Annotated in this window: 104 protein-coding genes and 2 tRNA genes (2 of these 106 only partly in view); 62 read left to right on the top strand and 44 right to left on the bottom strand. The window is 60.5% G+C overall.

What is annotated here, in order from left to right; genetic code table 11:
* Window positions 1–1,021, top strand: the 3' portion of a protein-coding gene (locus tag GBCGDNIH1_RS22575) for a bifunctional folylpolyglutamate synthase/dihydrofolate synthase (RefSeq protein WP_011632712.1). It extends 272 nt beyond the left edge of the window; the window shows 1,021 of its 1,293 coding nt (coding positions 273–1,293); its start codon lies off the left edge, out of view; its stop codon occupies window positions 1,019–1,021.
* A gap of 56 nt (window positions 1,022–1,077) precedes the next feature.
* On the opposite strand, the gene trxA is transcribed toward GBCGDNIH1_RS22575, so the two are convergent.
* The 6 genes from trxA to tsaE form a co-directional block, all read right to left on the bottom strand.
* The gene (gene trxA / locus GBCGDNIH1_RS22570) at window positions 1,078–1,404 is read right to left on the bottom strand and encodes a thioredoxin TrxA (protein ID WP_025318524.1); all 327 of its coding nucleotides are present in this window, start codon (window positions 1,402–1,404) and stop codon (window positions 1,078–1,080) included.
* A 104-nt stretch (window positions 1,405–1,508) separates the two neighbouring features.
* Window positions 1,509–4,988, bottom strand: coding sequence for a double-strand break repair helicase AddA (gene addA, locus GBCGDNIH1_RS22565; protein ID WP_011632710.1), 3,480 nt, complete (start codon window positions 4,986–4,988; stop codon window positions 1,509–1,511).
* On the bottom strand, window positions 4,985–7,915 hold the full coding sequence (gene addB / locus GBCGDNIH1_RS22560; RefSeq protein WP_011632709.1) for a double-strand break repair protein AddB: 2,931 nt from the start codon (window positions 7,913–7,915) through the stop codon (window positions 4,985–4,987). Before addB ends, addA begins: the two co-directional genes overlap by 4 nt.
* A gap of 8 nt (window positions 7,916–7,923) precedes the next feature.
* Window positions 7,924–8,670, bottom strand: coding sequence for a nucleotidyltransferase family protein (locus GBCGDNIH1_RS22555; RefSeq protein WP_011632708.1), 747 nt, complete (start codon window positions 8,668–8,670; stop codon window positions 7,924–7,926).
* An 11-nt stretch (window positions 8,671–8,681) separates the two neighbouring features.
* A complete protein-coding gene (locus GBCGDNIH1_RS22550; protein WP_011632707.1) occupies window positions 8,682–9,740 on the bottom strand; it encodes an aminoglycoside phosphotransferase family protein in 1,059 nt (352 codons plus the stop codon).
* Window positions 9,737–10,204 (bottom strand): tRNA (adenosine(37)-N6)-threonylcarbamoyltransferase complex ATPase subunit type 1 TsaE, encoded by a 468-nt coding sequence (tsaE, locus tag GBCGDNIH1_RS22545; protein WP_011632706.1) that lies wholly within the window; start codon window positions 10,202–10,204, stop codon window positions 9,737–9,739. The genes GBCGDNIH1_RS22550 and tsaE overlap by 4 nt, the downstream gene beginning before the upstream one ends.
* A 145-nt stretch (window positions 10,205–10,349) precedes the next feature.
* Between tsaE and GBCGDNIH1_RS22540 the strand changes: the two genes are divergently transcribed.
* From GBCGDNIH1_RS22540 to GBCGDNIH1_RS22525, 4 genes are all read left to right on the top strand, one after another.
* Window positions 10,350–11,402: an NAD(P)/FAD-dependent oxidoreductase gene (locus GBCGDNIH1_RS22540; protein WP_025318528.1), complete on the top strand. Its 1,053-nt coding sequence runs from the start codon at window positions 10,350–10,352 to the stop codon at window positions 11,400–11,402.
* Window positions 11,403–11,461: 59 nt separating this feature from the next.
* Entirely contained in the window at window positions 11,462–12,262 is an 801-nt protein-coding gene (locus tag GBCGDNIH1_RS22535; protein WP_011632704.1) for a gamma-glutamyl-gamma-aminobutyrate hydrolase family protein, read from the top strand.
* 83 nt (window positions 12,263–12,345) lie between these two features.
* Entirely contained in the window at window positions 12,346–13,038 is a 693-nt protein-coding gene (locus GBCGDNIH1_RS22530) for a fumarylacetoacetate hydrolase family protein (protein WP_011632703.1), read from the top strand.
* 4 nt (window positions 13,039–13,042) lie between these two features.
* Entirely contained in the window at window positions 13,043–13,870 is an 828-nt protein-coding gene (locus GBCGDNIH1_RS22525; protein ID WP_011632702.1) for an exodeoxyribonuclease III, read from the top strand.
* A 74-nt stretch (window positions 13,871–13,944) separates the two neighbouring features.
* Here GBCGDNIH1_RS22525 and GBCGDNIH1_RS22520 read toward each other — a convergent pair whose 3' ends face one another.
* The gene (locus GBCGDNIH1_RS22520) at window positions 13,945–14,637 is read right to left on the bottom strand and encodes a response regulator transcription factor (RefSeq protein ID WP_043453070.1); all 693 of its coding nucleotides are present in this window, start codon (window positions 14,635–14,637) and stop codon (window positions 13,945–13,947) included.
* 294 nt (window positions 14,638–14,931) lie between these two features.
* Between GBCGDNIH1_RS22520 and GBCGDNIH1_RS22515 the strand changes: the two genes are divergently transcribed.
* Window positions 14,932–15,426 (top strand): L,D-transpeptidase family protein, encoded by a 495-nt coding sequence (locus tag GBCGDNIH1_RS22515; RefSeq protein ID WP_043454442.1) that lies wholly within the window; start codon window positions 14,932–14,934, stop codon window positions 15,424–15,426.
* A gap of 132 nt (window positions 15,427–15,558) precedes the next feature.
* Here GBCGDNIH1_RS22515 and GBCGDNIH1_RS22510 read toward each other — a convergent pair whose 3' ends face one another.
* Window positions 15,559–16,026 carry a helix-turn-helix domain-containing protein gene (locus GBCGDNIH1_RS22510; protein ID WP_050748562.1) on the bottom strand — a complete coding sequence of 156 codons (468 nt, stop codon included), beginning with the start codon at window positions 16,024–16,026 and terminating at the stop codon, window positions 15,559–15,561.
* Window positions 16,027–16,314: 288 nt separating this feature from the next.
* Window positions 16,315–17,043, bottom strand: coding sequence for a polyhydroxyalkanoate synthesis repressor PhaR (gene phaR, locus GBCGDNIH1_RS22505; RefSeq protein WP_011632697.1), 729 nt, complete (start codon window positions 17,041–17,043; stop codon window positions 16,315–16,317).
* A 207-nt stretch (window positions 17,044–17,250) separates the two neighbouring features.
* On the opposite strand from phaR, the gene GBCGDNIH1_RS25050 reads away from it, so the two are divergent.
* Entirely contained in the window at window positions 17,251–17,790 is a 540-nt protein-coding gene (locus GBCGDNIH1_RS25050) for a hypothetical protein (protein WP_232449649.1), read from the top strand.
* A gap of 13 nt (window positions 17,791–17,803) precedes the next feature.
* The gene (locus GBCGDNIH1_RS22500) at window positions 17,804–18,835 is read left to right on the top strand and encodes an alpha/beta fold hydrolase (protein WP_232449648.1); all 1,032 of its coding nucleotides are present in this window, start codon (window positions 17,804–17,806) and stop codon (window positions 18,833–18,835) included.
* 9 nt (window positions 18,836–18,844) lie between these two features.
* Here GBCGDNIH1_RS22500 and GBCGDNIH1_RS22495 read toward each other — a convergent pair whose 3' ends face one another.
* Together GBCGDNIH1_RS22495 and GBCGDNIH1_RS22490 are read right to left on the bottom strand one after the other, a co-directional pair.
* Window positions 18,845–19,732, bottom strand: a complete 888-nt coding sequence (locus GBCGDNIH1_RS22495; protein ID WP_011632694.1) for a prephenate dehydratase — start codon at window positions 19,730–19,732, stop codon at window positions 18,845–18,847.
* Complete coding sequence (locus GBCGDNIH1_RS22490) at window positions 19,729–20,493, bottom strand: 3-deoxy-manno-octulosonate cytidylyltransferase (RefSeq protein WP_011632693.1); 765 nt, start codon at window positions 20,491–20,493, stop codon at window positions 19,729–19,731. The genes GBCGDNIH1_RS22495 and GBCGDNIH1_RS22490 overlap by 4 nt, the downstream gene beginning before the upstream one ends.
* 167 nt (window positions 20,494–20,660) lie before the next feature.
* Between GBCGDNIH1_RS22490 and GBCGDNIH1_RS22485 the strand changes: the two genes are divergently transcribed.
* From GBCGDNIH1_RS22485 to GBCGDNIH1_RS22460, 6 genes are read left to right on the top strand one after another with little or no spacing between them, the layout of a single operon-like run.
* Complete coding sequence (locus tag GBCGDNIH1_RS22485; protein ID WP_157781204.1) at window positions 20,661–21,134, top strand: c-type cytochrome; 474 nt, start codon at window positions 20,661–20,663, stop codon at window positions 21,132–21,134.
* Between the two features lie 7 nt (window positions 21,135–21,141).
* Window positions 21,142–21,984, top strand: a complete 843-nt coding sequence (locus tag GBCGDNIH1_RS22480; protein WP_011632691.1) for an inositol monophosphatase family protein — start codon at window positions 21,142–21,144, stop codon at window positions 21,982–21,984.
* 12 nt (window positions 21,985–21,996) lie between these two features.
* On the top strand, window positions 21,997–23,856 hold the full coding sequence (locus GBCGDNIH1_RS22475) for an extracellular solute-binding protein (protein ID WP_011632690.1): 1,860 nt from the start codon (window positions 21,997–21,999) through the stop codon (window positions 23,854–23,856).
* 7 nt (window positions 23,857–23,863) lie between these two features.
* Window positions 23,864–24,949, top strand: coding sequence for a microcin C ABC transporter permease YejB (locus tag GBCGDNIH1_RS22470; RefSeq protein ID WP_011632689.1), 1,086 nt, complete (start codon window positions 23,864–23,866; stop codon window positions 24,947–24,949).
* Window positions 24,949–26,055, top strand: coding sequence for an ABC transporter permease (locus tag GBCGDNIH1_RS22465; RefSeq protein WP_011632688.1), 1,107 nt, complete (start codon window positions 24,949–24,951; stop codon window positions 26,053–26,055). Before GBCGDNIH1_RS22470 ends, GBCGDNIH1_RS22465 begins: the two co-directional genes overlap by 1 nt.
* Complete coding sequence (locus GBCGDNIH1_RS22460; RefSeq protein ID WP_011632687.1) at window positions 26,052–27,665, top strand: ABC transporter ATP-binding protein; 1,614 nt, start codon at window positions 26,052–26,054, stop codon at window positions 27,663–27,665. The genes GBCGDNIH1_RS22465 and GBCGDNIH1_RS22460 overlap by 4 nt, the downstream gene beginning before the upstream one ends.
* Here GBCGDNIH1_RS22460 and GBCGDNIH1_RS22455 read toward each other — a convergent pair.
* Window positions 27,647–28,483 carry a YgfZ/GcvT domain-containing protein gene (locus tag GBCGDNIH1_RS22455; protein ID WP_011632686.1) on the bottom strand — a complete coding sequence of 279 codons (837 nt, stop codon included), beginning with the start codon at window positions 28,481–28,483 and terminating at the stop codon, window positions 27,647–27,649. The two genes, GBCGDNIH1_RS22460 and GBCGDNIH1_RS22455, sit on opposite strands and share 19 nt — an antisense overlap.
* A gap of 94 nt (window positions 28,484–28,577) precedes the next feature.
* On the opposite strand from GBCGDNIH1_RS22455, the gene GBCGDNIH1_RS22450 reads away from it, so the two are divergent.
* From GBCGDNIH1_RS22450 to GBCGDNIH1_RS22435, 4 genes are read left to right on the top strand one after another with little or no spacing between them, the layout of a single operon-like run.
* The gene (locus tag GBCGDNIH1_RS22450; protein WP_011632685.1) at window positions 28,578–29,525 is read left to right on the top strand and encodes a glycosyltransferase family 9 protein; all 948 of its coding nucleotides are present in this window, start codon (window positions 28,578–28,580) and stop codon (window positions 29,523–29,525) included.
* Window positions 29,525–30,568: a glycosyltransferase gene (locus GBCGDNIH1_RS22445; protein ID WP_011632684.1), complete on the top strand. Its 1,044-nt coding sequence runs from the start codon at window positions 29,525–29,527 to the stop codon at window positions 30,566–30,568. Before GBCGDNIH1_RS22450 ends, GBCGDNIH1_RS22445 begins: the two co-directional genes overlap by 1 nt.
* Window positions 30,568–32,325, top strand: a complete 1,758-nt coding sequence (gene asnB / locus GBCGDNIH1_RS22440) for an asparagine synthase (glutamine-hydrolyzing) (RefSeq protein ID WP_011632683.1) — start codon at window positions 30,568–30,570, stop codon at window positions 32,323–32,325. The genes GBCGDNIH1_RS22445 and asnB overlap by 1 nt, the downstream gene beginning before the upstream one ends.
* Window positions 32,326–32,383: 58 nt before the next feature.
* Entirely contained in the window at window positions 32,384–32,638 is a 255-nt protein-coding gene (locus tag GBCGDNIH1_RS22435) for a hypothetical protein (protein WP_011632682.1), read from the top strand.
* On the opposite strand, the gene hpnD is transcribed toward GBCGDNIH1_RS22435, so the two are convergent.
* The 4 genes from hpnD to hpnA are packed head-to-tail and all read right to left on the bottom strand — an operon-like array spanning window position 32,635 to window position 36,483.
* Complete coding sequence (gene hpnD / locus GBCGDNIH1_RS22430) at window positions 32,635–33,483, bottom strand: presqualene diphosphate synthase HpnD (protein ID WP_011632681.1); 849 nt, start codon at window positions 33,481–33,483, stop codon at window positions 32,635–32,637. The two genes, GBCGDNIH1_RS22435 and hpnD, sit on opposite strands and share 4 nt — an antisense overlap.
* Window positions 33,480–34,322 carry a squalene synthase HpnC gene (gene hpnC / locus GBCGDNIH1_RS22425; RefSeq protein ID WP_011632680.1) on the bottom strand — a complete coding sequence of 281 codons (843 nt, stop codon included), beginning with the start codon at window positions 34,320–34,322 and terminating at the stop codon, window positions 33,480–33,482. Before hpnC ends, hpnD begins: the two co-directional genes overlap by 4 nt.
* The gene (locus GBCGDNIH1_RS22420; RefSeq protein WP_011632679.1) at window positions 34,319–35,452 is read right to left on the bottom strand and encodes a glycosyltransferase; all 1,134 of its coding nucleotides are present in this window, start codon (window positions 35,450–35,452) and stop codon (window positions 34,319–34,321) included. The genes hpnC and GBCGDNIH1_RS22420 overlap by 4 nt, the downstream gene beginning before the upstream one ends.
* Window positions 35,449–36,483 (bottom strand): hopanoid-associated sugar epimerase, encoded by a 1,035-nt coding sequence (gene hpnA, locus GBCGDNIH1_RS22415; protein WP_011632678.1) that lies wholly within the window; start codon window positions 36,481–36,483, stop codon window positions 35,449–35,451. Before hpnA ends, GBCGDNIH1_RS22420 begins: the two co-directional genes overlap by 4 nt.
* 263 nt (window positions 36,484–36,746) lie before the next feature.
* Here hpnA and GBCGDNIH1_RS22410 point away from each other — a divergent pair, with 263 nt between their 5' ends.
* Window positions 36,747–37,679, top strand: a complete 933-nt coding sequence (locus GBCGDNIH1_RS22410; protein ID WP_050748561.1) for a lysylphosphatidylglycerol synthase domain-containing protein — start codon at window positions 36,747–36,749, stop codon at window positions 37,677–37,679.
* Between the two features lie 33 nt (window positions 37,680–37,712).
* Window positions 37,713–38,651: a homocysteine S-methyltransferase gene (gene mmuM / locus GBCGDNIH1_RS22405; RefSeq protein ID WP_043453067.1), complete on the top strand. Its 939-nt coding sequence runs from the start codon at window positions 37,713–37,715 to the stop codon at window positions 38,649–38,651.
* Here mmuM and GBCGDNIH1_RS22400 read toward each other — a convergent pair.
* On the bottom strand, window positions 38,642–41,248 hold the full coding sequence (locus tag GBCGDNIH1_RS22400) for an MMPL family transporter (RefSeq protein ID WP_232449647.1): 2,607 nt from the start codon (window positions 41,246–41,248) through the stop codon (window positions 38,642–38,644). The two genes, mmuM and GBCGDNIH1_RS22400, sit on opposite strands and share 10 nt — an antisense overlap.
* Window positions 41,249–41,592: 344 nt before the next feature.
* Here GBCGDNIH1_RS22400 and GBCGDNIH1_RS22395 point away from each other — a divergent pair, with 344 nt between their 5' ends.
* A complete protein-coding gene (locus GBCGDNIH1_RS22395; RefSeq protein ID WP_050748471.1) occupies window positions 41,593–42,864 on the top strand; it encodes an OpgC domain-containing protein in 1,272 nt (423 codons plus the stop codon).
* 20 nt (window positions 42,865–42,884) lie between these two features.
* Here GBCGDNIH1_RS22395 and GBCGDNIH1_RS22390 read toward each other — a convergent pair whose 3' ends face one another.
* Both GBCGDNIH1_RS22390 and GBCGDNIH1_RS22385 read right to left on the bottom strand, forming a co-directional pair.
* Complete coding sequence (locus tag GBCGDNIH1_RS22390) at window positions 42,885–44,558, bottom strand: stimulus-sensing domain-containing protein (RefSeq protein ID WP_025318544.1); 1,674 nt, start codon at window positions 44,556–44,558, stop codon at window positions 42,885–42,887.
* A gap of 83 nt (window positions 44,559–44,641) precedes the next feature.
* On the bottom strand, window positions 44,642–45,343 hold the full coding sequence (locus GBCGDNIH1_RS22385) for a response regulator transcription factor (protein WP_025318545.1): 702 nt from the start codon (window positions 45,341–45,343) through the stop codon (window positions 44,642–44,644).
* Window positions 45,344–45,441: 98 nt separating this feature from the next.
* Between GBCGDNIH1_RS22385 and GBCGDNIH1_RS22380 the strand changes: the two genes are divergently transcribed.
* Window positions 45,442–46,164, top strand: coding sequence for a HugZ family protein (locus tag GBCGDNIH1_RS22380; protein WP_011632670.1), 723 nt, complete (start codon window positions 45,442–45,444; stop codon window positions 46,162–46,164).
* Window positions 46,165–46,248: 84 nt separating this feature from the next.
* On the opposite strand, the gene GBCGDNIH1_RS22375 is transcribed toward GBCGDNIH1_RS22380, so the two are convergent.
* Complete coding sequence (locus GBCGDNIH1_RS22375) at window positions 46,249–47,769, bottom strand: catalase (protein ID WP_011632669.1); 1,521 nt, start codon at window positions 47,767–47,769, stop codon at window positions 46,249–46,251.
* 96 nt (window positions 47,770–47,865) lie between these two features.
* Between GBCGDNIH1_RS22375 and GBCGDNIH1_RS22370 the strand changes: the two genes are divergently transcribed.
* From GBCGDNIH1_RS22370 to GBCGDNIH1_RS22360, 3 genes are all read left to right on the top strand, one after another.
* On the top strand, window positions 47,866–48,819 hold the full coding sequence (locus tag GBCGDNIH1_RS22370) for a LysR substrate-binding domain-containing protein (RefSeq protein WP_011632668.1): 954 nt from the start codon (window positions 47,866–47,868) through the stop codon (window positions 48,817–48,819).
* A gap of 91 nt (window positions 48,820–48,910) precedes the next feature.
* Window positions 48,911–49,498, top strand: coding sequence for a DUF4412 domain-containing protein (locus GBCGDNIH1_RS22365; protein WP_072564001.1), 588 nt, complete (start codon window positions 48,911–48,913; stop codon window positions 49,496–49,498).
* Window positions 49,499–49,666: 168 nt separating this feature from the next.
* A complete protein-coding gene (locus tag GBCGDNIH1_RS22360) occupies window positions 49,667–50,362 on the top strand; it encodes a pirin family protein (RefSeq protein WP_011632666.1) in 696 nt (231 codons plus the stop codon).
* 69 nt (window positions 50,363–50,431) lie between these two features.
* On the opposite strand, the gene polA is transcribed toward GBCGDNIH1_RS22360, so the two are convergent.
* Together polA and GBCGDNIH1_RS22350 are read right to left on the bottom strand one after the other, a co-directional pair.
* The gene (gene polA / locus GBCGDNIH1_RS22355; RefSeq protein ID WP_011632665.1) at window positions 50,432–53,233 is read right to left on the bottom strand and encodes a DNA polymerase I; all 2,802 of its coding nucleotides are present in this window, start codon (window positions 53,231–53,233) and stop codon (window positions 50,432–50,434) included.
* A 22-nt stretch (window positions 53,234–53,255) separates the two neighbouring features.
* Window positions 53,256–53,513: a zinc-finger domain-containing protein gene (locus tag GBCGDNIH1_RS22350; RefSeq protein ID WP_011632664.1), complete on the bottom strand. Its 258-nt coding sequence runs from the start codon at window positions 53,511–53,513 to the stop codon at window positions 53,256–53,258.
* Between the two features lie 286 nt (window positions 53,514–53,799).
* Between GBCGDNIH1_RS22350 and GBCGDNIH1_RS22345 the strand changes: the two genes are divergently transcribed.
* The 4 genes from GBCGDNIH1_RS22345 to GBCGDNIH1_RS22330 all read left to right on the top strand — a co-directional run bounded on the left by GBCGDNIH1_RS22345 (window position 53,800) and on the right by GBCGDNIH1_RS22330 (window position 55,718).
* Window positions 53,800–54,786, top strand: coding sequence for an alpha/beta fold hydrolase (locus tag GBCGDNIH1_RS22345; RefSeq protein ID WP_157692031.1), 987 nt, complete (start codon window positions 53,800–53,802; stop codon window positions 54,784–54,786).
* Between the two features lie 76 nt (window positions 54,787–54,862).
* Window positions 54,863–54,939: transfer RNA gene (locus GBCGDNIH1_RS22340), tRNA-Arg, on the top strand.
* Window positions 54,940–55,079: 140 nt separating this feature from the next.
* Window positions 55,080–55,373, top strand: a complete 294-nt coding sequence (locus GBCGDNIH1_RS22335; protein ID WP_011632662.1) for a hypothetical protein — start codon at window positions 55,080–55,082, stop codon at window positions 55,371–55,373.
* Between the two features lie 90 nt (window positions 55,374–55,463).
* Window positions 55,464–55,718 carry a DUF3297 family protein gene (locus GBCGDNIH1_RS22330; RefSeq protein WP_025318551.1) on the top strand — a complete coding sequence of 85 codons (255 nt, stop codon included), beginning with the start codon at window positions 55,464–55,466 and terminating at the stop codon, window positions 55,716–55,718.
* Window positions 55,719–55,755: 37 nt separating this feature from the next.
* Here the strand turns inward: GBCGDNIH1_RS22330 and GBCGDNIH1_RS22325 are convergent, their stop codons facing one another.
* Both GBCGDNIH1_RS22325 and thiS read right to left on the bottom strand, forming a co-directional pair.
* Window positions 55,756–56,589, bottom strand: coding sequence for a thiazole synthase (locus tag GBCGDNIH1_RS22325; RefSeq protein ID WP_011632660.1), 834 nt, complete (start codon window positions 56,587–56,589; stop codon window positions 55,756–55,758).
* 67 nt (window positions 56,590–56,656) lie between these two features.
* Window positions 56,657–56,869, bottom strand: a complete 213-nt coding sequence (gene thiS, locus GBCGDNIH1_RS22320; protein WP_025287290.1) for a sulfur carrier protein ThiS — start codon at window positions 56,867–56,869, stop codon at window positions 56,657–56,659.
* A gap of 157 nt (window positions 56,870–57,026) precedes the next feature.
* Between thiS and aroQ the strand changes: the two genes are divergently transcribed.
* The 8 genes from aroQ (at window position 57,027) to GBCGDNIH1_RS22280 (ending at window position 63,820) form a co-directional block, all read left to right on the top strand.
* The gene (gene aroQ, locus GBCGDNIH1_RS22315; protein WP_025287289.1) at window positions 57,027–57,542 is read left to right on the top strand and encodes a type II 3-dehydroquinate dehydratase; all 516 of its coding nucleotides are present in this window, start codon (window positions 57,027–57,029) and stop codon (window positions 57,540–57,542) included.
* Window positions 57,539–58,024 (top strand): acetyl-CoA carboxylase biotin carboxyl carrier protein, encoded by a 486-nt coding sequence (accB, locus tag GBCGDNIH1_RS22310; protein WP_011632658.1) that lies wholly within the window; start codon window positions 57,539–57,541, stop codon window positions 58,022–58,024. Before aroQ ends, accB begins: the two co-directional genes overlap by 4 nt.
* 10 nt (window positions 58,025–58,034) lie before the next feature.
* Window positions 58,035–59,387, top strand: coding sequence for an acetyl-CoA carboxylase biotin carboxylase subunit (gene accC, locus GBCGDNIH1_RS22305; RefSeq protein ID WP_043453058.1), 1,353 nt, complete (start codon window positions 58,035–58,037; stop codon window positions 59,385–59,387).
* A gap of 80 nt (window positions 59,388–59,467) precedes the next feature.
* The gene (gene aat, locus GBCGDNIH1_RS22300; protein WP_011632656.1) at window positions 59,468–60,148 is read left to right on the top strand and encodes a leucyl/phenylalanyl-tRNA--protein transferase; all 681 of its coding nucleotides are present in this window, start codon (window positions 59,468–59,470) and stop codon (window positions 60,146–60,148) included.
* On the top strand, window positions 60,138–60,848 hold the full coding sequence (locus GBCGDNIH1_RS22295) for a hypothetical protein (protein ID WP_025318554.1): 711 nt from the start codon (window positions 60,138–60,140) through the stop codon (window positions 60,846–60,848). Before aat ends, GBCGDNIH1_RS22295 begins: the two co-directional genes overlap by 11 nt.
* Window positions 60,845–61,477, top strand: coding sequence for a hypothetical protein (locus GBCGDNIH1_RS22290; RefSeq protein WP_011632654.1), 633 nt, complete (start codon window positions 60,845–60,847; stop codon window positions 61,475–61,477). Before GBCGDNIH1_RS22295 ends, GBCGDNIH1_RS22290 begins: the two co-directional genes overlap by 4 nt.
* Window positions 61,474–62,376, top strand: coding sequence for a sulfite oxidase heme-binding subunit YedZ (locus GBCGDNIH1_RS22285; protein WP_011632653.1), 903 nt, complete (start codon window positions 61,474–61,476; stop codon window positions 62,374–62,376). The genes GBCGDNIH1_RS22290 and GBCGDNIH1_RS22285 overlap by 4 nt, the downstream gene beginning before the upstream one ends.
* Complete coding sequence (locus GBCGDNIH1_RS22280) at window positions 62,366–63,820, top strand: APC family permease (protein ID WP_011632652.1); 1,455 nt, start codon at window positions 62,366–62,368, stop codon at window positions 63,818–63,820. Before GBCGDNIH1_RS22285 ends, GBCGDNIH1_RS22280 begins: the two co-directional genes overlap by 11 nt.
* On the opposite strand, the gene bcp is transcribed toward GBCGDNIH1_RS22280, so the two are convergent.
* A complete protein-coding gene (gene bcp, locus GBCGDNIH1_RS22275) occupies window positions 63,786–64,253 on the bottom strand; it encodes a thioredoxin-dependent thiol peroxidase (protein ID WP_043453055.1) in 468 nt (155 codons plus the stop codon). The two genes, GBCGDNIH1_RS22280 and bcp, sit on opposite strands and share 35 nt — an antisense overlap.
* Window positions 64,254–64,345: 92 nt before the next feature.
* Window positions 64,346–67,393 carry a bifunctional [glutamine synthetase] adenylyltransferase/[glutamine synthetase]-adenylyl-L-tyrosine phosphorylase gene (locus GBCGDNIH1_RS22270; RefSeq protein WP_232449646.1) on the bottom strand — a complete coding sequence of 1,016 codons (3,048 nt, stop codon included), beginning with the start codon at window positions 67,391–67,393 and terminating at the stop codon, window positions 64,346–64,348.
* 44 nt (window positions 67,394–67,437) lie between these two features.
* Here GBCGDNIH1_RS22270 and GBCGDNIH1_RS22265 point away from each other — a divergent pair, with 44 nt between their 5' ends.
* From GBCGDNIH1_RS22265 to rocD, 3 genes are all read left to right on the top strand, one after another.
* Window positions 67,438–70,731: an AsmA-like C-terminal region-containing protein gene (locus tag GBCGDNIH1_RS22265; RefSeq protein WP_162288478.1), complete on the top strand. Its 3,294-nt coding sequence runs from the start codon at window positions 67,438–67,440 to the stop codon at window positions 70,729–70,731.
* Window positions 70,732–70,756: 25 nt separating this feature from the next.
* Window positions 70,757–71,338 carry a nucleoside 2-deoxyribosyltransferase gene (locus GBCGDNIH1_RS22260; RefSeq protein WP_232449645.1) on the top strand — a complete coding sequence of 194 codons (582 nt, stop codon included), beginning with the start codon at window positions 70,757–70,759 and terminating at the stop codon, window positions 71,336–71,338.
* 110 nt (window positions 71,339–71,448) lie between these two features.
* The gene (gene rocD, locus GBCGDNIH1_RS22255) at window positions 71,449–72,684 is read left to right on the top strand and encodes an ornithine--oxo-acid transaminase (protein WP_011632648.1); all 1,236 of its coding nucleotides are present in this window, start codon (window positions 71,449–71,451) and stop codon (window positions 72,682–72,684) included.
* A gap of 49 nt (window positions 72,685–72,733) precedes the next feature.
* On the opposite strand, the gene tyrS is transcribed toward rocD, so the two are convergent.
* Window positions 72,734–73,978 (bottom strand): tyrosine--tRNA ligase, encoded by a 1,245-nt coding sequence (tyrS, locus tag GBCGDNIH1_RS22250; RefSeq protein WP_043453051.1) that lies wholly within the window; start codon window positions 73,976–73,978, stop codon window positions 72,734–72,736.
* 35 nt (window positions 73,979–74,013) lie between these two features.
* Here tyrS and GBCGDNIH1_RS22245 point away from each other — a divergent pair, with 35 nt between their 5' ends.
* Complete coding sequence (locus tag GBCGDNIH1_RS22245; protein ID WP_011632646.1) at window positions 74,014–75,168, top strand: anhydro-N-acetylmuramic acid kinase; 1,155 nt, start codon at window positions 74,014–74,016, stop codon at window positions 75,166–75,168.
* A gap of 35 nt (window positions 75,169–75,203) precedes the next feature.
* Here GBCGDNIH1_RS22245 and GBCGDNIH1_RS22240 read toward each other — a convergent pair whose 3' ends face one another.
* Window positions 75,204–75,869 carry an alpha/beta hydrolase gene (locus GBCGDNIH1_RS22240; RefSeq protein WP_011632645.1) on the bottom strand — a complete coding sequence of 222 codons (666 nt, stop codon included), beginning with the start codon at window positions 75,867–75,869 and terminating at the stop codon, window positions 75,204–75,206.
* Window positions 75,870–76,395: 526 nt separating this feature from the next.
* Between GBCGDNIH1_RS22240 and GBCGDNIH1_RS22235 the strand changes: the two genes are divergently transcribed.
* The 6 genes from GBCGDNIH1_RS22235 to GBCGDNIH1_RS22210 all read left to right on the top strand — a co-directional run bounded on the left by GBCGDNIH1_RS22235 (window position 76,396) and on the right by GBCGDNIH1_RS22210 (window position 82,696).
* Window positions 76,396–77,508, top strand: coding sequence for a cysteine desulfurase family protein (locus GBCGDNIH1_RS22235; protein ID WP_232449720.1), 1,113 nt, complete (start codon window positions 76,396–76,398; stop codon window positions 77,506–77,508).
* Window positions 77,508–78,719, top strand: coding sequence for a cysteine desulfurase family protein (locus tag GBCGDNIH1_RS22230; protein ID WP_043453048.1), 1,212 nt, complete (start codon window positions 77,508–77,510; stop codon window positions 78,717–78,719). Before GBCGDNIH1_RS22235 ends, GBCGDNIH1_RS22230 begins: the two co-directional genes overlap by 1 nt.
* A gap of 54 nt (window positions 78,720–78,773) precedes the next feature.
* Window positions 78,774–79,103, top strand: a complete 330-nt coding sequence (locus tag GBCGDNIH1_RS22225; protein ID WP_025318566.1) for a ferredoxin family 2Fe-2S iron-sulfur cluster binding protein — start codon at window positions 78,774–78,776, stop codon at window positions 79,101–79,103.
* Window positions 79,104–79,109: 6 nt separating this feature from the next.
* The gene (gene mnmA, locus GBCGDNIH1_RS22220; RefSeq protein ID WP_050748558.1) at window positions 79,110–80,237 is read left to right on the top strand and encodes a tRNA 2-thiouridine(34) synthase MnmA; all 1,128 of its coding nucleotides are present in this window, start codon (window positions 79,110–79,112) and stop codon (window positions 80,235–80,237) included.
* Window positions 80,228–80,302: transfer RNA gene (locus GBCGDNIH1_RS22215), tRNA-Met, on the top strand. The genes mnmA and GBCGDNIH1_RS22215 overlap by 10 nt, the downstream gene beginning before the upstream one ends.
* Before the next feature lie 324 nt (window positions 80,303–80,626).
* Entirely contained in the window at window positions 80,627–82,696 is a 2,070-nt protein-coding gene (locus GBCGDNIH1_RS22210) for a TonB-dependent siderophore receptor (RefSeq protein WP_162288477.1), read from the top strand.
* Here GBCGDNIH1_RS22210 and GBCGDNIH1_RS22205 read toward each other — a convergent pair.
* Complete coding sequence (locus GBCGDNIH1_RS22205) at window positions 82,674–83,573, bottom strand: LysR substrate-binding domain-containing protein (RefSeq protein WP_011632639.1); 900 nt, start codon at window positions 83,571–83,573, stop codon at window positions 82,674–82,676. The two genes, GBCGDNIH1_RS22210 and GBCGDNIH1_RS22205, sit on opposite strands and share 23 nt — an antisense overlap.
* Window positions 83,574–83,671: 98 nt before the next feature.
* Here GBCGDNIH1_RS22205 and ilvD point away from each other — a divergent pair, with 98 nt between their 5' ends.
* Complete coding sequence (ilvD, locus tag GBCGDNIH1_RS22200) at window positions 83,672–85,528, top strand: dihydroxy-acid dehydratase (RefSeq protein ID WP_011632638.1); 1,857 nt, start codon at window positions 83,672–83,674, stop codon at window positions 85,526–85,528.
* Window positions 85,529–85,617: 89 nt separating this feature from the next.
* On the opposite strand, the gene GBCGDNIH1_RS22195 is transcribed toward ilvD, so the two are convergent.
* From GBCGDNIH1_RS22195 to GBCGDNIH1_RS22170, 6 genes are read right to left on the bottom strand one after another with little or no spacing between them, the layout of a single operon-like run.
* Window positions 85,618–87,270, bottom strand: coding sequence for an OFA family MFS transporter (locus GBCGDNIH1_RS22195; RefSeq protein ID WP_011632637.1), 1,653 nt, complete (start codon window positions 87,268–87,270; stop codon window positions 85,618–85,620).
* The gene (locus GBCGDNIH1_RS22190) at window positions 87,236–87,595 is read right to left on the bottom strand and encodes a formate dehydrogenase subunit delta (protein WP_025318572.1); all 360 of its coding nucleotides are present in this window, start codon (window positions 87,593–87,595) and stop codon (window positions 87,236–87,238) included. The genes GBCGDNIH1_RS22195 and GBCGDNIH1_RS22190 overlap by 35 nt, the downstream gene beginning before the upstream one ends.
* Before the next feature lie 57 nt (window positions 87,596–87,652).
* The gene (fdhD, locus tag GBCGDNIH1_RS22185) at window positions 87,653–88,522 is read right to left on the bottom strand and encodes a formate dehydrogenase accessory sulfurtransferase FdhD (RefSeq protein ID WP_011632635.1); all 870 of its coding nucleotides are present in this window, start codon (window positions 88,520–88,522) and stop codon (window positions 87,653–87,655) included.
* A gap of 60 nt (window positions 88,523–88,582) precedes the next feature.
* A complete protein-coding gene (gene fdhF / locus GBCGDNIH1_RS22180) occupies window positions 88,583–91,426 on the bottom strand; it encodes a formate dehydrogenase subunit alpha (protein WP_011632634.1) in 2,844 nt (947 codons plus the stop codon).
* A 17-nt stretch (window positions 91,427–91,443) separates the two neighbouring features.
* Window positions 91,444–93,000 (bottom strand): formate dehydrogenase beta subunit, encoded by a 1,557-nt coding sequence (locus tag GBCGDNIH1_RS22175; RefSeq protein ID WP_011632633.1) that lies wholly within the window; start codon window positions 92,998–93,000, stop codon window positions 91,444–91,446.
* Entirely contained in the window at window positions 92,997–93,464 is a 468-nt protein-coding gene (locus GBCGDNIH1_RS22170) for a formate dehydrogenase subunit gamma (protein WP_043453032.1), read from the bottom strand. Before GBCGDNIH1_RS22170 ends, GBCGDNIH1_RS22175 begins: the two co-directional genes overlap by 4 nt.
* A gap of 297 nt (window positions 93,465–93,761) precedes the next feature.
* Between GBCGDNIH1_RS22170 and GBCGDNIH1_RS22165 the strand changes: the two genes are divergently transcribed.
* The gene (locus GBCGDNIH1_RS22165) at window positions 93,762–94,409 is read left to right on the top strand and encodes a methyltransferase (RefSeq protein WP_043453028.1); all 648 of its coding nucleotides are present in this window, start codon (window positions 93,762–93,764) and stop codon (window positions 94,407–94,409) included.
* 42 nt (window positions 94,410–94,451) lie between these two features.
* Here GBCGDNIH1_RS22165 and GBCGDNIH1_RS22160 read toward each other — a convergent pair whose 3' ends face one another.
* Window positions 94,452–95,369, bottom strand: a complete 918-nt coding sequence (locus tag GBCGDNIH1_RS22160; protein WP_011632630.1) for a LysR family transcriptional regulator — start codon at window positions 95,367–95,369, stop codon at window positions 94,452–94,454.
* A 72-nt stretch (window positions 95,370–95,441) separates the two neighbouring features.
* Between GBCGDNIH1_RS22160 and pqqA the strand changes: the two genes are divergently transcribed.
* The 5 genes from pqqA to pqqE all read left to right on the top strand — a co-directional run bounded on the left by pqqA (window position 95,442) and on the right by pqqE (window position 98,883).
* Window positions 95,442–95,627, top strand: a complete 186-nt coding sequence (gene pqqA, locus GBCGDNIH1_RS24950; protein WP_043453026.1) for a pyrroloquinoline quinone precursor peptide PqqA — start codon at window positions 95,442–95,444, stop codon at window positions 95,625–95,627.
* Between the two features lie 125 nt (window positions 95,628–95,752).
* Window positions 95,753–96,685: a pyrroloquinoline quinone biosynthesis protein PqqB gene (gene pqqB, locus GBCGDNIH1_RS22150; RefSeq protein WP_011632629.1), complete on the top strand. Its 933-nt coding sequence runs from the start codon at window positions 95,753–95,755 to the stop codon at window positions 96,683–96,685.
* Complete coding sequence (gene pqqC, locus GBCGDNIH1_RS22145; protein ID WP_011632628.1) at window positions 96,682–97,449, top strand: pyrroloquinoline-quinone synthase PqqC; 768 nt, start codon at window positions 96,682–96,684, stop codon at window positions 97,447–97,449. Before pqqB ends, pqqC begins: the two co-directional genes overlap by 4 nt.
* Window positions 97,450–97,456: 7 nt before the next feature.
* Window positions 97,457–97,762, top strand: a complete 306-nt coding sequence (pqqD, locus tag GBCGDNIH1_RS22140; RefSeq protein ID WP_011632627.1) for a pyrroloquinoline quinone biosynthesis peptide chaperone PqqD — start codon at window positions 97,457–97,459, stop codon at window positions 97,760–97,762.
* Entirely contained in the window at window positions 97,759–98,883 is a 1,125-nt protein-coding gene (gene pqqE / locus GBCGDNIH1_RS22135; RefSeq protein WP_011632626.1) for a pyrroloquinoline quinone biosynthesis protein PqqE, read from the top strand. Before pqqD ends, pqqE begins: the two co-directional genes overlap by 4 nt.
* 66 nt (window positions 98,884–98,949) lie before the next feature.
* Here the strand turns inward: pqqE and GBCGDNIH1_RS22130 are convergent, their stop codons facing one another.
* Window positions 98,950–99,366 carry a hypothetical protein gene (locus tag GBCGDNIH1_RS22130; RefSeq protein ID WP_011632625.1) on the bottom strand — a complete coding sequence of 139 codons (417 nt, stop codon included), beginning with the start codon at window positions 99,364–99,366 and terminating at the stop codon, window positions 98,950–98,952.
* A gap of 1 nt (window position 99,367) precedes the next feature.
* The gene (locus GBCGDNIH1_RS22125; RefSeq protein ID WP_011632624.1) at window positions 99,368–100,042 is read right to left on the bottom strand and encodes a hypothetical protein; all 675 of its coding nucleotides are present in this window, start codon (window positions 100,040–100,042) and stop codon (window positions 99,368–99,370) included.
* 415 nt (window positions 100,043–100,457) lie between these two features.
* Between GBCGDNIH1_RS22125 and GBCGDNIH1_RS22120 the strand changes: the two genes are divergently transcribed.
* The 4 genes from GBCGDNIH1_RS22120 (at window position 100,458) to GBCGDNIH1_RS22105 (ending at window position 104,410) form a co-directional block, all read left to right on the top strand.
* A complete protein-coding gene (locus GBCGDNIH1_RS22120) occupies window positions 100,458–102,260 on the top strand; it encodes a methanol/ethanol family PQQ-dependent dehydrogenase (protein WP_025287256.1) in 1,803 nt (600 codons plus the stop codon).
* 205 nt (window positions 102,261–102,465) lie between these two features.
* A complete protein-coding gene (locus tag GBCGDNIH1_RS22115) occupies window positions 102,466–102,897 on the top strand; it encodes a c-type cytochrome (protein WP_011632621.1) in 432 nt (143 codons plus the stop codon).
* A gap of 64 nt (window positions 102,898–102,961) precedes the next feature.
* On the top strand, window positions 102,962–103,825 hold the full coding sequence (locus GBCGDNIH1_RS22110) for a substrate-binding domain-containing protein (protein ID WP_011632620.1): 864 nt from the start codon (window positions 102,962–102,964) through the stop codon (window positions 103,823–103,825).
* 42 nt (window positions 103,826–103,867) lie between these two features.
* Window positions 103,868–104,410 carry a PQQ-dependent catabolism-associated CXXCW motif protein gene (locus tag GBCGDNIH1_RS22105; protein WP_198353663.1) on the top strand — a complete coding sequence of 181 codons (543 nt, stop codon included), beginning with the start codon at window positions 103,868–103,870 and terminating at the stop codon, window positions 104,408–104,410.
* Window positions 104,411–104,433: 23 nt separating this feature from the next.
* Here GBCGDNIH1_RS22105 and GBCGDNIH1_RS22100 read toward each other — a convergent pair whose 3' ends face one another.
* Genes GBCGDNIH1_RS22100 through GBCGDNIH1_RS22080 form a run of 5 tightly spaced genes read right to left on the bottom strand, consistent with a single transcriptional unit; the run spans window position 104,434 to window position 108,908 of the window.
* Window positions 104,434–105,075 (bottom strand): hypothetical protein, encoded by a 642-nt coding sequence (locus GBCGDNIH1_RS22100; protein ID WP_043453024.1) that lies wholly within the window; start codon window positions 105,073–105,075, stop codon window positions 104,434–104,436.
* 14 nt (window positions 105,076–105,089) lie between these two features.
* The gene (locus tag GBCGDNIH1_RS22095) at window positions 105,090–105,911 is read right to left on the bottom strand and encodes an ABC transporter permease (protein ID WP_011632617.1); all 822 of its coding nucleotides are present in this window, start codon (window positions 105,909–105,911) and stop codon (window positions 105,090–105,092) included.
* The gene (locus tag GBCGDNIH1_RS22090) at window positions 105,908–106,684 is read right to left on the bottom strand and encodes an ABC transporter ATP-binding protein (protein WP_011632616.1); all 777 of its coding nucleotides are present in this window, start codon (window positions 106,682–106,684) and stop codon (window positions 105,908–105,910) included. The genes GBCGDNIH1_RS22095 and GBCGDNIH1_RS22090 overlap by 4 nt, the downstream gene beginning before the upstream one ends.
* Window positions 106,684–107,676, bottom strand: a complete 993-nt coding sequence (locus GBCGDNIH1_RS22085) for a YVTN family beta-propeller repeat protein (RefSeq protein WP_011632615.1) — start codon at window positions 107,674–107,676, stop codon at window positions 106,684–106,686. Before GBCGDNIH1_RS22085 ends, GBCGDNIH1_RS22090 begins: the two co-directional genes overlap by 1 nt.
* Window positions 107,661–108,908 carry an ABC transporter substrate-binding protein gene (locus GBCGDNIH1_RS22080; protein WP_025287249.1) on the bottom strand — a complete coding sequence of 416 codons (1,248 nt, stop codon included), beginning with the start codon at window positions 108,906–108,908 and terminating at the stop codon, window positions 107,661–107,663. The genes GBCGDNIH1_RS22085 and GBCGDNIH1_RS22080 overlap by 16 nt, the downstream gene beginning before the upstream one ends.
* 225 nt (window positions 108,909–109,133) lie before the next feature.
* On the opposite strand from GBCGDNIH1_RS22080, the gene GBCGDNIH1_RS22075 reads away from it, so the two are divergent.
* The 3 genes from GBCGDNIH1_RS22075 (at window position 109,134) to GBCGDNIH1_RS22065 (ending at window position 111,696) form a co-directional block, all read left to right on the top strand.
* Window positions 109,134–110,165 (top strand): ABC transporter substrate-binding protein, encoded by a 1,032-nt coding sequence (locus GBCGDNIH1_RS22075; RefSeq protein ID WP_157692030.1) that lies wholly within the window; start codon window positions 109,134–109,136, stop codon window positions 110,163–110,165.
* Window positions 110,166–110,233: 68 nt separating this feature from the next.
* Window positions 110,234–110,941 carry an ABC transporter permease gene (locus GBCGDNIH1_RS22070; RefSeq protein WP_011632612.1) on the top strand — a complete coding sequence of 236 codons (708 nt, stop codon included), beginning with the start codon at window positions 110,234–110,236 and terminating at the stop codon, window positions 110,939–110,941.
* On the top strand, window positions 110,932–111,696 hold the full coding sequence (locus GBCGDNIH1_RS22065; protein WP_011632611.1) for an ABC transporter ATP-binding protein: 765 nt from the start codon (window positions 110,932–110,934) through the stop codon (window positions 111,694–111,696). Before GBCGDNIH1_RS22070 ends, GBCGDNIH1_RS22065 begins: the two co-directional genes overlap by 10 nt.
* On the opposite strand, the gene GBCGDNIH1_RS22060 is transcribed toward GBCGDNIH1_RS22065, so the two are convergent.
* A complete protein-coding gene (locus tag GBCGDNIH1_RS22060) occupies window positions 111,689–112,066 on the bottom strand; it encodes a c-type cytochrome (protein WP_038512404.1) in 378 nt (125 codons plus the stop codon). The two genes, GBCGDNIH1_RS22065 and GBCGDNIH1_RS22060, sit on opposite strands and share 8 nt — an antisense overlap.
* A 195-nt stretch (window positions 112,067–112,261) precedes the next feature.
* Here GBCGDNIH1_RS22060 and GBCGDNIH1_RS22055 point away from each other — a divergent pair, with 195 nt between their 5' ends.
* Window positions 112,262–112,340, top strand: partial view of a hypothetical protein gene (locus tag GBCGDNIH1_RS22055; protein ID WP_011632609.1) — the start only. It continues 359 nt past the right edge of the window; 79 of the gene's 438 nt are visible here — the first part of the coding sequence; the start codon lies at window positions 112,262–112,264; the stop codon falls past the right edge of the window.

Below are 112,340 nucleotides of genomic sequence, written 5' to 3'. Positions count from 1 at the left end.
AGAGCTGGTGTCCGAGCCGGTTCTGGTCGAGGCTCTGGAGGAGGTGGAGCGCGTCAATGCCGGCGCTCCAATCACCGTTTTCGAGGTCATCACGGCGGTCGCTCTGCTGTTGTTCAGCCGCGTTCCAGCGGATCTGTGTGTGGTGGAGGTCGGGCTTGGCGGCCGCTTCGATGCCACCAATGTCGTGACGCCGGTGGTCAGTGCGATTGCCTCGATTTCGATCGACCATCGTGAATATCTGGGCGACGACATCAGGGGCATTGCAGCGGAGAAAGCCGGCATTCTTAAATCCGGTGCGCCAGGCGTGACCGGCCTGCAACTGCCGGACGTGCTGGAAGTGCTGGATCGGGAGGCTGCGAAACAGGGTGTTTCTCTGCTGGCCCGTGATCGTGACTGGCATATCGCCAGGCGTGGGGACGGCTTGCGCTATAGCGATCCGGATGGCGTGGTTGATCTGCCGCTCCCTGCGCTGCCGGGTGAGCACCAGTTAGACAATGCCGGGATTGCCGTTGCGGCGATGCGTGCAGCGGCAAAAACCGCTCTCCCGTTGTCATGGCGGGCGGAAGGGTTGGCGCGGGCGGAATGGCCTGCGCGGATGCAGCGTCTGACCGGTCTGTTGGCAAAGGATTTACCGGATGGCTGGGAGCTATGGCTGGATGGCGGCCATAATCCGGGGGCTGGCGTGATGCTGGCGGGTCATCTGCGCGGCTGGAAAGATCGTCCGGCCCATGTGATTGTCGGCATGAAACAGGCAAAAGATGCCGGGCAGTTTCTGGCCTCGGTCCTGCCGGAGGCCGACACCGTCTGGGCCATTGCCGAGCCGGGTCAGTATCTGGCGCTGCCGGTGGAGGCAATTGTCAGCGCTTCGGGCGGCAAGGCGATTCCTGGTCCGACCGTGCGGCAGGCCATGGCGGCGATCCTGAAGCAGGCGGAGGCAGGGAGTATACCGGGCCGCATCCTGATTTGCGGCAGTCTGTATCTGGCGGGTGAAATCCTGAAGCTGGATCAGGGGCTGGCCTGATTTCCACAGGTTGATAAGAACCGGGCCGGGCTGAACGCCCGGCCCTGTCATACGGATCAGATATTCCCGCTGACCCACTGTTTCAGTGCGCTTTTCGGCAGGGCGCCGACTTGTTTAGCGATCGGCTGACCGTCCTTGAACAGAATCAGGGTCGGAATGCCGGTGACGCCATAGCGATTGGGGCTGTCGGGGTTTTCGTCGATATTCACCTTGGCGACTGTCAACCTGCCGGTATTCTCTGCGGCGACTTCTTCCAATGCCGGAGCGATCATACGGCACGGGCCGCACCACTCGGCCCAGAAATCCACCAGCACCGGCCCGGATGCACCCAGCACATCGGTTTCGAAGGTGGCATCCGTGACGGGTTTCGTATGCTCGCTCATGGGCAGTCTCTTTTCGATCATTGATCCCGTGGCAGCCTTATCAGACGGGATCCTGTTTGTTGATGGGCAGTTGAACAGGCAAGTGGGGCAGGCACCCGGTTTGATCAAGCCTTTTGATCAAACGCAGGCATAGCGACGCCGGGTGCATGCGGGTCCAGTAACTCTGATGGCAGTGTGTCGATCCGACCGGTTTCCGTCCATATCAATGCGCATAGAACATCCCGGTCCGGATAGATTGAGGACAGTACCGCACGGTAGGCTGCCATCTGCCGCAGATACAGCACCGGTGTCTCCGAGATGCTCGCAGGGGGGTGCCGGTTCGTCTTGTAATCCGCGATCAGGATACGCTCCGGCAACACCGCCAGACGGTCCACGATGCCGCCGATGACCTGTGGTTTGTCATCCGGGCCGATGACTCCGGTCAGTGGGACTTCACCCCGCCCGTCAGCGCCGAACAATGCGGCAAGGCGGGGATGATCCAGAATAGCGCTGATCTGCTTTGCCACATGATCGGCTTCCGAAGGCAGCGTCTGTAAGAGGAACCGCTTCATGGCGGCCTCACGTTCCTTGGCAGGCAACAGGGGCAGATGTTGCAGCAGTTGATGAATCACCTGTCCGCGCCGGAACCGTGCGCGTCGGTCGGCGATCAGCGGTGAGTCGGCGGCAGGCACGGGGCCCAGATCGGCATTGTCGGGGCGGCTTGGTGCGAGCGGCTCGGGGCGCACAGGCTCCGCAGGACGGGGGGCAGGCTGCCAGTCCGGAGCCTGCCCCATCCATGCGGGTGGGGCTTGAACGGGGGTAGAGATGTCGGTGCGTGCCTGCTGTGCGGCACGCTGTTGCGGGGAGGTCAGGCGGATTACCTCGCCATGATCTGTCCCGACGGTTTCGGCGTTTGGCAGTCGTTCCATCCCGCGCCGGATGGCGGCGTACCAGCTTTCATCCGGGGGCGGCTTGTTTTCCTTCCCCAGCCAGCCGCACACCAGCAGCCGGTCTCTGGCACGGGTCAGCGCGACATAGAGAAGTCGATTGTATTCCTCCTGTCGGGCAGCCTGTTCCTTTGCCTCCAGTACGGCGAAGCTGTCGCACTGAAAATCCTGATTGGGTTTCCACAGCGGTACCGACAGGCCGGTTTCAGGATCCTCCGTCCAGAGAATGCTGTTCTCCGTACGGGGGGTGGAGACAGTATCGGGCAGGATGACGATAGGGGCTTCCAGACCCTTCGAGCCATGCACCGTCATGATACGGACGGCCTGGCCGCCTGATGACATTTCGCGTTTGACCTCCGGCGCGGAGCGGCGCAGCCAGTGGACGAAACCCTGTAATGAGGGTGGATGAAGCTGCGCATAGCGCATCGCGGCATTCAGCAGCTCGTCGATCGGCTCGGAGGCTTCCGCGCCCAGACGCGCGAACAGGCGTGCCCGCCCGCGATGCCGCACCAGTGCGGCGCTGAGCAGGGCATGGGGCGTGGTGTAATCCACCTGCCCGAGCATATCTTCGAGAAAACTGGCGGCCTGATCCCACGCCGTGCGTTCTTTCCGGCGTTTTCTCAGCGTACCCCACAATGTGTCCCGACGGCCCAGCGCCAGTTCCATCAGGGAGTCGTCGCTCAGGCCGCCCAGCGGGCTGGTGAGCAGACAGGCCAGCGCCATATCGTCATCAGGCAGCAGCAGCGTGTCGCACAGGGCCAGCAGATCGGCCACGGCAGGCTGGCTGGTCAGGGGCAGCCGGTCCAGCCCCGCCACCGGCACGCCCCGCAGCTTCAGTGCCCGTTCCAGCAGAGGGGCGAAAGGTTTGCGCCGGCGCAGCAGGATCAGATAATCTCCCGCATGGATCGGACGGTTTTCACTCGGCAGTGTCTGGCCGATCCGGCTGGCGATCCAGTCCGCGAGCCGGCCCGCCAGCAGGCTGGCGGCGGTGGTGTGGGTGCCGTACTCCTCGGCAGGCTGCCATGCGGGGCGGGTTGGGGTTTCCGGGGTCTGCACTGGCTCCCAGATTTCCACTGTGCCCGCATCCTCGGCGCGGTCAGGCAGGTGGCGCAGGGTTTCTTCTGGTTCGATCACACCCTGACGGGCCAGCGGATCGGCGAATACCGCATCGGTCAAGGCCAGCACCGGGGCGGTGGAGCGGAACGAGACCGTCAGGGGACGGTCGCGCCATTCATAGCCGATCTGCTGCACACGGTGCGCCATGATGCCGCGCCAGTGCCGGAAAGCCTGCGGGTCGGCCCCCTGAAACGAGTAGATCGACTGTTTCGGATCGCCCACCGCAAAGACAGTCCGGGGTTTGCCCTGTTCGGCGCGATCATCGAGACCGGCGAAAAACTCCGCCGTCAGGGTTCCGGCAATCTCCCACTGTTCCGGAGCGGTATCCTGCACTTCATCCAGCAGCAGATGGTCGATGCCGCCATCCAGCTTGTACAGCACCCAGGCAGCGCCGGGTTCTCTCAGCAATGCGCTGGTGCGCCCGATCAGATCGGAGAAATCAACCAGCCCGCGCCGTGCCTTGTCCTTTGCGTAGGCCTCGGCCACCGGGATCGCCAGCCGGGTCAGGGCAGCGGAGAGGGAGGCAAGCCTGATCGCATGCAGGGTCTGACGGATTGAGACGATCCGATGCGACTCATCAACCAGAGTCTCCCGGGAGGTATCGGCGCTGGTGCCGCGATTGGCCTTGTTTTCGTTGAACAGGGTTTTCGGGCTGCATGGCTCCCCTTTGGCGGTCAGGAACAGGCTGGCCCATTCCTCCCAGCGTGTTTGACGTTCGGCAGGCGACAGGGACAGCCAGGCGAGCATCTGTCCTGCTCTTTCGCGCACGGTGTTTGATCCGTTCTCGAACGCATCCCGCGCTGCCTCACGGACTTTGCCGATGGCGGTCCACTCGACGGCGGTGGCCAGCAACGCTTCTTCCCCCTGACTGCCCGGCACGCCCAGCGCCCGGCGTTGGGCGGCTTCCAGCCCAGCCAGAGATGGGGTCAGCCGGTTCAGGCGGTCCGGTTCGATATGCAATCCAGCGGAGAGCATGCCGAATGTCTGAAGGCTGATCTGGCCGGAGAGCAGGGACAGGGAGGCATGATCCGCCGTCGCTGCCAGCATCGTCTCCTGCGCTTCCTGGCGGGTGACTTCCTGCTCAGCCGGTTCGATCATTTTGAAGTGGGGACTCAGTGCGGCTTCCAGCGGAAAGCGCCGCAGCAGAGACTGGCAGAAAGCATGGATCGTCTCGATCCGCATGCCGCCGGGCAGATCCAGCACCTGCGCAAACAGAGCGCGCGCCCTCAGCCTGGCTGCATCGTCCGGCGTGAAGGCCAGCGCCGCCAGCGCCTGATCGAGCGCCGCATCGCTCATCGTCACCCATGCGCCCAGTCTTGACCGCAGACGGATCGCCATTTCCGCCGCACCGGCCTTGGTGAAGGTGAGGCATTGAATCCGCCCCGGATGGGCGCCGGAGAGCATCAGGCGCAGCAGCCGGTCTGTCAGCAGCTTGGTCTTGCCCGACCCGGCAGAGGCACTGACAAAAGCGGAAACGATGGGGTCGGAGGCATCGCGCTGATTGCGTTCCGCTTCATCGCGGGGAGAAAACGCGGCGCTCATGACTCGTCACCATCCGCCCATTCCGGCACGCGGGCCAGATGCGCATAAGCATCCATGGGCGCATGGCCGGGGGCAAAAGGTTGTGCCAGATAGGGAAAATCCGGATCGTCATAGCGCATGACCAGATCGCGCAGCTTCTCGGCCGCCAGTTGCGCCTGTTCTTCGGCCCATGCGGCGGGGGCTTTCCTGCCGAGAATGATTTCCTCGCCGGCGACACGGCCGCCACTGAGCCGCCAGTACACCAGTTCGGACGGATATTGTGCCGGTACATCCGGGAAGGCCCCCGCCTTCATCATCGCGGCTTCCAGCGGCAGTTGCGGAGCCTCTCCGCTCAGAATCGCCGGTGCAGAGGGAACCGTGCCGGTTTTGTAATCGAGCAGACGGATACTGCCGTCCTGCCTGATCTCGATCCGGTCGGCCCGGCCTTTCAGCGTGAAGGGGCCGCCCGGGAAAGCCGATAAATGCCAGATGCCGGAGGTTTCGGTATGGATTTTCGTATCCCGCTGCTCCCGGGTTGCCACCCAGGCTGCGATCCGGTCGAGACGCGGCAGCCACCAGCTTCGCAGGGCAGGGCGAGGATTGTGGCGGTCCAGCGCGACCCGGAATGCCGTGCGCAGGGCGGCCGGCAGGTCCCCATCGGGCCATTGCCGGGCGGCATTTTCCAGAAAACACTGCATGCCATCATGCACGATCATGCCGAAATCGGCGGCATCAGTATCCTGTTCCAGCGGATCAAGCGGTTTCAATTTCAGGATACGCTCCGCATAGACTCGATAAGGATCGCTCAGCCAGCGTCCTATTTCCGTCACACTCAGGCTGCGAGGACGTGACCTGCGGGGTGGGCAGGGGCGAGGCGGCCTGACCGGGGCAGGCCGTTCCGGTTGATCCAGTATTCCGGCCCAGGCGGTGGCGGGGTGGGTCGGCAGATGTTTCCCATGTCCCTTCAGCAGAGCGTCGATCCGTGCCAGCCAGCGTGCTGTGACGACAGGCGCACCTTCCCGCCGGGCGGGGCAGGACAGGATCGCCACGGAGGCGCTGCATACTGCCTGCACGAAATCATGGGCCGCCTGACCGATGATTCGCTCGGCGCTCGGCAGCCCGACACGGCTGCGCATCGGGCGGCTCATCCATGGGCCGGGATCCGTGGCGGGGGGCCATACCCCCTCGCTCAGACCACCCAGCACAGCCACATCCACATGTTGAAGCTGTGCCTCCAGCAGGCCCCAGATAAACAGGCGCGGATGTTCGGCATCGTTCTCGCCGAAGCGGCGCAGGGCACGGCGGCTGCGGACGGCAATGCCTTCCAGTACCGCGTCGAACAGGCCCGGCAGCGTATCGGGCGGTTGCGGCGGCAGCACCGTCAGGGCGGGCAGCGTCTCCGCCAGCAGGACGGCCAGCGCCTCCCCTTCCTCCAACGCCCACAGACGCTCGGCGCCGGAGTGAGTATCGCTGGCGGCCACGGCTTCCCCGGCGGTCAGCAAGGCGCGCAGGTAGTCATGGGGCGCAAGCTTTTCCTGTGCTACGAGGTCGATCAGGGGATGCAGAACCTGTTCCAGCCGGTCGATCAGAGCGGCGGCTTCCGTTTTTCCGGCTTCGAGGACCGCACGCAGCCCGGACAGGCCCGGCGGAGGACGCGGGCCGCGCAGGGCGTGCTGTTCCAGCCCGCGCGCCGCATGCAGCGTCATCAGACGGTCCATGCCCAGCGCTGTCATGGGATGTTTCAGCAGGGATAGCAACGAGACCGGAGAGAAACCGCTCCGCACCGTTTCCGCCAGCAGGCGCAGAAAGAGGGCAGGGGGTGTTTCGGCAAGCGGTTCGCCGGCGCTGTCATCGGCGATGACGCCGAACCGGGCCAACTCGGTTGACACTCTCACCGCCAGCCCGCGATCCGGCGTGATCAGCGCGGCCCTCCGTCCCGGTGTCTCCAGCGCATCCCGCAGGATCAGCGCGATGGCGACGGCCTCCTGCTGTTCATCTTCCGCTTCCAGACGGAACACGGATTCGGAGGAAGGCGGCGTGGTTTCGCGCCAGAGCGTCAGGGCTTCGGCAGGAAGCAGCGCCTGATGCAGCAGACGGGAGCGATCAGCAGGGCGGGAAGGCGGGGGCGTCAATCCCCATGGTGCTACATCATCCCGCCTTGCATCCATCATGGCCAGCAGGTCGCGCATCCCCGCCTGTGGATGAGAGGCCTCCAGCATGCCCCATGCTTCCTCCGGCATGGTCATGTCGAGGCCGGGCAGGATCACCAGGCCCTGCTTCAGTCTGGCGATGGTTTTCAGCAGCATCGCTTCGGCCGGGGCCGCGCCGGAAATCCCCGCCGCCCAGAGACGTGTCGCAGGCGGATGATCCTGCCAGTGCGTCGCCTGAATCCGCAGCAGGGCGGCCTGCCGCGCTGCCGGATCGGTCAGACCTTCCTCCGCCAGCCAGTCCGGCCAGGCACGGGTCACGATCTGAAGAAAGGTCAGAGTCGTCTGCCAGTGCGCTGCGAAAGATGGATCGACCGCATCGGGCAGGGACGTTGCAAGATCAATCCCGGCGCGGGCGGCTTCGTCCAGGAGTTTGGCCAGTTCTCTGGCCAGCATCCATGCATTATCCGCCGACAGGGCCGGGTCTGGTAATGCCAGAATCAGCCGTGTCAGCTCCGCCAGACGACGGGGCGTGTCCACGGCGGGCGGCAGATCCAGTGCGCCATGCAGGGCCAGCGGTGTTTCGTCCAGCGCGCCGAGGGCCGTGATACGTGGCAACAGCAACGGGCGGCCATTGGAGATACGCAGAAACGCATCGGCCAGCGCCCGCGCAGCGCGCCGTGTCGGCAGCAGGATGATGCCATCAGCCGTATCAAGCGGGCTTTGCTCACCCTTCCCCAGCCAGGCAGACGCGACAGTGTCGAGAAACGGCCAGTCCGGCGGGATGGAGGTGATGCGCATGGTGCTGCCTAACGCGTTTCGCCGGTTTCCGCCGCGTAGAGTTTCTGTTCTGCGACCTCCAGATCTTCCGGAGTGGACAGGTGGAACCACAGCCCGTCATGCACCATGGCCCGCAGCCTTTCCGCCTCGATGGCGCGGTCCCACAGCAGGTTGGTGCTGAATGGTCCCTCCGGCGCATCGGCGAACAGGCGGGCGGATGCGATCTGCACCCCTGCGAACAGATAGGGGACGATTTCCATTTCCTTACGGCGGCGGACATGGCCCAGCGGGTCCAGTACGAAATCGCCCGCGCCCACTTCGGCGGAAATCTGGAATGTCCGATGTACCAGCAGCAGCGCGTCCATCGCGTCAGCGCTACCCCATTGCGTCCAGGCTTCAGCCAGCCGGTCGAGCATCGGGATGGGGCCGTTGAGCCAGAACGCATCGCCATTGACGACGTAGAACGGCTCGGCCTGATCCAGCAGCCCGTCTTTCAGTGCGGCGACGATGGCTCCCCCCGTGTCGAGCAGGGTTTCCTCGGCCCGGACCACGATGCGCGGATCGTGACGGGCAGCGATATGGGCTGCGACCAGATCGCCTTTCCAGTGGGTGTTGACCACCACATGCTCCACCCCGGCCTCGAACAGGCGATCGAGCGCGTGGTCCAGCAAGGTCCGTCCGGCCAGCGGCACCAGCGGCTTGGCGGTGGTGTCTGTCAGGGGGCGCATGCGGGTGCCAAGGCCAGCCGCCAGCAGCATTGCGTGTCGTATCGTCATAATTCTGGTCTTTAATCCCTGGCAGAGCCTGTCTGTTCCGGCAACAAAAGCGCCGGGTTACCGCGCCGGGAGGCCGGCACGTGATCGTTGAAGAAATCCATCAGCGCCTGATTGGCCGGATGTGTCAGCGCATGCAGCAGCCGACGCCAGGAGCGTGGTCCATGCGTCAGGTAACCAGTCTTGCCATCCCGTTGTGCCAGCCGCACCCATAGCCCGGCATGCCGCATATGGCGTTGCGCCGCGCAGACCGCACAGGCTGCGGGCAGAGAGTCCGGACCGGTTGGGCCGAGGCTCAGGCCGAGTGCTGTGGCATAGCGTGCGATCTGCTGTTCCGCGAAACCATCCGGCATCTCCCGGCGTGCATCCTGGGTCAGGGAGACCAGATCATAGGCGCCATGCCCGGCCCCGAGATCCTGAAAATCGATGATGCCGGTGCGGCGGAAGCCATCTCGTTGTGGCAGCCAGAGCAGGTTGCCACCCTCGAAATCACGATGCACCGGAACGGGAGGAGAGGCGGCCAAAATAGACAGCGTTTCATCCAGAGCCGCATGCAGCGCGGCGATGACGCGGGCGGAAGGCGTTTCTCCGAACGTGGCGGGCCACCACCAGCCCAGAAACGTGTCGCTGGTTGCATCCCGCATGGCCGCGCCATCCCAGCGCAGCGGATCCGGTGGCATGGGCATACGGTGCAGCACGGTCAGCGCGCTGGCGGCGGCTTCCCCGAACGCATCCGCGTTGCTGTCATCCAGAAGAGTACGATAGAGCGCATCGCCCAGATCTTCCAGCAGGACCAGCCCGGCCTCGACATTGGCGGCCTCGATATGAGGAACGGACAGACCCGTACCTTCCATGGCAGAGGCAATGCGCAGAAATGGCTCCACGGCTTCGTGGGGAGGTGGCGCATCCATCAGCACCAGCGTAGCGCCTGTTTCGTCACGCAGCCGCCAGTAGCGGCGGAAGCTTGCATCCCCGGCCAGTGGCGTTCGCTGAAAATCCGCACAGCCATGCTCGGCCAGAAAACGGGTGATGGTATCCTCGCGCATCGCTGTATCGGCGGATGGGGTACTCATCGGGACAGGCGATCCGCAGGCCAACCGGACAGATGGGCATGGCGCGCGCCATCGTTGTCGGGCACGGTTTCCAGCCGGATGGTCAGCGCCTGCGGCGGACGCAAATCTTCCAACCGGTCAGGCCATTCGACGATGACAATGTCTTTCAGCAAGGCGTCCCATCCCAGTTCATGCAGCGCATCAGGCCCGTCCAGACGCCATAGATCCAGATGGGCCACGGCTCCACGTGGCGTATCGTAGCCTTGCACCAGCGTATAGGTGGGGCTTGGCACTTCCATGGCCGGATCGCCCGCCATATGGCGCAGCAAGGCACGGACCAGCGTGCTTTTTCCGGCGCCGAGAGAGCCTTCCAGCAGGATGACATCACCGGGATGCAGCGTATCGGCGATCTGGCGGCCCAGAGCCTCCGTCGCTTCCTGATCGGTCAGCACCAGCATGGATGAAGAAGAGGTGGTCAGGGACATGCGTCTTACTATGCCTCATCCGGAGCAATGCAACAGGCCCGGATCAACCTCGCATGTAACCGGCGCGGCGCTTTTTGGGAATGTGGGCATCGGGAGTCGGAATAGGCAATTGTCGCATTTTCGTGGCCGTCTTATGGTCCCGCCCATGACACAGATCGACCTGGCCCCCCCTGCTTCTTCGACCCAGCCCCGGATAATCGACACCGATGTCGCTATTATCGGCGCGGGGCCAGCCGGATTATTTGCTGCTTTCGAACTGGGGATGCTGCGGTTACGCGCCGTGCTGATCGACGCGTTGCAGGAGGTCGGTGGCCAGTGCGCGGCCCTGTATCCAGAAAAGCCGATCTATGACATTCCCGCCCATCCGGCGATTTCCGGTGGCGATCTGATCACGGCGCTGGAACGGCAGATTGCCCCTTTCGACATGCCCCGCCTGCTGTCCCGCCGGGTGGAGACACTGACCGGAACACAGGGCGATTTCACGCTGACGACCAGTGCCGGCGATACGGTGTGCGCACGTGCCGTGGTGCTCGCGGCCGGCGCGGGTGCATTCGGACCGAACCGTCCGCCGCTGGATGGGCTGGAAGCGTTCGAGGCTTCCGGTGCCGTTCAGTATTATGTGCGTCGCCGGGAGGATTTTCGGGGGCGCTCCGTCGTGATTGCGGGTGGCGGTGACAGCGCGGTGGACTGGGCACTGGCCTTACGTGGGATTGCAGCCCGGATTTTCGTGGTGCACCGGCGCGCCAAATTCCGTGCCGCCCCGGAATCGCTTGCGCAACTGGAGCAAGCTGCGGCAGCGGGGGAGGTAGAGCTGGTGGTCCCTTATCAACTGCATGGTCTTCAGGGTGCAGAGGGGGTGTTGTCCGTCGTTGAAGTTGCGACGCTGGATGGCGAGATACGCCGTCTGGAGGCTGATTGCCTGCTGCCTTTCTTCGGTCTGTCGATGGATCTGGGGCCCATTGCGGAGTGGGGGCTGGCGCTGGAACGTCATCATATCACGATCGATCCGTCGCGTTGCGAGACCAATGTGCCGGGTATTTTCGCTATCGGAGATGTGGCCACCTATCCGGGCAAGCTGAAACTGATTTTACAGGGATTCAGCGAAGCCGCGATGGCGGCGCATGCCATCCATCCGATCGTGCATCCCGATCAGGCACTACATTTTGAATATTCGACCAGCACCGGTGTTCCAGGCTGACCCGGCATGGCATGTATTCCTTCATTTTGCCGCAATGATCGCCTAAATGTGAAGGGATCATGAAACCGCTTATTGGCATTTCCTGTTGCACGAAGCCGTTCGGGGCTTTTTCGACACCCAACCATGCTGCGTCGGATACATATGTACAGGTGACCGATGATGTGATCCGGGCTGTGCCGGTGCTGATCCCGGCGAATGGAGACCGCGCCGATCTCTCCGCCCTGCTGAGCCGGCTGGATGGCATTATTTTTACCGGTAGCCGATCCAACGTGCATCCCGGTCAATATGGCGGTGCGCCGCATGCGGAGGGAACGCCGGAAGATGTGCGGCGTGATGCGGTGACATTGCCATTGATCCGGGCCGCTGTGGCCTGCGGCGTGCCGATTCTGGCTATCTGCCGCGGCTTTCAGGAACTGAATGTTGCTCTGGGCGGCAGCCTGCATCAGGTTTTGCAGGATATGCCGGGTTATCTGGATCATTCCACTCCGATCGTGCCGCAATCCTCCCTGCGCAATGGCAAGGCGCATATGGTCACCGCCGTGACCGATGGCTGGCTGCACCGTTTGTCTGACTCGGCCTCTTTTGCTGTGAACTCTCTGCATAATCAGGGCATCGACCGGCTGGCTCCGCCTCTGCGTGCCGATGCGCATGCGCCTGATGGTGTGATCGAGGCTGTCCGGGCAGTGGATTGCACTGGGTTTGTGGTGGGCGTGCAGTGGCATCCTGAATTCGATTATCTGACCGATCCATTGTCGCATCGTATTTTCGAGGATTTTGGTGCGGCGGTGGAGGCTCGCCATCGGGGGATCACCGGCAAGGCAGCCGGCCGTTCGGATGGACTAGCCAGCGCGGCTGAATAAAATCCGTCTGCATGGGGCCTGCATGCGGGGAGTGTGCCGGGAACAGCGCTGGTGTTTCTGGCGGGTTTTGATAAGCAGGATGAATGCAGAGCGTTTTTCCTCCCCCGACTCCCGTGATTGTGCCCGTGACGGATGGAAGGGGTTTTCCCGTCCGAAGAGTATTTTGTGTCGGCAGGAACTATGCTGCTCATGCGCGTGAAATGGGGAGTGATCCGGCGCGCGAGCCGCCATTTTTCTTCTCCAAACCGGCTGATGCGGTGGTGCCGGGGGATGCGGATATTCCTTATCCTCCTGCGACCGCCTTGCTGCATCATGAGGTTGAGCTGGTCGTGGCGCTGCATTCCGGCGGACGCGATATTCCGGTCGAGGCTGCACTGTCCCATGTGTTCGGCTATGCGGTCGGGCTGGATCTGACGCGGCGCGATCTCCAGTTCGCGGCGCGTGATGCGGGGCGTCCGTGGGATATGGCGAAGGGGTTCGACCACTCCGCCCCCATCGGACCGATCACGCCGGTGGTGGGGGGCGGGTTGCCCAATGGAGAGTCGGATGGGGATATCGTGCTGACGGTCAATGGCACCGAGCGTCAGCGCGGGCGGCTGAGCGACATGATCTGGTCAGTCAGTGAAATCATCTCGGCCCTGTCGCGTCTGGTCACCCTTGCAGCTGGTGATCTGATCATGACTGGTACACCGGATGGGGTTTCCGCCCTGTCGCGCGGGGATGTCCTGAATGCATCGGTGTCTGGCCTGATCCCCCTGCGCAATCGCATCGTCTGAGGAAATGGCACTCATGCGTGTGCGTGTTGCGACCTGGAACATCAATTCCCTGCGTCTGCGTCTGCCCTTGCTGGAGAAAGTGCTGGCCGAGCTTGATCCGGATGTGCTGTGCCTTCAGGAAACCAAGGTGCCTGACCCCTTGTTCCCGGCAGATCTGTTCCCCGGCAGGGCGGCGGAGCATCACGGTTATGCCCATGTCGCCTATCGCGGGATGAAAGGATATAACGGGGTTGCCATTCTTTCCCGGATTCCTTTCACGGTGGATGAGGCGGCGCCGGACTGGTGCGCCAAAGGCGACTGCCGTCATATGGCGGTGTCGCTGGCAGTGCCGTCAGGTCCCGTGGCGCTGCATAATTTCTATGTCCCGGCAGGCGGGGATGAGCCCGACCCGGCTATCAACCCGAAATTCGCGCATAAGTTGGCTTTCGTGGAGGAAGCCACGGCCTATTTCGCGGCGCAGTCTCCTTTTACCCGCACCGTGCTGGTCGGTGACCTCAATATTGCTCCGCTGGAGCATGATGTCTGGAGCCACAAGCAGCTGCTGAATGTGGTCAGCCATACGCCGCCGGAGACCACCCGGATGAGACAATGGCTGGAAACCGGCTTCGTTGATGCAATACGCCATTTCGTGCCGTCGGACCGCAAGCATTATACGTGGTGGTCATACCGGAACCGGGACTGGCGTGCGTCTGATCGGGGGCGGAGGCTGGACCATGTGTGGGTCAGCCCTGATCTGGTTTCTTCACTGCAAGGCCATACAACCTTGAAAGAGGCCCGAGATTGGGAGCGTACTTCTGATCATGTACCCGTCAGCGTGACTTTGTCGCTGTAAGGCCCTTACCATAATCTGCCGCGGGCCTATCCGGGACGCCAATCCTCCCTCGTGTGGGCAGAGGGAGGGGCGCTTCAGGGAAGCAGCCGGTATCCCCCTCCTTCAGTGGTCAGGAGTTGCGCGCTGGAAGGATCCTGCTCGATTTTCTGCCGCAGGCGATAGATATGGGTCTCCAGCGTATGCGTGGTGACGGCGGCGTTGTAGCCCCATACCTCGTTCAGCAGCACCTCCCGCGCTACGGCCTTGGTTCCGGCACGGTAGAGAAATTTCAGAATGGAGGCTTCTTTCTCGGTCAGTCGAATGCGCTTGTTCTGTTCGGTTTCCAGCAGTTTTGCGGCGGGCTTGAAGATGTAGGGACCGATTTTGAACGCTGCATCCTCGCTGTTTTCGTAGCTCCGCAGCTGATTGCGGACCCGGGCCAGCAATTCGGCCATGCGGAAAGGCTTGGCGATATAATCATTTGCCCCTGCCTCAAGCCCGCGTACGACATCATGTTCTTCGTCGGAACCAGTCAGGATGATAATTGGCACCTTGACGCCCATGCGCCGCCAGCGCACGCACAGATCCCGCCCGTCCCCATCCGGCAGGCCGACATCCAGAATAATGGCATCAAAGCGAGAGATGTTATCGCTGAGAAAATCGTCTGCCTCTTTTCCGTTGATGGCCGGGATAGCGACGAACTCCCCGTCGACCGACAGCTGATCAGACAGGGTTTCCCGTAGCATTGTATCGTCATCAACGACCAGGATAGGGCGTGTGTGTGGCATACGGGTTGTCTCCAATCGAGGCAGGCCTGTAGAGAGTGATATGTTACGGCTGGCAGGTAAAGTCAAAATGTCATCGTAATGATGGAAACTAAAATCATAGACATTGTGATAGATATTTTTGGGTCACATAAATGTTGTGAAGGAATTTTTCATGCATTGATATAGGAGGGCAAAAATGAAATTTTCAGTTGTAACTAAAAAGCATATCATCTTTCAAAGGTGCTGACAATTTTAGTAACCATTGTTTTTTTGAATGGCGCATTGGTTTAAATGGAAAACAATACGGCAAACTATATGGAAGCAATCATAAGTCCGGATGGACGGCTGATGTATCGGAATACGGTTCTTCGAGTTGCGCTGGGACGAGCAGGCGTTACGACCTGCAAGCAGGAAGGGGACGGAGCTACGCCGGTCGGCATCCTTCCTCTCCGTCGGGTGTTTTACAGGGCTGATCGTCTGACAATACCGGTTTGTGCTTGCCCGCTGGAGCCAATCGCCCCGTCTGATGGCTGGTGTGACGATCCGGCGCATCCACAATATAATTGCCGGATAACCCGACCGTTTTCAGCCAGTCATGAAGAATTATGGCGTCAGGATGATCTCTACGATATTATCGGTGTGTTGGGATGGAATGATCAACCAGTTGAAAAAGGCAGAGGCTCTGCCATTTTTCTGCATGTCGCGCAGCAGGATTATCAGCCTACGGCGGGCTGCCTTGCTCTTGCGGCCCCGGATGTTATCCGTCTGCTCAAGGACGGAATAACATCCTTCAGGGTGTTGCCTGCCTGAGGGCCGGATCAGATGAGAAAATTCATCTGCCTCTGTGACGCAAAGATGTGGCTATCAGAAGCGATGGAAGATGGTCAGAGCGGGTGGGTAGTTTCTGACGCGCCACTCGGCGATGCCAGAGTATTGACGCCGTCAGGCAACTTCTTCGCGTGATTCTTCCAGAGCCGTGGCGTAACCATCCTGTGCCATTTTATTGGCCACGGACTGTGCGGCCAATGCCCGTGCCATCTGGCTGAGGGCTTCCTGATGCTTCTCGTTGTCGATCGCTGCAAAGTTGCGTGCAAGTTCGAGGCACATGCGCTGCCGCGTCGTCAGATCGGCTGTTTTGCTTTCAGTAGCAAAGCCATCAAAGAACCAGGAAATCGGCACATTCAGCACATGCGATATCTGATAAAGCCGACCCGCTGAAATGCGGTTCAGCCCGCGCTCATATTTATGGGCTTGCTGATAGGTCACGCCAATCATCTGGGCCAGCTGCTGCTGGGACAGCCCGAGCATGACCCTGCGCTCCCTGATGCGATTGCCCACATGCCTGTCTGCATCACTGGCCCTGGCTGCGGCGCGACCGCCTGAAGCGGTTCGCGAGGTTACAGCAAGAATGCTTCCTTCATCAGCAACAGGATATGCCGGGTTCGGCTGGGGCAGGTGTTCTGCATCCTGTGCGATATGATTAGTAGAAGACTGCATGTTTCAATTCCTGTCGGACACTGCCGGATTTGACCCTTCAATATCTGGGAGGGGTTCAGAGAAGAGTTCAGGTGGGATGGCTTGCAACCAGATCGATCAAAACGAGCGTAACAAAGACAATAAATTGATAAGTGTTCTCCATTAATACAATCACGTTCTTGTGAATTTTGTCATTCAATAAAGGTAGTCACCTTATAATCGTTATTTAAAATTGCTTTGTGCTTTCTTTAGTTGATCTTTGAGAGCTTTTATTTCTTCTTTTAGTTGAATGATCTCTTGATCGGCAGAGAAACGCTCATCCTGTTTTTCTGAGACCGGAGTCTCCGGTCCTTTATAGAATGGATTGAAAAGACTCATGGCTTTTTCAATCATGGCCATATTCTGACGGCTGACTTCTTCCAGAGTACTGCTGGAAGCGAACGGGAAAAAGCTGCCCATAGTGTGTTGTACTGCACTGCGCATCTGCTGTTGCTGATGGGCAAAGGTGCTCATGGCTTCCTCAAGGTAGCGGGGCACAATGGATTGCAGGCTATCCCCATAAAACCCGATCAACTGCCGGAGGAAGGTGGTAGGCAGCATGGCCCGCCCCTTGTTTTCTTCGTCGACGATAATCTGGGTCAGAACGCTTCTTGTGATGTCTTCGCCGCTTTTGGCATCGAAGACGGAGAATTCGCGCCCCGTGCGGACCATGTCGGCCAGATTTTCAAGCGTGATGTAACAGGATGTCTCGGTATTATAGAGGCGGCGGTTGGCGTATTTCTTGATAATGACGGGTGGCGGGGCCCCATGGGAATCATCCTGGGAATCATCCTGGTCCGGTGCTGCTTCCCCATTCGCCTGCGCCACGTGATGCATAGAGGCGTTTTTGACGGACCTGGACGGGCGTCCAGCAGCACGGGAAGAAGCGGGACGCGGGTTGGGCATGGACATACTCTGCTCTGCGGGGCCTGCATCGACGTTACCGGGAGGGCGTCAGCGGGGCCAGAAGTATATGCTGTGCTTATAGCGCAGCCGGGAGGAGCCGTGATGACCGGTTTTAAATCCTGAGCGAAACAAGAAGCATCGCTGGCCGGTATTCTCGCATCTGTCACATTGTGGCAAGCACGATCTTTCCTCATTGGAAGAAATGGGTGATTCATGGCGGGAAACGACACGGGGGCAGGACCGTCGACGGAAGGAAGCGGATCCGGGACGACGTCCGATTCGACATCCACCGCTGATTTTGCCCGTGACTGGGTCGATCTGTGGCAGAGCGAATTATCGGCACGTGCCAGTGATCCGGACTCTTTGTCTGCATGGCAGGCTCTGGCGCAGAATTGGTCGGCCATGGCAGCACAGTCGATGGAAACCATGCAGGCTGCTCTGAAAGCCTCGCAGGAGCGTGGCTATCAGCAGGAGCCGGGACAGGCGGGCGGAGAAGAAAGTGGATCACAACAGTCCCGATCCGGCAGACAGGCCGGAGCAGCCGCGCCCCATGCACCGCAGCGGCCCACGGCCGCTCGGCCTGCATCTGACCCTCGCGATGATGCGCTCCGGTTTCTCCTTGGCAGGGTTGCAGAGCTGGAAAAGCGGCTGGCCCGCCTGGAAAACGCCGCAGGCGGCGGAGATGGCGGAAAAGCTGCTGCAAAACCTCGTGGTCGAAAGGCTTCATCACGGGAGAGCGGCGGGAAAAACTGAATTTTCTCCACTGTTGGAGCAAGCGGTCTGGACCGAGTCTCTTCAGCGTGATGCGGCTCTGATCGCGGGTGTAGCGGCGTATCGCCGGCATCCTTATTATCGCCATGCTCCGCCGAGACAGGTGATCTGGCGGGAGGGGGGAAGCACGGTTCTGCGGCACCCTGCGCCGGGTTCCGGCCATTTGCCGCCTGTTTTGCTGGTCCCCAGTTTGATCAATCGCGGCTATGTACTCGATCTGGCACCGGGTTATTCCCTGATGGATCGGCTGGCTCAGGCCGGGTATCGCGTCTTTCTGCTGGAATGGGGCGGGCCGGGGGAAACTGAACAGCATTTCGGTCTGACCGACTATATTGCGGGCCGTCTGGATCGCGCTGTGCAGGCTATTGCCGATCTGACGGATCAGGCTGTGGTCATGGCTGGATATTGTATGGGGGGCCTGTTGGCTCTCGCTGCGTCTCTGCGCCGTCCGGAGGCGGTGCGGGCGCTTGCACTGTTGGCCACTCCCTGGGATTTCCATGCGGCCGGGCCGGAGCATCAGCGTCTGAGTGCTGCGTTGCAGCCTGTTCTGGGGGGAATACTGAAACAGTACGGCTGTCTGCCGGTGGATATTCTCCAGATTATGTTTGCGTTGATTGAGCCGTTTGCGGTTGCGGATAAATACCGTGCTTTTGGTCGCCTGCCGCAGGATCATCCGCGTGCCGACCATTTCGTGGCGCTGGAGGACTGGCTCAATGACGGGATCTCCCTTGCGGCCCCGGTGGCTCAGGAGGTGGTGAATGGCTGGTATTGCGACAATCTGCCGGCACAAGGCGGATGGAAAGTGGCAGGGCATGTGGTTGATCCCGCCGCCTTGCACTGTCCGGCTTTTGTGGCTGTTCCATCCCGGGACCGGATTGTGCCGCCCGCCAGCGCCCTGAAGCTGGCACAGCTTATCCCTGGTGCGTTGCTGCACCGGATGGAGGCGGGCCATATCGGCATGACGGCGGGCCGCTCGGCAGAGGCTGTGCTGTGGCAGCCTCTGCTACGTTGGCTGGGAACTGTCTGAGTTTCCGGCTTATTCGGCTGGTTCGGTGATCCCACGCTGGGGGGCGGAGGGATAGACGCCGAGGATTTTCACTTCCCGGCTGAAAAAACCAAGTTCTTCAAGCGCCCGGCGGAGCGGCGGCTGTTCGGGATGACCGATCACATCGCACAGGAACTGTGTAGCGGTGAAGGCACCATCCAGCATATAGCTTTCCAGCTTGATCAGATTGATACCGTTGGTAGCGAACCCTCCCAGCGCCTTGTAGAGCGCGGCCGGGATGTTGCGCACGCGAAAGACAAAGGTGGTCATGGTATCGCTGCGTTCCGGCTCTGGCGGCGCGGCGGCGGTCGAGACGACGTAAAAGCGGGTCGTATTATGGGCTGCATCCTCGACATTCCGGCGCAGGATATTCAGGCCGTAAATTTCGGCGGCGAGGGGGGAGGCGATGGCGGCATCCTCGGTACCCCCCAGTTCGGCAACCAGCTTTGCAGCGCCTGCGGTATCGGCTTCCACGACGGCTTCAAGCCCCAGATCGCGCAGGATGTTACGGACCTGACCCAGTGCCACTGCGTGGGATCGGGCCCGTTTCAGCGTTTCCAGCGTCGCGCCATGTGGGGCCAGCAGGGCATGCTCCACGCGCTGGAAATGCTCGCCGACGATGAACAGCCCGCTGGCAGGCAACAGGGAGTGAATATCCGGCACCCGGCCGGCCAATGTGTTCTCGCAAGGCAGCATGGCCAGATCGGCCCGTCCGTCGCGGACGGCCTCGATCACGGCTTCGAAAGTCGGGCAGGGCAAGGTGTTCAGATGCGGATAGGCGGCACGGCAGGCGAGGTCGGAATAGGCACCGGGTTGCCCTTGAAACGCGATCGGACCGCGATAGGACGCGGCAGGTGGTGCAGGGGGGAAAGGGTTCATGCCGAAGGCTCCGTGACGGAGGATGACCAGGTGCGGAGCACCGCGCGGGCGCGTTCCAGGTCGTCCGGCGTATCGACGCCGAAGGGCGCGTGCTCGACGCGGGCGCAGCCAATCCGCATGCCTGCTTCCAACGCACGCAGCTGTTCCAGCTTCTCGCGTTTTTCCAGCGGGCTTTCAGGCAGGGAGACAAACCGGTCCAGCGCGGTACGCCGATAGGCATAAATGCCGATATGATGCCAGAGCGATCCCGGTCCTGATGGGACCGCCGCACGGGAGAAATACAGTGCCGGAGCAACGGTGCCGGACGGATCGGGAAAAGCGCAGACGGCCTTGACCACGGCGGGGGAGGTCCGCTCTTCCTCAGTGGTGATTTCCGCCACCAGCGTAGCGATGTCGAAAGTCGGGCTGCGCAGAGGCTTCAGCACCGTGCTGATCATGTCCGGCGGGATGGTGGGCAGATCGCCCTGAAGATTGACCACCGCATTATATCGCATCTCCGGATCGAGCACGCCAAGTGCCGCATGCACACGGTCGGTCCCGGCGGGCAGGTCCGGATCGGTCAGGATGGCGGTTCCCCCTGCGGCGCGCACGGCGGCGGCGATTTCTTCTTCTGCGCAGGCGACAGCCACCGGCCCGATCCCGGCCTCCATCGCCCGGTCCAGCACATGCAGGATCATCGGGCGCCCGTTGAGATCGGCGAGAGGTTTGCCGGGCAGGCGGCTCGATCCCATGCGGCTGGGAATGACGATGAGAGGGGTCATGCGGTCGATCCTGACGCGTCGCCATGATCATGACCAGATGGCCTGCGACGATGCGATTATCCGTGTTAGACAGAAAGCAGGCCTTTAAGCCAGAAGCGGGGCGCTGGGAATGACCCGTTGGGGGGAAGAACGGGTTTGTACGAGGTGGGACAGGTATGAAATCGGTCATGATCTGGGCAGTGGCGTTCGGCGCGGCAGCGCTTACGCTCGCCGGATGGTGCCTGTTGCCGGCCATGTGGGGGGATGAAACCCCGGTTCCGGTGCCCTCGATCGCCTTGCTGATGGCCAGCGCTGATCCGGCGAAGGGCGAGGTGGCCGCCGAACGGCATTGTCACCGTTGTCACGCTTTGACAGGATCGCCCGATGCCCGCACCGTGGCGCCGCCCTTGCGCGGCGTGATAGGGCGGGAACGTGCGTCGGTTCCCGGTTTTCACTATTCCCATGCCTTGAAAGAGATGCACGGACAATGGGATACGGACTCCCTCAATGCCTGGCTTTTCCGGCCGTCCGCTTTTGCTCCCGGTACCCGTATGTCGTTTGCCGGGGTGAAGGATGATCGGGAAAGAGCTGACATCATAGCCTATCTGCGCGTCATTTCCGGTCTGCCGCCGGCTTCCATACGGCAGTCCGGGCAACCGTGAGTGCCCGATGAGTTCTCCCCTCGACCGTTCTCTGCGTGACCGTCTGATTGCCGTTGCCGAGGCCGCCGCCGATAAAGCGGCCTCCGTGATCAGGCCGCTGTTTCGTACCCGGCTGGATGCGGCGCTGAAATCCGACCAGTCCCCGGTCACCATCGCCGACCGCAAGGCGGAGGAGGTGATGCGGCGGCTGATTGCCGATGCTTTTCCCGATCACGGCATTCTGGGCGAGGAATACGGGCTGGAACGTCCAGAGGCCGATTTCCGCTGGGTGCTCGATCCTATCGACGGCACCCGCGCCTTTATCACCGGTCGACCGACTTTCGGCACGCTGATCGGGCTGATGTGGCGCGGCGAACCCGTGCTGGGCCTGATTGACCAGCCGGTCACCGGAGAACGCTGGATCGGCGAACGTGCCCTGACCTCGGATGATGTCGTGCATCCCACACGTTTCACCGGTTCTTTCGGGGGGCAGGTCGGCATCAGACCCTGCGCCCGGCTGGAAGATGCCGAGCTTTCCGCCACCAGCCCGGAGATGTTCGGCAATGACCTGCCCCGCTGGCAATCTTTCGCCCGCCATGCCCGCCGGGTGAGCTGGGGCGGCGATTGTTATGCGTATGGGCTGCTGGCGCTGGGGCAGATCGACATCGTGGCCGAAGCGGATCTGAAAGTCTGGGACTGGGCTGCCCTGCTGCCGGTGGTGGAGGGGGCGGGTGGGCGCATGACCTGCTGGTCCGGTGAACCTCTCTCCGAGCACGGCTCGGGCCGTACGCTGGCGGTGGGCGATCCGGCCCTGCTGCCGCAGGCCGTTGCAGCCCTGTCCGAATCTTCTTCCGGCATGCGTACGAAATAAGGAACCGATGCCATGCGCCGCCGCAGTTTATTGACCACCGGCCTGACCACTGGCCTGACTGCCGGAGCCATCTCTCCGGCCCTGTTCCTGATGCCCGGCACCATGCGTCGGGCGGGGGCGCAGTTTCTGCGTGACCTGCCGCCGGGCGTGGTGCGCACGCATGCCGTGACCACGGTGGGAGCGCCGCAACTGCCGGCGGATTTCAAGAACTTCCCCTATGCCAATCCCGATGCTCCCAAGGGCGGCGAGATTGTGCAGGCGGAAATAGGCAGTTTCGACAGTCTCAACCCGTTCATTCTGCGCGGCGTTGCCGGTCCGGTCGGTGCGGTGTGGGATACGTTGCTGGTCAGCACGGCGGATGAGCCTGAAACCGGCTATGCCCATCTCGCACAGGTGATCGAGATCGCGGCGGATCGCCGCTCGGTCGCGTTCGAGCTGAGGCCGGAGGCGTGTTTCCATGACGGACATAAGCTGACGGCGGAGGACGTGGCCTGGACGTTCGAGACGCTGATGAAGCATGGCCGTCCGCAACAGCGTGCCTACTATGCCGATGTCGAGAAAGCGGAAGCACAGGGTCCCCACCGTGTGGTGTTTCATTTCCGCACCGATCAGAACCGTGAGTTACCGCTGATCATCGGACAGCTTTCGGTATTGCCGAAACATTGGTGGGAAAAGCGCGACTTCACCCAACCCCTGACGGAGCCGCCGCTCGGCTCCGGACCGTATCAGGTCGGGAAAGTGGATTTCGGCCGCAGTCTGACGCTGGAGCGGGTGAAGGACTGGTGGGCCGCCAACCTGCCGACAGGGCGGGGACTTTATAATTTCGATCGCATGCGCACGGAATTTTTTCGCGATCCGACCATCGCGTTTGAAGCATTCAAGGCCGGACAGGTGGATATCCGGGTCGAAAATATCGCCCGCCAATGGGCCACCGGCTATGATTTTCCGGCGGTGAAGGAGGGTCGGATCAAGCGGGAACAACTGCCCTGGAACCTGCCATTCGGCATGGTCGGGTTCGGGATGAATACGCGCCTGAGCAAGTTCAGTGACCCGCGTGTCCGCGAGGCCATCGTCTGTGCCTTCGATTTCGAGTGGGCGAACAAAAATCTGTTTTATGGCCGTTATCAGCGGCTGAAATCCTATTACACCTTCACGGAATGCGCGTCCTCCGGACTGCCGTCGAAGGAGGAGCTGGCTCTGCTGGAACCGTTCCGGACTCAGCTCCCGCCGCGTCTGTTCACGGAGCCATATACGCTTCCGGTGACGGATGGCTCCGGCAATAATCGCGATGTCCTGCGCCACTGCCTTACCTTGTTGAAAGAGGCCGGCTGGACGGTCAGGGAGGGCAAGCTGGTCGATGCCGGCGGGCAGCAATTGTCTTTCGAGATTTTGCTGGATAATCCGCCTTTCGAGCGGGTACTGCTGCCTTATACGCAGTCTCTCGCCAAACTCGGGATCGACGCGCGTATCCGTAGTGTGGACCCGGCGCAGGCGCAGCATTTGCAGGAAGAGTTCAACTTCGACATGGCGTTGATGCAGTTTCCGGAATCCGACAGCCCGGGCAACGAGCAGATCGGTTTCTGGAGCAGTGCCAGTGCGAAGGAAAAGGGCAGCAACAATCTGATGGGTGTCTCCAGCCCGGTGGTGGATGCGCTGGTTGCCAAAGTCATCACCGCGCCTGATCGCGCCAGCCAGATTACGGCCTGCCGTGCGTTGGATCGGGTGCTGCTGTGGGGTTGGTATATCATGCCGAACTGGACGGCGGCGACCATGAACGTTGCATACTGGAACCGCTTCGCGCATGTCGACAAACCGGTGCGCAGTGGATTTGCGCTGGATTCATGGTGGGCTGTGTCCCCCGCAAAAGGCTGATCGACGCATGACCGGCTATATCTTGCGGCGTCTGTTGCTGGTTCTGCCGACGCTGTTCGGTATTATCGCGATCAACTTCGCTGTCGTGCAGTTCGCGCCTGGCGGACCGGTGGAACAGGTGATTGCCGAACTGAAAGGCCATGGTGGGGGTGGTGCGATGGGCCGGTTGACCGGCGGTGGCGCGGAGGTCGCACAATCGACAAGCCTTGCCGGCCGTTATCGTGGCGATGCCGGGCTTGATCCGCATCTGTTGCAGGATATCAAAGGCATGTTCGGTTTCGACAAACCGCCTTTGACGCGCTTCTGGCTGATGCTGAAAGGCTATCTGCAATTCGATTTCGGGCAGAGTTTTTTTCGTGGGCAGAGCGTGCTGCATCTGGTGATGACACGCCTGCCGGTCAGTATCTCGCTTGGATTATGGTCCACATTGCTGGTCTATCTGGTCTCGATCCCGCTCGGGATCGCCAAGGCCACGCGTGAGGGAACCCGTTTCGACGTGGTAACCTCTATGGTTGTACTGATTGGATACGCAATTCCCGGTTTTCTGTTTGCCGTGTTGCTGGCGGTGCTGTTTGCGGGCGGCTCGTTCGTACAGTGGTTTCCGCTGCGTGGTCTCACCAGTGAAGGGGCGGAAAACTGGAGTTTTGTCAGTCGGGTGCTCGATTATGGCTGGCATATGGTTTTGCCGACGATCGCGCTGGTGGTGGGCGGTTTTGCCAGTCTGACCCTGCTGACGCGGAACTGCTTTATCGAGGAAATCAGGAAACAGTATGTCCTGACCGCCCGCGCAAAGGGCGCCAGTGAAAATCGCGTGTTGTACGGGCATGTTTTTCGGAATGCGATGCTGCTGATTGTCTCCGGTTTTCCGGCGGCCTTTGTGAGCATCCTGTTTTCCTCCGCTCTGCTGATCGAGATCGTGTTCTCGCTGGACGGGCTGGGTCTGCTCGGCTTCGATGCGGCTATTCGCCGTGATTATCCGGTGATGTTCGGGACGCTGTATATCTTCACGCTGATCGGGTTGCTGATGCAGATTGTCGGTGATCTGATGTACACGGCGGTCGATCCTCGCATTGATTTCGAGGGCCGTTCCTGATGAAAAACGGCGACGTGCCAGTGACGCAGGCGCAGCGCCGCTGGATGGCATTCCGTTCCAACCGGCGGGGTTACTGGTCGACATGGATTTTTGCCGTCCTGTTCACGATCTGCCTGTTTGCGGAGTTCGTTGCCAATGATCGCCCTTTGCTGCTGCGTTTCGACGGGCATTGGTATGTACCGGTGTTGCAAAATCTGAATGAGGACACGTTCGGGTCCGATTTTCTGCCGACCGAAGCCGATTATACCGATCCGGAGGTCATGCGGGCCATCCATGCAAAAGGCTGGGCCATCTGGCCGCTGATTCCGTTTCGCTATGATACCACCATCAAGGATCTGAAGACCTCTGCGCCGACGCCACCGGATCGCCGTAACTGGCTTGGCACCGATGATCGTGCGCGGGATGTGCTGGCGAACGTGATTTACGGGTTTCGTCTGTCGGTTCTGTTCGGCTTTGCCCTGACGGTGGTTTCCAGTTTTGTCGGCATTGCGGCAGGCGCTGTGCAGGGATATTATGGCGGTCTGGTCGATCTGGCGTTCCAGCGTTTCATCGAAATCTGGTCGGGGATGCCGCAGCTTTATCTGCTGATCATTCTGGGCAGCATCATCGAGCCGGGTTTCTGGATATTGCTGTTGTTCCTTTTGCTGTTCAGCTGGATGGCACTGACCGGTGTGGTGCGGGCGGAGTTCCTGCGCGGACGGGCACTGGATTATGTGCGCGCCGCACGGGCGCTTGGTGTGTCCGATGCGCGGATCATGGCGCGTCATATCCTGCCCAATGCGATGGTGGCGGTGCTGACCTTTCTGCCTTTCACGCTGTCCGGCTCCGTCACGGTGCTGGCCAGTCTGGATTTTCTGGGGTTCGGCATGCCGCCCGGGTCGCCCTCGCTGGGAGAGCTGGTGTTGCAGGGCAAAAACAATGTCAGCGCGCCCTGGCTTGGTCTGACGGCGTTTTTCGTGCTCGGCGCGATCCTGACCCTGCTTGTGTTCATGGGCGAGGCGGTGCGGGATGCTTTTGATCCGCGCAAGCATATCGGTGCCTTGCCGGCGCCTCCCCTCTCCGCATCCCGCATGGAGGAGGCGGCCCGCATGGAGGAGGCGGAATGAGACCGTCACACGATTCGCATCCTGACACCCCCGCACAGACCCTGCTGGAGATTGCCGATCTATCGGTGCGGTTTGCGACGAGGGAGGTGGTCAGGCGCGTCTCTTTCTCGGTTCGGCGTGGTGAGACACTGGCGCTGGTAGGAGAGTCCGGCTCCGGCAAGTCGCTGACCGCGTTGTCGATCCTGCAACTTCTGCCGGATGGGGCGCTGTGCTCCGGCCGGATCGCGCTGGATGGCGTGCCGATGATCGGAGCCGCCCCGGCGGTCTTGCGGCAGATGCGCGGTGGCGTGGCCGGGATGATCTTTCAGGAGCCGATGACGAGCCTGAATCCGCTTCACCGGATCGGGCGACAAGTGGGCGAGGCTCTGGCGCTGCATGGCCGCAAGCCGGATAAGGCGGCGGTCGCACATCTGCTGCGTCAGGCCGGTTTCGCGGATGCGGAAACGCGTCTGCATGCTTTTCCGCATCAGCTTTCAGGGGGGCAACGCCAGCGCGTCATGATTGCGATGGCGCTGGCCAACGATCCGGCTCTGCTGATTGCCGATGAGCCGACCACTGCGCTGGATGTCACGATTCAGGCCCAGATCCTCGATCTGCTGGCGGAGCAGAAACGGGCGCGTCAGCTGGGTCTGCTGTTGATCACCCATGACCTCACCGTTGTGCGCCGCCACGCCGACCGTGTCTGCGTCATGCGGCATGGAGAGATCGTCGAGCAGGGAGCGGTGAAGGATGTATTTTCCACCCCTGCCCATCCCTACACCAGGATGCTGCTGGATGCGGAGCCAACGGGGACGGCCTCTCCCTTGCCGGGGTCACCGCCGGGACTGGCATCGGCGCGCAATCTGAAAGTGTATTTCCCGATCCGTGGCGGTCTGTTGCGGCGTGTTACCGGGCAGGTCAGGGCGGTAGATGACGTGACACTGACGGTGCGGGAAGGTGAAACGCTCGGGCTGGTCGGAGAATCCGGGTCGGGCAAATCGACCATTGGTCAGGCTCTGCTGCGTCTGCAACCTTCGGAAGGGGTGATCCGCTTTGCCGGGCATGATCTGCAGGGGTTGGGGGAACGCAGCTTGCGCCCGTTGCGACGCGATATGCAGATCGTGTTTCAGGATCCGTTCGGCAGTCTCTCCCCCCGGATGAGTGTGCGGGAGATCATCGGTGAAGGTCTGGCCGTGCATGAACCCCATCAGAAACGCACAGAGCGGGAAGCACGGGTTGCGCGGGCGCTGGAAGAAGTCGGCCTGCCGAAAGACGCGGCGGAACGCTATCCGCATGAATTCAGCGGCGGCCAGCGCCAGCGTATCGCCATTGCCCGTGCGTTGGTGTTGCAGCCGCGCTTCATCGTGCTGGATGAGCCGACCAGTGCTCTGGATATGTCCGTGCAGGCGCAGATCGTCACCCTGCTGCGCGGATTACAGGCCCGCTACGGCATGGGATATCTGTTTATCAGCCATGATTTGCGTGTTGTGCGCGCCCTTGCGCACCGTGTTGCGGTTCTGCGACGCGGCGTTGTGGTCGAGGAAGGGGAGACGGCGGCGATTTTCGAGCGTCCCGCCGATCCTTATACGCGCAGCCTGATTGCGGCGGCTTTTCAGGTTCCGTCCGGCTGAGCCAGTCTCATCCAGGGCGCGGGGGCAGGGGTCAGACTCTGATCTCCAGCCTGAACAGGCGCATGCAGCGCTTCGAGCCGCAGGATCGCAAGGCCTGTCTTCCCGCGGGAGGACCGCATGGTCCCGACCTCCTTGCCATCCTGCATCAGCGGGGTTTCTCGGGGGGGCAGGGGGGCATGTCCCGTGACGGGCACCAGCCTGCGTTTCAGCAGGCCGCGATAGCGGGTGCGGGCCGTCAGTTCCTGTCCCATATAGCAGCCTTTGGTCCAGGAAATGCCGTTCAGCTCGTCAAACCCGGCTTCCAGCAGCACGGTTTTCTCTGCTTCCAGATCGGCGCTGCCATCCGGCAGGCCGAGTGACAAACGATGCGTGTCATAGGCGGCGGCATCCCCCTCCGGCAGAATTCCGGCTCCCGTAAGGGCACGCCAGCCGGCTTCGGGCAGCCTCGGGTCAGGGGCGACGCAGACGGAACCGGCAGGGATGGGTGCGCTGCCCCATCCGGCATGGACGTGCAGATCAGATTCTGCACTGATCGCGACCCGGGCACGCAGACGGAACCGGCTGAGCTTCTGTATCAGCATGGCAGCCTGTGTGGCCTCGACATCCAGCAACAGGCGTTGTCCATCGGAGAAGATGAAGAAATCGGCGATCCATTTGCCCTGCGGCGTCAGCATAGCCGCCCAGATGGCCTGTCCGGGCGCGGTCAGAGTCACATCGTTCGAGACCAGCCCCTGAAGGAATGTCACACGATCTTCCCCGGTCACGGCCAGAACGGCGCGGTGGGGCAGCAGGGCGGAGCAGGCGTTTTCCTGTGTCATGCGGCAGATGTGGCGTGCCGTGCGAGGCAGGGCAAGAGAGCATTTTTCATGCGGATATGGTCGAGCCGGTCTGATCCGGTGTTAAAAGGAGGCCATGCGTATTCTTTTCGTCACGGCGACGCGAATCGGCGATGCCGTGCTTTCTACCGCGTTGCTTGATTATCTCGGCCGGGCTTTCCCGGAAGCCCGTTTTACCATCGCCTGCGGCCCCGCGGCTGAGGGTGTGTTTCTGCGCATGCCACGCCGGGATGCCACTATCATCGTGGAAAAACGTCCGCGGAATGGGCATTGGTTCGCGTTATGGCGGCAGGTTGCGCCACGCTGGTGGGATATGGTGGTTGATCTGCGTGGCTCGGCGCTCTCCCTGACGATCCCGGCGCGACGGCGTTTCATCATGCGTGGCGGTCGCCGTCCTGGACACAGGCTGATTCATCTGGCCGGAGCATTGGGGATCAGGACGCCGATTGCGCCGGTGGTCTGGTTCGGACCGGAGGATGAAGCGCGCGCCGCCACGTTGATCCCGGAAGGTAGCCCGGTGCTGGCGCTGGGGCCGACAGCCAACTGGGATGGCAAGCTCTGGCCTGCTGAGCGCTTCGTAGCGCTGGCCGGCAGGATGCGGGCCGGGCAACCGGCATTGCGGATTGCTGTGCTGGCTGGGCCGGGGGAGAAGGAACGGGCGCTCGCCCATCCGGTCCTGGCGGCGATTCCGGGCGCGATTGATCTCGCCGGTGCCGTGAGCCTGCCCGAAGCGGCTGCCTGCCTGTCGCGTTGTGCGCTGTTTGTTGGTAATGATTCCGGTCTGATGCATCTTTCGGCAGCATCGGGTATCCCCACTCTGGGCCTGTTCGGTCCGACTCCTGCCGCGGAATATGCTCCTGCCGGGCGCCACGCGGCTGCGGTCATGGCCGATGGTTCTCCAGGGGAAGCGCCGATGGAGGCTCTGACAGTGGATAAAGTCGTCACTGCGGCAGAGGAACTGCTTCGTCAGCCCGGATGGCTCAGACCGGGTATGGCAGGTGTCGTGATGCGGGAGAGTGCATGATGCGTGTGGCCCAGATCATGGCAGGCGCGCCTCAGGGCGGGGCGGAATTGTTTTTCGAACGTCTGAGTATTGCCTTGTATCGCTCTGGTGTGCAGGTTCTGCCCTGCATCCGCACTGAACCGGCGCGGGCCACCCGTTTGATGAAGGCAGGGCTGAAGCCGGTACAGATGGCGTTCGGCGGTTTATTCGACATCCGCACCGGAGTGAGGCTGCGCAGCCAGCTACGCGCTTTTGCACCCCAGATCGCCATTGCGTGGATGAGCCGTGCCGCGCGCTTTGCCCCATCTGGTGACTGGACGCTGGCAGGGCGGCTGGGTGGTTACTATGACCTTGGTTATTACCGCCGCTGTCAGCATCTGATCGGCAATACGGTGGGCCTGACCCGTTGGATGGTGCAGCAGGGCTGGCCGGAGGATCGGGTGCATTACCTGCCGAATTTCGCCAATGATTTCAGCCGTATCCCCGCTGCTGACCGGGCGGAGATGAAGATTCCTCCCCATGTGCCTCTGGTGCTGGCGTTGGGCAGGCTGCACAGAAACAAGGGGTTCGATACCCTGATCTGTGCCCTGCGCCATCTGCCCGGAGTCCACGCCCTGATCGCCGGGGAGGGGCCGGAGCGGGAGGCCCTGACCGATCTGGCCCGCAAAATGGGGGTCGAGGATCGGCTGTACATGCCCGGCTGGCGCAGTGATACGGGCGCATTGCTGGCCATGGCCGACATGCTGGTCTGTCCCTCCCGCCATGAGCCGCTCGGGAATGTGGTGATCGAGGGATGGTCGGCAACTTGCCCGGTTGTCGCAACCGCCGCTGACGGTCCGCGCGAGCTGATCCAGACGGGCGAGGATGGGCTGCTTTCTCCTGTTGATGATGTCGATGCGCTGGCCTCCGCCATTGCCACCGTGCTGGAGGATTCGGCGCTCGCTCATCGTCTGGCTGCGTCCGGGCGCCGCCGGTTTGAGCGGGATTATGCGGAGGCACCGGTGCTGGCGCGCTGGCTGGACTGGTTGCAGCGCCATGCGGCTCCGGAAAAGGCAGGACGCTGATGTGCGGTATTGCGGGCGTTATCATGGCTTCCGGGCAGGCGTCGCCTGATCCTTCCCTGTTGGGCGATCTGGCCACCGCCTTGCACCATCGTGGGCCGGATGGCAGCGGCCATACCCAGATCGGCCGGGTGGCGATGGTGCATACCCGTCTGGCCATTGTCGATCCGGAAGGGGGCGATCAGCCGATTTTCGCCGGCTCCTCGGCCCTGGTGGCCAATGGCGAGATTTATAACGATCTTGCGCTGCGTGAAGCGATGCCGGACGTGTCGTTCTCGACCGGCAGCGATTGCGAGCCGCCCTTGCATCTCTGGTTGCGGGAGGGGCCTGATTACGCTGTCAGACTGCGCGGCATGTATGCCATCGCGATCCATGAGCGGGCCGCACGTACAGTCACTTTGAGCCGCGATCCGTTCGGGATCAAGCCGCTTTACGTGGCCCGGCTGGCAGGGGGGGTGGCCTTTGCCTCCCAACCCTCGGCCCTGCTCGACGCCGGTCTGGTCAAACGCGATGTGGCCGATGCCCAGCGTAACGAGCTGCTTCAGCTTCAGTTCACCACCGGAGCAGATACGATTTTTCCGGGTATTCAGCGCGTGTTGCCGGGCGAGACGCTGATCTGCCGCGACGGGCAGATTCTGGATCGCCGCCGCATCAGCGCCCTGCCCGAAGGCCCCGCCGAGGAGATCGGGGAGGATGAGGCATTGGCGCGTCTGGATGCCGCCCTGGAAGAAAGCGTGGCACTGCATCAGCGTGCGGATGTGCCTTATGGCATGTTTCTGTCAGGAGGCATCGACAGCGCCACGGTGCTGAGCCTGATGGCACGGCTGAATGACAGCCCGGTCTTGGCTTTCACGGCCGGATTTGACGTGCCCGGCGCGGCTGATGAGCGTGAGCATGCTGCTGCATTGGCGGCGGCGGCAGGCGCACGGCACCGTACCGTGACGGTAACGCAATCAATGGTCTGGCAGCATCTGCCGGAGATCGTGGCCTGCATGGACGATCCCGCGGCGGATTATGCGATCATCCCCACCTGGTTTCTGGCGCGCCGGGCAAGAGAGGACGTGAAGGTTGTCCTCTCCGGTGAGGGAGGAGACGAGTTGTTCGGCGGCTATGGACGGTATCGCAGCGCGATGCGCCCATGGTGGCGTGGCGGGCGGGTCATGCGATCGAAAGGGCATTTCGATGGTCTGGATGTACTGCATGCCATTCCACCCGGCTGGCGGGACGGAATTGCGGCTGCTGAAAGTCATGTTTCTCCGTTGCGCTCACGCCTTGCAGCGGCACAGGAAACCGACATGACAGACTGGCTGCCGCATGATCTGCTGCTGAAGCTGGATCGCTGTCTGATGGCTCATGGGGTGGAGGGACGCACTCCGCTGCTCGATCCCGGCGTTGCCGCCGCTGCTTTCCGTCTGCCGGACCGGTTGAAGGTTCAGGATGGCAAAGGCAAATACATTCTCCGTCGCTGGCTGGAGCGGCACAGCCCTCAGGCAAGACCTTTTGCAGCCAAGCAGGGCTTTACCGTGCCGGTTGCCGCCTGGATCGCTGCGCGGGGGCAGGAGCTCGGGCCGCTGGTGGCACGGCAGAGATGTATTCAGGCCATCGCCCGCCCTGATCGCGTGGTCAGTCTGTTCCGCCATGCACATGGGCGCAGGGAGGGATTTGCCGCCTGGATCCTGCTGTTCTACGCGCTGTGGCACCGTGCGCATATTGAAGCGAAATCGATGGAAGGAGATGTCTTTTCGGTTCTGGCCGACTGACTCGCATCCGAACGATGTTTCCCCGCGTTAGCGGTATCGGAAGCGGGAGAGAAATGTCATGGCTGCAAACAGGCGAGCGGATAATGAAGGCACGACTGGTACTCCCACGACCGGGAGTGCCTTGTCTCATCTCGCGGTGGTTCTGCCTGTCGGTATTGTGGCCGTGCTGGCAATCTGGGGGCTGGTGTTTGGCTGGGTCTGGATTCCAGGGACTGATCTTCCCGCCCATGACTGGATCGTCATGGCGGGTGGCCTTCTGCTGATTGTGGCGGTTGTGGCTTTTGTGGCCGCTCGGCTCAGATCAAGACGTTAACCCAGCCCATGCCGTAGAAGAACCCAGAGTTTTTCCCATGCGGGGAGGCTGACCCGGCGGGGAGGAGTCCATCCGGCCTGTTCCAGCCGGTTCAGGATGGCGCGATACGTCGCAGCCATAAGCCGGGCGGGACGCATGGCACGCTGGTCGCATTGCGCCATGAACGCGAAAGCATCAGCATAATGGCCCCTGGCAATCTGCACGACCCGGCGGCAAACACCCTCCAGCGCCGGTGAGACCATGGCGGCTCTCGCATCGAGGGGAACACCGGCTTCCACCAGCCATTCGCGTGGCAAATAAAGCCGCCCGCGTGCGGCATCTTCCTGAAGATCGCGCAGGATATTGGTCAATTGCAGGGCGCGGCCCAGATGATGGGCAACCCTGTCCGCGTCTTCTGATTCATCGCCAAAAGCCCTGACAGACAGCCGGCCGACCGCAGAAGCCACCTGATCGCAATACAGATCAAGCTCAGCCCAGCTGGGGGCGACAACCTTTGTTTCGGCATCGGTCTGCATTCCATCGATCACGGCGAGGAAATCATCCTGCCGTAGTCGGAATGTCCGGATCGCCGGTAACAGCACGCGGGTGACGGGATCATCCGCTTCTCCACGATACAGGGCGGTGATGCGGGCGCGCCATTCATTCAGCCCGGCGCGTTTTTCCTCGATCGGGGCAGGCTCATCGGCGATATCGTCCACAATGCGGCAGAAGGCATAAATCGCATACATTGCCAGACGGCGATCCGCAGGCAGCACCTTCATTCCCTGATAGAACGAGGTACCGGAGGCACGGGTCAGGGCCTCGACACGGGCGAGATCGGCGGCATCGGCACTCAAAGCGGTCATAGGGCGCGCAATCCTTGAAACAGGCTCAAAGCGATGTCGATGCCACGAAGCTTCACGCGTCGCGCCAGCGGATCGCCATGCCGCAGCCGCTGCGCCAGACGTTCAGCCAGCCGGTGGATCATGGCAACGTTTACCCGCAGCCAGCGGTCTGCGGTCAATCCAGAGAGGGGAGCCGCCTCGACATTCAGCCGTTCGGTGCGATTGAGCAGATCATCCAGCACCTGCCGCAAGGCGGGGGAGCAACTGGAGCGGCGCAGATCGGCAATGCGGGCGCCATGGGCATCCAGAATGTCGGCAGGCAGGTAGCAGCGATCCAGAGACGCCAGATCCTTTCCGCAATCCTGCAGATGGTTCAGTACCTGAAGAGAGGCACAGAGCGCATCCGAAGACGGATATGTCTGCAGGGACTCGCCATGCAGATCGAGCATATAGCGGCCAACCGGCATGGCCGAGTAACGGCAGTAATCCAGCAATTCATCCCAGCTCTCATAGCGATGCTTGATGGCATCACGACGAAAGGCCACTAAAAGATCGGTGGCATGCCTCGGATCGATCCCGGTTAAGGCCAGACTGTCGCGCAGGCGGCTGGCGGTGGGGGAACCGTGATCGGCATGGCCGAGCAAAACGGCTTCCATCAGGTCCAGCCGGCTGATTTTCTCATTGGCTGACAGATCGGGATGATCGGCAATATCGTCGGCATTGCGGGCGAAAGCATAATAGGCGTTCACATGCGGTCGCCATTTGCGGCGCACGATGCGGCTGACGGGGAAATTCTCGTCCCCCTGATCTTTGCCGGACCATATCTCGACCGGCCTGTTTTCGGTCAGGGAAGCGCTCATGCGGTATGCTCCGTATAGGCGCGGCTTTTCCAGCGGACTCCGCGCCCGGTCGCGTAGTCGATGGCCGAGCCGATCGTGGCGGCGGTATAAAAACCCGCGATTGCAGGCAGTGCCAGCGCCCAGAGCGGGCTGAGGCCAAAGCGTTTCAAGGTCGGCAGATAGCTCGCCATGGCCCCGAGCCAGGCGGCAAGCCCGAGCCAGCGCGCCACTCCATGGCCGAAAAAGGTCAGGGCAGGCGGTGCAATCCAGACGATCAGCATGCCGAGCACTGTCAGCAGCAGCAGGGTCCAGGAGAATCGCAACTGTACAAACGCAGTGCGCGCAATCATCCGCCATATATCGGCGGGATGCGGATAGGGGCGGATGGAGCGAGCCAGCGCGGAATGACCCAGCCAGATCGGGCCACCGGTTTTGACCCTGCTCGCCAGGGTCACATCGTCGATCAAGGCACCGCGCAGGCTTTCGATTCCGCCGATCCTTTCCAGCGCCCGGCGACGGATCATCACCGTTCCGCCTGCCGCCGCCGCTGTTGCGCTGAGCGGGTCATTCACCCGCGCGAAAGGGTACAGCATCTGGAAAAAGAACACGAAGGCAGGCACCAACGCCCGTTCCGGCCAGCTTTCCACGTTCAGCGCCACCATTTCGCTCGTCATATCGAGGTCTTTGCTCTCTGCCTGAGCAAGCAGGGAGGCGACATGACCCGGTGCATGTTCGATATCCGCATCGGTCAGCAGCAGAATATCATCCCGTGCGGCGGCAACCCCCTGATGGACTGCCCAGAGTTTGCCGCTCCAGCCGGTCGGGCGCGGTTTGCCCGCGATCACCTGAAGCCAGCCGGGCAACCGGTTGGGGAAAGTCTCGGCGGCGATGGCGCGGGCGATGTCACCAGTGCCGTCACTGCTGGCATCGTCGACGAGAATGACATGCAACGCCCGATGATCCTGCAAAGCGAGGGAGCGCAGGCAGCGTGCGATGCTCTCCGCCTCATCCCTTGCCGGGATGACCACCGTGACGGGTGTGGTGGATGGACGAGGGGAAAGGGGCAGGATCGGCCCGGCCTGCCAGAATTGCCCGTGAAAAAACAGCAGATAGAGCCAGATCATCGCGCTCAGGGCGGCCAGCCAGATCATGCGGCGGTTCCTTTGACGGGCCGCTGTCTGATGAAAGCGGGATCGTTCTGACGGAACCACGAAACGGCATCACGAATCGCCTCCTCTGCCGGGCGGGGCGACCAGCCGAACGCGGTGCGGGCCTTGGCGGAGGAAAAAAACATCTTCTTGCGGGCCATGCGCAGATGATCCCGCGTGACCAGCGGTTCGATTCCGGTGAGACGTGCCAGTGTCTCGCTGGCCATCGCCAGCGGCCACAGCAAGGTTTCATTCAGCCGGATGCGTGGTGGTTTGCGTCCTGTCTCCCGCGCCACCATGGCCAGAATATCCGCCAGATGCATGTCGGTGCCGCCCAGAATATAGCGTTCGCCCGGCACGCCATGCTCCATGGCAAGAAGATGTCCTTCCGCGACGTCATCCACATGCACGACGTTCAGACCGGTATCGAGATAGGCAGGCATTTTACCCAAAGCTGCATCCCGGATCATGCGCCCGGTCGGTGTCGGCTTTACGTCACGCGGCCCGATCGGTGTGGAGGGATTGACGATCACTGCCCTCACCCCTTCCTCCGCCACCAGCCGCAGAACAGCCTGTTCGGCCCGATATTTTGATTTCTTATAGATGCCGACAGTCTTGGCCTCGCTGTTCGGCGTATCCTCGGTGGAGGGGGTGCCGTCACCAATCAGGCCCAGCGCCGCGACGGAACTGCAATAGACGATTCGCTCAATTCCGGCTGCCTGAGCCGCGCGCAGCAGAGCCACGGTACCATCGACATTGGCACGCATCATGGCCTCCGGTTCCGGCACCCAGATGCGGTAATCGGCAGCGACATGAAACAGGGCCTGACAGCCGTGCAGATGGGGTGTGATGCTTTCGGGCTGCAGCAGATCACCCTCCACAATGTCCGCGGTGAGACCGGCAAGGTTCCGCGTGTCGGAGCTGCGCCGGGTCAGCAGCCTGACCTGCCAGCCTCGTTGCAGCAAAGCACGCGCGACGGCCGAACCGACAAAGCCGGTTGCTCCGGTAATGAAGGCCCGTCCCGGACTGGTCATTCCTGTCTGCCCATCCGCTTGTGATCCTTGCCGCTGAAAAGGGTGAACACGCTGTGCGGCTGGCGTGCGGATGCCCTTCTACAGCCGACCTTCGATTGGGGCAAAATTATGCTGCTTTGCCCTCTCTGGAGAAATATCTGCACCGTCTTGCCGGGTGTAGAGTTTCACCGTTCTTTCGTGTAGCACGGGCGCCATTCTTTTTCCCGCAGACTGGTCTGGCGGGCTGGTTTGGGCGGGCGGAGCGTTTGCAACGGATTTCGATTTTGGCGGCCCTGCTGGGTCTTGCCCTGGCAACGGGCCTGATCGGCTGGTTCGGGCTGGATCAGGTGCTGGATGCCACGCTCCGTATCGGCTGGAAAGGGCTGGGCCTGCTGTGCCTGTTGCAGGTGCCGATTTTCCTGCTGCTGGGGCGGGCATGGCGGCAGATGCTGCCGGGCAATGTTTCGTTCTGGCTGCCGGTCTGGTGCAGGATGGTGAGGGATGCCGCCAGTACCTGTCTGCCCTTTTCGCAAATCGGCGGTCTGGTGCTCGGCGCCCGCGCCGCGACGCTTTGGGGGCTGCGCTGGCCGGTCGCGGCGGCCTCGACCATTGTGGATGTCACCTGTGAGTTTCTGGCCCAGTTGATTTTTGCCTTGCTCGGGTTGTCGATCCTGCTGGCCAGCACGTCATCAGGCACTTTGCTGATCCCGGCCGTGGCCGGGGTTGTGGTGGCCGGTTTGGCAGGATGGGGCGCGGTGTGGGTGCAACGCCATGGGGTCGGACCGATAATGAGGGCGCTGGCTTCCAGAGTCGCTGCTCCTGCTCTGGGTGATGGTATTGACTGTCTGGAAATGGAGCTGACCCAGCTCTCTGCCAATCTGCCTGCCCTGCTGAGGGGGATTGGCTGGCATTTTCTGGCGTGGATGGGGTCTGGCGTTGCAACCTGGCTCACGGCGCATATGTTGGGCGTGCAATTGCTGTTCATCGATGCGTTGGCGGTGGAGGGCATGATGCACGGTCTGGTGGCGGGGGCTTTTATGGTGCCGGGACTGCTGGGGGTGCAGGAAGCTGCCTATGTTGCGCTCGGCAGTGTGTTCGGTGTGCCACCGGATATTGCCATTGGTATTTCTCTGGTGCGGCGGGCGCGGGATCTTCTGGTTGGTGTGCCGATTCTGCTGGGATGGCAAATGACGGAAGCGAGGGCCTTGCGCCGCTGACAGTCTGCATGTCGCCGATGATGGGAGGATGTGATGGCATTGATCTCTTCTCTCTTTCGGCAGGCCCGACCGCTGCTTCTGGATGGCGCCTTGGCGACGGAACTGGAACGTGCCGGGTATCATCTGGATGATCCGCTCTGGTCCGGTCGCCTGCTGCTGGATAATCCGGCGGCGATTGCGGCGGTGCATCGGGCCTATCTGGAAGCCGGAGCCGATTGTATCGAAACCGCCAGCTATCAGCTGAGTCTGCCGGGGTTGCAGCGCAGGGGATTGTCGCGAGGTCGGGCTATGTCGGTCCTGGCCGATGCGGCGCGACTGGCCTGTTCGGTCCGGGATGACGTCTGGGCCGGTCTGCCGGCTGCGCAGCGCCGCAACCGGATTCGTCCGCTGGTGGCCGGCTCGCTGGGGCCATATGGGGCGTGCCAGGCCGATGGCTCGGAATATACCGGGCGCTATGCCCTGTCGCGCTCACAGTATCTGGCGTTCCACGCTCCCCGCATGCGTGCGCTTGCAGCCGGAGGCGCCGATCTCATCGCCTGTGAAACCGTGCCGCATTTGGATGAGGCACTGGCGTTTGCGGATTTGCTTCAGGCATTGAGTGTGCCGGGATGGGTCAGCTTTTCCGTGCGGGATGCGGCCCATATCGCCGATGGAACGCCATTGAGACTCTGTGTGCAGGCTATGGCATCCTGCCCTTTCGTGGCCGCCATCGGGATCAATTGTACCGATCCGGTCCTCGTGCCTGCCCTGATCCGCTGTTTGCGCCGTGGTGGCCTGCCTGTGATCGTCTACCCCAATGCCGGGGAGCCATTTGATCTGGTGACCCGTTGTTGGGGACACAGGCGATCCGATGACTGGGCAGAGCAGGCGAGAAGCTGGCTCCGGCTTGGAGCACGGATCGTCGGCGGATGCTGCCGCACCCGGCCGGATGATATACGCGCTTTGCGCCGTCTGATCCACGCTCAGGCCTGACCCCGCCTTCGCAGCCCGGAAAGCAGCGCCGGGATATAGATCAGCGAGGCCACCAATGTGCAGCCTAGACTGATCATCAGCAAATTGCCCATGCTGGCTGTGCCCGGATGCTCCGACAAGGCCAGTGATCCGAAGGCGGTCGCGGTGGTCAGGGCGGAGAAAATCACAGCCCGGGCTGTGGCGGTTGCCAGAAAACCGCTGACCCCTGCCCGCCAGTTCATCACGAAATAGATGTTGAACGAGACACCGACGCCCAGCAGCAGCGGCAGGGCGATAATATTGGCGAAATTCAGCGCCATGGGCAGCAGGCTGATCACCACGACTGTCATCAGCGCGGAGAGCAGAAGCGCCGACATCACCAGTGCGGCATCCAGCACCCGACGCAACGCGAGCGCAAGGATCACCATGATGGCTGCGATGGCTCCCATTGCGGCATGACGGAACGCGGTCACGATGGTTTGAGCCGTTTCCACAATCACGATGGCGGAGCCGCTGGCATCGGGGGCAACGGCCAGAACTTCGGCGGCGAAACGGTGCAGCCCGGCGCTGTCGGAGGCTTTGGGGCTGGTCATGGCCTGGACCCGCACCCGTCCGTCAGGAAGCTGCCAGTCTTTCGCCAAGGCGGGAGGAATATCCTTGACGCTGACTTTCTCGGCGCTCAGGGCCGTACGCAGACGCTCAAGCTGCATCGGCAGAAACCGCACGAGGGCCGCATTGGCGGCAAGAAGCGTCTCATCGGAAGCATGAGACAGCCGGTCGAGCGCTGCCGCGATCCCGGCCAGAGGATGATTGGCGGGCAGTTTGGCCAAAGCCGGGCGGATCTGCCCCAGCGCCGCACTGATTGCCAGCCTGATCTGTTCGGGCGTCACGGAGGAGGGGGGGGTATGAGGGGTCAGGGTCGGCCCCAGCAGGCTGGCGGCATCCGCGACCAGAGCCAGTTTTTCATCCTGATTGTCGGGCACGAAAGAGGAGAGTGTCAGAACCTCGGCGACGGTCGGCAGTTTTTCCAGCTTTTTGGCGAGCGCTTCGGCCTGTTCCCGGTTTGCGACCAGAATATCGGCGGAATAGGGGTTGGTCATCGGATCGCCCATCATGCCGTAGAGCGTCCGCATGGCCTCCGTATTCGGATTTTTGGTGTGCAAGGGATCGGAATCGAACGTCAGCCGCGACAGCAGGGCGATCCCGGAAACGGCGATCAGGGCAAAGACCAGCAGAACAGGCCGCCGCCAGCGCAGCAGGGTGCGGTCGAGAGGCATTCCAACGGCAAAGCCGATTTCCCGTCCTTCTGCCCGTGGGCGGAACAGGCTCAGCATGGCTGGCAGGAAAGTCATAGTACACAGGAAGGCAATCACCATACCGACCCCGGCGATCAGCCCGAGCTCGGCTACCCCTTCGAAGCTGGTCGGAACAAAAGCCAGAAACCCGGCGGCTGTCGCGGCCGCGGCCACCAGAATCTGTCCGCCGACCCGGCGTGTGGTTTCGGGCAGGGAAATGGCCGGATCGGCGATTTCGTGCCGCACTTCGCGGAAGCGCACACAGTATTGAATGGCGAAATCGACGGCGATCCCAACGAACAGGATTGCAAATGCGACCGAGACGAGATTCAGGGTGCCAACCGCCACTGAGGCAAACCCGATCGTCAGTGTCAGGCCGAGCATCAAGGTGGCCAGCACCGGCAGGATCAGCCGCCAGCTGCGCAGGGCCAGAAACAGCCAGAGCGTAATCAGGGCGATGCTGATGAGGGTGCCTTCCACCATGCCGTGGGCCACGGTGGAGAATTCTTCGTCCGCCAGCGCGACAGGGCCGGTGATGCGCACATGGGCATGGCCGGTGCGGACGAATTCCAGCCCGGCGGCGATGTGTCTCAGCACGGCGGTTGCAGCACCGCCGGGTTCCAGTGCGTCGTAATCCAGCCGCGGCTGGGCCAGCACGAAGCGGTATTGCCCTGCCTGTTGCGCCAGTGGACCGGCCAGCAGGTTCTCCCATGAAAGCGGTTTCGGATGTCCGTCTGCCGCCTGACGCAATGCATCATCGAAACCTTGCAGGGCCGGCATGAAGGGCTGGAGGTTGGCCTCCCCGCGGGAGACGCCCATGGCAACGAGGGAAAGCGCTGCGAACAGGCCGCGTGCGCTGGGATCTGCCGTCAGCTGCCCCAGAAAAGGCTGCGCGTCGATGGTCTGGTCCAGCAGGCTGGACAGGCTTTTCTGGTCGAGAAACAGCAGCCCCTCTTTCTGGAAATAAGGCAGCGCTCCTGGCTGCTGGACAGACAGAAAATGCTCCTTGTCTTCAGACAGTGCCTTTGTAAGCGCATCGGCTGTGGCTTCTGCTTCCTCCGGAATGGAGCCATCGACCACAGCGACCAGCAGATCCTGATTCTGTGGAAAATTCTTCTCATAGGCGACCTGACGTTGCCGCCATGGAAGGGAGGACGCAAACAGCTCATCCGTATTGGTGCTGACCCCCAGATGATGGGCGGCATGGGTCAGGCTGAGTCCCGCCAGCACCATGGCTGCCAGCACCACCCACAGCGCGCGGCGACGGCAGAAGCGCGTGGCTTCGGTCAGCAGGGCGGTCGACCCCATGATCTTGAGACCCATTCCGGCAGGCTCCCTCATCTAAACGTCTTTTGTCCCTTGGGGATGTAGCGATCCCATGCAGGAATTGTCCGGGTTACCCCATGGCGGTGGCGAGGGGTAGACATCCCGGCACAGGGCAATGGGCCGGCACAGGGCAATTGGCCGGGGCAGGGCAATGGGATGGTCTGTTACGTTTGGTCAAATTCTTTTTGCTGTGCGAACCGTTCGCATGGGTTAGTGTTCAATGATTATTCTCGTTGGGTCAGCCATGTTGGCAGATCGGGCCTTGTCTGGTCTGGCCTGATCGGCTGATCTTTCTGCCGTCTGCGGCAGACGGCAGAAAGAGGAAAGGATCTGGCGCGGTTATGAGCGATCCCCTTTGTCAAGGAACGGTTTCCGGTGTGGCCAATCCGGTCATACAGCCTGTGCGTGTCCGCAAGGAGCGCGATCTGCGGATTGATTTTTTCCGGGGCGTATCCCTGTTCATCATCCTGATCGACCATATCCGGAACAACAGCTTCTCCCATCTCATGCCGGCCAGTTTCGGTTTCAGCGATGCGGCCTGTATTTTCTTTTTCGTCTCGGGTGCCTCCTGTGCCTACGCTTTCGGCAGTGTTTATCGCCGGGCTGGATGGGCGCTGGGAACGGCACGTGTGTCTCTGCGGGTCTGGCAGATTTATGCGGCCCAACTCGGGTTGGTGATGGCGGTGGCGGCTTTGCCAGGACTGCTGGCCCATGTGACCGGCCATCGTCACTATAATTTTGTCGAACTGTTCGAACTGTATCATCTGTATGACGATCCGGTGCAGGCATTCCGAGGCATCGTGATGCTGAGCTACGTGCCGGGCTATCTGGATGTGCTGCCGGTTTATGTCGTGATCATGGCGATGGTGCCGGTTGCGGTCCTGCTGGCGAAGCTGGATCGGCGGCTGCCTGTTGTGGCATCGGTTCTGCTGTGGGCAGGCGCCCTGCTGCTGGGCTGGAATTTGCCCGCCGATCCCAGCACGAAGCGTCACTGGTTCTTCGATCCCTTCAGCTGGCAGCTGGTTTTCTTCACCGGTTATGCGCTGACAGCCGGATGGGTGTCGGTCCCGCCGGTTTTCCGTGACCGGGGCATGGGCCTGTTCCGCATCGGTGCCGTTGGCCTGATTGTTTTCGGTTTCGTCGCCCGCACCGGCCTGTTGAGCCATGCCGGGGAGACGGGCGCGGCCATCGCCGAATGGGTGACGGCGAATACCAACAAGACCGTGCTGCCGCCCCTGATCTATCTGCATTTTCTGGCTATCGCATGGCTGGTGGTGAGCATTGTCGGAAAGCGTCCGGCCTTTCTTCACCGCAACTGGGCGCGCCCGTTCATTACAGCCGGAACCTATTCACTGCCGGTTTTTCTGTGCACGGTTGTGTTGGCGCAGCTTGGGACCGCCGCTCTGGATGGCGTGTCGCCATGGAGCATCCGCCAGATTGTGGTGAATGTCATGGCCATGGCTGTGCTGGCACTGCTGGTCCGGATCATTGCATGGTATCATTCCATCCCCTGGAAAAAGCCGGTGGCTGTTCCGGCCCAGGAACTGGTCCGGGAGCAAAAAATGGATCAAGGGTTGCCGCAGGGTTCGGCCCAGAGCGTTATCCGTCCGTGATGGAACTGATTCTGCCCGGCTCAGGTACCGGGCAGCTTGATGCTGAACCGGGCACCGATGATTTTGCCTTCCGCATCACGGCGATTGTCGGCGTTGATCTCCCCTGACAGGGCTTCGATAATCTGTCGGCTGATCGACAGGCCGAGCCCGGAATGCTTGCCGAACTGCTCCCGCTCAGGCCGCTCGGAGTAAAAGCGGTCAAAGATGTGTTCCAGTTTTGAGTCGGGAATACCCGGTCCCTCATCCTCGACTGTGATCTGGATGAACGGCCCGTTACGCCCTGCGGAGAGCGTGATCACCCCATCGGGTGGGCTGAATGAGACCGCATTGCCGATCAGATTATGCAGAACCTGCACCAGCCGCGTTTCCACCGCGCGTACCACCAGCGGCTGATCGGAGATATGAACGGTCAGAACAGGGTCGCCATCCTCCTCATCCCGCGTTGCTTCATGAATCTCTGCAAGGGTGGAGAGAATGGGGGCCACATCCACCTCCTCCGTTGGCTGGCGCGACAGTTCGGCATCAACGCGGCTGGCATCGGAAATATCGGTGATCAGGCGGTCCAGCCGCCCTACATCCTGCGCGATGATGCTCATCAGCCGTTTGTGTTGAGCCGGATCCTCGACCCTTCGCAATGTCTCGATGGCGCTGTTGATGGAGGAAAGCGGGTTTTTGATCTCATGTGCCACATCGGCGGCGAAACGCTCGATCGCATCCATACGCGCCCATAAAGCGACGGCGCTCTCGGACAGAGCTTCCGCAAGTTCCCCGATTTCATCGCCGCGCCGCAGCAGGGCAGGCGGCAGATAGCTCCCGCGTACTCGTTCCTCGCGCATTTGTCCGGCCGCCACTGCAAGGCTCCGCATGGGACGGGCGATGGTCCGCGCCAGATAGCCGGACATGATCACCGTCAACCCCAACGCCAGCCCGAACAGCGCCAGAATGGAGACCCGAATTGCAAACAGGCTGGCATCGACTTCGCGTGCTTCCCGTGTCACCTGAATGATGCCGATGGTATGATTATCGTGCTGAACCGGTTCCGCCACTGTGACCAACAACCGGGAATCTGCCGTGCGGCGGATATAGGCGGGCATTTCCAATGCTGAATCGGCCGGAGTAAAGGCAGCGGATTGGCCCTTGCCTGTGTCGGACTGCCACCGTGGCCTGGTTTCAAGCGCCTCATCCCGATCCGTGTTCATGATGGGGGAGTGGCCGGCATGCGGGAAGTGGGTCTGCACCCAGTCGTAAAAAGTGCTGACCATATCGGTCAGCATGCTCCGCTCATGCGGGTTGGCGACCGGTTCTGTGCCGATATCCTCGCCCGGATCGTGTCGCATGGCCTGACTGTCGGCCACCAGACTGCCATCAGGCCCATAGAGACGGGCGCGGGCATTGGGGGTCGGCTCGGTCAGTCGGCGCAAGAGTGGCCGGGCAATCCCGGCGGAGAGATGCGGCGGTGTCTTGCCCGGCGGATCAATGGCAACTTCACCAAGCGCACCGGCAAAAATGCGCGCCTGTTCCCGCAAGGTGAGCACCTCGGCGCTCAGCAGCCCGTTCTGGTACTGATCCAGATACAGCAATGCCGCCACCAGCAGCACCAGCGGCATGACATTGACCACCAGAATGCGTCTCAGCAGCGGTGAGATCAGTCGATAGCGCCGGTTCGTTGCGGAAGGGGGACGGTTATGCGTCATGAGGCCCGCCATGACATGGAATTGCGGCGCGTACGTGGCCGGAATGCGTTTCCCGGATGGAAAAACGGAATAGTCCGGTGAAATTATTGCTCCTTATAGCGATAGCCGATGCCGTAGAGAGTTTCGATCTGGTTGAAATCATCATCCACAGCGCGGAATTTTTTGCGGACCCGTTTGACATGGCTGTCGATGGTGCGATCATCGACGTAGATGTTTTCGCCATAAGCAGCATCGATCAGCTGGTCACGGGATTTAACCACGCCGGGACGTGCGGCCAGCGCCTTGACCAGCAGGAATTCCGTCACCGTCAGCTGAATATCTTTACCATGCCACAGGCACTGGTGCTTGCTCTCATCGAGGGTCAGATCGCCCCGGGTCAGCAGCCCTCCTCCTGTCGTGCCTTGCCCGTCTGCACGGCTGGCATCGTTCCGGCGCAACAGAGCGCGGATACGCTCGATCAGCAGGCGCTGGCTGAAGGGTTTGGTGATGTAATCATCCGCCCCCAGCCGCAGGCCCATCAACTGATCGACCTCCTCATCCTTGCTGGTCAGGAAGATAACCGGCAAAGCGGTACGCGCGCGCAGACGTTGCAGCAGCTCCATCCCGTCCATGCGAGGCATCTTGATGTCCAGCACCGCCAGATCCACTGGCCGGGTCGTCAGGCCCTGCAACGCGCTTTCTCCGTCGGTATAGGTGCGGACCTGAAATCCTTCCGCCTCCAGCGTCATGGAGACGGAGGTGAGGATATTGCGGTCATCATCCACGAGGGCGATGGTCTGTGTCATGGTGGATCCCGTTTCGTGGGCTTTGCCCGTTTCTTGGGCTTTGAACGACTGTAAACGATTGCAGTCCGCTGAGAGCGGCATGGCAGGAAGAATCGATTATGGCACTGGATACGCATGACATGAAACAGGTTGCGTGGCAGGCGCGTTGCCTGCTGCGCTCTGCCCGGCAGGCGACACTGGCCACCGTGCAGGATGGGCAGCCTTATGCAGCGCTTGTCACCCATGCCTGCGCGGCTGATCTGTCGATCCTGCTGCTTTTGTCCAGCCTGTCGGAGCATATGCGGCATTTGCGGATGGAGAAACGGGCCGCCCTGATGGTCAGCGGGGAGGCAGAGACCGTCAATCCACAGACCGCACCGCGTGTCACCGTCACAGGGTTGGCGGAGGTCGTGGATGATCCGGCGTTGCGGCAGCGTTTTCTGGCCGTGCATCCTTATGCTGCGCCCTATGCTGGATTCAGTGATTTTTCGTTGGTGAGGTTAAAGCCGCTGGGGGCCATGCTGGTGGGCGGCTTTGCAAAAGCCACGCGTTTGCCAGGTTCTGTGCTGTGTCCTGACGAAGCCTCGGTCACGGCACTGCTTGCGGCGGAGGCGGACATCATCGCACATTGTAATGCGGATCATGCCGACGTGCTGGCGCGGATTGCGCAGGGTGCTGGTGGCAAGGCTGCAAGCTGGCGCATGGTGGCGGTGGATTGCGATGGCTGCGATCTGGCCCCTGATGACCCGATGTCCGAACCGGTGTTGCGGATGAACTGGTCAGCGCCGGTGAGTGATGCATCGGGTGTCCGGCAGGAACTGGTACGCCTGGCCCGCGCATAAAAAAACCGCGCCTGTCAGAGACAGACGCGGTGGAGATAAGGACAGGCATTGCTGCCTGTCGTGGTGAGCTAGAAATAAAGCTGTTCAGGTGCGCGCCTCGGCATTGGTGGGGGCAGATTCCGGTTCCTGATACGCATCGCCCAGCGCCCGCTTGACACCATCCGCCCATTCCGGATCGGCGCGGCGGAAATGCTCCAGCTGACGGGCGATGATGAAGCCGGGAACACCCTGCATGGCGCCGGCGATGTTGCGGTAGAAGCGTTCCTTCTGTTCAGCCGTGAACATGCGGAACAGCGCGGCAGGCTGGGTATAATCGTCGTTGCCGTCACGATGATTGTAGCGGTCGGCATCACCCGAAATACGCAGCGGCGGTTCCTGAGCCGTGCGATCCTGCACCGGACCATGGAAGGAGTTCGGCTCGTAATACGCATCGGTTCCCTGTGGCGCGTCGAAGCGCATGGCGCCATCCGCGTGATAGTGATGAACCGGGCATTTCGGGGCATTCACCGGCAAGGCTTCGTAGTGGGTGCCGACACGGTAGCGATGAGCATCGGCATAGGCGAACAGACGCCCCTGCAACACCTTGTCGGGGGAGAAACCGATGCCGGGTACGATATTGGACGGTGAGAACGAAGCCTGCTCGATCTCCGCGAAATAATGCGCGGGATTGCGATTCAGCTCCAGCACGCCGACATCGATCAGCGGATAATCGGCATGCGGCCAGACTTTCGTCAGGTCGAAGGGATTGTAGGGCGTGCTGTTGGCCTCTGCCTCCGGCATGATCTGCACGCAAACGCGCCAGCGCGGGAAATCGCCTTTTTCAATCGCTTCGTACAGGTCGCGCTGGGCGCTTTCCCGATCCTGGGCAATGACCTCATTGGCTTCTTCATTGGTCCAGGTGCGGATACCCTGGAGGGATTTGAAGTGGAACTTCACCCAGAAACGCTCTCCGGCATCGTTCCAGAAGCTGTAGGTATGGCTGCCATAGCCATTCATGAAACGATAGCCTTGCGGCAGTCCGCGATCGCTGAACAGGATTGCCACCTGATGCAGGCTTTCAGGGCTGAGCGACCAGAAATCCCACATCGCGGTGGGGGAGCGCAGATTGGTGCGCGGATGACGCTTTTGCGTGCGGATAAAATCGGGGAACTTCATGGGGTCGCGGATGAAAAACACCGGCGTGTTATTGCCGACCAGATCCCAGTTGCCTTCATCGGTATAGAATTTCAGCGCAAATCCGCGTACATCGCGCTCTGCATCCGCAGCCCCACGCTCACCGGCAACGGTGGAAAAACGCAGCAGCACATCAGTGGATTTGCCAATGCGTGAGAAAATGCCGGCGCGCGTATAACGTGAAATATCCGCCGTGACGGTAAAAGTGCCGAAAGCGCCTGAGCCTTTGGCGTGCACGACGCGTTCCGGAATACGTTCGCGGTTCTGGTGCGCGAGTTTTTCGATCAGCTGATAATCCTGCAACAGAATTGGACCGCGAGCGCCCGCCGTCACGCTGTTCTGATTATCTGCAACCGGCGCGCCCGCTGTGGTGGTCAGAACGGGGCTGCCGGAGGGGCCAGAGGAGGGAAAAGGGTATGAAGTATCGGGCATGGCTGCAATTTCCAATCCGCGAGGTCTAAGGCTTCGGCGTGACCCTGCCACGGGTTCGGGTATAAGGAAAATCGTTCTTTCCTTAATGATGTTTCGGTGCTCCCTATGAACCTGGCTGGGTTGTCGCTGCGCGATCTGGAATATGCTGTCGCCGTCAGCGAGTTGCGGCATTTCGGGCGTGCCGCCGAGCAATGCGGCGTCAGTCAGCCCGCCTTGAGCGAACAGGTCAGAAAACTCGAGGATCTGCTTGGTGTCACCTTGTTCGATCGTGGCAATCGTCAGGTCCGCCCCACGGAGCAGGGGGAAGCGATTCTCTCCCAGGCGCGCGGCATTTTGCAGCAGGCGCGGCTGTTGCTGGAAATGGCGCAGTCACAACAGGGCAGCCTGACCGGTACGCTGCGGCTTGGTGTGATCCCGACTTTGGGGCCGTACTATCTGCCCTCGGTGCTGCGGAGTGTGCTGGGCCGTTTGCCGGGCCTGTCGCTCCAGATCGAGGAGCTGAAGACGGGCGATCTGCTGGATGCGCTACGCGTTGGAAAACTCGATATCGGGTTGCTGGCCTGGCTTAGCCCGATGGACGGAATTGTAGCCGAGCCGATTCTGGATGAACCTTTCCTGCTGGCCTGCCCGACCGGTCATCCGCTGGCATTCCGGCGCGATGTCAATCTGGACGCATTGCCGGTTGATGGGCTGTTGCTGCTGGAGGAAGGGCATTGTCTGCGTGATCAGGCATTGTCGCTCTGTGCCCGGCAGGGAAGCAGAACCGCGCATACGCAGAAACAGCGGTTTGCCTGTAGTCTGGAAATGCTGCGGCATATGATCGCGGCCGGGGAGGGATATTCCCTGCTGCCTGCCCTCGCCGCACGGGGACGGGAGGATTTGCACGGTCTGCTGTCCCTGTCTCCTCTGACGGATTCCGCTGCCCGTCGGATCTGCCTGATCTGGCGCGGGTCCGATCCTCGCGGCGACGGCTACGGGCGTCTTGCCGGGCTGCTGCGGGACAATATTCCCGAGGGTGCGCTGCCTGTCATGCCGGACCGCTTGAAATAAACCCTTTCTGCGTCATGATGGCGGGTGACCTTCCCCGGTTCCGTCCACATGGGACAAGCCGTAGGGTGGGATAACAGGCGGATTGGATGATATGATGGCGTCAGGACTGAAATGGACGGCTATGGCCGGTGTGCTGGCGTCCTTCATGGCAGGGGGTGCCTGTCTGGCGGCAGAGACCGCGCCGCTCGTCATTCCCTCGAAAAACGTGCAGGTGCTGTATGATACGGTGGATCCTGATGGTTCCCGGCATCAGGCTATGGTGACGGTGCTGGCATCTGCCGGAAAGCTTCGGATCGAGACGCCGAATTCGAAGGATTACATCATTATCGACCGGAAGGCCGGCAATGGGGTGATGGTCATCGATGGGCAGAAATCTGTCATGCCGCTGCCTCCGGGGGCGGCGCAGAGCATGACTTTCGAACCGCCTAAAAATGCCCGCTTCAACAAGACCGGAACCGAGGTGATCGCAGGCCAGCCTTGCACAGTTTACGATGTGACTGAGCCGAATGCACAAGGCAGCATCGTCTGCCTGACTGCGGATGGCGTGCTGCTGAATGCGCATGAACGTGCCCAGAACGGGGCTAGTCTGACGGCTGTGAAAGTATCCTACAGCAATATTACCCCGGCCTATTTCGATGTACCCCAAGAGTACAGGATGATGCGCCAGCCAGGCCAGTAATTCAGGCCAATCATTATTGCGCCGACAGGCTGCGAGCATCGCGGCCTGCTGGTGTCAAAACAGAAACAGTGTCGTTCTGATCCTGCTCTTTTCCCAGGCGGCCTCATGCCTCATCTCTGCTCCATCACGGAGGCTGCAAAGCTCTCCCCCTGATAAAGGAGCAGGACCATGATCGAGAAAAGGCCATTTGCCGGGCTGGGCCACGCCAATCATGGCTGGCTGAACGCAACGCATCATTTTTCGTTCGCGCATTACTATGACCCGGCCCGGATGGGCTGGGGTGCGCTGCGCGTCTGGAACGATGACGAGATTGCGGCGGATTCCGGTTTTCCCATGCATCCTCACGCCAATATGGAAATCATTACCTATGTGCGGGAGGGGGCGATCACGCATCGTGATTCGCTGGGGAATCATGGAAGGACCGAGGCCGGGGATGTGCAGGTCATGTCCGCCGGCTCAGGGATCCGTCACTCCGAGCATAATCGGGAGAGCGGCAGGACCCGGCTGTTCCAGATATGGATCGAGCCTGCCACGGAAGGTGGCACGCCCTCATGGGGGCAGCGCCCGTTTCCAAGGGAGCAGCGGGAAGGCCGGTTTACGATCCTCGCCAGCGGCATAGCGGGAGATGACGCCTTGCCGATCCGGGCCAATGCGCGCGTGCTGGCGGCAACGGTAGGTGCCGGACAGACCCTGATGCTGGATGCCGATCCGGAGCGGCATCTGTATCTGGTGCCAGCAACCGGCCGGATCAGTGTGAACGGCGTGCAAGTCGATGCCCGTGATGGTCTGGCGATCACGCAGGAAGAACGGCTGGAGATTACCGGACTCGAACAGGCCGAGCTTGTGCTGGTCGATTCCGAATAAGGCTCCGGTAATCTGCAAGACGCTGGTGTTTGTTCCGGTCAGGCAGGGATATGCCTGACCGGCGTGCTATCAGTGAGCCTCGCCCCAGTTGGTCCCGATCCCGGTTTCCACCACCAACGGCACTGAAATCCGGGCAGCATCCTGCATGGTCGTGGTGACCAGACGGGCAACAGCTTCGGCTTCGGCCTCCGGGGCCTCGAACAGCAATTCGTCATGCACCTGAAGCAGCATGCGGGTCTGAAAACTGTTGTCAGCCAGCACGGCAGGCAGCCGGACCATGGCGCGTTTGATGATATCCGCGGCGCCACCCTGAAGCGGGGCATTGATCGCCTGCCGTTCCGCATAACCGCGCCTTGCCGGGTTGCGGTCGGCAATGCCCGGCACCCAGCAGCGGCGTCCGAAGGGTGTGACCACGAAACCGTTGATTCGTGCTTCTTCCTTGGTCCGTTCCATGTAGTCCCGGATGCCGGGATAGCGGGCGAAATAAGCATCGATATACTGACGCGCCTCGCCCGGAGAAATGGCCAGCGACCGTGCCAGACCAAAGGCGCTGATGCCGTAAATAATGCCGAAATTGATCGCCTTCGCCCGTCTGCGGGTCAGGGAATCCATGCCCTGCATCGGCACGCCGAACACTTCGCTGGCGGTGCGGGCATGAATATCCTCGCCGTTGGCGAAGCTGTCCTTCAACTGCGGAATATCGGCGACATGCGCCAGCAGACGCAGTTCGATCTGGCTGTAATCGGCGCTGATCAGCACATGGCCGGGATCGGCGATGAAAGCCCGCCGGATGCGGCTGCCTTCCTCCGTGCGGATCGGGATATTTTGCAGATTCGGCTCGTTGGAGGACAGACGCCCCGTGGTGGTGATCGCCATCTGGAACGAGGTATGAACCCGCCCGGTCCGTGGATTGACATCCTCCACCAGCGCATCGGCATAGGTGGATTTCAGTTTGGCCAGTTGGCGCCAGTCCAAGATACGGGCAGGCAGGGCATGACCGCTTTCATCCGCAATCGCCTGCAACGTGGCCGCATCCGTGCCCCATGCGCCGGTTTTGGATCGCTTGCTGCCGGTCAGGCCGATTTCGTCGAACAGCACCTCTCCCAGCTGTTTCGGGCTGGCGAGGTTGAACGGGCGGCCTGCCAACTGATGAATTTCCGTTTCCATGTCTGCCATGCGCAGGGCGAAATCTGCCGACATACGCCGTAATTCGGCTTCATCGACCCGAATGCCGGCTGCTTCCATGGCGCAGAGCACCGGCACTAACGGCCGCTCCATCTGCTCATAGACGGTCAGGGATTTAGTCTCGCGCAGGCGGGGCCGCAGCGCATGCCACAGACGCAGCGTGACATCGGCATCCTCGGCGGCATAGGCGGTGGCCTTGTCGATGGGAACTTGCGGGAAGGGCAGACGGTTACGCCCGGTGCCGGTCACCTGATCATAGGAAATCGGGCTGTGTCCCAGATGCAGGACGGAAAGCTCGTCCATGCCATGCCCGTGCGCACCGGCTTCCTGAGCATAGGAAATCAGCATGGTGTCGTCGATCGGGGCGATGACCGGCATCTGATGACGGCGCAGCACGGCCAGATCGAACTTGCCGTTCTGGAAGATTTTCAGAACTGTCGGATCGGCCAGAATCGGGTTGAGCGCAGCGGCAATCTCCGCAATGGCCGGCTGGCGCACCGGCTGATCCAGCGTAGTCTGGTGATCGAGCGGGATATAGCAGGCCTTTCCCGGCGCAATGGCGAGCGAAATGCCAACAAGCCTGCATTGTTGTGCATCCAGCCCGTCGGTTTCGGTATCCATGGCGAACAGCCCGGCTTTCCGTGCTTCCGTCAGCCATGGCTCCAGCGCTTCGACGGTCGTGACGGTTTCATAAGGGCCGAACGGCGCGGAGGAAGGGGGGAGGGGGGAGGCTGCTGCCAGTGCGGCAGCCGCAGTTCTGCTGGCAGCGGGAGAGGCGGGGGAAGTGCTGCCGCCTGTCTCAAGCCCGAGCCTTGCCGCGGTGCTGCGGAACCCCTGCGCATTCAGCCAGTCCTGCAGAACGGCAGCATCCGGCTGACGAACACTCAGATCGGTGATCGGCACTGGTAGCGGGGCATCCTGACTCAGTGCCACCAGTTGACGGGAAATCCGCGCATCCTCGGCATGGGCAACGAGATTGTCCCGGCGTTTGCTGGGCTTCATTGTCTCCAGCGCAGCCAGAACACCGTCGAGATCGCCATACTCATTGATCAGCTGGGCAGCGGTTTTGGGGCCAATCCCGGGAACACCCGGAACATTATCGACGCTGTCCCCCATCAATGCCTGCACGTCGATCATTTTCTCCGGCGTCACGCCGAATTTTTCCATCACCTCGGCGGGGCCGATGGTTTTTTGTTTGATCGGATCCTGCATCTCCACGCCCGGCTGGATCAGCTGCATCAGATCCTTGTCGGAGGAGACGATGGTGACACGCCCGCCCCGTGTGACCGCAGCACGGGCATAGGAGGCGATCAGGTCATCCGCTTCCCAGTCGGCCAGTTCGATCGCAGGGACGCCGAAGGCGGCCGTAGCCTCCCGTATCAGCGCGAATTGCGGGATCAGCTCCGGCGGTGGCTCCGGACGATGCGCCTTGTAGGCCGGATAGAGCCGATTGCGGAAAGTGGTCCGCCCGGCATCGAAAATCACCGCCAGATGCGTGCCGACGTGATCTTTCAGAAACCGCGCCAGCATGTTGGTAAAGCCGAAGACGGCATTGACCGGTGTTCCATCCGGTCTGGTCATCGGCGGCAAGGCGTGGAAGGCGCGGAAAATGAATCCCGATCCGTCGATCAGAATCAGATGGGTGCTGTCCGGAAGCGCTGCGTCCGGCGTCGGGGAGGTGCTCACGGAAAAATGGTCAGATCGGGCATCAGTGGGCTGCTACGGCAGGGGCATCGGCCGTCAGCACATAGAGGCGGGAGCAATAAGGGCACATGACCCGTTGCCCGGCGATCCGCAGCCACACGCGCGGGTGCCCCAGAGGCGCATTCCCGCCATCGCAGGAAACCACATGGCTGTCGACCAGAATGGTTTCGCTGGCCGGAGCATTCAGCCCGGCAGGCGCCACCGGGGTTGGCTCCCCCCGTTCCGCAGAGACGGAGGCATGGTTTGTGGGCTGTGTGGTCATGGTGCATCCTCCGTAAAGCCTCGCCTGTGCCGGGCATCTGGCAGAGGCATGGCCGGGATGATAGCCATGCGGACGGTTCGTTCAACCGTCTCCGTTTCTCCGGAGCCTGTTCATCTGGTTATTTCCAGTCCGAGGCCGTCCATTGACTTCTTTTTCCCGTGTATTGCGCTGGTTGGTGATAGGAGTGTCACTGCTTCCCAGCGCCTGTGCATCCCGGCTTATGCTACCGGGGTCTCCACGGGTTCCGGTCTCTATGACGGGGGTCAATGAACCGGGTAAAGCGGTCATGCAGGTGCCTTTTTCACGGTTAAATGCTCTGGTTCCGGCGTCCGGTCTGTTCAGGCTGGCAGATGGAACCGCCTTGCCATATCGCGCATGGATGCCGGCCGACATGCCGAAGGATGGTCCCTGGGCAGTGGTGCTGGCCCTGCACGGAATGAACGATTCCCGTGATGCATGGGAGTATCCCGCCCCTGTTCTGGCGGCAGCGGGTATTGCCGTGATCGCGCCGGATCAGCGCGGCTTCGGCGCATCGCCCTCCCGCGGTTACTGGTCGGGCGGGGAGGCTATGGCGCAGGATGCCGCCGCCATGCTGCGTCAGCTGCGTCAGCGTTATCCGCACAGTCGTATTTTTGCGATGGGCGAAAGCATGGGGGGCGCGGTGCTGATGCTGACTGCAACACTGCCTGATGCTCCGGCGGTTGACGGCTATATTCTCTCTGCTCCGGCTGTGTGGGGGCGTAGCAAAATGAATATCGCCCTGCGCAGCACGCTCTGGTTGGCGCTGCATACGATTCCCGGGGCACGGCTTGGTCCAGGACCGGTGCGGGTCAAGGCGAGCGATAACAGAACCGCCCTGCTCCGGCTGGGGCATGATCCGTTGACCATTCATAAAACGCGCGTCGATGTGATTGGCGGGGTGGTCGATCTGATGGATCAGGCGCTGGAATCGGCACCGTATGTAAAAGGGCCGGCCCTGTTTCTCTATGGCGCCCATGACGAACTGGTGCCGAACCGGGCCATGCGCACCGCCTGGGCGGCTCTGGCACCACGGGTGGGGTCAAGAGAAGAGAGAGAAGACAAGCGGAACGTGCGCCTGGCCTATTACCCGGATGCTTATCACCTGCTGTTCCGTGATCAGCGGCGAGACCTTCCCCTGCAAGATGTCATCGCATGGATGATGGCCATTGCCGGTGGAAGAAGCGACCTGCCACTGCCGTCAGGAGCAGACCACGAGGCAATAGGGCGGTTGCGTGCGGCGCAAGGCAGATGACATTTCCGGGTTTTGCGGCATAAGGGGCTGAGAGAAGGTTGTCTTCGACGTCCGCGCAGGGTATTCAGGGCGCGCTGGACCCGTAGCTCAGCTGGATAGAGTGTCGCCCTCCGAAGGCGAAGGTCGCGCGTTCGAATCGCGCCGGGTCCGCCATTTCCCTTTTTCCAGTCAGAAAGTCCCGCTGTCATGATGGCGCAGGGGGTTATTGACTAGCCGCCGATGCGAACCTTCCCAAGACTGAAGCGTTACCGTAACGTTTACGGGCGCAAACAGGCGCAAAGGGAGAATGAAGCGTGCGCTATTTTGTTTCCATTGTTCTGACATTGATTTTGGCTGCCTGCTCAGCACCTGCGCCAAAGGAAACGTCCGCTGCCCCGACACCTCCCCCTCCGGAGAAAGCGCCGGTGGCCAATGTGGTTACGCCCACGCCTTCTGCTGCCCCGGATTCCGCGGCTGCCAATACAGTGGCTCCGGAGCCTGACCATTGCGATGTCAAGACATTGAGTCATGCAGATTACAAAGCCTGCCTGAAACATCTGCATATGGGGCAGTTTCATGGCCACCCCACTTATTACGGGCTGCACTGATCAGAGTCGTGAGTGCCGGGGCATCATTTGTGGGGATGTGGATCAATCCGCTATGAGGCGGATTGATCTATGATGATGGAGCTGCCTCCCATGGCCGATACCCTTCCCGACCGGCTGTCCACCAATCCGGACAGCCCCTATTTCAACGCCCCTTTGCTGGAACGCGGTGTCGGCATCCGGTTCAATGGCGAAGAGAAAAACAATGTCGATGAATACTGCGTCAGCGAAGGCTGGGTGCGTGTGATCGTCGGCAAGGCTCTGGACCGCAAGGGTCACCCGATGACCATCAAGCTGCAAGGCAAGGTGGAGCCTTACATCCGTGAGGCGGATGCAGAGGCCGAATAACGGCCTCTCCACAACTGGTCCGGCTGGTTTCCACCGTTCAGGAAATCAGCCCGGTCAGGGGGGAGGACGGGTCCGCCCCCATTCGGCGGGGCATACGTCCGGCCAGATGCGCCAGACGCCCCGCCTGCACGGCATGTTTCATGGCCTGTGCCATCAGCACCGGATTCCCGGCATGGGCAATGGCGCTGTTCAGCAAAACCGCATCACAGCCGATCTGCATGGCCACGGCGGCATCGCTGGCGGTGCCGATTCCCGCATCCACCAGCACGGGCACTTTCGCCTGTTCGATGATCAGGGACAGTATGGCCGGATTCTGTAATCCCAGCCCGGAGCCGATCGGTGCGCCGAGCGGCATGATCGCCACGCACCCCATTTCCTCCAGCCGTTTCGCGGCGACGGGATCGTCGGCACAATAGACCATGACCTCGAATCCATCCTCAATCAGGGCGGCAGCGGCTTCCATGGTTGCGGCCATATCGGGATAGAGATGCGGGGGTGGGCCCAGCACTTCAAGCTTGACCAGATTCCATCCGCCTGCCTCGCGGGCCAGACGCAGGGTTCTCACCGCGTCTTTCGCCGTATGGCAGCCTGCGGTGTTGGGCAGATAGGTATAGTCGCGCGGGCTGACGTAATCCTGGAGCATCGGTGCGGAGGGATCGGACAGATTCACCCGTCTGACGGCGACGGTGACGATCTCGGCCCCCGATGCGGCAATGGCGGCGGCAGTTTCCGGCAGATCCTTGTAGCGACCGGTGCCGACGATCAGGCGGGATGTGAAATGTCGCCCGGCTACGCTCCAGCGATCATCGCATCCGGCCTCCACACCTGATGCGGCAAAGCCGGAGGCATGTGTCGGTGAAACCGTCGTCATGATATATCCTGATTCCGTGTTGAGTGGCGCGCCCGATCAAAGGGCCGCGCAAACGCGCCTGTCCGGCTCAGCCGCCGCCGATGAAATGAACGATTTCCAGCACGTCGCCATCATCCAGCAGGGTCTGTTCATAGAGCGAGCGCGGTACGATGCTTTCATTGCGCTCTACCGCGATTTTGACGCGGTCCAGCCCGATCTCTTCCAGCAATGCCGCAACAGTGGTCGGGCGTGAAAGGGCATGCGACAGACCATTGACGGTGATGAAAGCGCCATCCGTCATAGGCGTTTCAGAAAGGGATGTGCTGGGGGCGGACATGTCATGGACTATGGGGAGAGGCCTCACGCGGCGCAAGCCGGAACCGCTGAAAGGCTGGTTTCGTGAAACAGGGTGGGAAACGGATTGGACGTTCTCGTCTGCGCATGCTAACGCCCGGCTGATGACCAGACCTTTGATTGCCGTCCTGAACGGCCCGAATCTGAATATGCTCGGCGTGCGTCAGCCGGAGATGTATGGCTCCGTGACGCTTGATGATGTCGAGGCGCTGTGCGCCGAAACGGCGGAGGAGCTTGGGCTTGCCGTTGATTTCAGGCAGACCAATGGCGAGGGTGAGCTGATTTCCTGGGTGCAGGAATGCCGTGGCCGTGCCGCCGGCATCGTGATCAATCCGGCTGGCTATACCCATACTTCTGTTGCCCTGATGGATGCGCTGCTTGCGGTGGATCTGCCGGTGGTGGAGGTGCATATCAGCAATATTCACCGGCGCGAGACGTTCCGCCGCCGGTCTTACGTCAGCCAGGCGGCTGACGGCATTATCTGTGGTCTCGGCGTGCGCGGATATGCCCTGGCGTTGCGCGCCATGGCGGACCTGCTGGACGAACAGACCGATCTGCCCGATGATCATTCCGATCGGGATCAAGCTTTTCACCCTTATGAAGGAGAAGAGGGCGCATGAGCCGCGTTCTGTTCGACGCGGAGGCCATCCGCACCCTGGCGACAATCCTTGCGGATACAGGCCTGACGGAAATCGAGATCATCGATAACGAAAGCCGTATCCGTGTTGCGCGGACCCCGGCCCCGGTCACCTATATCGGTGGTGCCCCTGCCCTGGCGGCGCCGGCGGTAGCAGCGGCACCGGTCTCGCAGGTGCAGGCGGCTCCTGTGGCGCAGGAAGCTGTCTCCGCCGTGGATGATGCGAAACATCCCGGTGCGGTGCTCAGCCCCATGGTCGGTATTGCCTATCTGTGCCCGGAACCGGGCGCGCCTTCTTTCATCTCTGTCGGTCAGCCGGTGACTGCCGGGCAAACCCTGTTGTTGATTGAGGCGATGAAGACTTTCAATCAGATCAAGGCCGCGAAAGCGGGCACGGTCTCGAAAATTCTCGTCGGCAATGGTGCGCCGGTCGAGTATGGCGAGCCGCTTGTGATCATTGAGTGACCGGGGCGGGATGTTCCACAAAATCCTGATCGCCAATCGTGGTGAAATCGCGCTGAGAATTCAGCGCGCCTGCCGTGAACTTGGCATTCCGACCGTTGCCGTGCATTCCACCGCGGATGCCGATGCGATGCATGTCCGTCTGGCGGATGAGAGCGTCTGTATCGGCCCGCCCGCTGCTCGTGACAGCTATCTTAACACGGCGGCCATTCTGGGGGCGGCGACCATCACCGGCGCCGATGCGATTCATCCCGGCTATGGCTTCCTGTCGGAAAACGCGGACTTTGCCGAAATGGTCGAGGCGCATGGCCTGACCTTCATCGGTCCCAGCCCGTCCCATATCCGTATGATGGGCGACAAGATCGAGGCCAAGCACGCCATGGCCTCGCTCAACGTGCCGCTGGTGCCGGGTTCGGCAGGCGTCGTATCGGATATGGAGGAAGCCCGCGCCGTGGCGGATCGGGTGAAATATCCGGTTCTGATCAAGGCGGCGGCAGGTGGCGGCGGGCGCGGCATGAAAGTCGCGCATGATGAGAGCGAACTGGCTGAAGCATGGCGTCTGGCCCGCACCGAAGCCGCTGCCGCTTTCGGCAATGATGCCGTCTATATCGAAAAATACCTCGATAAACCGCGTCATATCGAATTGCAGGTTCTGGCCGATTCGCATGGCAATGTGGTCCATCTGGGTGAGCGTGACTGCTCTCTTCAGCGCCGGCATCAGAAATTGCTGGAAGAGGCCGGTTCTCCCGCCCTGACGGCGGAAGAACGTGACCGGATTGGCGAGGTCGTGACCTCCGGCCTGCGCAAGCTCGGCTATCGCAATGCGGGCACGCTGGAGTTTTTATATCAGGACGGACAATTCGCCTTCATCGAGATGAACACCCGCTTGCAGGTCGAGCATCCGGTGACGGAAGCCATCACCGGCATCGATCTGGTGCGGGAGCAGATTCGGATCGCGGCCGGGGAGCCTCTCGGTTATGAGCAGTCGGATATTCGTTTCCGGGGTCATGCGATTGAGTGCCGCATTAACGCGGAAGATCCGTTGACCTTTATGCCGACACCGGGCCGGATCGAGGCATTTCATGCGCCGGGCGGCCTGGGCGTGCGTGTGGATAGTGCGCTGTACAGCGGCTATGTGGTGCCGCCTTACTATGACAGCATGGTTGCCAAGCTGATCGTTCATGCTCCCACCCGTCCTGAAGCCATTGCACGCATGAGCCGTGCGCTGGAGGAAATGGCCGTGGTGGGGATCAGCACGACGGCTGAATTGCATCAGCGCGTTCTGGCTGATCCCGAATTTCAGGCCGGTGAATACACCATTCACTGGCTGGAGAAATTTGTAGCGGGACAGATTCCGGCGGCTTGATCTGGAGCGGGAGGATGGTTTTTCCAGACTGTCCTTCCGGTGGCCCTGCCAAGTAAGGTAACGCGGAAGGATAGGAAGGCATGTCGCGACGCGCCTTCGAGATCACTCCGGAGTTGATATTACAGGCCTATCGTGCAGGCCTGTTCCCCATGGCCGAAACACGAGACGGTGCGCGTCTTTACTGGCTCGATCCTGAAGAGCGCGGCATCCTGCCACTGGACGGGTTTCATCTGCCGCGCCGTTTGTTGCGCACTGTTCTGGGCGAGCGGTTCGAGGTGCGGATCGACAGTGACTTTCCTGCCGTGATCCATGGCTGTGCGGTGCCACGGCAGGGGCGCATGGATAGCTGGATCAACGCTGAAATCAAGCGGCTTTTCATCGATCTCCATCGAATCGGTCATGCCCATTCTGTCGAGGCATGGCAGGACGGAAAGCTGGTGGGTGGTCTGTATGGTGTGGTGCTGGGCGCTGTGTTCTTCGGTGAAAGCATGTTCAGCACAGTGCGTGATGCATCGAAGGTTGCGCTGACACATCTGGTGGCCCGTTTGCGGCTGGGCGGGTTCCGGCTGCTGGATACGCAGTTTGTCACCACGCATCTGACACAGTTCGGTGCCATGGAAATCCCACGTGAGGCATACAGGCAGCGACTGGCGGCTTGCGTGGATATCCGGGCAGACTGGATCGCGACTCCGCCACACGCTTTGTTGGTTCATGCGTTCAGGGAATTGGCAGGCAAGGAAAGGAATGATCATGGCCCATGACATCATGCCGCGGCATCGGATGAGGGCGCAGCGTCTAAGTGCACTGGCACTGCTGGCTGGTGTGTCATTCTCCAGTCACCCCGCCTTTGCCGATCAGCCCGCCCATCTGGTGCCGCAGAAAGATGTGTCCGTGGTTTATACCCTGACCGGTGCGAAAGCCGGTGAAACCGGGCGGCCCCGTCAGGGCAGGCTGTTCTATTCAAGCACAGTTGGGGAGGCACGGATTGAGGCTGACCGGCAACCCGGCTTTTTGCTGCTTGATCCGCGGCAAGATCGTGCGACCTTGGTGCTGAACCAGATCAATATCTACGTCACCAGTGCCATTTCCAGCACGCCGGTCAGTGCGCTGGTGCTCTCCCCGACCGAGAATTTCACCCGCACCGGGACCAGCCGGATTGCCGGCATTGCCTGCACTTTGTGGCATGTCACGTCCCGGCAGGGACAGGGAACGATCTGCCTCAGTGATGATGGTATCCTGCTCAGCGGTGAGGGAACAGATACAGAGGGTCGCACCGGCAGCCTGCATGCAACCAGCGTGAAATATGCCCCGCAGCCGCAGACTTTATTCAGGATTCCGGACGGGTATCAGAAAATGGATTTGCCGCCGGGTATGGTGCAGGGTCTGCTCTCCGGGAATGGACAGGGGGCGTTGCAGATGGGTGGCGCCATGAAGACAATGAGGAATTTGATCGGGCGATGAAATACGGCACTTTTCTGGCGCTGTTTGTGGCGCTTGGCCTGCTGGCAGCCTGCGCGCAGGCGGGTGAGCAGCCAGTGCTGCAATGCGCACATGATACTGACATCACCTATCGCATACAGCATGACGGGGCCATGACGACGGAGCGTGTGCGCTGGCTGGCCTCCCGCCAGATACAGCGGATCGATCCGCCGCAGGGCGGGCTTTATATGCTGATCAATCGGGCCGATATGCATATCGCGCTGGTCGATCCGCTCCGCCACGGAGTGCTGGATATCGAGGCGTCGGACCCGAGACCGCAGGTCGTCGGCAAGTCGAAAATGCCGGAAATTGAGCCTCTTGCCGGAGCTGCCACGCCGGAGATGCAATATGAAAAAGCCGGATCGCGCGTTGTCGACGGCCTGCCCTGCACGGAGTGGGTCGTCACGGCGGATGGCAAGACCGCAACACCGAAGACGGCCCCTGCCGCCATGTGCATGACCAGTGATGGCATGTTGTTACAGGTGCGGATCGGGGAGCAAATCGTGGCACAGGCGGTTTCTGTCTCGACGGAGAAGCTTGACGCGGATTTATTCAAGATCCCTGCTTCCTATGCGCACACCACCCCGGAGGCGCTGAAGGCGGCTCCGTGACGGAACGCATGCCCCGACAGGGCTGGGTGCCATGGCATGACCGTGCCGGGCGTTTTTCTTTGCTGCGCCTGATGGCTTTCCTGTTCCTGATGTATCCGGCAGCCCATCTGCTGAAGAGCGGCCTTTATCAGGAATTGGGGGCCGAGCCGTTGAAGGCGGCTCTGCATGAGACGGGGCGGTGGACGATCCGCTTCCTGCTGGTCTCGCTGGCGATCACTCCCTTGCGGGAGGCTCTATCATGGCCCCGCCTGTTGATCGTGCGGCGCATGATCGGGGTGGGAACGGCGTGTTATGCGCTCCTGCATCTGGCGCTGTATGGAGTGTATGAGAATGGACGCCTCTGGCTGATCTGCTCCGAAATTGGCAGCCATTTTTACCTGCTTATTGGGTTGGTGGCGCTGTGCGGGCTTGTCGTGCTGGCGGTGACATCCACGGATTCATGGATGCGCAGGCTGGGGCGGCGGTGGAAAAAACTGCATCGTGCCGTGTATGTGCTGGTCATACTGGCGCTGATGCATGGCCTTATTCAGGCGAAGATCGACATCTCGCAGGAGGCTGTCTGGAGCGGTATATTTTGTGCACTTATGGCATGGCGTTTATGGCCGCGTCAGCATCGAGGCTTGTGGGGCGTTATTATTCTGTCCTTGGCAGCCATTCCGGCTACGGCCCTGCTTGAAGCCGCATGGTATGGGCTGGTGCGGGGTTTGAACTGGCATCTTGTGCTAAGTGCAAACTGGCCGCCCGATCTGGCGACGGCATGGCGCATGACGATTACACTTGGCCCGCGTCCGGCTTGGGAAGTGGCGGGGCTTGCCTGCCTGATGATTGCTGCCGTCTCATGGCGCCGCTGGTTCGTCTCACGCCAACAGTGGAAGGTTGCCCGAAAGAATGGCGGATAAAGCATCCTGGCTCCAGGCTGTTCTGAGATGCCGGAATATTGCCCTTGCCGGTGGTGAGGTGTCGTCAGACGCGGGTAAGGCCAGGCTGTCGCGCACGATTGGTCTGTGGCGTCTGGCGATGATGGGTGTCGGTTCAACCATCGGCACCGGAATTTTTGTGGCTCTGGCGACAGCGGTACCGAAAGCGGGGCCGGGGACGATACTGGCCTTTGTAATCGCCGGGCTGACAGCAGCGCTGACGGCGCTTTGCTATGCCGAAGTCGCCTCCACCATACCGGAGGCCGGTTCCTCCTATTCCTACACCTATGCAACGATGGGAGAGGTCGCGGCTTTTCTGGTGGGGGCCTGTCTGCTGCTGGAATATGGCGTGGCGGCCTCCGCCATTGCGGTGGGCTGGGCGCAGTATCTGAACCAGTTTCTGGGCGACACAATTGGCCTGACATTGCCGCATGCGATGACCGCGGCACCGGGCAGTGGGGGCTATATCAACCTGCCTGCGCTTGTGCTGGTCATGCTCTGTGCTGGTCTGCTGTCACGTGGTGTTGCGGAATCCAGCACGGTCAACGCCGTTCTGGTGGGCGTGAAGCTGCTGGTTCTGTTGTTGTTTGCGGGGATCGCACTCTGTGCCTTTCGGGTGCAGCATCTGACCCCGTTCATGCCTTTGGGTCTCAGCGGTGTCGGCAGTGCTGCCGCGACAGTGTTTTTCTCCTATGTCGGCATCGATACGATCTGCACCGCGGCCGAGGAGGTGAAGGATCCGGGTCCCACTTTGCCGCGCGCTATTCTGTTGTGTCTGGGCATCGTCTCGCTTGTGTATATGGTCGTCGCTGTGGCGGCGATCGGCGCGCAACCATGGACAAGGTTTGCCGGTCAGGAAGCCGGACTGGCCGTGATACTGGAACAGGTGACCGGCTCCGTTTGGCCTTCCATGTTGTTATGCATCGGTGCCCTGGTGTCGATTTTCAGTGTGACGCTGGTGACGATATATGGCCAGACCCGCATTCTGTTCGTGATGAGCCGTGACGGTCTGATGCCGCCGGTGTTTCATCATGTCGATCCGGGCCGCCATGTCCCCCTGTTCAATACATGGATCGTGGCAGCGGCGGTTGCGGCTCTGGCTGCGATGTTTCCGCTTGATATGCTCGCCAATCTGACCAGCATGGGAACGCTGATCGCATTTCTGACCGTCTCGGCAGGGCTGATCGTCCTGCGGCGTCGCCATGGCGATCTGCCCTGCTGTTATCGTGTTCCGTTATATCCGTGGGTGCCACTGCTCAGCGTGGTGTGCTGTCTCTATCTGATCGTGCTGCTGCCATCCGTCACACTGGCTTTCTTTGCGGGCTGGATCGCGGTTGCGCTGGTGTTCTACCTTACCTACGCCATGCACCATTCGGTGTTGGCGAGGCCGGTCAAAGCTCTGCCGCTGCCGCCGTCACCTGTTTGACATGGCCGGTGACTTTCACCTTGCGCCAGATGCGGGCGATGTGTCCCTCCGCGTCGATCAGGAAAGTGGCGCGATCCAGACCCATATAGCTGCGTCCATACATGGATTTTTCGATCCACGTTCCGTACGCCTCTGAAACCGTGCCGTTCTCATCGGAGGCCAGCGGGAAATCGAGCGCGTATTTGTCGGCGAAGGCATCAATGGCCTTCATCTTGTCACGCGATATGCCGATGACGGTCAGGCCGCTTTTTCCCAGCGCGGGCAGGGCCTCCTGAAAGGCGCAGGCTTCCTTGGTGCAACCCGACGTATCGGCCTTGGGATAGAAATAGACCACGACCGGTTTGCCCCGCAGTGAGGAAAGGCTGGCCGTGCGGTCGCGGCTGGCGGGAAGGGTGAAGTCCGGGGCGGTATCACCTTCGGCAAGAGTGCTCATGGCGGGAATCTCCCTGTCAGAGTGTTCGACTGTCATGCGCCTGCATGGCACAGGGTGCCTGGATCGGAAAAGTCATTCTCTTTAGTCATCAGTCATCGACTCTGCCCGGGCACGGGAATATCGCCGATATGGCGGATGAACGCCGCCCGCACCCGCTGGCTGATATCATCGAGACGGTCCCTCAGTGTATCTTCATCGGTGACTCCCGGCTCGGCCAGAGCCTCCACCAGCGCCTCGGCCGATGCCGCTGGCAGTCTGTCCCGCGCCGTCCGGCCCAGCGTGATCCGCAGCAGACCTTGAACACCGCGGCCCAGATGGTCGGCGTGGATCAACAATTCCCTATCTTCTGCGGACAGAAAACCGGCCTGATGCAGCTGTCCGACAGCGTCACGCGTTGAGGTGGCACGCACCGATGGGTTGGCCGGACCGTGAATCAACTGCAGAACCTGAACAATGAACTCTACCTCCTGCTGCCCACCGGGCCGGGTACGGATATCCCACGGGCCGGGATTGGGATGTTCCCGCACGATCCTCGCGCGCATTGCGGCGGCATCGGCACGGATCGTCTCGGCAGGGACAGGACGGTTCAGAGCGGTTTCGATTGCCTCCCTCACCCGCTGGCACAAGGCTTCAGGGCCGGCGATGACACGGGCGCGGGTCAGGGCCATCCGTTCCCAGGTCCACGCGCTTTCCCGATGGTAACGCTGGAAGGAGGAGAGGGACACAGCCACCGGTCCCTGATTACCGGAAGGGCGCAGGCGCATATCCACAGCAAAAGCCGGGCCGCCCGGTCCCTGTGCGGTCAGTTTGGCAATAAAGCTCTGTGCCGCCCGTGTGTAGTAGGCGCTGGGTGGCAATGGGCGCGTGCCCGGATTGTCGCCGGGCTGACTTTCACCGATATCTTCCGGATGATCATAGATCATCATCAGATCGAGATCGGAGCCGGCCATCATCTCCCGCCCGCCCGCCTTGCCGAGCGCAACCACGGCGATCCCGCCATTCGGGATGATGCCATGGCGGGATATGTGGTCCTCCATGACATGCGGCAGCAGGGCGTTGATGACGCCATCCGCCATTGCGGTGCGGACGATTCCGGCTTCATCCACATCCATATCTCCGGTCATGGTGGCGACGGAAATACGGAAATCCTCCTGCCGCGCGGTTTCGCGCAGGGCACGGATGACTTCCTCCAGATCGCGGCAGTCACTGAGCGCATCCACAATCTGCCGGACAGCCTGGGGAGGTGTTTCCCCGGGGATGATCAGCCCCTCCAATGCGCCTGGTACACTGGCCAGATGATCGGAGAGAGACGGGGCAGCCCCCAATACCCGTGCCACCCGCTCCAGCAGCGCGGGATTGCGCTGGAAAAGCGACAAAATCTGCACGCCTGCGGGAAGCTGCGCCAACAATTTATCGAAACGGGTCAACACGGCATCGGGCTGGCTCTGGTGGGCGAATGTTCCCAACAGGCTGGGCAGCAGGGCAGTCAGAAGCTGCCTGGCCCGTTCCGAGCGCAAGGCGCGCAGTCGCCCGCTATGCCAGGCGCGGACGATCTCGACCACCTGGGGCGGCTTTGCATATCCCATGGCTTGCAAAGCCTCGATCGTGGCTGCCGGCTCGCCGTCACCGCTGAAATCGAGTTGATTGGCCTGATCAGGGCCGTCCGGTACGCTCTCGAACAGCATACGATAATGGGCGCGCACCCGATCCACATGATGCAGCAAGGTCGCGCCGAAGGTGTCCGTATCGGGAAAGCCGAGGAACAGGGCGATAGCCTGCATCTGTTCCGCCATATAGGGTCCGGGCGCTGGCAGGGAATGGGTCTGGCGATCATTGACCATCTGGACCCGGTGTTCGGCCATGCGCAGAAAGCGGTAAGCCTCCGCCAGTTCCTTCGCGACATCGGGGGCAAGGTGTTGACGATCGACCAGCAGGGGCAGGGCGATCAGGGTGCGTGGTTCACGCAATTCCGGATCGCGGCCCCCCCATACCAGTTCGAGGGTTTGCACCAGAAACTCGATCTCGCGGATACCGCCCTGACCGAGCTTCAGATTGAAGCCGGCCAGTCGGTCCAACATGGAGGTAGGGGGCGTGCCGCGCCCGTTGCCGCGATGGGTGTCGATACGGCGCTTCATGGCATGAACGTCGGCTATGGCGGCGAAATCCAGATAGCGACGCCAGATGAAGGGCCGGATGGCGTCCAGAAACATCTGACCCAGTGCGAGGTCACCCGCGACAGGGCGTGCCTTGGACATGGCGGCCCGTTCCCAATTCTGTCCCATACTTTCGTAATAGCTGAGGGCGGCCGGCAGAGAGATGGCAGGGGCCGTGGCGCCGGGGTCCGGGCGCAGACGCAGATCGGTGCGGAACACATATCCTCCGTCCGCACCGCCTTCATTGCGACTTTCCATCAAGGCGACGATATTCCGCGCAATCCGTGTAAACAGGGCGCCCAGCTCATCCCGCGACTCGGCCTGAGATCCGGCCTGGGACGCAGGATCGTAAAGAAGAATGAGGTCGATATCACTGGAATAGTTCAATTCCCGCGCGCCGAGCTTGCCCATGCCGAGCACGGTGAAACCGCTGCCGGCAGCAGCCTCCGACGGGTCTGGAAGATGAATGCGACCGGCAGAGGCCGCTTCGTTCAACAGATGTGCCACGGCCTTGCGCAACGTGCTCTCTGCAAGGGTGGAGAGGGCGGAGGTGACTTGTTCAAGTGTGAACAATCCTCCCGTATCGCCCAGCGCAATGATCAGCGCCGCCTGCCGTTTGGCCGTCCTCAGTGCCGCAGCCAGAGGCAGACGGGACGTCGTGGCCGGTACGGCGGCGAGGCGGGAAAAAATCTGTTCCAGACTGGCTTCGGGACCGATCGCCACGGCTTCCAGCAACAGAGCGGATTCTTTCAGGGCCAGTTCGGACAAATAGGGGCTGTTCCCTCCCACCGCTTTCAACATGACACGGAAGGCGGGGTGCATCAGCGCCTGAGCCTCGGCTTCCCCCAGCGCAGCAAACTGCTCCAGCAACCGCTCGGCGGCATGGTGATTGGCGGGGGCAGGCCAACATGCCTTCAGCAGATCACCCGATGCCTGTTCCTTGGTCAGGGGAATGTCGATCCTTGTGGGAGGCAGGCTGTCGGTCACGTGCCGGTTCCTTACGCATGCGCTGGCAGACTGGAAGCCTTCCCGTGAGGCGGTGGAGTGGTCAAGCCGGATGGCTGCTCGGCAGGGTTATCCGTCTGGCATTGCAGATCGCCATCGGGGCCGCTGTGCTGGTTTCGGTCGGCTTCGTGGCGCTGGGGTTGCGCCTGTCGCATGGTCCACTCGATCTGACCGATATTCTCGGGCGCAGTTTACAGGGATTGGCCCGGACCGGTAACGACCTGCCGGGCGGGGCGGCGGTCAGCAAAGCCGGTGGGCAAGGGCTGGCTGTGCGTCTGCCGGGTAGGCTTGCGCCTTTTCACATCGATATTCAGCATCTGGTGATCACCTGGGATGGCTGGAAACATGGTCCCGATACCATGCTGGACGTGCAATTGCGCGGTGCGGCCATCCGGGATTTGCGCCAGCCGAAAACTGCGCCTGATCTGGCCCGGATCGGGCTGATCAGGGTCGGGGCGATCCCCGGCCTGCTGCTGTCCCGACAGCCGCGTGTGCAGACGGTGCTGATCGAGGATACCTCTATTACGCTGCCACTTTCTCGCGAAGGGGCTGTCTCTGCTCCATCGCCTGACGATTTCGACCCTCAGCGTCATCTGGAGGCGTTCAGAACATGGGAGCGCCGGAGCTGGGCACTGCTCCCCGATCATCTCGAGGTTCATCGGCTGAGTGTGGCGGCCCGCACGGAAATTTCGGCGGCGTCGTGGCGTCTGGAGGAAGTAGAAGCCTCATTCCACCGTGGACCTGCCTTATCGGTCGAGAGAAAGAAGGTAGATGATTCTCCGCCACCGCTGGATGGATCGGTTCACGCCCGATTGATGGCGGGAGGTGCTTCGACCCCCTTATCGTTGAGAGTCGGTGACGCGGCGCTGGTACAAAACGGATCGGATCGAAACGGGCTGGGGATCGTGTTCGAGGCCGGGATGATTCCCGTTTCTGCTCTGGCTGACCTGTCTTCGCAGGCAAAAATGCTGGCCGCAGCTGAGGTTCCGGTTGGTCTGCGTGCAACCGCGCTGATTGGTTCTGATCTTGCTTTCAAACGGGCGAGCCTTGATGTCCAGAGCCAGCCCGGCACCGTAACGATAGACAATCAGACGGTGAAGATACGGATTTTTGCCGCCCGTCTCGATGCCGACATGATCACCGGGCGCACTTTTCTGTCTTCCCTGACGCTGGGGCTGGAGGGGGATGCGGGCGCCGCACCGGTTTTCAAAGGCAGCGGCAGTCTGGAGCCGGTCTCGGAAGGTCGCCGCCATGCGCAATTCCATCTGGATGTCGGGGTTCTGCCGTTGGATGGGCTGCCCTCTCTGTGGCCTTCCCGTCTTGCGCATGGTGCGCATGAATGGATCACCCAGAACATGAAGGTGGGCCGGATTGAATCCGGCACGCTCACCTTGATGGCCTCAGTCGGTGAGAATTTTCGTCATCCGGCGCTGGATGGGATCGATGGTCTTCTGACGATACGGAATGCTTCCATTCATTGGCTGCGTCCGGTACCGCCCATTCAGGGAATGAATGGCACGGTACGGGTGGTTGACCCGCACCGGCTGACCATCGAGGCCGGAGGCGGTCATGTGCCCGAATACGGAATCGCGGTCAGGCATGCAGTGATGGAGATCGCTGGATTGTCGGAGAAAGATCAGCAATCCGTCATTCAGGGTGATCTTTCAGGGAGCGTTCCAGGACTTGAGAAGCTTCTCTCGCATCCGAGACTGCATCTGCTCAGTGATCATCCGATGGATCTGGGGCAGCCGGAGGGACAATTCTCCGGGATTCTCAACGTGGCGCTGCCGTTGAGAAAAAAAGTCGCCATGGAAGATGTCGCCATAGCCTCCGAAGGGCGCATCAATGCTTTGGTTCTGCATGATGTATTGGCCGGGCGAGATCTGGAAGAGGGTGATTTTAACTATGATGTTTCGGAGAACGGTCTGTCATTGACCGGGCATTGCGTGGTGGCGGATATCCCTGCCCGGATCAGGGCAGGCATGGATTTCCGTCATGGACCGCCGCAGCAGGTGTTGGAGAAGGTGGCCATTCAGGCGCATGCCGCGGTGGCTGATCTGGAGCGCCTGGGGATAAAAAGTGGCAAGATCAATCTGTCGGGTACCACTGATATCGAGGTCTCCTACAACCGTCATCGCAGCGGAAAAGCAACGGTCGATCTGTCGGCCGATCTGACTGATCTATCTGCCGTGATCGATCGGTTGGGCTGGCAGAAAAGCGCAGGTCAGCCAGGCAATGCCAGTGCCTCTATTACTCTTCAGGGCGATCATCTGTCCGTCGTGCAGAATCTTCAGGTGTCTGCGCCGAATTTGTCTCTTTCAGGCAGTGCGGCTGGTGCGGATGGGGGCGGGACACTGCTTCAGTTCGAGACGGTACAGGTGGGTGACAGTCATCTTTCCGGCTCCATCCTGTTTCCGGGCAGGGCGGGAGCACCCATTCAGGGCCGTCTTACAGGTGGCGTGATCGATCTCAGTCATCCGTTGAAGCGTCAGGGATTGCGTAAGTCCTCCTATCGACGCCGCGATCAGGTGCAGGATCAGAAACCAGGTCAGCCTTTTCAGATCAGCGGAAAGCTCGACCGGCTGATCGCCGTGGATCAGGGCGCAGTGCTCGGCATGAGCATTGCCATCGTCAATGACGGCACGCTTTATCGCAATGTCACGGTAACGGGGCGAGATACGGCAGGTGGCCTGTTTTCCTTTGTTATCGTTCCGGATGGCAGAGGAAGAGTGCTGGATGCACAGGCGACCGATGCGGGCGCCCTGTTGAGTACGCTCGATCTGACCGATGAGATTATCAATGGCCGCTTGACCCTGCATGGCCACTTTGACGATACCAGCCCTGATCACCGGCTCAGCGGCACCGCAAAACTGCATCAGTTCAGCGTGCGCGGCGCCCCTGCGGCGGCCAAGGTGTTGCAGGCGATGACGCTGTATGGGCTGGTCGATGCGCTCAGTGGTCCCGGTTTGCCGGTAAATGATCTGATTGCGCCGTTCAGCCTGACCGATGACGAACTGATTTTTAATGACGCCCGTGCCTACACCATTTCGCTGGGGGGGACGATGAAAGGGCGTATTGACCTGTCCGGCCAGACACTGGCGCTGGAAGGTACGATTGTGCCGGCTTATATGTTCAACACGTTGCCGGGCCATTTGCCGCTGGTGGGAAAATTGTTCAGTCCTGAAAAAGGCGGCGGCGTGTTTGCGGCAACCTATGCCCTGAGCGGCAGCTTGCAGGATCCACAGGTCAGCCTGAATCCCCTTGCCACTTTGACCCCCGGTTTTTTACGCGGGATTTTCGACTATTTCAGACGACCGTAATGATGGGTGGTTGGAACCGCCTTTTATGAGTCCGCCTGATCACGGAGTATTTCTGTTGCGCCGACCGATTGCCTATCTTGCCGGGCCTGATGTTTTCATGCCGGATGCGCCGGAGCGCGCGGCCCGCAAGATCGCCATCTGTGAGCATTACGGGTTGCACGCCCGCGCGCCGGTAGCCGAGAGTGGTACAGTGAAGCTGCCACCATGGGAACGGATTTTCCGGGCCAATCTGGTGATGATGGAGGCCTGCGACGTGGTCATCGCCAATCTGACCCCGTTTCGCGGCGCTTCGGCGGATGCAGGGACGCTGGTGGAGCTGGGCTGGTTCGGTGGCAAAGGACGGCCTGTTTACGGTTACAGCAACGATGCGGCGTCCTTCGCATCCCGCAGCTACGCCCATATCGCCCGCTGTCCCGATCCCGTAGCGGGGATGGAGGTAGAGGATTTCGGTCTGCCAGATAATCTGATGATACCGGGTCTGCTGGAGGAACAGGGTATCGCTCTGGTACTGCCGGAAAATGGACAAAGCCGTGATTTCGCCTGCCTCGATATTTTCGAACGCTGTGTGGCGCTGGTGGCAGCACGATATGGCATGGCTCCTGTCTGAGCAGGCCAGCGTATTTTTTGGTCGGCTTTTGCGGGAGGGGGGATTATGAAGCGTCCCCTTGAGGTGCGGTTGCTCCGTATAATCGCACTGTAGACCAGGGATCACCACCGATGAGCGACATTCTGGCGGGCACCGCCAGCTCCACAGGGACCAATCAGGATTTTCTCGCCAAGGAAGCCGTCTATGGCGCGCGCAATTATAAGCCGCTGCCAGTGGTGCTGAGTCGTGGCGAGGGCGTCTGGGTCTGGGATGTGGAGGGTAAGCGTTATCTGGACTGTCTCTCTGCCTATTCCGCCGTCAATCAAGGTCATTGCCACCCGAAAATTCTGGAGGCAATGAAGGCGCAGGCTTCGGTTCTGACCCTGACTTCCCGTGCTTTCGGCAATGACCAGCTGGCTCCGTTTTATGAAGAGCTGTGCAGGCTGACACGCTCCCACCGGGTGCTGCCGATGAATTCCGGGGCCGAGGCGGTGGAAAGCGCCATCAAGGTAGCCCGCAAATGGGGTTATCAGATCAAGGGCGTGCCGGATGGGCAGGCGGAGATCATCGTCTGTGCCGAGAATTTCCATGGCCGCACCACTTCTATCGTCAGCTTCAGCACCGATGAAACGGCGCGGCGCGAATTCGGGCCGTTCACGCCGGGTTTCCGTGTCGTCCCGTATGGCGATATCGCCGCGCTGGAAGCAGCGATCGGCCCCAACACGGTCGCCTTTATGGCCGAGCCGATTCAGGGCGAGGCCGGGGTGATCATTCCGCCGGATGGGTATCTGCGGGCTGCACGTGCCCTGTGTACCCGTCATCGTGTGCTGATGATTCTGGATGAGATTCAGACCGGCCTCGGCCGCACCGGCAAATTGCTGGCCGAGGAACATGAAGGTATCGAGGCGGATGTAACCTTGCTGGGCAAGGCACTGTCGGGTGGTTTCTACCCGGTTTCAGCGGTGCTTTCGACTGATGAGGTGCTGGGCGTTCTGCGTCCCGGCGAGCATGGCAGCACGTTTGGCGGTAATCCGCTGGCTTGCGCGGTGGCTCGTGCGGCGCTCCGGGTGCTGATCGAGGAAGGCATGATCGAGAATGCCGCTGTGATCGGCGCGCATCTGTTGAATGGTTTGCGTGCCATCGGTGGTGCGATCATCAGGGAGGTGCGCGGGCGTGGCCTGATGCTGGCGGTGGAGCTGCACCCCGATGCAGGCGGCGCGCGCCGCATCTGTGAGCAGTTGCAGACACGCGGCCTGCTCTGCAAGGAAACGCATGACCACACGATCCGTATCGCTCCGCCGCTGGTCCTGACGCGGGATCAGGCGGACTGGGCGCTGGATCATTTCCACGCCGTTCTGGCTGGATAGGCTTTCAATCCGGTCAGGCCTGTAGCCGCCTGACCGGATCAGCCGTTGTTCAGACCGGCTTCAGCAGACGATGCTGTTTGCGCCCGGCCGAAAGCTTGATGGCCCCATCCTGAAGATCGGCGGGGGAGAGTTTCAGCATTTCATCCGTGACGGCCTCATTATTCACGCGCGCGCCACCACCCCGGATCAGGCGGCGGGCCTCACCATTGGATTGCGCCAGACCTGCAACCGTCAGGGCGCGGAGGATCGGCAGCCCCTCCGCCAGCTCGGAGGCTGCAATGGCGACACTCGGCAGCGTGTCGGCGGCTTCGCCCTGCTCAAAGGCGCGGCGGGCGGTTTCCGCGGCGGCCTCTGCCGACTCCCGGCCATGCAGGATCCCGGTTGCTTCCGTGGCGAGGATTTTCTTGGCCTCGTTGATCTCCGCACCTTGCAGGGCGGCGAGGCGGCCGATCTCGTCCAGCGGCAGTTCGGTGAACAGGCGCAGGAAGCGGCCGACATCGGCATCTTCCGTATTGCGCCAGAACTGCCAGTAATCATACGGGCTGAGCTTTTCCGCCGTCAGCCAGACCGCACCCTTCGCCGTCTTGCCCATTTTCGCCCCTGATGCGGTGGTGACCAGCGGCGCGGTAAAGCCGAAAACCTGCTTTCCATCCGTGCGTCGGACCAGATCGACGCCGGAGATGATGTTGCTCCACTGATCGGAGCCACCGAATTGCAGCGTCACACCAAGGCGACGGTTCAGCTCCCTGAAATCATAGCTTTGCAGGATGGAGTAGTTGAACTCCAGAAAGGTCAGCCCTTGTTCGCGCTCCAGCCGGGTGCGGACACTGTCGAAGGACAGCATGCGATTGATGCTGAAATGAACACCCACCTCCCGCAGGATCTCGATATAGCCGAGCGTGTCCAGCCAGTCGGCATTGTTCACCAGCGTGGCATCGGTAGGGCCGGTGCCGAAAGTCAGGAACGGCTCGATATTGGCGCGGATGCCATCCATATTCGCGGCAATCTGGGCATCGGTCAGAAGCTGACGGGCTTCCTCGCGGAAGGAAGGATCGCCGATCCGTGTGGTGCCGCCGCCCAGCAGAACGACGGGCCGATGCCCGTGCCGCTGCAACAGGCGCAGCAGCATGATCTGCATCATATGCCCGACATGCAGACTGTCGGCGGTGCAGTCGAAGCCTGTATAGGCGCTGACTGTGCCGTTGCTGAGGGCGTTGTCCAGAGCCTCCTGATCGGTGCACTGGAACAGGAAACCGCGGGCCTCGGCCTCGCGAAGAAATGCGCTGCGTGACATGATGCGCGGGTTAGCACGGGAAAAGGCGCTGGTGAATGGCCGCTGATGCAACGCAGCCGCAGAATATGTCTCCTCCTCTCCGCGCCATCGGCTTGATGAGTGGGACGTCTCTCGACGGGGTCGATGCGGCGGTGATCGAGACGGATGGTGTGAGCATCACCGGCTATGGTCCCGCAGTGACCGTTTCTTATGATCCTGGGTTACGGGCTGATCTACGGCGTTTGCTGGATAGTGCGCCGGGTCTTGTGAAGGGGGCGTATGATCCTTTCCTGCATGATGTCGAGCGCCGCCTGACGGAACGCCATGCCGATGCCGTGAAGGCGCTGGGGGTGCGCGCAAATCTGCTCGGGTTTCATGGTCAGACTATATTGCACCGTCCGCAGGAGGGTTGGACCTGGCAGATTGGCGATGCCGCCTTGCTGGCCCGGCTGACCGGGATTGATGTGGTCCATGATTTCCGCTCGGCCGATATGCAGGCAGGCGGGCAAGGTGCGCCGCTGGTGCCGCTGTTTCATCGTGCGCTGGCAGAGGGCCTGCCGGAGGCGGCATGGCATGGGGCGGATTATATCGCGGTCCTGAATATCGGTGGCGTGAGCAATGTCACCTTGATCGGGCGGGATGGCACGATCTCGGCCTCCGATACCGGGCCGGGTAATGGCCCGCTGGATGATTGGGCCACCCTTCATACCGGGCAGGAATGTGACCGTGACGGAGCCTTGGCGCGGTCGGGGCGCGTGGATCAGGCCGTGCTGGCGCGGCTGCTGGCGGCTCCGTTTTTCCGCCTGCCTCCACCGAAATCACTGGATCGGCTGGATTTCTCGCACAGCCTGACGGAAAGCGGGGTGCATGATCTTTCCGCCGGAGATGGCGCGGCAACGCTGACGGCCTTTACCGCGGCCTCCATTGCGGCCCTGCGCTGGCCGGGCCGGGAGCCGGGCGGCTGGATCATCGTGGGGGGCGGGCGTCGCAATCCGGCGATCATGGAGGCCCTGCAGGGGCGGCTCGCTGTGCCGGTCTATCCAGGGGAGGCGTTCGGATGGGATGGGGATGCGCTGGAAGCGCAGTGCTTCGGCTATCTGGCGGTCAGAAGCGTTCGGGGATTGCCGTTGAGTGAACCGGCGACAACCGGTGTGAAAACGCCGATCAGCGGAGGCAGATTGGTCAGGTGTTCCCCAGTCAGACCAGTCTGAACAAGACCAGTCTGACCGGGGAGCCATATTTTTAATCAGTCAGCCGCCAGCGCCATCGGTCGAGCACCGATCGAGCGACCGACATAGTCCTCGACCGCTTCGGAGACTTTTTCGGCATGGGAAGCGAAGACGTGATCCGCACCCTTGAACACGCGGTAATCGACCTCGACATTTTTCTGGGTGTTCAGCTTGTCCACCAGCTTGCGCACTGCGGGTTCCGGCACCAGCTCGTCCGCATCGCCATGCAGCATCAGACCGCCGCAGGGGCAGGGGGCGAGGAAGCCGAAATCATAATGATTGGCCGGCGGCGCGACACTGACCCATCCTGAGATTTCCGGGCGGCGCATCAGCAACTGCATGCCGATGAAGGCACCGAAGGAATATCCGGCAATCCAAAGACCGCCATGGTTGGGGTTGACGGACTGCATCCAGTCCAGTGCCCCGGCGGCATCACCGATTTCACCAATCCCGCCATCATAACGGCCCTGGCTGCGACCGACACCGCGGAAATTAAAACGCATTACGGAAAAGCCCAGCCGCTGAAACGACTGGTACATGGTATAGGTGATACGGTTATTCATCGTCCCCCCGTGCAGCGGGTGAGGATGAAGTATCAGAGCGAGCGGCGCACCCGCTTCCTTACAGTGGTGGTAACGACCTTCGAGCCGGCCGTCGGGGCCGGCAAACATCACCTCAGGCATGAGCAGTTCAATTCCGTTCTCTGATCGACTGCGTGCAACGGGCACGCGCCGAGGCTATCGTTATCCGGTTGCTCCGGACGTATTTTTGCTGGATATTCAAGGCCAGGCACATGACGCTGCCGTCACGTATCGGGGTCTGACCTGATATGTTTAAAATCCGATCGGGATATCTGGTTCTGTAGCGGTGCGGATGTCTGAACCGGAAGCGGACGTGAAGGACTGGAATGTCCTGCGAACCCGGTAACGGCGAGCGTTTCTGCGGCCACTGTACCGTCCCTTTTTCCTTTTGCTATTCTATTGTCCTGCTGCAAGCAGCAGCTCTGTTTGACCATCATATTGTACCAGCAGTCACTTTTGCTAACAAAAAGCGCATGAATACGCCATTAAATTGTGGCCTGCCTGTCCTGTATGGCGGCCTGATGGCTTATTTGCAGTTCCGGCAGACCGCAAAAGGAAATCGAGATTCGTGGCACCCCTGTCAGTTTATCTGGATGCGAATGCTTCCGAGCCGGTGCGCCCGGAGGCCATGGCGGCATTGCAGGAGGTCGTTCGGGAACCGGGCAATCCATCCTCGCTGCATCGCGCCGGGCGTCGGGCGAGGGACCGGCAGGAAACGGCTCGTGAAACTCTGGCGATGCTCTATGGAGCCGGGCCGGATGAGGTGATTTTCACCTCCGGCGGTACGGAGGCAGACAGTCTTGCCGTGCATGTACTGGGGGAGGGGCGCCGTTTGCTTCTTGGTGCGACGGAGCATCCTGCGTTGCTGTCTTGCCGCCCGGATGCGGAACTGATCGGTGTCGATCGCGAAGGTGTGACCGATCTGCATGATCTGGAAGCACGGCTGGCGCAGGGCGGCCAGGCTCTGGTGTGCCTGATGCTGGCCAATAACGAGACGGGCGTTATCCAGCCGGTGGCGGAGGTTGCCGCGCTCTGCCGCCAGTATGGGGCCCTTCTGCATGTGGATGCGGCGCAGGCGGCTGGCCGGATGGCGGTGTCGATGAGGACGCTGGATGCGGACAGTATGGCTTTGTCCGCCCATAAGCTGGGAGGCGTTCCGGGGGTAGGGGCGCTGCTGCTGCGTGATGCGGCCCATCGGGATGTCAGGCCGCTGATGAAAGGTGGTGGTCAGGAAAGAGGCTGGCGCGGTGGCACTCCGGCCTTACCGGCGATCAGCGCCTTCGCCGCCGCGGCTCGTGCGGCCATGCGGACAGATGAGCAAGGAGGAGCGTGGGGCCGGCTGATTGAATGGAGAGACAGGCTGGAACAGGCAGCCACCATGGCAGGGGCGGTGGTAGCAGGTGGAGGGGCGAAGCTGGGGCGTTTGCCCAACACGTCATGTCTGATCCTGCCCGGTGTGGCGGCGCAGCGTCAGGTGATGGCGCTTGATCTGGCCGGTATTCAGGTTTCAGCCGGATCGGCATGCAGTTCCGGCAAGGTAGCGCGCAGCCATGTGCTGGCGGCGATGGGGCTTGGGCAGCAGGCGGGGGAGGCAATCCGTGTCTCGCTGCCATGGAATGTGACAGAGGCGGATGTGCAAGCCTTTATGGATGCCTATGCCACCATGGCCTCCCGGTTGAGGCCAGAACCGTCTTCCAAGCCCTTTCCTTTCTCTGTGTCTCATCCCATATCGGCCCGGTGATGAGTTTGCCAGAGACGCCTCTTTATTTCGATTATCAGGCGACGACACCCTGTGATCCGCGTGTGGTGCAGGCAATGGCGCCCTTATGGACGGAGATGTCCGCCAATCCGCACAGCACTGCTCATGAATCCGGCCAGCAGGTTGCCGCCATGGTAGAGCAGGCCCGGGACAGTGTGGCGGCGCTGATCGGTGCGGAGGGGAGGGAGATCGTGTTCACCTCCGGCGCGACCGAGGCCAATAATCTGGCGATCAAGGGCGCGGCCCGCTTTGCCCTGCATCATGCGCCATCTTCGCCCCGCCGCATCATTACCGTGGCCACCGAGCATAAATGCGTTCTTGAATCCGTGCATGATCTGGCACGGGAAGGGTTTGAGCCGGTGATCCTGCCGGTCGGGGCTGACGGGTTGCTGGACCCGCAAGCGCTGCGGGAGGCCCTGATTTTGCCTGCGCTGCTGGTCAGCATCATGACGGTCAATAATGAGACGGGTGTGATTCAGGATATCCCCACCTTGGCCCGTCTGGCGCATGAGCGGGGTGCCCTGTTTCATACCGATGCGGCGCAGGCGGCCGGGAAAATCCCGCTTTCGGTCGGCAATGGTGAGGCGCGGGTCGATCTGATGTCGCTGAGCGCCCATAAAATGTATGGCCCGAAAGGGATTGGGGCGCTGTATGTGCGCCGACGCCCGCGCACACGGCTGGAGCCGCTTTTCTCCGGCGGCGGTCAGGAGCGCGGCTTGCGCTCCGGCACCTTGCCCGCGCCGCTGATCGTGGGGTTCGGCGCAGCCTGCGCCATTGCCCGTCAGGAAGGGGAGGCCGAAGCTGTGCGCATCGCCGGGCTGAGAGATCGTTTGCTGTCCCTTCTGCGGGAGGCTCTGCCGGGGGTGAGCGTCAATGGCTCCCTCGAACAGCGTGTGGCGGGTAATCTGAACGTGGCTTTTCCTGCTGATAGGCCAGAAGAAAGGACGGCACAGCAGCTCATGGCCGCCCTGCCATGGCTGGCGATGTCCACCGGCTCCGCCTGTACATCCGCGGAGGTTGAGCCGTCCTATGTGCTTCGTGCAATGGGGGTGAGCGGGGCGCAGGCGGCACGAAGCTTGCGCCTTGGCATCGGACGCTATACCTCCGCCGCGGATGTGGATCGCGCGGTTGCCGCGCTGGCACGGGTGTGGCGGGATGCTCCCTCCCTTCCTTTGTGCCGGGACGCCACCTGAGACCCAGCCGCCCGGCCTGTGCCGGGCGCGACAAGAATGCGGAAACGAGACGCAATGCCCAAGATGACTTTCGTCGAACAGGATGGCACGCACCGGGAAGTTGATGCCCCCGCCGGTTTGTCCGTGCTGGAGATCGCCCATAAGCATGGCGTGGATATTGAAGGCGCATGCGAAGGATCGCTGGCCTGCTCGACCTGCCATGTGATCGTTGATCCGGAATGGTTCGACCGTCTGGAACAGCCGACCGAGGATGAGGAAGACATGCTTGATCTGGCATTCGGCCTGCAGAAGACTTCCCGCCTCGGCTGCCAGCTGGTGATGACCGAGGCTCTGGACGGGCTGGTCGTGCGCCTGCCATCCGGCAGCCGTAACGCGGGGGGCTGATCACCGATGCGTGTCCTGGTTGCCATGTCCGGCGGAGTCGACAGCTCCGTCGTCGCCGGATTGTTGCAGGAAGCGGGACACGAGGTGATCGGCGTGACGCTGCAACTCTATGATCACGGAGCGGCAGCGAAGCGGAAGGGAGCCTGCTGCGCCGGGCAGGATATTTACGATGCCAGGCGGGTTGCTGACCGGCTCGGCTTTCCGCATTACGTGATCGATGCGGAAGAACGGTTCCGCAATGCGGTGATGGCTGATTTTGCCGATGCCTATGCCGCAGGGGAAACACCGGTTCCTTGCATCCGCTGCAACCAGACAGTCAAATTTGCCGATCTGACCGCGTTGATGCGTGATCTGGGCGCAGAGCGTCTGGCGACCGGCCATTACGTACGGCGTATCGACGGGCCGGATGGAGCGGAACTGCATCGCGCGGTCGATCCTTCCCGCGACCAGAGCTGGTTTCTGTTCGCCACCACACGGGACCAGCTGGATGTCAGCCTGTTCCCGCTGGGGGGCATGGAAAGCAAGGATGACGTGCGCGCCCATGCCGAGCGGTTGGGGCTGGCTGTGGCACGTAAGCCGGACAGTCAGGATATCTGCTTCGTTCCCGCTGGCACCTATGCCGATGTTGTGGCCCGCTTCCGCCCCGATGCGCTGGAGCCGGGGCAGATCGTGGACCGGGATGGTCAGGTGGTGGGGCAGCATGAAGGTGTGGGACGCTATACGATCGGTCAGGCGAAGCGCCTCGGCAATGCGGCGATGATCGGCGGCGTGCGCCATGTGGTGGTGTCGCTGGATGCCGGCAGCCGCCGCGTGGTAGTGGGGCCTGCCGGCACAGCCCAGCGGCGTATCGTGCTTTCTGAAGTCAACTGGCTGATGACCCCGCCCATTGCCCCCATTGCCTGTATGGTCAAGCTGAGGGCGCGGGAAACGCCGCATCCGGCGATGGTCCGGGTGATCGAGGGCGGTGTCGAGGTCATACTGGAAACCGAAGCCTTGCCTGCGCCTGGACAGGCCTGTGTGTTCTATGATGGGGACCGGGTTCTGGGGGGTGGTTTTATTCGTAAATCTGTCTCGCAGGTGATTGACGTACCGGCCAGTACGGCGGTATCAGCGGCCCCCAACCTGGCGGTGTAGCTCAGCGGTAGAGCAGGGGAATCATAATCCCTTGGTCGGCGGTTCAAATCCGTCCACCGCTACCAGGTTTACATGCTTGATCTTGCCGTATTTCTGCGGTGACAGACCAGCTATCCTTTCTTTCTACTTATTATTTCCTGTATTGCTGCGCTTGTAGCGTCCTGACGGCTGGCGAAGTCCATCTGTTTTCCCAGGAAATGCTGGCAAAGACAGGCGGAGATATTGCCATGTTGCAGACGCATTGATGCGTAATCAAAATAAGTTATTGAGAATACCTCGCATTTTCACTATGAGCACCCGATCCATTCGGGAATGATGACATGAAAAGGCTGCCTCGGCGCATCAGGATACGCAAAGCCGGTTATATATCCGGGGCTTTTTGCCTTACGATGGGGTTGCCAGGGGTTTCCGCCCATGCGCAGGAGGCAGGGGCACTGCCGCAGTTGAATGTATCGGGACAGCAGGAAACGGCGTTAGGACCGGTCAAGGGATTCCTGGCCCGGAAAAGTATTGCGGCCACGAAAACCGATACGCCCCTGATGCAGACATCGCAGAATGTCACGGTCATCACCCGTGACAGGCTGGAAGATCTGAACATCCGCAGCATTGCCGAGGCAATGCGTTATACGGCCGGCGTGACGGATGTCGGTGGCCGGGATGATCCGCGCGGTTTCGGCGGCACGATCCGAGGTTTTACACCTGATACCTATCTGGATGGGCTGAAACTGCCGATGGCCAGTGCCTCGCAGACTTTCGATCTGGAACCGTACGGGCTGGAACGGATCGACGTGTTGCGTGGGGCCAATGCGGCCTTGTACGGTTCCGGTCAGCTTGGCGGTATTATCAATGCAGTCAGCAAACAACCGCGCCTCGATCATACCAACGAAGTGCAGGTGCAGGGCGGTTCTTTCAACCGTATTCAGGGGGCTGCCGATCTGGGTGGCCGGCTCACGAACGATGGTTCCTGGCTGTGGCGGCTGAACGGGCTGATGCGTAAATCCGATACATTTGTTGATAATGTGCTGAACAACAGGATCTATGTTGCGCCGTCGGTGAAATGGTCAGGCGAGAAAACGACAGTAACGTTTCTGTCCAGCTATATGCAGATTGATGCCGGATCGGCGGCCCAGTTTCTGCCCGCTATCGGTACGGTGTTTCCAAGTCGCTACGGCTATATCCGGCAAAGTTTGAATACCGGCGATCCGAATTATGATGTCTATTCCAAGCGTGAGGTTTCGGTGGGATATTTGGCCGAGCATCATGTGACGGATCGCTGGACGCTTCGGCAGAATCTTCGTTTCATGCATGAGGATCTGAATTATCGCACGGTGACCACCACCGGCCTTGCCGCCAATCAGCGCAGTATTACCCGGCAGGCGCAGCAGCAGTTGAACATGTTCAACACGCTGGCGGTCGATAATCAGTCCGAAGTTCATTTTGCGACCGGCCCTGTCACGCATGATCTGCTGACGGGTGTGAATATCACGACACAGTTCATCTCCACACGCCGTGGGCAGGGAACGGGACCGTCGCTGGATCTTTATGCTCCCGTCTATCGTAATGTGACGGCTCCGGCCTATGCCTCGACGATCAACACCAACGAGACCCAGATTCAGACCGGTGTTTATGTGCAGGATCAGATCGCCTGGCAGCACTGGCGTCTGACGCTGACAGGGCGTGAGGATTTCGTCTCTGACAGTCTGACCAACAACAAAACCCGCTCCACGCAGAACAGCGACCCGACGCATTTCAGCTATCGCGCCGGATTGCTGTATGCGGCTGAGAATGGCATGTCGCCTTATGTGACCTATGCCACTTCGTTTCAGCCGCAAACGGGGGTGGATCGGGTTGGCAACAGTTATGTGCCGACCACCGGTAATCAGGTCGAGGTTGGCATCAAATACAAGCCGGTGCATCGCGACATCATGTTCACGGTCGATGCATTCGATCTGACCCAGCAGAATGTGCTGACGCCTGATCCGAACAACGTCAATTTCTCGATCCAGACAGGAGAAATCCGTACGCGCGGTGCTGAAGCGGAGGCGACAGGCAATCTGACCCCAACCCTGCGCATGATCGCCGCCCTGACCTATCAGGAGCCGCTGATCACCAGCAGCACCGAAAAAGGAGCGACTGGATCACGCCCCGTTTTCGTGCCGAGCCATATGGCGAGCCTGTATATGGAAAAGGAATTTCCGATTTCTGAACGCTGGAATTTCGCGCTGGGTAGCGGCGTCCGCTATAATGGTGAGACATCGGGGGCTGTGCCGAACACGTTCAATGTTCCGAGTTCGGTGCAGTTCGACCTAACGGCACGGGTGGAAATGGATCGCTGGCGGTTGCAGGTTAATGCAACCAATCTCGCGGATCGCCGTATCGTGGCCGGCTGCGTGCGGATGACGAGCTGCTACTACGCGACGGGCCGGGCCGTGTTCGCTACGCTTGGTTATCGCTGGTAATCTGCTCCGACATGTCCTGCGCGACTTCCAGCAGACGGGACAGGATTGGCGCTGTATCATCACGGCGCCAGATCATGCCGGTTTCCAGGATCGGCGCATCCTCCTCCAGATCGACATAGCGCACACCTGTCCGGGCAAGGTGGCGCAGGGAGGCGGGCACGAGTGCGATCCCCATCCCCGCCGAGACGAGGCTGATGATCGTCTGCATCTGGATCGCCTCCTGAGCGATGGCGGCTCCTCCGCCATATCTGGCGTGGTAGTGCGTGACCAGATCGTAGAAAGCCGGTGCGGAGTGCCGGGGAAAGATGATCAGCGGCGACTGCATGATGGCATGGGGTGAAAGGTCGTGACTGTTATCCGGTACAGCCGCGATCAGTTTTTCCCGCGTCAGGGGGTGATATGCCAGCGCGGCCGGTAATGTGCTGCGATCCGGATGGATGACGATCCCTGCATGACCGCGCCCATGCAGCAGGGCGTCGATCTGGACGTCACTGGTGGCCTCGGTGAGGACGATCTCTACATCCGGGTACAGCGCTGCATATCGGCGCACCAGGGATGGCAGGATGCTGTAATCGGCCGTGCTGACGAAAGACAGTTCCAACCGCCCGGTTTCCCCGTCCCTCAGGCGGCGGGCGATGCCGGGGAGTGCTTCCAGCGAGGCCAGCGCGGCGCGGACATGCGGCAGCCATTGCTGGCCGAACGGGCTTAACGCCACGCTGCGGCGGGAGCGGATGAAAAGCGCCGCTTCCAATTGTCGCTCCAGTGCCAGAATGGACTGGCTCAACGGTGGCTGTGTCATGTTCAGCCGCTCGGCCGCCCGTCCGAAATGCAGCGTTTCCGCAACCGTCAGAAAATGCCGGAGCTGTCGGGCCTCCATCAGTGATATCTCCAGCGACTGAATGGAAGCAGAATAATAGATTTTTCCTACTCTGCTAAACGGCGTATGAGGGGCGGAACATTTCCAAGGTTCGAACCATGCCACAGTATCGATCCCGGACCACCACCCATGGCCGCAATATGGCGGGCGCACGCGGACTCTGGCGCGCGACCGGCATGAAGGATGGTGATTTCGGCAAGCCCATTATCGCGGTCGTCAACAGCTTCACCCAGTTCGTGCCCGGCCATGTGCATTTGAAGGATCTCGGCCAGCTGGTGGCGCGGGAAATCGAGGCTGCCGGCGGCGTCGCCAAGGAATTCAACACCATTGCGGTCGATGACGGGATCGCGATGGGGCATGACGGCATGCTCTACTCCCTCCCCAGCCGTGAGCTGATTGCCGACAGTGTCGAATATATGGTGAACGCCCATTGCGCTGATGCGATGGTGTGCATCTCCAACTGCGACAAGATCACGCCCGGCATGCTGATGGCCGCCATGCGGCTGAACATCCCGGCGGTGTTTGTCTCCGGCGGTCCGATGGAGGCCGGCAAGACCGTGGTGAAAGGGGCAACGCGCGCGCTCGATCTGGTTGATGCCATGGTCGTGGCGGCGGATGAATCCTACACGGATGAAGAGGTTCAGGCCGTCGAGCGCTCGGCCTGCCCGACCTGCGGGTCATGCTCCGGTATGTTCACCGCCAATTCCATGAACTGTCTGACTGAGGCGCTGGGCCTGTCGCTGCCGGGCAATGGTTCCGTGCTCGCGACCCATGCCGACCGGGAAAAGCTGTTCCGGGAGGCCGGGCATCTGATCGTCGATCTCGCCCGGCGGTGGTATGAGCAGGATGATGTCTCCGCCACGCCGCGCGGCATCGCCACCCATGCGGCGTTCGAGAATGCGATGAGCCTCGATATCGCCATGGGTGGTTCCACCAACACGGTGCTGCATCTGCTCGCGGCGGCTCAGGAAGCAGGTGTGGATTTTACCATGGCCGATATCGACCGTCTGTCGCGCCGGGTGCCCTGCCTGTGCAAGGTCGCGCCTGCCAAATCGGATGTGCATATGGAAGACGTGCATCGGGCCGGTGGCATTATGGCTATTCTGGGTGAGTTGGAGCGTGCCGGTCTGCTTGATGCCTCCCGCCCGACCGTGCATGCGCCGACGCTGAAAGATGCGTTGGAACGCTGGGATATCGGCCGCACCAGCAGCGAGGAAGTCCGCACCTTCTTCCGCGCCGCACCGGGTGGCGTGCCGACACAGGTCGCGTTCAGCCAGTCTGCACGGTGGGACAGCGTGGATGAGGATCGCCAGAAGGGTGTGATCCGTTCCACTGAGCATCCGTTCTCGCATGATGGCGGCTTGGCGGTGCTGTTCGGCAACCTCGCCCCGGAAGGCTGTATCGTCAAAACCGCCGGCGTGGATGAATCCATTCTGACATTCCGTGGTACGGCCCGGGTTTATGAAAGTCAGGATGCGGCGGTATCCGGCATTCTCGGCGGCCAGGTGGTGGCGGGGGATGTCGTGGTGATCCGCTACGAAGGCCCGAAAGGTGGTCCCGGTATGCAGGAGATGCTGTATCCGACCAGCTATCTGAAATCCAAAGGTCTGGGCAAGCTCTGTGCGCTGGTGACGGATGGCCGTTTCTCGGGCGGTACGTCCGGCCTGTCGATCGGGCATGTCTCGCCGGAAGCGGCGGAAGGGGGGCTGATCGCTCTGGTGGAAACCGGTGATCCGGTTCTGATCGATATTCCCAACCGGATTATCAGCATCGCATTGCCGGATGAGGTGCTGGCCGCACGTCGCACCGCCATGGAAGCGAAGGGGGAGGCGGCATGGAAACCCGCCGAACGCCAGCGCAAGGTCTCGCCTGCCCTGCGGGCCTATGCGGCCATGACGACCAATGCGGCCCGTGGCGCAGTGCGTGACGTGTCGCAAGTTGAACGTAAACGCTGATCCGAAAAACGGTCTCCTCCCCTTTTCCATCTCACTGCGGAAAGGGGAGGAGAGCTTGATCGAAATATCCTGTTCAGTTGATCCGATGGTCAATTGAACAAAGGCGCTGCCTTGATAATGGTCTTCCAGATACCCCAGGCAATCGGCAGACCGACGATCAGCCATGGCAGGATCAACGCGGCAGAAAATCCACCGACACCGATCCCGAAGGATCCAGTGGCATAACTCCCTTTGGTGCCATCAGCCTGAAGGCTTGCCAGCTCTGCCTCTGACATGAACGCATAGGCCGGAAGAGGACGTACCAGCCAGTTTGCAATCAGGCCGAGGATCAGCAATCCGGCAAGAATATGGAAGGTGGTGTCATACAGATGCACCGGATCGGATGATCCGAACATGGCGGGCAGCACCGTTACCAGAGTAGGCCCGACGACGCCTGCTGTTGACCATGCTGTCAGCAAGCGACCATGGATGGCCCCTACGAATCGTGTGCCGAAAATATCAGCCAGGTAAGCAGGGATCGTCGAGAAACCACCACCATACATGGACAGGATGACGCAGAACGCCAGCACGAACAGCGCCTTGTGTCCGGCATGGGCGGCGACGGGGGTCAGCGTATAGAGTACCGCGCCGAGAATGAAGAAAATCGTATAGGTGAGCTTGCGCCCGATCTTGTCGGAAATGGTCGCCCAGAAGAAGCGACCCCCGATATTGAACAGGGACAGCAGGCTGACGAAACCACCGGCTACACCTGCAACAGCGGTTTTCTGTGCGAGGGACAGGTTGGCGAGCGTCACACCCGGCTGATCGATCAAGGCACCGCCGAAAATACGCTGCAACATGGGGGAGGCGATGGACAGCACTGCGATCCCGGCGCTCACATTGAGCATCAGCACTGCCCAGAGCAGCCAGAATTGCGGTGTTTTCCAGGCACGGCCAAGATGCACGTGACCCTGTGCGATCATCCGTTTGGTGGCCGCGGTGCCGTTAAAGCCATCCGGCCTCCATCCATCCGGCGGAATGCGATAGGCGAAGGCACCCCCCAGCATGAACACCAGATAGATCAGCCCCATCACGGTGAAGGTCTGCCACAAACCATGTTGTGTGATGACATGGGTGGCCGGATCGACCACGCGGAAATGCTGTAGCAGCATCAATGCCAGCGGACTGCCGACAACGGCCCCTCCGCCAAAGCCCATGATGGCCATGCCGGTCGCCATGCCACGACGATCAGGGAACCATTTGATCAGGGTTGAAACCGGAGAGATATAACCAATACCCAGCCCGATCCCGCCAATGACGCCGAGGCCCAGCCAGATCAGCCAGAGTTGGTGCTGATAAATCCCCAACGCGGAGATCAGCCAGCCTCCTGACCAGCACAAGGCGGCCACGACGCCTGCACGGCGCGGGCCGACCCGTTCGAGCCAGCCACCCCAGATGGCGGCGGAAATACCGAGAAAAACAATGCCGAGCTTGAAGGCGGTGACCAGAGATCCTTCAGACCAGTCACAGTCTGTCGTGGTCAATTGAGCCAGTTCGCCCATGGAAGCGGGGCAGGCCGTGCCGATGATTTTCTGCATCGGCAGCCAGAACACCGACAGGCCGTAGGCCATGCCGATGCAAAGGTGAATGGCCAGCGCCGCGGGCGGCACCAGCCAGCGATTGAAACCAGGCTGAGCGATGATGCGCGCCCGGTCCAGAATACCTGGATCAGCTTGAGGCGCGGTTATCTCCGTGCTGCTCATCTGTATTGAATCCCCCCGGAGGTGTGTTTGGATCTTCTTTTGGATCGGATCCCGTCACCGCACGTGGCTGCATCCCCGCGAGAGGGTCGTGGTCGGACGGTTTCACATCATGGGACATTAAATACTCTCCAGCTTTTTGCGCCAGAGGGCTTAGGGCCGGATTATGTGATTCTATGATGGCGTCGAAGGCGCGCCGCATACGCGGTTCCCAGTACAGCACAATGTGCTCGGCAATGCCGGAGATGGCTGTTTCTTCCGGCCGGTGGGAGAAAAACCCGGCAATCTGATTGGCCATTGTCACGAGGCGATCATTGGTTGCGGTCACGGGACAATTTCCCTTGCGATGGTTGGAGGCGATCAGGCAGAGGTCAGGCACACCGTTTTACGGGGGTGTTGATCCCGGATGCAGCCAGGTGACGTTGCTGGCCACGTCGCTGTTTGTATCCGCATCATGGCAGGGGATACGCCATGGATGGGTGAACAGCTCGAATCCATCACGCCGCGCGACAGCTGCAAGCGTGATATTGGCGGCTTCCGCAGTACGGATGGCCAGAGTGGTGGGGGCAGAGACAGCAACGATGATGCCAGCCCCCATGCGGGCCGCTTTCTGCACCATCTCTACCGAAACGCGACTGGTCAGCAGTACAAGCCCGGAGGAGGCAGGGATACCGCTGCGTGCCAGAAAGCCGGCCAGCTTATCAAGCGCGTTATGCCGACCGACATCTTCCCGGATGGCCAGCAGACCCTGTCCGGGTTGCCAGAAAGCCGCTGCATGCACCGCATGGGTACGCAGATTCAGCGTCTGCACGGGGGAGAGGGCCTCCATCGCCGTGACGATGGTTTCAGCATCAATCACCAGATCGGCAGAGACGCGCGGCGGAGATTTCGCGGCCTCATCAAGACTTTCCATGCCGCACAGGCCGCAACCGGTGGCACCGGTTACGTGGCGTCGGCGGGCAATGAAGGCCGCATCACGGGTCTGCGTCAGATCCATGCGGAGTTCGACGCCATGCGTCACCTCCACAATTTCCAGACTTTCAATGTCGTGAACACTGTCGATCAGTCCTTCTGCCAGACTGAAACCAACCGCAAAATCTTCCAGATCGGCGGGCGTCGCCATCATCACGGCATGCGTGGCACGGCCATAAGTCAGCGCGACAGGCGTTTCCTCCGGGATGAATCGTTCGTGAGGCTGATAGGCGGATGCGCCGGTCGTGTAGCGGTCAGGCCGGACTTTATGGCTGGTGCGCATGAGCGGAGAAAAAGGATCAATCCCGTGCCCCGTCAAACAGAGGCGCGGGATTGAACACCCTTATTCCGCAGCTGCCGGGATAATCCGGCGGGCCTGCGTGGAGTGATCGCCGTATTCACGCTGCCACTCGGTGGGGCCATTGCTGCGCTGTACCTGCACGGCTGTGACCTTGTATTCCGGGCAGTTGGTAGCCCAATCGGAGTTATCGGTGGTCACAACATTGGCCTGGCTCGCCGGGTGATGGAAGGTGGTGTAGACCACGCCCGGCGGAACCTTTTCGGTGATGCGTGCCCGCAGCGATGTCGCGCCGGAGCGGCTTTCCAGTTTCACCCAGTCCCCATCACGAACGCCGCGATCCTCGGCGTCTTTCGGATGGATATCCAGCCGGTCTTCCTCATGCCACATGGAGTTATGGGTGCGGCGTGTCTGCGCGCCCACATTATACTGGCTGAGAATACGACCGGTGGTGAGCAGAAGCGGAAAGAGCGGGCCGGTCTTTTCATCGGTCGCGATATATTCGGTGACGACGAAATAGCCCTTGCCGCGGCTGAACTGGCCGATATGCATGATCGGCATGCCATCCGGATGCTCGTCATTGCAAGGCCACTGCACAGAGCCGGCCTCATCGAGTTTCGCGTAAGAAACAAGGGCGAAGTTCGGAGTAGTAGCGGCAATCTCGTCCATGATCTCGGACGGGTGGTTGTAGTGCATGGGATAACCCATGGCCTTGGCCAGCATCTGGGTAATTTCCCAGTCACCATAACCATTTTTCGGCGACATCACCTTGCGCACGCGATTGATGCGGCGCTCGGCATTGGTGAAGGTTCCATCCTTCTCAAGGAAGGAGCAGCCCGGCAGAAACACATGGGCATAGTCGGCGGTTTCATTCAGGAACAGGTCCTGAACGACAACGCATTCCATGTTTTTCAGACCGGCAATCATATGGGTGGTATCGGGATCGGACTGAACAATGTCCTCACCCTGAATGTAGATGCCTTTATAGGTCCCATCGACGGCGGCATCGATCATGTTCGGAATGCGCAGACCCGGCTCGGCATCCAGCGACACGCCCCACAGCGCTTCGAACTGGGCGCGGGCGGCATCGTTGGAAACATGGCGGTAATCGGTGAATTCATGGGGGAAAGACCCCATGTCGCACGAACCCTGCACGTTGTTCTGACCACGCAGCGGGTTCACGCCCACGCCACGGCGGCCCAGATTACCGGTCGCCATGGCGAGATTGGCGATGGCCATCACCGTCGTCGTACCCTGGCTGTGCTCGGTCACACCCAGACCGTAATAGATCGCGGCATTCCCGCCGGTCGCATAGAGACGGGCAGCGCCACGAATATCTTCGGCACTGACACCGCAGATTTCGGCAACGGCTTCCGGGCTGTTTTCCGGGCGGGTCACGAACTGCACCCAGTCCTGGAAGGACTCCCAATCGGTGCGTTCACGCACGAAAGCTTCGTCCAGCAGCCCCTCCGTCACAACCACATGGGCCAGTGCGGAAACGATGGCGACATTGGTGCCGGGGCGCAGGGGCAGATGGAAATCGGCCTTGATATGCGGGGATTTGACCAGATCTGTCTTGCGCGGATCGATCACGATCAGCTTCGCGCCATCCCGCAGGCGACGTTTCATCTGGCTGCCGAACACGGGATGGGCATCGACCGGATTGGCACCGATCACCACAATGACATCGCTTTCCTCGACACTGTCGAAATCCTGCGTGCCAGCGGAGGTGCCGTAGGTCGTCTTCAACCCATAGCCGGTGGGAGAGTGGCAGACGCGGGCGCAGGTATCGACATTGTTATTGCCGAACACGGCGCGCACCAGCTTCTGCACCAGATAGGTTTCTTCATTGGTGCAGCGGGAGGAGGTAATACCGCCGATAGAGGAGCGGCCGTATTTGTCCTGAATCCGGCGGAATTCTTTCGCGGTATACTGGATGGCTTCATCCCAGCTCACCACACGCCACGGGTCGGTGATTTTTTCACGGATCATCGGCTCAAGCTGACGATCCTTGTGCAATGCATAACCGTAGGCGAAGCGGCCCTTGACGCAGCTATGGCCATGATTGGCCTTGCCGTCCTTGTAGGGAACCATGCGCACGATCTGTTCGCCGCGCATTTCCGCCTTGAAGCTGCACCCCACACCGCAATAGGCGCAGGTGGTGACTTCGGAATGTTCCGGCTGGCCGATTTCGATGACGGATTTTTCCATCAGGGTTGCGGTCGGGCAGGCCTGCACACAGGCGCCGCAGGAAACGCATTCCGAGGAAAAGAAATTGTCATGTGCGGCACCGGGGGAGACGCGGCTTTCGAAGCCACGGCCCTCAATGGTCAGGGCGAAGGTGCCCTGGACTTCCTCACAGGCACGGACGCAGCGATTACAGACGATGCACTTGGACGGATCGTACTGGAAATACGGGTTGCTAACATCCTTGCTGTCATGCAGGTGATTTTCACCCTCATACCCATAGCGGACTTCCCGCAAGCCGACGGCCCCGGCCATATCCTGAAGCTCGCAATCGCCATTGGCGGAGCAGGTCAGGCAGTCCAGCGGATGGTCGGAGATGTACAACTCCATCACGCCCTTGCGCAGGCGTGCCAGACGGTCGGTCTGGGTATGCACCACCATGCCTTCCATGGCCGGTGTGGTGCAGGAAGCCGGGGTACCCGGACGTCCCTCGATTTCCACCAGACAGAGACGGCAGGAACCGAACGCCTTCAAATTGTCGGAGGCGCAGAGCTTGGGCACCGTAATGCCGGTATCCATGGCGGCGCGCATCAGGGAGGTGCCTTCCGGCACCGTCACCTGGCGTCCGTCAATGGTCAGGGTGACGGATTTCTCACTGACGACTTTTGGCGTGCCATAGTCGATTTCTTCCACGAGCGGCATGGGAGGTCTCCTTTCGCTTATTCCGCTGCCACCGGGACGGTGCGGGGAGCGAAATCCTCGGGGAAATGGGTCATCGCGCTGACCACCGGATAGGGGGTGAAGCCGCCCAGCGCGCACAGGGAGCCGAATTTCATCGTGTTGCAGAGATCTTCCAGCACGGCATAGTTTTTTTCGTGCTGTTCACCGCGCAGCAGTTTGTCCAGCGTTTCAACGCCGCGCGTGGAGCCGATGCGGCATGGCGTGCATTTGCCGCAGCTTTCCTCGGCGCAGAATTCCATGGCGAAGCGGGCCATGTGAGCCATATCGACGGTATCGTCGAAAATAACGATGCCGCCATGGCCGATCAGCCCGTCCTTCGCCGCGAATGCCTCATAATCGAACGGGGTATCGAACAGGGCGCGCGGGAAATAGGCTCCCAACGGACCACCGATCTGCACAGCGCGCACCGGACGCCCCGTCAGTGTGCCACCACCGATCTCATCGACCAGCTCGCCCAGCGTGATACCGAAGGCGATCTCAAACAGGCCGCCTTGCTTGACGTTGCCAGCGATCTGGATCGGCATGGTCCCACGGGAACGGCCAAGACCGAACGCGGCATAAGCCTCACCACCATGGGTCATGATCCATGGCACGGAGGTCAGGGAGATCACGTTGTTGATGACGGTTGGCTGCCCGAACAGACCGGACAAAGCGGGCAAAGGCGGCTTGGCACGCACGACGCCGCGCTTGCCTTCCAGGCTGTCAAGCAGTGCGGTTTCCTCACCGCAGACATAGGCCCCGGCTCCCTGCCGCACTTCCATGTCGAAGGAAATGCCGGAACCGAGAATATTATCACCCAGCATACCCGCTTCGCGTGCGGCGATAATGGCGCGGTTCATCGCGTCAATGGCATGCGGATATTCGGAGCGCGTATAGACATAGCCCTTGGTCGCGCCCACGGCATAACCGGCGATGGTCATGCCTTCGATCAGCACGAAGGGATCGCCTTCCATGATCATGCGGTCGGCAAAGGTGCCGCTATCGCCTTCATCGGCATTGCAGACGATGTATTTCTGGGCGGCTTTCGCACCCAGAACCGTTTTCCATTTGATGCCGGTGGGGAAGCCTGCGCCACCACGACCGCGCAGGCCGGATTTGGTCACGTCCTCGACCACGGCTTCCGGCGTCATAGTTAGCGCGCGGGCAAGGCCCTTGTAGCCGCCATGCGCCTGATAATCACTCAGCGAGCGGGGGTCGACGATGCCGCAGCGCTCGAAAGTCAGACGGGTCTGCTTCTTGAACCAGGGCATTTCCTCGGTCAGGCCATGATTCAGTGCGTGCGGCTTGCCTTCCAGCATGCCGGCATCCAGCAGGCCGGGCAGATCACGTGCGGTCACGGGACCGTAGGCGACGCGGCCGTGCGGTGTTTCCACCTCGACCAGCGTTTCAAGCCACAGCATCCCGCGGGAGCCGTTGCGGATAATGGCGATGTCCAGCGACCGTTCCTGCGCCAGTTGCTCCAGCTTGCGGGCAACGGCGTCAGCGCCGACCGCAAGGGCGGCCGCATCGCGGGGGACGTATACTTTGATGGTCATGCCACGCTCTCCAGCAGCGTATCGACATGGTCCTGATCCAGACGGCCATGCAGCTCATTATCCAGCATCGCCGCGGGTGCGCAGGCGCACAGGCCGAGGCAGAATACCGGCTCAAGCGTCACGGAGCCATTGACCGTGGTGCCATGCCAGTCCACGCGGAGCTTCTCACGAACATGATCGGCCAGGGTATCGGCACCCATCGCCTGACACGCTTCCGCGCGGCATAACTTCAGAACGTGCCGACCGGGCGGGTGGTTCTTGAAATCATGATAAAAGCTGATGACACCATGCACTTCGGCGCGGGACACATTCAGCGCATCCGCAAGCATGGGCACGACTTCTTCCGGCACATACCCGAATTCGGCCTGTAGATCATGAAGGATAGGCAACATGGCGCCTTCCTGGTCACGATGGGTATCGATAATTCTTGCAGCGCGTTCCGCGCTGAAAGCGTCCTTGGCCATGATTTGGCTCACCGCGCTTGATTCAGTTTCCTCTGGAAGCTGTTATCTGCGCCCTTCATCTTCTTCCATCAAGGTGCGAGTCTTTATGCTGCGATAGAACAATTCTATCATCCTAGCGGGAAAACAATTTAAATGAGAATGGTTCGCATTGATTGGGCAGTTTGAAATTTAATGCTTCGCTAAGTTACAAAACAGGTTATTTTTTAATTAAAAACAATAACATTGAATGAATAAAAAATATATGCTTTAAAATTAGAGAAAGTGCTTTCTTGTAAAATAAAATTTTGGATTTTTGAAATGCTCGATGCAATTGGCCTTAGGCATGGTACCGATAAATCTTCAAGGTATCATGATTTTTTAAATTTCTATGACCGAAGATTTAATCATTTAAGAAAAGAAAAATTTTTATTTCTTGAGATTGGTGTCTACGAAGGTCAATCTCTCTCAATGTGGAGGGAATACTTCGAGAATGCAACCGTTGTAGGCGTTGATATCAATCAGGATTGTATGCGTTTTAATAATAATGGTATTTCTGTCCGAATTGGCGATTCCAGTAATGTAGATTTCTTGTTTGATATTATCAATGAATTTGGCAAACCGCTTATTGTTCTGGATGATGGCTCTCACCGTTGGGATCATCAGATATTGGCGTTTCAGACTTTGTTTCCGATTTTGCTGAAGGGCGGCTATTATGTCGTCGAGGATCTGGATACGAGTTTTCGGGCGCATCTGAAACGCGGTGCTCTGGAAGGCTATTCTCGAATCAGCGCATTTGACTATCTTTCACTGCTTGCCCGCCGCGTGGTGGCGGACAGCGCGTTTGATGATGAGCCGGAACACGATCTTTTTATTCACGAGAACTACAGGTCGGTCAGTACGGTGGAATTTGCCCGCCGTACCTGCGTTATATCCAAAAAAACCAATTCCGATCGTGGTCCTGTCTGAATAATAAACTCGCCCTGCCTCGGCTTGAGGCAGGGCCTTATTTTATTGGCCAGCCTGATTGATGGTTACTTGTTCAAGATGGGCTGCAATGGCTTCCGCTTCCTTGAAAAGCGCGGCGATCAGGGGGGTCAGCGGATCGCGGTGAGGAATAACCAGTCCTACCGTAGGTGCGGGAGGGCCCCCGACAATCGGAATAGCCCGCAATTCGGGATTCAGGCCTAGAATATCGACCAGCCGTGCCGGCATGATACTGGCCCATGCTCCGGTGCGGACATGGGACCACAGACCGATCATGGAATTGGATTCCAGACTGACCTTCGGTTCGACCCCGGTCGAGGATAGCATTCGGTCAAGAATGCGACGATTTTGCATATCGGGTGTCAGCAGACAAAGCGGCAGACCGGACAGATCCTGCCATGCCACTTCCTCCCGGTCACCAAGCGGTGCATGAGGGGCCGTTACCAAACAGTAATGTTCCCGATAGAGCGGAATCGCACGGACCCGGCCCAACGGCTCGTTATCCAGATAAGAAATACCGGCATCCGCCTCGAAATTCTCGATCAGCGACAGGGTCGCAATGGATGATTTCGAGACAATGGTAAAAGTGACATCCGGATGTCTGTCTCGAAATGGTGTCGTCAAGGTTGAGACGATCGGCATCGCGGTCGGGATGACGGCCAGGCGGAGATTCCCATTCAGCCCGTATTTCAGAGCCTGGATCTCCTGACGCATGGCCTTGGTGTCGGTCGTGATGCGCCGTGCCCAGTCAAGCGCGCGTTCACCCTCCGGCGTAAAGCCGATAAACCGTGCGCCACGTTGCACCAGGAGCGCCCCAAGCTGTTCCTCAAGCTGTTTGAGGCCAGCCGAAAGGGTGGGTTGCGTCACACCGCAGGTTTCGGCGGCACGCCCGAAATGATGCTCCCGCGACAGGGCCAGCAGGTATTCCAGCTTATCAATCACGAACTCTGTTCCAACTCTCTCATCCCGCTATCCGGCCTAATTCTCCGGCGCGAATCTGTCTGCACGCCTATCATGGAGGCAAAACTTTCCATTGGCCAATTGATCCAGGCGATTGACGGGCAGGGCAACACGCTTATATCGTTGGAATTGTCCAAAAACCAAAATACTGGAGGAACTTTAAAAATGGCTTGGAACACACCTTCTGTGACCGAAATCGCTCTGGGCGCCGAGATCAACGCTTACGCCTGCGCTGAGTGATTGCGCCCGACCGTCCGGGATAACGCTTCTCAGCTTGGCCGGATGGTCCTGATACAGTAATGCGGCGGCCCCATCAGGTCGCCGCAGTTCTGTTGTTTTCATTTTAACCATGGTCGGACCGTGCGATGAAAATCGTCGTTCTCGGGTCGGCTGCAGGTGGCGGCTTCCCTCAGTGGAACTCCAACGCCGCCGGATGTCGTCGCGCCAGGGCGGGCGATCCCAAGGCGGCACCGCGCACGCAGGCGTCCATTGCCGTCAGTCAGGACGGCGTTTTCTGGTTTTTGTTTAATGCCTCGCCCGATATCCGCCAGCAGATCGAGGCGAATGCGGTGCTGCATCCGAGCGGTGCCATCCGTTCGACACCAATTGCGGGTGTTGTGCTCACCAATGGCGATGTCGATGCACTTGCCGGCTTGCTGACCCTGCGGGAGAGGCAGGCTTTTACCGTGTATGCTACCAGTCGGGTGCACGGTATCCTCAATGACAATCCTATTTTTGAGGTTTTGGCACGGGATGTGGTGGAGCGCCGGATCATTCCGGCCAGCGGGCCGTTTGTCCTGACCCTGCCGGGTGGCGAACCATCCGGCCTGACTGTCGAGTTCTTCCCGGTTCCGGGCAAAGTCCCCCTCTATCTGGAACAGGAAGGCCTGCTGATGAATGCCCCCGCGCCGGTTGAGGAAGGGGAGCAGACAGTGGGGGCGGCTATTTCCGACGGGCGCTCTACGGCCTGTTTTATTCCAGCCTGCGCGATGATGACCGATTCTCTGAGGCAGCGTCTGGCGGGTGTCGATACGGTATTTTTCGACGGCACGTTATGGTCTGATGATGAGATGATCCGTGCCGGGCTGGTTCCAAAAACCGGTCGCCGCATGGGGCATATGAGCGTCAGCGGAGAAGACGGCACCATCGCTTCGTTCCGCGATCTGGGTGTACGACAGAAAATCCTGATTCATATCAACAACTCCAATCCCGTCTTGTTGGAAGACAGCGCGGAGCGTGCTGAAGCGCTCGCGGCGGGGTGGACCGTCGCCCATGATGGGATGCAGATAGAATTATGACACAGCTTCATAACCGTACAGCCGGGCAGGAAACCAACAGGGTCATGACGCCGGACGAACTGGAAGCCGCTCTTCGGGCTGTCGGAGCCGAGCGTTATCATAATCTCCACCCGTTTCACCGCTTGCTGCACGATGGTGCGCTGACGCGTGGACAGGTGCAGGCCTGGGCACTCAACCGGTACCATTATCAGGCCAGCATCCCGGCCAAGGATGCGGCCCTGCTGTCGCGTCTGCCGACGGCCGAGTTACGGCGCGAGTGGCGGCGGCGTCTGGTGGATCATGACGGCACCGAACCCGGCACTGGCGGGATCGCCCGCTGGTTGAAACTGGCCGAGGGAGTCGGGCTGGATGCCGCCTATGTCGAGAGCAGGGAGGGCTTGCTGCCCACGACCCGCTTCGCCGTGGATGCCTATGTGACATTCTGCCGCGAGAAGCCGATTCTTGAGGCGATCGCGTCTTCTCTGACCGAGATGTTCTCGCCGACCATTATCCGGGAACGGGTGTCCGGCATGCTGGCAAATTATGACTGGGTGTCGGAGGAAACGCTGGCCTATTTCAAGCCGCGCCTGACCCAGGCTCCACGCGATGTGGATTTTGCGCTGGCTTATGTGAAGGAGCATGCCCGCACCCCCGAACAGCAGCAGGCCGTGATTGCAGCCCTGCGGTTCAAGTGTGATGTGCTCTGGTCGCAGCTTGATGCGCTGTATTATTCCTATGTGGCCCCCGGCAATATTCCGCCCGGTGCCTTCGTACCTGAGGTCTAGAGACAAAATGTCTGCCCCTCAGGATCAAGCTCTGCCCCGGGCTTTGAATGAAGAAGCGGTGCCGCGTTTCGGTCAGGGTATGAAGTTCCGGCATGACAAGGTGCGTGACGCATGGGTCATCCTTGGGCCGGAGCGGTTGTTTCAGCCCGACCCTGTGGCGGCGGAAATTCTCAAGCTCGTCGATGGTCAGAAAACGATCGGCGCAATCATCGATGAGCTGGTATCCCGTTTTGCGGCACCGAGGGAGGTGATCGCGGCTGATGTCGTCACCATGTTTGTGGATATGTCGGCGAAGGGAGCCATCCGGTTATGAGCACCATCGAACCTCCTATGGGGCTGCTGGCGGAGCTGACGCATCGCTGTCCCCTGCAATGTCCGTACTGTTCCAACCCTCTTGAACTGGAGCGCGCGGGAATCGAGCTGAAAACCGAGGAATGGCTGCGCATCATGGATGAGGCGGCCGAACTGGGCGTGCTGCAGATGCACTTCTCCGGCGGCGAGCCGATGGTGCGGAAGGATCTGCCGGAGTTGATCGCCAGAGCGGTCGAGCGGCAGATGTATACGAATATCATCACCTCCGGTGTGCTGCTGGATGAGGCGATGATGGAACGGCTGATGAAGGCCGGTATCGATCATATCCAGCTCAGTTTTCAGGATGTGGATGTCGAGAATGCCGAGCGTATCGGCGGTCTGGCCGGAGCACAGTCGAAAAAGCTGAAAGCCGCCCGGCTGATCAAGGAAGCAGGCCTGCCTCTGACACTGAATTACGTAATTCATCGGCAGAACATGGAAAATCTGCCACGCATGCTGGAAGCCGCCCAGGCAATGGGGGCGACTCGTACAGAGATCGCGAATGTCCAGTATTATGGCTGGGGTCTGGTCAACCGTGATGCGCTGTTGCCGAGTCGGGAGCAGCTGGAAATTGCCACCGCGACCGTGGAAGAGGCGCGGGAGCGGCTGAAAGGTGTCATGGTCATTGATTACGTGACGCCGGATTATTATGCGAAACGCCCGAAAGCCTGCATGGGAGGTTGGGCGCGGCGCTTCATCAATATTTCGCCCTCCGGCAAGGCTCTGCCCTGTCATGCGGCAGAGACTCTGACCGGGCTGGAATTTCCGTCTGTGCGCGAATGGTCGCTGGCGGATATCTGGAGTGGCGCACCGGCTTTCCAGAAATATCGTGGTACGGACTGGATGCCGGAACCGTGTCGTTCCTGTGACCGGCGGGAAATCGATTGGGGCGGTTGCCGCTGTCAGGCTTTCGCGCTGACCGGGGATATGGATATTACCGATCCGGCCTGCGCCCTGTCACCTGCGCATCATGTGATGGAAGAAGCCGTTTCTGCGCGTGGTGATGTGGCGCCGGATTACGTGTATCGCCGGATCGGCAATGCACCCGTTCCGAACGAGGTTCTGTCCCCCGTTGCCGAATAGCGGGGTGCTGATGATCTGCCGGCCACAGAGGAATGTTTCCTCCATGACCGGCCTCTCACATCAGATTTAATGGCAGCGTAGATTCGCTTCAGCTTGAGCCTGCCGCAGCCTGTCCACCAGTTTCGTCAGTATGGCGGTGGAACGAAACTCCTCGGCCCGCTGACCAAGCGCGCCTTGCAGCATGCTGAGGACTGTTTCCGCATGCTGGTAGTCGTCGTAGCTCATCTGATCGGCAATCGTGTCGATCCCGCAGGAGCATTTATCCAGAAACTCGTGCTTCATGCCGTTGGAGGCAAGGCAACCGATCACGTAATCGGCGCGGGCTGAGGTCGGATAATCATAGCGCGGTTTGTGAGGTTGATTGGGGTCGGCGGCCTCATCAGCCATTGCCATTGTCGGCAGTGTCAGAAGGCCCGTCAACAAAACCGCCCAGCGTATCGAGACTGTCGGTAAGCCAGGCAGGATTTTTCGTGCATAAGCCATATCAGGGTTTCACCGTTTTGAACGTGAGGATCTGGCTGACCGGCGGAATACCGCTTTTCGAATCGCCGGGCTGTTCCGTGCTGATTTGAGCAATGCCGCCAGGTAGCTGGTCGCACAGGATGATGGTGTATTTCTTGTGCTGAAGGAACGGCACGTTCTCCAACCGGGTTTCGGTGGCGAACGGTTCCATGACGACCTGTTTGGCAGGCAGTGACTTGCCGTCATGGGTGAAGGTGGTATCCGTGACGGCAGCCTTGAAAAAGCCTTCCTTGACGCGGGCACGGAAATAGGCGGCGGCCATGCCGATGGATTTTTTCATCTCCATGACATCATGTTCCAGAAAGATCATCACCAGCGGATTGCCGCGATAATCATCCAGCGATGGTGTGAACATGAAGCGGTCGCCAGTCAGGAAGTGAAACCCGACCAGCTTGGTTCCATCGGGATGGATCTTGATGATCTGCTCTGACACCGTGTCCGTAAAAGGCTGCGGACCTTTGTACTCATAGGAATAGATCAGCGTTTCCGGCTGGGTGATATTGGCCAGATGCGGTGATTCGAACACGGCATGGACGGCCGGATTGGTGGATGGTTCGGTGCCGGGCTGATCGGCGGCAAAGGCCGGAGCGGTCAGCAACATGGCGGAGAGCAAGGCAGAGAGGGAGTAACGGAGCATTTCCTGAACCTGACGGCATTTAATGCCAGTTTATTTGCTTATAATGATAGTTGTGCGCGGTTTTAGTCTATCATTCTTCCCACGTTCTGGAATGAGCAAAGTGATCATCCCGTTTCTCTAAAACGTAATTTAAGTGACGAATCATGACAGCAGATACCGCCGGAAAGTGACAGAGAGTCTATAATATCCAGACATCATGCGCTGTTGTGACGATGTATTTTCCAATCATGTAACCTGTTTTATGCATTTTATGCCATATTGCCTCTTGTCGTTGGAAGGCGGTGGGAGATAATCTCCCGCGCGCCACATCCGCCAGCACAGGTGGGGGTGGCTTCGACCGGCTTCTGCCAATGCCAGACCTGCCGGAAAGGTGGGCGTTTTTGGTGGGGGTCGGCCAAACCCAGGGAGGATTTTTATGAAGTCCAGCAAGCGACTGCTTGCGATGTCCGTTGCCGTGTCAGCCTTTGTCGGCCTGACTGCGGTTGATGGCGCGCGTGCCAATGAAGATCTCGCGAAACTGTCCAAGAACCCGGCCAACTGGTCCATGCAGGCCGGTGATTTCGCCAATCAGCGTTACAGCGCGCTGAAGCAGATCACGGTTGCCAATGCCGGCAAGCTGCATCCGGTGTGGAGCTTCTCCACCGGTGTTCTGCGTGGCCATGAAGGCGGCCCGCTTGTGATTGGCGATGTCATGTATGTGCATACGCCGTTCCCGAACAAGGTGTTCGCCCTCGATCTGAACGACAATGGCCGCGTGATCTGGTCGTACGAACCGAAGCAGGATCCGGAAGTCATTCCGGTGATGTGCTGTGACACCGTGAATCGCGGCGTTGCTTATGGTGACGGCAAGATCATTCTGGCCCAGGCCGACACCAAGGTTGTCGCCCTCGACGCCAAGACCGGCAAGGAAGTCTGGAAAGTCACCAACGGCGATCCGAAGAAGGGTGAAACCTCCACCAGCGCCCCCTTCATCGTGAAGGACAAGGTGATTGTTGGTATCTCCGGTGGTGAATTCGGTGTGCAGGGCCGTCTGACCGCTTACAGCCTGAAAGACGGCAAGCTGGTCTGGAAGGCGTTTTCCACCGGGCCGGATGACCAGATCCTGTTCGATGACAAGACCACCGCTCTCGGCAAGCCGGTTGGCAAGGACAGCTCCATCAAGACCTGGCAGGGCGATCAGTGGAAAACGGGTGGCGGTGCGACCTGGGGCTGGTATTCCTACGATCCGAAGCTGAACCTGGTCTATTACGGGTCCGGCAATCCCAGCACCTGGAATCCGGTGCAGCGTCCTGGTGAAAACAAGTGGTCCATGACCATTTTCGCGCGTGATGCGGATACCGGCGTTGCAAAGTGGGTCTATCAGATGACCCCGCATGACGAATGGGACTATGACGGCATCAACGAAATGATCCTCGCCGACACGAAAGTGAACGGCAAGGAAACCAAGGCGCTGGTGCATTTCGACCGTAACGGCTTCGCCTATGTGCTTGACCGCGTGACGGGTGAGCTGCTGCAGGCGAACAAGTTCGATCCGATCGTCAACTGGGCCACCGGCGTTGATCTGAAGACCGGCCTGCCTGATCGTGTGAAGAAATACTCCACCGAAGCGGGTGGTGAAGACCACAACACGAAGGGCATCTGCCCCGCCGCTCTCGGCGTCAAGGACCAGCAGCCTGCTTCGTTCGATCCGCAGAACCACATGTTCTACGTGCCGACGAACCACATCTGCATGGATTATGAGCCGTTCAAGGTATCCTATACCGCCGGTCAGCCTTTCGTCGGCTCCACCGTCAATATGTATCCGCCGCCGGGCGAAAACCATCTGGGCAACTTCATCGCCTATGATGTTAACAAGGGCAAGATTGCCTGGTCCGATCCGGAACTGTTCTCCGTATGGTCCGGTGCGCTCTCCACGGCTGGTGGCGTTGTGTATTACGGCACGCTGGAAGGCTATCTGAAGGCAGTCGATGCCAAGACCGGCAAGCTGCTCTACAAATACAAGACCCCGTCCGGCATCATCGGCAACGTCAATGCCTATGAGCACAAGGGCAAGCAGTATATCGCCGTTCTGTCCGGCCTTGGTGGCTGGGCCGGTATCGGTATGGCCGCTGGCCTGTCCGGGGACGCTGAAGGTCTGGGTGCAGTGGGTGCCTATCGCTCGCTCGCCAACTACACGCAGCTTGGTGGCGTGCTGACGGTATTCGGCATCGACAACTGATTGATGCCGGCTATCGTCTGACAGACTGATTATTGGCCCCGGCGACATTGACGTGTCGCCGGGGTTCTTTATCTTGCTATCGCGTCCAAAATGCCTCGGATGCCGGAATTAGTCTGGGGCAAATATGCAGATAACGCGGAATTTGTCCCAAAGCCGATGTCGCCCCTGACAACGGCCTTTTGACTGAGGAAGGAAAAGACGATCCATGCCACACATCAAAACACGCCTTGCCGCCGTCCTGCTCAGCGTGGCTTTCGCTGGCGGTGCCATTTCCGCGGCCCATGCGGATGATGCGCCGGATTACAAGAAGCATGTGAAAGACGGCAAGGGCGACAAGACGATTGCTCATGGCTACAATTTTTATGGCGATAACTGCCTGCGTTGCCATGGTCCCGATGGTTCCGGCAGCTCCTATGCTCCTAATCTGACCAACTCGCTCAAGACCATGAGCTATGACACGTTCACCCAGACCGTCATTAATGGTCGCAAGAATGTTTCCACCACCAGCGACAGCGTGATGCCTGCTTTTGGTGAAGTCGCCGACGTCGTCAACAATCTCGATTCGATCTATATGTACCTGAAGGCCCGTTCTGACGGGGCGCTGGGCCGCGGTCGTCCGAAGCGTTTCGACGACTGATCAGTCCCTCTTCCTTTCCGGCGGGGCGTCGTGCTTCGCCGGATCAGGATTCCTGGAGCGTGCCATGCGTCGTGTCATGACTGGGCGGTTGCGGTTTCTGGCCGCCGTCTCGACCTTTCTGGCGTTTTGTGCGGCGCATGCGCCTGCTTTTGCCCAATATGATGTCGATCTGGTCAGTCGGTCTGCTTTCCGCGTCTGCGCCGATCCATCCGATATGCCTTTCTCCAATAAAAAGCGGGAAGGTTTTGAAAACAAGATTGCCACATTGCTGGCGAAAACCTTGTCGCTTCCCGTCAGTTACACGTGGTTTCCACAGACTGTTGGTTTTCTGCGCAACACGCTGATCGCCGAAAAATGTGATGTTGTGATTGGTGTCGTGCCGGGTAACGGCATGATGGACAGCACCAGCGCCTATTATCACTCCGCCTATATGATCGTGACGCGGCAGGAGGATCACCTCACTGCGACCTCCGTGACGGATCCCTCTCTGGCAGGCAAACGGTTCGGCCTGATTGCGGCGACCCCGCCTTCCGATCTTCTGTTGCATGCTCATCTGATTGATCGTGCGACCGCCTATTCTCTGCAAGTCGATACACGTGTCGAGTCGCCCCCGCGCCAGATGTTGCAGGATCTGCTGGATCACAAGATCGATGTGGCCCTGATCTGGGGGCCTTTCGCCGGCTATTTCATCGCCGAGGGCAAGCTGCCGCTGCATATGGATTTTTTGCAGTCGGATGGAAAAGTACGGCTTGATTATCGTGTTGCGCTCGGTGTGCGTCCGAATGAAACAGAATGGCGCCGTCGTCTGAATGCGGCCTTGCGCAAAAACCAGCCTGCTATCGACGATATTCTCATGGCCTATCATGTACCGTTGCTGGATGAACAAAACCACCCGATCATCCCGAAAGCGGCACCTGCCGCGCAGTGAGCCGGCCCCACAGGAAAGATGGCGGAGGAAAGCATGAGAACGATGCGGCTTGCGGCTGGGCTGATTGCATCCTTGCTGGTGGGGGCCGCATCCCCTGCGCCGGAGCCTGATGGTTACCGGATGCAGGATTTCCGGGCGCCGACCCCCGCGACGCTTAAAGGCGCCATCGTGCTGGATGCGGAGGCGCTGCATACAGTGATCGAGCGGGGCCGGGTGGTCCTGATTGATGCCATGGTCGCTCCTCGCAAGCCGAAAGGAAGTGCGCCGGAAACGCCATGGATGCCTCCACCGCGCCTCGATATTCCCGGTAGTCTGTGGCTGGCCGATATCGGACTGGGAACATTGCCGCCAGGCGTTGATACATGGTTCCGGCATCAGCTTGCCAACGCCACCATGGGCGACAAGGGCAAACTGCTTGTGTTCTATTGCCTGCCCAATTGCTGGATGAGCTGGAATGCGGCCAAGCGCGCACTCTCCTACGGCTATCCCCATGTCGCATGGTTTCCGGGAGGAACCGAGGCATGGAAAGCAGCTGGTTACCGGCTTGTGCCGAACCAGCCTGTTTTCCCGCCAGAGCAGCCTTAACACCCCTGTATGACGCGCAGGATTTAGTGCGCAGACTGGATTTTTGCCTGTAACGTCCGGGCATAGGCCGCCAGCCGCCCTTCCAGATCAGCGGGGGCTTCACAGGCATAGCGCATCGTGTGCTGGGTTTCCTGATAGCTGCGGACCAGCAATCCACGCTCACTATTCAGGTCGTTGAATTTAACCAGATCGGCGCCCTGCGGCTCTTCCGGCAATTTGGATAGATCGCCATTGACCGCCTCCACCTGTCTGGCAATTCCGCGTTGGTGACGGCCCAATTCCTTGATGCGGGAAATCAGCGATGCGCGTTCCGTATCGACCGCAGCCGTAATATCCGCGAACAGGGTTCCCAGCACCTTGCTACGCTCTGCCTGCGGAATGGTATCGGCATAGGCCGCAAGCCTGGCCTGACCATCCGCCAGCGGAAGGGAGCGGTCGGAGACGGCAGCAATCACGGCGGTACGGGCCTTGTCCTGTGGTGCATCCTCGGCGGAAGGAACAGGCGCTTCTCCGGCCCAGTAGGTGGCTGCCGCGACATGCGGCACCAGCCTTTGTTGGCACGGCCAGTCAGGATCCTTGTCGAAAGACGCGGACCATGACGGCGTGGTGGCCGCCGTTGTCAGCAGCAGCAGAGAAGTCAGACGAAAGACGGTGTTGCGAAGCATGAGGTTCGACACTTTCAATCTGCCGCCGTACGACGGGCCATCAGCCCGCGACCGGGATCGTAGCCCAGAATGGCGGCTGCCATGAACAAAACGGTATAGGCGAGGACGATCAGCGCCGATTGGGTGGCGAACTTATCGTACAAGGCAAAGCGGATCAGCTCTACCGCATGGGTAAAAGGGTTGATCTGGCAGAACCACCATAATGTGGTGCTGGCATCCTTGACCCTCCACAGCGGATAAAGCGCAGAGGATGTGAAAAACATCGGAAAAATCACGAAGTTCATCACACCGGCAAAATTTTCGAGCTGTTTGATAAAGGAGGAAAGAACCAGCCCCAGCGCCCCCAGCATCAAGCCGGCCATGATCAGCGCAGGCAGTACAGCCAGATAGCCGGTCAAAGGCGGCGTGATGTCCCAGAACCATGCAATGGCCAGAAAAATATAGGCCTGCACAATAGAAACCGTCACACCTGCCAGCAGCTTGCACAACAGCAGGAACCAGCGAGGAAACGGGCTGATCAGCAGGGTTTTCATGCTGCCCATTTCCCGGTCATAGACCATGGAGAGGGACGATTGCATGCCGTTGAATAATTGGATCATCGCCACCAGACCCGGTGCGATATAAACCTCATAGGGAACGTAGGTTTCGTAAGGCGGAATGATCGAGACACCGAGTACGAAATGGAATCCCGCGGCAAACACGACCAGCCAGACCAGAGGCCGCACCAAGGCGGAGATAAAGCGTCCGCGTTGATGTACCCAGCGTAAAGCCTCCCGGCGGACAATCCCCGTCATGCAGCGCAGGTACTGGCCGGGTGATAAAAACGCTGTCGTCATGCGGCTTTTTCCCGCTTGTTATTCTGACCCTTGCGCGTCAGGCGCTCAAACGCGGTGCCGAGATCAACGGCATCGGCGTCTTGCATAATGGTATCACGCGCACCCTGTGCCAGTACCTGCCCTTGATGCAGCACGATGATGCGGGCGTGCTCATCCGCTTCATCAATCAGATGGGTGGCCCACAATACGGCAAGACTGTGATCGCGGCACAATCCGCGCACATGTTGAAGCAGGAAGCGGCGGCTTTCGATATCAAGCCCCACGGTTGGTTCATCAAGCAGCAGCAGCGAAGGTGCGTGTACCAGTGCCCGTGCCAGCTCAACACGTCTGCGCTGTCCGCCGGAAAGCTGCCGCACCCGATCCCCCGCACGATCAGCAAGGCCGATACGGCCAAGTTCCTCCATGGCGCGTTCGCGGGCTTCTCGGGAAGGCATTCCATGCAAGGCGGCATGGTAGGTCAGGTTCTGCAATACGGTCAGATCGAGATCGAGCGTGGATTGCTGAAACACCGCCCCCATACGGGCAAGCGCACGACCTGGTTCCTGGCGCATATCATGACCCAGCACGGCGATATGGCCGCTTTTGCTGTGATAGAGCCTTGTAATCAGCCCGAATAATGTGGTCTTGCCGGCCCCGTTCAGTCCGAGCAGGACGGAGAAATCACCGGGCTGAATGTTGAAAGTGACATCATCCAGCACCCGCCGTGGCCCGAAAGCATGGCTGAGGCGGGTGACTGCCAGCGCGGCGGATGAAGAGGCTGACGGTGTTGGCATCAGGGGGCCACCACCACGCCCCATGGCAGCTGCCCGACCGGCACCGATTTCAGAACCTTGAGGCCGGCCACGTCGATCACGGACATGTCGTTGCTGATACCGTTGGCGGTATAAAGTGTTTTCTGATCCGGTGAAAACGCAGCGTGCCAGACGCGTTGCCCGACCAGCAGGTATTTTTTGACGTCGTAGGTATGGGCATCCACCACCGCCACGCGATTGGCCGGGCCAAGGCAGATGAAGGCAGTGTTGCCGTCATCGCTGAGGGCGATGCCGACAGCCTGGATTGCTTCTTTCGGTACGCCGGGGATTGAGAAGGTGATGGTCTTGATCACTTTATGGGTCTTGGTATCGATCACGGCGACCTGACCCGCCACTTCGGAAGAAACCCAGACCAGAGAGCCATCCTTGTTGTATTCCGCATAACGCGGGCGGGTGCCGACCAGCACATTGGCCACCGGCTTGTGGCTTTTGGCGTCGATGAAATGCGCCATGCTGGTGGTTTCGGATGTGTTGACGATGGTTTTCCCATCCGGGCTGACCGCCATCCCTTCCGGTTCCACGCCGGTGGGAATTTCATCGACAATCCTGCTTTGCCCGATATCAAGCACGGAGACCATGTTGTCGTTTTCGTTGGAAATATAAAGCGTCTTTCCATCCGGGCTGAGGGCGAACAGCTCCGGATCGGGTCCGCTCGGCAGGGTTTTGTTGACGGTCAGGCTGGCGAGATCGAGTACCTCGATATGATCGGCATCGGATGTGCAGATATAAAGGCTTTTTCCATCTTTCGAGAGCACGATACCGCGCGGGCGCGCACCCACCGGAACGGTCTTGATGATTTTGAGAGAGTCCTGATCCAGCACCGTGATGGTGTTGTCTTTTTCATTGGAGACAAGAATTTTGCCCGCCATCGCGCTGGTGGCGAAAAGCGGGATTGCCAGCGCAGCACTGACAATCGCGGCTGCCAAGCGGTGGCGGATCATTGCATGTGACATGTGCTCTCCGGCCGGTCGATGCCGAGCGTATCTGTTTCGTAAAACTGGTGCAGAAATCCGGGCTGCGGCGAAATGGAGATCAGCGAACGATCATCCGCCAGCAGCACGGGCTGCCGTAACTGCCCGTCCCAGGGCCTGAAATTGAGCGGTGGTCCTTTATAGGCGGCCAGAGCAAAGGAATCGCCGCGTATATAGGCCGCCAGTTTGGCCGGATCGGATTGCCCGGTGCGGGTGGCGGCCTCGCCGAAGCTGCGCACTGCCATCCATGCACTGTAATCCAGACTGGTCATCCAGCGATGGGCCAGTTTCAGAAAACGGCTTTGAAACTGCGTGCTGGCATATTCGTCGAACGGTCTGGCCCATGCCTCCGGCACCATTCCCTGCGTTCCGGCCACCGGTCTGGGCGTGTTGGTGCGGTAGGAGAGGCTGTCACCGAAATTGCCTGCCTCATCAGCAACAATCAGCACGTCGTAATCGACATCCTGAGTCAGACGGGAAACCTCGGTATTGATCTGGAAATGTCCCGTATCCGCCTGCTGTGTCGCCGGGTTGAAGGTCCATGGGCGATCGGCGACGATGCGGATCTGGAATTTTTTGGCCGATCGGCGAATGGCCTCGGCATATAAGGCGTCATCCGGGGTTTTTCCGCTGACCAGCATGACGTGGTGCCAGTTTTTGACGGTCAGATACTGCATCAGCGCATCCGCCAGCATGGCGCGGCTGGGCATGGTGTGCAGTACGTTGTGGCGGCAATCCGCGCCACGCAGCCGGTCATCCGGCAATTTCGCATCGATCAGCAGAGCGTCTTTCGCTTCTGGAAGACTCGCCAGACGCAGCAGCAGGTCAGGCGGCACACTGAGCACGAAATTCCGGTCACCTGCTTTCAACCTGTCCTTGAAGGCCTGTATTACGGCCTCGGGCGTTGGATGAATCTGTTCGTCCAGCACGTAATTCTGGTTCAGGAAGCGGCCCGTGGTCGCATTGTCGCGCAGGGCCAGACGTGCACCTTCCACGCCTTCATCGGCGGGAGGCTGATCCAGCCATGTGGAGGGCCACCGGCGCGTTTCATGCAGCTCCAGATAGACGATGCGGATCGTCTGTTCCGGCGTTGCAGCCGCGTCCTGTGCCATCGCTGCACGGGGCGTCAGCATTTCTCCGGCCGGCAGAGCCGCCAGACAGGTCAGTATGGTCAGTGCCGGTGCCGCGTTTCTCGCGTGCTTGATCCAGCTCATATGTTTCCTCCGCATCCCCGCCACACACACGGCTTCCCCGGATAAAGGGGCCGAAACATTGGCAGACGCTTTTACCTTTATCTCATGTGCCTGCTGATGTGGCGATGGATAACAGGGATAAAAATACGTTTATGGTGAAAATATCCATGAAATATTGACAATTTATGCCGATATGGGCCGGATATAACCCAAAACGCCTTGATCACAAGGCTTGGGGAAAACGCCGTGAGCTTATTGGAAACGGGCAGGATACAGAATCCCTTGCTCTGGTCCCGCCGCCGCGTGCTGACGGGCGGGCTTGGGCTGTCCCTTGCCGTTCATAGAGGAATCGCGCGGGCGGCGGACCCTTCCATGCCTGAGATCAGGGTTGCCAGCCTGCGTTTCGGCAGCCTTTCCTGGCTGCTGGATGTCATCCGGCGTCATAATCTGGATCGTGATGCCGGCTTTCGATTGGTGGAGCTGTCACTCGCCGGATCACAGGCCACGCAGGTGGCGTTACAGGCTGGCTCGGCCGACCTTGCCGTGCAGGATTGGCTCTGGGCGGCCCGACAGCGCGAACAGGGCGGAGACTGGGTATTTTCCCCTTTCTCCAGCGAATCCGGGGGTATTCTGGTCCGGGCTGATAGCAGGCTGCATGGGATTGATGATCTGAAACAGGCCAGCTTAGGGGTGGCTGGGGGCCCGATCGATAAAAGCTGGCTGATTTTCCGCGCTTTTGCCGCCCGCAAGCTGGGTTATGACCCGCAGAGCCTGGCCCCGTTTTTTGCCGCCCCACCGCTGTTGAACGAGCAGTTGAACCGGGGAAGACTGGACGCTGCCTTGACCTATTGGCCGTTCGTGGCACGGGGGGAGGCGCATGGTGGGCGCGTTCTGCTGCATATTGGCGATGCTCTGGCGGGGCTGGGGCTGCCGGTGGATACGCCTCTTGTGGGCTATGTGTTTCGCTCCGCCTGGGCGAATGGCCCCGGTCAGCCCGGGCAGAGATTTCTGAAGGCCGCTGCGCAGGCACAGGCCCTTCTCGCGACATCGGATACGGAGTGGCAGGCCATTCGCCCCCTGACCGGTGCGGAAGACGATCGTGAGTTGACCTTGCTGCGGGATGCATACCGGGCTGGTATTCCGCATCACTGGGGCAAGGCGCAGATTGATGCGGCCCAGAGCTTGCTGACGATCCTGCATGCCCTGCCCGGTGCAGAGACCTCCGGCCTGCCGACGCGGATACCGGTCGGACTGTTTTTGGCGGAGGTCACGCTCTGACCGCATTTTCTGTCCGCGGAGAGGCCCCCCGCACCGGCCAGATCGGCTTCGGCTGGCGGGTCGCGTCGATGGTGTTGCTGCTGGCGATTTGGGAGGGCGCGGCGGTCTGGGCCCATGATCCCTTGTTGCCATCCGCCAGCACTGTCATCGTCGCCATGGTGCAGCAGGCAATGCATGGGGCCTTGCTGCCAACATTGGCGATTACGCTACGCCGTGTGGCCGAGTCTTTCACGCTTGCACTGGTGGTCGGGACGGCGATTGGCGTGGCCTTGGGCAGGATGCCCCGTCTCAATGCGATCATGGACAGTCTGCTCACCGCCCTGCTCAACCTGCCTGCCGTCGTGTTGATCGTGCTGATCTATATCTGGTTCGGGCTGACGGAGTGGGCGGCGGTGATGGCTGTGGCGCTGAACAAGTTGCCCAACACTGCCGTGACGGTGAGGGAAGGCGCGCGGGCGTTGGACCCGGCTCTGCTGGACATGGCGCGCAGCTTCCGTATGAGCCGCCTTGCCATCCTGCGCCACGCAGTCCTGCCGCAATTGGCACCCTATATTTTTGCAGCGGCCCGTTCCGGCCTGTCGATCATCTGGAAAATCGTGCTGGTGGTGGAGCTGCTGGGGCGTAGTGATGGAGTCGGATTTCAGCTTCAGGTGTATTTCCAGCTTTTCGATGTGACCGGGATTCTGGTCTACACGCTGGCTTTTATTCTCGTCGTACAGGCGCTGGAATGGGGCGTGCTGCAAGTGCTGGAACGGCGGGTCTCTTCATGGCGATAGAGCAGGCACATGCTGCCGCCACCTTGCTGCAGGTGCGGATCGAAGCCAAAAATCATGGCGTAACCCCTGTTTTAAGGGACATTTCGTTTGATCTGCACCGGGGGGATGTGCTGGCCATAATGGGGCGGTCAGGCTGCGGCAAGACCAGTCTGTTGCGCATTCTGGCCGGTCTGGATGATGCGTATTCCGGCCAGGTCAGTTGGGCGGGTTACAGCATCAGGCAGCGCCGCAACCGTGCGTTTCCGCGCATCGGCATGGTGTTTCAGGAACCTTTATTGCTGCCATGGAAAACGCTGCGTCAGAACGTCGCGCTGATGATGCCTGCCCCGGATGAGGCGCTGATAGAGCGTCTGTTCACAGAACTCGGACTGAAGGAAGTGGCTGACAGCCTTCCTGGTCGCGTGTCGTTGGGGATGGCACGGCGCGCTGCTTTGGTCAGGGCGCTGGCGTCGAAACCGGATATTCTGCTGCTGGATGAGCCGTTTGCCTCGCTGGACAAGGACAGCATCGGCAGAAGCATGGGTTTATTGCGACGTTTCTGGCGCTCCGGCACCATGGCAACGGTAATGGTGACGCATGAGGCGCTGGACGCGGCAAGGCTTGCGAATCGGGTGATGATGCTGGGTGGAAAGCCTGCCAGCATGATCAGGCAGGTTAATCTGCCCGGTGCAAATCCGTCAGAACGCAGCCTGACGGCAGAGGAGGAGGCCCGCCTTGCGGCAGACCTCCAATCCCCGGAAGACCTGATTACTTGAGAGTCTTCAGATAGGCGATCAGGTTCTGGCGATCCTTCTCGTCCTTGATGCCGGGGAAGATCATCTTCGTGCCGGATACCAGGCCTTTCGGATTCTCAACCCATTTGTTCAGAGTGGCTTCGTCCCAGGTCAGGCCGGAGCTTTTCAGGGCATCGGAGTAGTTGAAGCCAGGCTCGACACCTGCCTTGCGACCGACGATGGCGGCCAGGGAGGGGCCGACCTTGTTCTTGCCGGCTTCGGTGGAGTGGCAGAAGCCGCACTTCTTGAAGAGGGTCTTACCTGCTTCGGCATCGCCATCCGCGTGCGCCTGGCCGGAGGCCAGCAGCGCAAAAGCGGAAAAAGCGAGAGCAGGAACCAGTTTGCTTTGCATCGTTTCGTCCCGTTGCAAGGTGGTTCGGAAAGGCACGGCCCCCAATGAGCCGCGCCGGGACATTATCTTGTTGACGCCCTTTCCGATAGCCGTTCGTCGAGGCATTCTTGAGGCAATTTTGCGGCACCGGCATGGCATCTTTGCCAACCGGCTCCAGACCGCAGCATGATGGGTTTCAGGAAGGAACAAAAGTCCATGATTATTTCAATTGAAACAGGTGACTCAATTCCAGCAATCACCCTTGCCCCCATGAAGCGTTCTGGTCGGGGATATC

It is taken from the genome of Granulibacter bethesdensis CGDNIH1, assembly GCF_000014285.2.
In the GTDB taxonomy this organism is placed as follows: domain Bacteria; phylum Pseudomonadota; class Alphaproteobacteria; order Acetobacterales; family Acetobacteraceae; genus Granulibacter; species Granulibacter bethesdensis.
The sequence above is the reverse complement of the archived record's forward strand: the minus strand, read 5'-3'. Positions and strand labels throughout refer to the sequence as shown.

Bases quoted from the DNA above. Each gene is read 5' to 3' on its own strand.
- trxA (WP_025318524.1), bottom strand. From the start codon at position 1,404: ATGAGCGAGCATACGAAACCCGTCACGGATGCCACCTTCGAAACCGAT.
- addA (WP_011632710.1), bottom strand. From the start codon at position 4,988: ATGAGCGCCGCGTTTTCTCCCCGCGATGAAGCGGAACGCAATCAGCGC.
- addB (WP_011632709.1), bottom strand. From the start codon at position 7,915: ATGCGCATCACCTCCATCCCGCCGGACTGGCCGTTTCTCGACACTGTC.
- GBCGDNIH1_RS22555 (WP_011632708.1), bottom strand. From the start codon at position 8,670: ATGACGATACGACACGCAATGCTGCTGGCGGCTGGCCTTGGCACCCGC.
- GBCGDNIH1_RS22550 (WP_011632707.1), bottom strand. From the start codon at position 9,740: ATGAGTACCCCATCCGCCGATACAGCGATGCGCGAGGATACCATCACC.
- tsaE (WP_011632706.1), bottom strand. From the start codon at position 10,204: ATGTCCCTGACCACCTCTTCTTCATCCATGCTGGTGCTGACCGATCAG.
- GBCGDNIH1_RS22540 (WP_025318528.1), top strand. From the start codon at position 10,350: ATGACACAGATCGACCTGGCCCCCCCTGCTTCTTCGACCCAGCCCCGG.
- GBCGDNIH1_RS22535 (WP_011632704.1), top strand. From the start codon at position 11,462: ATGAAACCGCTTATTGGCATTTCCTGTTGCACGAAGCCGTTCGGGGCT.
- GBCGDNIH1_RS22530 (WP_011632703.1), top strand. From the start codon at position 12,346: ATGCAGAGCGTTTTTCCTCCCCCGACTCCCGTGATTGTGCCCGTGACG.
- GBCGDNIH1_RS22525 (WP_011632702.1), top strand. From the start codon at position 13,043: ATGGCACTCATGCGTGTGCGTGTTGCGACCTGGAACATCAATTCCCTG.
- GBCGDNIH1_RS22520 (WP_043453070.1), bottom strand. From the start codon at position 14,637: ATGCCACACACACGCCCTATCCTGGTCGTTGATGACGATACAATGCTA.
- GBCGDNIH1_RS22515 (WP_043454442.1), top strand. From the start codon at position 14,932: ATGGAAGCAATCATAAGTCCGGATGGACGGCTGATGTATCGGAATACG.
- phaR (WP_011632697.1), bottom strand. From the start codon at position 17,043: ATGTCCATGCCCAACCCGCGTCCCGCTTCTTCCCGTGCTGCTGGACGC.
- GBCGDNIH1_RS25050 (WP_232449649.1), top strand. From the start codon at position 17,251: ATGGCGGGAAACGACACGGGGGCAGGACCGTCGACGGAAGGAAGCGGA.
- GBCGDNIH1_RS22495 (WP_011632694.1), bottom strand. From the start codon at position 19,732: ATGAACCCTTTCCCCCCTGCACCACCTGCCGCGTCCTATCGCGGTCCG.
- GBCGDNIH1_RS22490 (WP_011632693.1), bottom strand. From the start codon at position 20,493: ATGACCCCTCTCATCGTCATTCCCAGCCGCATGGGATCGAGCCGCCTG.
- GBCGDNIH1_RS22485 (WP_157781204.1), top strand. From the start codon at position 20,661: ATGATCTGGGCAGTGGCGTTCGGCGCGGCAGCGCTTACGCTCGCCGGA.
- GBCGDNIH1_RS22480 (WP_011632691.1), top strand. From the start codon at position 21,142: ATGAGTTCTCCCCTCGACCGTTCTCTGCGTGACCGTCTGATTGCCGTT.
- GBCGDNIH1_RS22475 (WP_011632690.1), top strand. From the start codon at position 21,997: ATGCGCCGCCGCAGTTTATTGACCACCGGCCTGACCACTGGCCTGACT.
- GBCGDNIH1_RS22470 (WP_011632689.1), top strand. From the start codon at position 23,864: ATGACCGGCTATATCTTGCGGCGTCTGTTGCTGGTTCTGCCGACGCTG.
- GBCGDNIH1_RS22465 (WP_011632688.1), top strand. From the start codon at position 24,949: ATGAAAAACGGCGACGTGCCAGTGACGCAGGCGCAGCGCCGCTGGATG.
- GBCGDNIH1_RS22460 (WP_011632687.1), top strand. From the start codon at position 26,052: ATGAGACCGTCACACGATTCGCATCCTGACACCCCCGCACAGACCCTG.
- GBCGDNIH1_RS22455 (WP_011632686.1), bottom strand. From the start codon at position 28,483: ATGACACAGGAAAACGCCTGCTCCGCCCTGCTGCCCCACCGCGCCGTT.
- GBCGDNIH1_RS22450 (WP_011632685.1), top strand. From the start codon at position 28,578: ATGCGTATTCTTTTCGTCACGGCGACGCGAATCGGCGATGCCGTGCTT.
- GBCGDNIH1_RS22445 (WP_011632684.1), top strand. From the start codon at position 29,525: ATGCGTGTGGCCCAGATCATGGCAGGCGCGCCTCAGGGCGGGGCGGAA.
- asnB (WP_011632683.1), top strand. From the start codon at position 30,568: ATGTGCGGTATTGCGGGCGTTATCATGGCTTCCGGGCAGGCGTCGCCT.
- GBCGDNIH1_RS22435 (WP_011632682.1), top strand. From the start codon at position 32,384: ATGGCTGCAAACAGGCGAGCGGATAATGAAGGCACGACTGGTACTCCC.
- hpnD (WP_011632681.1), bottom strand. From the start codon at position 33,483: ATGACCGCTTTGAGTGCCGATGCCGCCGATCTCGCCCGTGTCGAGGCC.
- hpnC (WP_011632680.1), bottom strand. From the start codon at position 34,322: ATGAGCGCTTCCCTGACCGAAAACAGGCCGGTCGAGATATGGTCCGGC.
- GBCGDNIH1_RS22420 (WP_011632679.1), bottom strand. From the start codon at position 35,452: ATGATCTGGCTGGCCGCCCTGAGCGCGATGATCTGGCTCTATCTGCTG.
- hpnA (WP_011632678.1), bottom strand. From the start codon at position 36,483: ATGACCAGTCCGGGACGGGCCTTCATTACCGGAGCAACCGGCTTTGTC.
- mmuM (WP_043453067.1), top strand. From the start codon at position 37,713: ATGGCATTGATCTCTTCTCTCTTTCGGCAGGCCCGACCGCTGCTTCTG.
- GBCGDNIH1_RS22400 (WP_232449647.1), bottom strand. From the start codon at position 41,248: ATGGGTCTCAAGATCATGGGGTCGACCGCCCTGCTGACCGAAGCCACG.
- GBCGDNIH1_RS22395 (WP_050748471.1), top strand. From the start codon at position 41,593: ATGAGCGATCCCCTTTGTCAAGGAACGGTTTCCGGTGTGGCCAATCCG.
- GBCGDNIH1_RS22390 (WP_025318544.1), bottom strand. From the start codon at position 44,558: ATGACGCATAACCGTCCCCCTTCCGCAACGAACCGGCGCTATCGACTG.
- GBCGDNIH1_RS22385 (WP_025318545.1), bottom strand. From the start codon at position 45,343: ATGACACAGACCATCGCCCTCGTGGATGATGACCGCAATATCCTCACC.
- GBCGDNIH1_RS22380 (WP_011632670.1), top strand. From the start codon at position 45,442: ATGGCACTGGATACGCATGACATGAAACAGGTTGCGTGGCAGGCGCGT.
- GBCGDNIH1_RS22375 (WP_011632669.1), bottom strand. From the start codon at position 47,769: ATGCCCGATACTTCATACCCTTTTCCCTCCTCTGGCCCCTCCGGCAGC.
- GBCGDNIH1_RS22365 (WP_072564001.1), top strand. From the start codon at position 48,911: ATGATGGCGTCAGGACTGAAATGGACGGCTATGGCCGGTGTGCTGGCG.
- GBCGDNIH1_RS22360 (WP_011632666.1), top strand. From the start codon at position 49,667: ATGATCGAGAAAAGGCCATTTGCCGGGCTGGGCCACGCCAATCATGGC.
- GBCGDNIH1_RS22350 (WP_011632664.1), bottom strand. From the start codon at position 53,513: ATGACCACACAGCCCACAAACCATGCCTCCGTCTCTGCGGAACGGGGG.
- GBCGDNIH1_RS22345 (WP_157692031.1), top strand. From the start codon at position 53,800: ATGCAGGTGCCTTTTTCACGGTTAAATGCTCTGGTTCCGGCGTCCGGT.
- GBCGDNIH1_RS22330 (WP_025318551.1), top strand. From the start codon at position 55,464: ATGGCCGATACCCTTCCCGACCGGCTGTCCACCAATCCGGACAGCCCC.
- GBCGDNIH1_RS22325 (WP_011632660.1), bottom strand. From the start codon at position 56,589: ATGACGACGGTTTCACCGACACATGCCTCCGGCTTTGCCGCATCAGGT.
- thiS (WP_025287290.1), bottom strand. From the start codon at position 56,869: ATGACGGATGGCGCTTTCATCACCGTCAATGGTCTGTCGCATGCCCTT.
- aroQ (WP_025287289.1), top strand. From the start codon at position 57,027: ATGACCAGACCTTTGATTGCCGTCCTGAACGGCCCGAATCTGAATATG.
- accB (WP_011632658.1), top strand. From the start codon at position 57,539: ATGAGCCGCGTTCTGTTCGACGCGGAGGCCATCCGCACCCTGGCGACA.
- accC (WP_043453058.1), top strand. From the start codon at position 58,035: ATGTTCCACAAAATCCTGATCGCCAATCGTGGTGAAATCGCGCTGAGA.
- aat (WP_011632656.1), top strand. From the start codon at position 59,468: ATGTCGCGACGCGCCTTCGAGATCACTCCGGAGTTGATATTACAGGCC.
- GBCGDNIH1_RS22295 (WP_025318554.1), top strand. From the start codon at position 60,138: ATGGCCCATGACATCATGCCGCGGCATCGGATGAGGGCGCAGCGTCTA.
- GBCGDNIH1_RS22290 (WP_011632654.1), top strand. From the start codon at position 60,845: ATGAAATACGGCACTTTTCTGGCGCTGTTTGTGGCGCTTGGCCTGCTG.
- GBCGDNIH1_RS22280 (WP_011632652.1), top strand. From the start codon at position 62,366: ATGGCGGATAAAGCATCCTGGCTCCAGGCTGTTCTGAGATGCCGGAAT.
- bcp (WP_043453055.1), bottom strand. From the start codon at position 64,253: ATGAGCACTCTTGCCGAAGGTGATACCGCCCCGGACTTCACCCTTCCC.
- GBCGDNIH1_RS22260 (WP_232449645.1), top strand. From the start codon at position 70,757: ATGAGTCCGCCTGATCACGGAGTATTTCTGTTGCGCCGACCGATTGCC.
- rocD (WP_011632648.1), top strand. From the start codon at position 71,449: ATGAGCGACATTCTGGCGGGCACCGCCAGCTCCACAGGGACCAATCAG.
- tyrS (WP_043453051.1), bottom strand. From the start codon at position 73,978: ATGTCACGCAGCGCATTTCTTCGCGAGGCCGAGGCCCGCGGTTTCCTG.
- GBCGDNIH1_RS22245 (WP_011632646.1), top strand. From the start codon at position 74,014: ATGGCCGCTGATGCAACGCAGCCGCAGAATATGTCTCCTCCTCTCCGC.
- GBCGDNIH1_RS22240 (WP_011632645.1), bottom strand. From the start codon at position 75,869: ATGCCTGAGGTGATGTTTGCCGGCCCCGACGGCCGGCTCGAAGGTCGT.
- GBCGDNIH1_RS22235 (WP_232449720.1), top strand. From the start codon at position 76,396: ATGGCGGCATTGCAGGAGGTCGTTCGGGAACCGGGCAATCCATCCTCG.
- GBCGDNIH1_RS22230 (WP_043453048.1), top strand. From the start codon at position 77,508: ATGAGTTTGCCAGAGACGCCTCTTTATTTCGATTATCAGGCGACGACA.
- GBCGDNIH1_RS22225 (WP_025318566.1), top strand. From the start codon at position 78,774: ATGCCCAAGATGACTTTCGTCGAACAGGATGGCACGCACCGGGAAGTT.
- mnmA (WP_050748558.1), top strand. From the start codon at position 79,110: ATGCGTGTCCTGGTTGCCATGTCCGGCGGAGTCGACAGCTCCGTCGTC.
- GBCGDNIH1_RS22210 (WP_162288477.1), top strand. From the start codon at position 80,627: ATGGGGTTGCCAGGGGTTTCCGCCCATGCGCAGGAGGCAGGGGCACTG.
- GBCGDNIH1_RS22205 (WP_011632639.1), bottom strand. From the start codon at position 83,573: ATGGAGGCCCGACAGCTCCGGCATTTTCTGACGGTTGCGGAAACGCTG.
- ilvD (WP_011632638.1), top strand. From the start codon at position 83,672: ATGCCACAGTATCGATCCCGGACCACCACCCATGGCCGCAATATGGCG.
- GBCGDNIH1_RS22195 (WP_011632637.1), bottom strand. From the start codon at position 87,270: ATGAGCAGCACGGAGATAACCGCGCCTCAAGCTGATCCAGGTATTCTG.
- fdhD (WP_011632635.1), bottom strand. From the start codon at position 88,522: ATGCGCACCAGCCATAAAGTCCGGCCTGACCGCTACACGACCGGCGCA.
- fdhF (WP_011632634.1), bottom strand. From the start codon at position 91,426: ATGCCGCTCGTGGAAGAAATCGACTATGGCACGCCAAAAGTCGTCAGT.
- GBCGDNIH1_RS22175 (WP_011632633.1), bottom strand. From the start codon at position 93,000: ATGACCATCAAAGTATACGTCCCCCGCGATGCGGCCGCCCTTGCGGTC.
- GBCGDNIH1_RS22170 (WP_043453032.1), bottom strand. From the start codon at position 93,464: ATGGCCAAGGACGCTTTCAGCGCGGAACGCGCTGCAAGAATTATCGAT.
- GBCGDNIH1_RS22165 (WP_043453028.1), top strand. From the start codon at position 93,762: ATGCTCGATGCAATTGGCCTTAGGCATGGTACCGATAAATCTTCAAGG.
- pqqA (WP_043453026.1), top strand. From the start codon at position 95,442: ATGGAGGCAAAACTTTCCATTGGCCAATTGATCCAGGCGATTGACGGG.
- pqqB (WP_011632629.1), top strand. From the start codon at position 95,753: ATGAAAATCGTCGTTCTCGGGTCGGCTGCAGGTGGCGGCTTCCCTCAG.
- pqqC (WP_011632628.1), top strand. From the start codon at position 96,682: ATGACACAGCTTCATAACCGTACAGCCGGGCAGGAAACCAACAGGGTC.
- pqqD (WP_011632627.1), top strand. From the start codon at position 97,457: ATGTCTGCCCCTCAGGATCAAGCTCTGCCCCGGGCTTTGAATGAAGAA.
- pqqE (WP_011632626.1), top strand. From the start codon at position 97,759: ATGAGCACCATCGAACCTCCTATGGGGCTGCTGGCGGAGCTGACGCAT.
- GBCGDNIH1_RS22130 (WP_011632625.1), bottom strand. From the start codon at position 99,366: ATGGCTTATGCACGAAAAATCCTGCCTGGCTTACCGACAGTCTCGATA.
- GBCGDNIH1_RS22125 (WP_011632624.1), bottom strand. From the start codon at position 100,042: ATGCTCCGTTACTCCCTCTCTGCCTTGCTCTCCGCCATGTTGCTGACC.
- GBCGDNIH1_RS22120 (WP_025287256.1), top strand. From the start codon at position 100,458: ATGAAGTCCAGCAAGCGACTGCTTGCGATGTCCGTTGCCGTGTCAGCC.
- GBCGDNIH1_RS22115 (WP_011632621.1), top strand. From the start codon at position 102,466: ATGCCACACATCAAAACACGCCTTGCCGCCGTCCTGCTCAGCGTGGCT.
- GBCGDNIH1_RS22110 (WP_011632620.1), top strand. From the start codon at position 102,962: ATGCGTCGTGTCATGACTGGGCGGTTGCGGTTTCTGGCCGCCGTCTCG.
- GBCGDNIH1_RS22105 (WP_198353663.1), top strand. From the start codon at position 103,868: ATGCGGCTTGCGGCTGGGCTGATTGCATCCTTGCTGGTGGGGGCCGCA.
- GBCGDNIH1_RS22100 (WP_043453024.1), bottom strand. From the start codon at position 105,075: ATGCTTCGCAACACCGTCTTTCGTCTGACTTCTCTGCTGCTGCTGACA.
- GBCGDNIH1_RS22095 (WP_011632617.1), bottom strand. From the start codon at position 105,911: ATGACGACAGCGTTTTTATCACCCGGCCAGTACCTGCGCTGCATGACG.
- GBCGDNIH1_RS22090 (WP_011632616.1), bottom strand. From the start codon at position 106,684: ATGCCAACACCGTCAGCCTCTTCATCCGCCGCGCTGGCAGTCACCCGC.
- GBCGDNIH1_RS22085 (WP_011632615.1), bottom strand. From the start codon at position 107,676: ATGTCACATGCAATGATCCGCCACCGCTTGGCAGCCGCGATTGTCAGT.
- GBCGDNIH1_RS22080 (WP_025287249.1), bottom strand. From the start codon at position 108,908: ATGAGCTGGATCAAGCACGCGAGAAACGCGGCACCGGCACTGACCATA.
- GBCGDNIH1_RS22070 (WP_011632612.1), top strand. From the start codon at position 110,234: ATGGTGTTGCTGCTGGCGATTTGGGAGGGCGCGGCGGTCTGGGCCCAT.
- GBCGDNIH1_RS22065 (WP_011632611.1), top strand. From the start codon at position 110,932: ATGGCGATAGAGCAGGCACATGCTGCCGCCACCTTGCTGCAGGTGCGG.
- GBCGDNIH1_RS22060 (WP_038512404.1), bottom strand. From the start codon at position 112,066: ATGCAAAGCAAACTGGTTCCTGCTCTCGCTTTTTCCGCTTTTGCGCTG.